The organism is Pseudomonas sp. zfem004 (assembly GCF_032621715.1).
Lineage (GTDB): Bacteria > Pseudomonadota > Gammaproteobacteria > Pseudomonadales > Pseudomonadaceae > Aquipseudomonas > Aquipseudomonas sichuanensis.
Genome location: NZ_JAVYJF010000019.1, coordinates 1 through 107,318, shown reverse-complemented (window position 1 = coordinate 107,318; position 107,318 = coordinate 1). Strand labels below are relative to the sequence as shown.

Annotated in this window: 100 protein-coding genes, 1 pseudogene and 1 riboswitch; of the genes and pseudogenes, 48 read left to right on the top strand and 53 right to left on the bottom strand. The window is 65.1% G+C overall.

Annotation, left to right across the window (positions count from 1 at the left end):
• The first annotated feature begins 196 nt into the window (after positions 1-196).
• The 3 genes from RTH46_RS20075 (at position 197) to RTH46_RS20065 (ending at position 2,909) form a co-directional block, all read left to right on the top strand.
• Positions 197-994: a transporter substrate-binding domain-containing protein gene (locus RTH46_RS20075; protein WP_167409836.1), complete on the top strand. Its 798-nt coding sequence runs from the start codon at positions 197-199 to the stop codon at positions 992-994.
• A 225-nt stretch (positions 995-1,219) separates the two neighbouring features.
• Entirely contained in the window at positions 1,220-2,182 is a 963-nt protein-coding gene (locus RTH46_RS20070; RefSeq protein WP_153787266.1) for an amino acid ABC transporter permease, read from the top strand.
• On the top strand, positions 2,175-2,909 hold the full coding sequence (locus RTH46_RS20065) for an amino acid ABC transporter ATP-binding protein (RefSeq protein WP_153787270.1): 735 nt from the start codon (positions 2,175-2,177) through the stop codon (positions 2,907-2,909). Before RTH46_RS20070 ends, RTH46_RS20065 begins: the two co-directional genes overlap by 8 nt.
• Positions 2,910-3,024: 115 nt before the next feature.
• Here the strand turns inward: RTH46_RS20065 and RTH46_RS20060 are convergent, their stop codons facing one another.
• The 12 genes and pseudogenes from RTH46_RS20060 to ubiE all read right to left on the bottom strand — a co-directional run bounded on the left by RTH46_RS20060 (position 3,025) and on the right by ubiE (position 13,289).
• Positions 3,025-4,977: a methyl-accepting chemotaxis protein gene (locus tag RTH46_RS20060; RefSeq protein WP_316906413.1), complete on the bottom strand. Its 1,953-nt coding sequence runs from the start codon at positions 4,975-4,977 to the stop codon at positions 3,025-3,027.
• A 171-nt stretch (positions 4,978-5,148) separates the two neighbouring features.
• Complete coding sequence (locus RTH46_RS26370) at positions 5,149-5,862, bottom strand: methyl-accepting chemotaxis protein (RefSeq protein ID WP_410478586.1); 714 nt, start codon at positions 5,860-5,862, stop codon at positions 5,149-5,151.
• Positions 5,863-6,003: 141 nt separating this feature from the next.
• Positions 6,004-6,954 (bottom strand): annotated as a pseudogene (locus RTH46_RS26365) (methyl-accepting chemotaxis protein); the annotation flags it as partial.
• A gap of 210 nt (positions 6,955-7,164) precedes the next feature.
• Positions 7,165-7,872 (bottom strand): 16S rRNA (uracil(1498)-N(3))-methyltransferase, encoded by a 708-nt coding sequence (locus tag RTH46_RS20050; RefSeq protein WP_153787263.1) that lies wholly within the window; start codon positions 7,870-7,872, stop codon positions 7,165-7,167.
• Positions 7,869-8,660: a twin-arginine translocase subunit TatC gene (tatC, locus tag RTH46_RS20045; protein WP_153787262.1), complete on the bottom strand. Its 792-nt coding sequence runs from the start codon at positions 8,658-8,660 to the stop codon at positions 7,869-7,871. Before tatC ends, RTH46_RS20050 begins: the two co-directional genes overlap by 4 nt.
• On the bottom strand, positions 8,657-9,034 hold the full coding sequence (gene tatB, locus RTH46_RS20040; protein WP_153787261.1) for a Sec-independent protein translocase protein TatB: 378 nt from the start codon (positions 9,032-9,034) through the stop codon (positions 8,657-8,659). Before tatB ends, tatC begins: the two co-directional genes overlap by 4 nt.
• A gap of 3 nt (positions 9,035-9,037) precedes the next feature.
• The gene (locus RTH46_RS20035) at positions 9,038-9,310 is read right to left on the bottom strand and encodes a twin-arginine translocase TatA/TatE family subunit (protein WP_028688374.1); all 273 of its coding nucleotides are present in this window, start codon (positions 9,308-9,310) and stop codon (positions 9,038-9,040) included.
• A 171-nt stretch (positions 9,311-9,481) separates the two neighbouring features.
• Positions 9,482-9,817: a phosphoribosyl-ATP diphosphatase gene (locus RTH46_RS20030; RefSeq protein ID WP_050707262.1), complete on the bottom strand. Its 336-nt coding sequence runs from the start codon at positions 9,815-9,817 to the stop codon at positions 9,482-9,484.
• A 2-nt stretch (positions 9,818-9,819) separates the two neighbouring features.
• The gene (hisI, locus tag RTH46_RS20025; protein WP_153787260.1) at positions 9,820-10,212 is read right to left on the bottom strand and encodes a phosphoribosyl-AMP cyclohydrolase; all 393 of its coding nucleotides are present in this window, start codon (positions 10,210-10,212) and stop codon (positions 9,820-9,822) included.
• Between the two features lie 73 nt (positions 10,213-10,285).
• On the bottom strand, positions 10,286-11,899 hold the full coding sequence (gene ubiB / locus RTH46_RS20020) for a ubiquinone biosynthesis regulatory protein kinase UbiB (protein ID WP_153787259.1): 1,614 nt from the start codon (positions 11,897-11,899) through the stop codon (positions 10,286-10,288).
• Positions 11,896-12,519, bottom strand: coding sequence for an SCP2 domain-containing protein (locus tag RTH46_RS20015; RefSeq protein WP_110994131.1), 624 nt, complete (start codon positions 12,517-12,519; stop codon positions 11,896-11,898). Before RTH46_RS20015 ends, ubiB begins: the two co-directional genes overlap by 4 nt.
• Positions 12,519-13,289, bottom strand: a complete 771-nt coding sequence (ubiE, locus tag RTH46_RS20010) for a bifunctional demethylmenaquinone methyltransferase/2-methoxy-6-polyprenyl-1,4-benzoquinol methylase UbiE (RefSeq protein WP_050707258.1) — start codon at positions 13,287-13,289, stop codon at positions 12,519-12,521. Before ubiE ends, RTH46_RS20015 begins: the two co-directional genes overlap by 1 nt.
• A gap of 125 nt (positions 13,290-13,414) precedes the next feature.
• Here ubiE and RTH46_RS20005 point away from each other — a divergent pair, with 125 nt between their 5' ends.
• The 3 genes from RTH46_RS20005 to RTH46_RS19995 all read left to right on the top strand — a co-directional run bounded on the left by RTH46_RS20005 (position 13,415) and on the right by RTH46_RS19995 (position 15,094).
• Positions 13,415-13,690, top strand: a complete 276-nt coding sequence (locus RTH46_RS20005) for a polyhydroxyalkanoic acid system family protein (protein ID WP_110994133.1) — start codon at positions 13,415-13,417, stop codon at positions 13,688-13,690.
• A 245-nt stretch (positions 13,691-13,935) separates the two neighbouring features.
• Entirely contained in the window at positions 13,936-14,352 is a 417-nt protein-coding gene (locus RTH46_RS20000; RefSeq protein ID WP_153787258.1) for a phasin family protein, read from the top strand.
• Between the two features lie 10 nt (positions 14,353-14,362).
• Entirely contained in the window at positions 14,363-15,094 is a 732-nt protein-coding gene (locus RTH46_RS19995; protein ID WP_153787257.1) for a phasin family protein, read from the top strand.
• Positions 15,095-15,180: 86 nt separating this feature from the next.
• Here the strand turns inward: RTH46_RS19995 and RTH46_RS19990 are convergent, their stop codons facing one another.
• The 14 genes from RTH46_RS19990 to gshB all read right to left on the bottom strand — a co-directional run bounded on the left by RTH46_RS19990 (position 15,181) and on the right by gshB (position 29,240).
• On the bottom strand, positions 15,181-15,795 hold the full coding sequence (locus RTH46_RS19990) for a TetR/AcrR family transcriptional regulator (protein ID WP_153787256.1): 615 nt from the start codon (positions 15,793-15,795) through the stop codon (positions 15,181-15,183).
• Between the two features lie 4 nt (positions 15,796-15,799).
• Positions 15,800-17,482 carry a class II poly(R)-hydroxyalkanoic acid synthase gene (phaC, locus tag RTH46_RS19985; RefSeq protein ID WP_316906411.1) on the bottom strand — a complete coding sequence of 561 codons (1,683 nt, stop codon included), beginning with the start codon at positions 17,480-17,482 and terminating at the stop codon, positions 15,800-15,802.
• 177 nt (positions 17,483-17,659) lie between these two features.
• Complete coding sequence (gene phaZ, locus RTH46_RS19980) at positions 17,660-18,511, bottom strand: poly(3-hydroxyalkanoate) depolymerase (protein ID WP_153787254.1); 852 nt, start codon at positions 18,509-18,511, stop codon at positions 17,660-17,662.
• Positions 18,512-18,575: 64 nt separating this feature from the next.
• The gene (gene phaC, locus RTH46_RS19975; protein ID WP_153787253.1) at positions 18,576-20,255 is read right to left on the bottom strand and encodes a class II poly(R)-hydroxyalkanoic acid synthase; all 1,680 of its coding nucleotides are present in this window, start codon (positions 20,253-20,255) and stop codon (positions 18,576-18,578) included.
• 336 nt (positions 20,256-20,591) lie between these two features.
• On the bottom strand, positions 20,592-20,969 hold the full coding sequence (locus RTH46_RS19970) for a gamma-butyrobetaine hydroxylase-like domain-containing protein (protein ID WP_125465841.1): 378 nt from the start codon (positions 20,967-20,969) through the stop codon (positions 20,592-20,594).
• A gap of 182 nt (positions 20,970-21,151) precedes the next feature.
• Positions 21,152-22,495 (bottom strand): ATP-dependent protease ATPase subunit HslU, encoded by a 1,344-nt coding sequence (gene hslU / locus RTH46_RS19965; RefSeq protein ID WP_125465840.1) that lies wholly within the window; start codon positions 22,493-22,495, stop codon positions 21,152-21,154.
• 73 nt (positions 22,496-22,568) lie between these two features.
• Positions 22,569-23,099 carry an ATP-dependent protease subunit HslV gene (gene hslV, locus RTH46_RS19960; RefSeq protein ID WP_011536056.1) on the bottom strand — a complete coding sequence of 177 codons (531 nt, stop codon included), beginning with the start codon at positions 23,097-23,099 and terminating at the stop codon, positions 22,569-22,571.
• A gap of 179 nt (positions 23,100-23,278) precedes the next feature.
• The gene (locus RTH46_RS19955) at positions 23,279-24,550 is read right to left on the bottom strand and encodes a dihydroorotase (RefSeq protein WP_153788391.1); all 1,272 of its coding nucleotides are present in this window, start codon (positions 24,548-24,550) and stop codon (positions 23,279-23,281) included.
• Complete coding sequence (locus tag RTH46_RS19950) at positions 24,547-25,551, bottom strand: aspartate carbamoyltransferase catalytic subunit (protein ID WP_153788390.1); 1,005 nt, start codon at positions 25,549-25,551, stop codon at positions 24,547-24,549. Before RTH46_RS19950 ends, RTH46_RS19955 begins: the two co-directional genes overlap by 4 nt.
• A gap of 12 nt (positions 25,552-25,563) precedes the next feature.
• Positions 25,564-26,082 carry a bifunctional pyr operon transcriptional regulator/uracil phosphoribosyltransferase PyrR gene (gene pyrR, locus RTH46_RS19945; RefSeq protein ID WP_153788389.1) on the bottom strand — a complete coding sequence of 173 codons (519 nt, stop codon included), beginning with the start codon at positions 26,080-26,082 and terminating at the stop codon, positions 25,564-25,566.
• A 51-nt stretch (positions 26,083-26,133) separates the two neighbouring features.
• Entirely contained in the window at positions 26,134-26,559 is a 426-nt protein-coding gene (gene ruvX, locus RTH46_RS19940; protein WP_153788388.1) for a Holliday junction resolvase RuvX, read from the bottom strand.
• Positions 26,559-27,128: a YqgE/AlgH family protein gene (locus RTH46_RS19935; protein WP_153788387.1), complete on the bottom strand. Its 570-nt coding sequence runs from the start codon at positions 27,126-27,128 to the stop codon at positions 26,559-26,561. The genes ruvX and RTH46_RS19935 overlap by 1 nt, the downstream gene beginning before the upstream one ends.
• 167 nt (positions 27,129-27,295) lie before the next feature.
• Positions 27,296-28,195, bottom strand: a complete 900-nt coding sequence (locus RTH46_RS19930; protein WP_153788386.1) for an energy transducer TonB — start codon at positions 28,193-28,195, stop codon at positions 27,296-27,298.
• A gap of 91 nt (positions 28,196-28,286) precedes the next feature.
• Complete coding sequence (gene gshB, locus RTH46_RS19925) at positions 28,287-29,240, bottom strand: glutathione synthase (RefSeq protein ID WP_153788384.1); 954 nt, start codon at positions 29,238-29,240, stop codon at positions 28,287-28,289.
• A 242-nt stretch (positions 29,241-29,482) separates the two neighbouring features.
• Between gshB and pilG the strand changes: the two genes are divergently transcribed.
• The 7 genes from pilG to trhA all read left to right on the top strand — a co-directional run bounded on the left by pilG (position 29,483) and on the right by trhA (position 39,429).
• Positions 29,483-29,884: a twitching motility response regulator PilG gene (gene pilG, locus RTH46_RS19920; protein WP_153788382.1), complete on the top strand. Its 402-nt coding sequence runs from the start codon at positions 29,483-29,485 to the stop codon at positions 29,882-29,884.
• Positions 29,885-29,933: 49 nt separating this feature from the next.
• Complete coding sequence (gene pilH, locus RTH46_RS19915; protein ID WP_153788380.1) at positions 29,934-30,299, top strand: twitching motility response regulator PilH; 366 nt, start codon at positions 29,934-29,936, stop codon at positions 30,297-30,299.
• Positions 30,296-30,850, top strand: a complete 555-nt coding sequence (locus RTH46_RS19910) for a chemotaxis protein CheW (RefSeq protein ID WP_125465834.1) — start codon at positions 30,296-30,298, stop codon at positions 30,848-30,850. The genes pilH and RTH46_RS19910 overlap by 4 nt, the downstream gene beginning before the upstream one ends.
• Before the next feature lie 48 nt (positions 30,851-30,898).
• A complete protein-coding gene (locus tag RTH46_RS19905; RefSeq protein ID WP_258705249.1) occupies positions 30,899-32,923 on the top strand; it encodes a methyl-accepting chemotaxis protein in 2,025 nt (674 codons plus the stop codon).
• An 11-nt stretch (positions 32,924-32,934) separates the two neighbouring features.
• Entirely contained in the window at positions 32,935-38,217 is a 5,283-nt protein-coding gene (locus RTH46_RS19900; protein WP_316906410.1) for an Hpt domain-containing protein, read from the top strand.
• Positions 38,210-38,665, top strand: coding sequence for a chemotaxis protein CheW (locus RTH46_RS19895; RefSeq protein ID WP_316906409.1), 456 nt, complete (start codon positions 38,210-38,212; stop codon positions 38,663-38,665). Before RTH46_RS19900 ends, RTH46_RS19895 begins: the two co-directional genes overlap by 8 nt.
• A gap of 146 nt (positions 38,666-38,811) precedes the next feature.
• On the top strand, positions 38,812-39,429 hold the full coding sequence (gene trhA / locus RTH46_RS19890; RefSeq protein WP_125465830.1) for a PAQR family membrane homeostasis protein TrhA: 618 nt from the start codon (positions 38,812-38,814) through the stop codon (positions 39,427-39,429).
• On the opposite strand, the gene RTH46_RS19885 is transcribed toward trhA, so the two are convergent.
• Both RTH46_RS19885 and RTH46_RS19880 read right to left on the bottom strand, forming a co-directional pair.
• Positions 39,426-40,145 carry a 16S rRNA (uracil(1498)-N(3))-methyltransferase gene (locus tag RTH46_RS19885; protein ID WP_316906408.1) on the bottom strand — a complete coding sequence of 240 codons (720 nt, stop codon included), beginning with the start codon at positions 40,143-40,145 and terminating at the stop codon, positions 39,426-39,428. The genes trhA and RTH46_RS19885 overlap by 4 nt on opposite strands.
• Before the next feature lie 126 nt (positions 40,146-40,271).
• Complete coding sequence (locus RTH46_RS19880; protein ID WP_316906407.1) at positions 40,272-41,678, bottom strand: adenosylmethionine--8-amino-7-oxononanoate transaminase; 1,407 nt, start codon at positions 41,676-41,678, stop codon at positions 40,272-40,274.
• A 238-nt stretch (positions 41,679-41,916) separates the two neighbouring features.
• Here RTH46_RS19880 and RTH46_RS19875 point away from each other — a divergent pair, with 238 nt between their 5' ends.
• The 3 genes from RTH46_RS19875 (at position 41,917) to RTH46_RS19865 (ending at position 45,257) form a co-directional block, all read left to right on the top strand.
• Positions 41,917-43,770 carry a flavin monoamine oxidase family protein gene (locus tag RTH46_RS19875; RefSeq protein ID WP_316906406.1) on the top strand — a complete coding sequence of 618 codons (1,854 nt, stop codon included), beginning with the start codon at positions 41,917-41,919 and terminating at the stop codon, positions 43,768-43,770.
• 322 nt (positions 43,771-44,092) lie between these two features.
• Complete coding sequence (locus RTH46_RS19870) at positions 44,093-44,644, top strand: cytochrome b (RefSeq protein WP_153788366.1); 552 nt, start codon at positions 44,093-44,095, stop codon at positions 44,642-44,644.
• 34 nt (positions 44,645-44,678) lie between these two features.
• Positions 44,679-45,257 (top strand): YceI family protein, encoded by a 579-nt coding sequence (locus RTH46_RS19865; RefSeq protein WP_110994160.1) that lies wholly within the window; start codon positions 44,679-44,681, stop codon positions 45,255-45,257.
• Positions 45,258-45,384: 127 nt separating this feature from the next.
• On the opposite strand, the gene RTH46_RS19860 is transcribed toward RTH46_RS19865, so the two are convergent.
• From RTH46_RS19860 to ahcY, 5 genes are all read right to left on the bottom strand, one after another.
• Entirely contained in the window at positions 45,385-47,286 is a 1,902-nt protein-coding gene (locus RTH46_RS19860; RefSeq protein ID WP_316906405.1) for a DEAD/DEAH box helicase, read from the bottom strand.
• A 222-nt stretch (positions 47,287-47,508) separates the two neighbouring features.
• Positions 47,509-48,309, bottom strand: coding sequence for a substrate-binding periplasmic protein (locus RTH46_RS19855; RefSeq protein WP_410478584.1), 801 nt, complete (start codon positions 48,307-48,309; stop codon positions 47,509-47,511).
• A 37-nt stretch (positions 48,310-48,346) separates the two neighbouring features.
• The gene (locus RTH46_RS19850) at positions 48,347-49,423 is read right to left on the bottom strand and encodes a hypothetical protein (protein ID WP_316906404.1); all 1,077 of its coding nucleotides are present in this window, start codon (positions 49,421-49,423) and stop codon (positions 48,347-48,349) included.
• A gap of 78 nt (positions 49,424-49,501) precedes the next feature.
• Positions 49,502-50,347: a methylenetetrahydrofolate reductase [NAD(P)H] gene (gene metF / locus RTH46_RS19845; RefSeq protein ID WP_153788362.1), complete on the bottom strand. Its 846-nt coding sequence runs from the start codon at positions 50,345-50,347 to the stop codon at positions 49,502-49,504.
• 140 nt (positions 50,348-50,487) lie between these two features.
• Positions 50,488-51,897 (bottom strand): adenosylhomocysteinase, encoded by a 1,410-nt coding sequence (gene ahcY / locus RTH46_RS19840; protein ID WP_110994162.1) that lies wholly within the window; start codon positions 51,895-51,897, stop codon positions 50,488-50,490.
• A gap of 21 nt (positions 51,898-51,918) precedes the next feature.
• Positions 51,919-52,014: riboswitch (S-adenosyl-L-homocysteine riboswitch) on the bottom strand.
• 179 nt (positions 52,015-52,193) lie between these two features.
• Here ahcY and RTH46_RS19835 point away from each other — a divergent pair.
• The gene (locus tag RTH46_RS19835; RefSeq protein ID WP_125465821.1) at positions 52,194-52,595 is read left to right on the top strand and encodes an acyl-CoA thioesterase; all 402 of its coding nucleotides are present in this window, start codon (positions 52,194-52,196) and stop codon (positions 52,593-52,595) included.
• A 131-nt stretch (positions 52,596-52,726) separates the two neighbouring features.
• Here RTH46_RS19835 and RTH46_RS19830 read toward each other — a convergent pair whose 3' ends face one another.
• Positions 52,727-53,962 (bottom strand): cation:proton antiporter, encoded by a 1,236-nt coding sequence (locus RTH46_RS19830; protein ID WP_279847972.1) that lies wholly within the window; start codon positions 53,960-53,962, stop codon positions 52,727-52,729.
• Between the two features lie 294 nt (positions 53,963-54,256).
• Here RTH46_RS19830 and RTH46_RS19825 point away from each other — a divergent pair, with 294 nt between their 5' ends.
• Positions 54,257-55,090, top strand: coding sequence for a DMT family transporter (locus RTH46_RS19825; protein WP_316906403.1), 834 nt, complete (start codon positions 54,257-54,259; stop codon positions 55,088-55,090).
• A gap of 30 nt (positions 55,091-55,120) precedes the next feature.
• A complete protein-coding gene (locus RTH46_RS19820; protein ID WP_125860750.1) occupies positions 55,121-55,507 on the top strand; it encodes an MAPEG family protein in 387 nt (128 codons plus the stop codon).
• A 73-nt stretch (positions 55,508-55,580) separates the two neighbouring features.
• Here the strand turns inward: RTH46_RS19820 and RTH46_RS19815 are convergent, their stop codons facing one another.
• On the bottom strand, positions 55,581-56,732 hold the full coding sequence (locus RTH46_RS19815) for a murein transglycosylase A (protein WP_153788394.1): 1,152 nt from the start codon (positions 56,730-56,732) through the stop codon (positions 55,581-55,583).
• A 119-nt stretch (positions 56,733-56,851) separates the two neighbouring features.
• Here RTH46_RS19815 and RTH46_RS19810 point away from each other — a divergent pair, with 119 nt between their 5' ends.
• Complete coding sequence (locus tag RTH46_RS19810; protein WP_316906416.1) at positions 56,852-57,298, top strand: cytochrome c; 447 nt, start codon at positions 56,852-56,854, stop codon at positions 57,296-57,298.
• 101 nt (positions 57,299-57,399) lie between these two features.
• Here RTH46_RS19810 and RTH46_RS19805 read toward each other — a convergent pair whose 3' ends face one another.
• The 4 genes from RTH46_RS19805 to RTH46_RS19790 form a co-directional block, all read right to left on the bottom strand.
• On the bottom strand, positions 57,400-57,795 hold the full coding sequence (locus tag RTH46_RS19805; protein ID WP_153788395.1) for a DUF1090 domain-containing protein: 396 nt from the start codon (positions 57,793-57,795) through the stop codon (positions 57,400-57,402).
• 59 nt (positions 57,796-57,854) lie between these two features.
• The gene (gene ligB, locus RTH46_RS19800; protein ID WP_316906402.1) at positions 57,855-59,525 is read right to left on the bottom strand and encodes an NAD-dependent DNA ligase LigB; all 1,671 of its coding nucleotides are present in this window, start codon (positions 59,523-59,525) and stop codon (positions 57,855-57,857) included.
• 145 nt (positions 59,526-59,670) lie between these two features.
• Positions 59,671-60,861 (bottom strand): methionine adenosyltransferase, encoded by a 1,191-nt coding sequence (metK, locus tag RTH46_RS19795; RefSeq protein ID WP_110994171.1) that lies wholly within the window; start codon positions 60,859-60,861, stop codon positions 59,671-59,673.
• A 12-nt stretch (positions 60,862-60,873) separates the two neighbouring features.
• Complete coding sequence (locus tag RTH46_RS19790) at positions 60,874-61,857, bottom strand: ArsR/SmtB family transcription factor (RefSeq protein ID WP_153788397.1); 984 nt, start codon at positions 61,855-61,857, stop codon at positions 60,874-60,876.
• A 323-nt stretch (positions 61,858-62,180) separates the two neighbouring features.
• On the opposite strand from RTH46_RS19790, the gene tkt reads away from it, so the two are divergent.
• The 9 genes from tkt to RTH46_RS19745 all read left to right on the top strand — a co-directional run bounded on the left by tkt (position 62,181) and on the right by RTH46_RS19745 (position 71,658).
• Positions 62,181-64,178 carry a transketolase gene (gene tkt / locus RTH46_RS19785; RefSeq protein WP_316906401.1) on the top strand — a complete coding sequence of 666 codons (1,998 nt, stop codon included), beginning with the start codon at positions 62,181-62,183 and terminating at the stop codon, positions 64,176-64,178.
• 130 nt (positions 64,179-64,308) lie between these two features.
• A complete protein-coding gene (epd, locus tag RTH46_RS19780; protein ID WP_110994175.1) occupies positions 64,309-65,370 on the top strand; it encodes an erythrose-4-phosphate dehydrogenase in 1,062 nt (353 codons plus the stop codon).
• 12 nt (positions 65,371-65,382) lie between these two features.
• Positions 65,383-66,546 (top strand): phosphoglycerate kinase, encoded by a 1,164-nt coding sequence (locus tag RTH46_RS19775; RefSeq protein ID WP_279847979.1) that lies wholly within the window; start codon positions 65,383-65,385, stop codon positions 66,544-66,546.
• A gap of 32 nt (positions 66,547-66,578) precedes the next feature.
• Complete coding sequence (locus RTH46_RS19770) at positions 66,579-66,797, top strand: hypothetical protein (protein ID WP_153788401.1); 219 nt, start codon at positions 66,579-66,581, stop codon at positions 66,795-66,797.
• Positions 66,798-66,955: 158 nt separating this feature from the next.
• Positions 66,956-67,285, top strand: a complete 330-nt coding sequence (locus tag RTH46_RS19765; RefSeq protein WP_110994178.1) for an MliC family protein — start codon at positions 66,956-66,958, stop codon at positions 67,283-67,285.
• Between the two features lie 100 nt (positions 67,286-67,385).
• The gene (gene fba / locus RTH46_RS19760) at positions 67,386-68,450 is read left to right on the top strand and encodes a class II fructose-bisphosphate aldolase (RefSeq protein WP_008093958.1); all 1,065 of its coding nucleotides are present in this window, start codon (positions 67,386-67,388) and stop codon (positions 68,448-68,450) included.
• A 233-nt stretch (positions 68,451-68,683) separates the two neighbouring features.
• On the top strand, positions 68,684-70,801 hold the full coding sequence (locus RTH46_RS19755) for a putative bifunctional diguanylate cyclase/phosphodiesterase (RefSeq protein WP_153786117.1): 2,118 nt from the start codon (positions 68,684-68,686) through the stop codon (positions 70,799-70,801).
• Positions 70,802-70,840: 39 nt separating this feature from the next.
• Positions 70,841-71,341, top strand: coding sequence for a M48 family metallopeptidase (locus RTH46_RS19750; protein ID WP_153786118.1), 501 nt, complete (start codon positions 70,841-70,843; stop codon positions 71,339-71,341).
• Between the two features lie 14 nt (positions 71,342-71,355).
• Positions 71,356-71,658: a helix-turn-helix domain-containing protein gene (locus RTH46_RS19745; protein WP_110994181.1), complete on the top strand. Its 303-nt coding sequence runs from the start codon at positions 71,356-71,358 to the stop codon at positions 71,656-71,658.
• A gap of 79 nt (positions 71,659-71,737) precedes the next feature.
• On the opposite strand, the gene RTH46_RS19740 is transcribed toward RTH46_RS19745, so the two are convergent.
• Complete coding sequence (locus RTH46_RS19740; RefSeq protein ID WP_153786119.1) at positions 71,738-72,190, bottom strand: GNAT family N-acetyltransferase; 453 nt, start codon at positions 72,188-72,190, stop codon at positions 71,738-71,740.
• Between the two features lie 223 nt (positions 72,191-72,413).
• Here RTH46_RS19740 and RTH46_RS19735 point away from each other — a divergent pair, with 223 nt between their 5' ends.
• Positions 72,414-73,151 (top strand): substrate-binding periplasmic protein, encoded by a 738-nt coding sequence (locus RTH46_RS19735; RefSeq protein WP_153786120.1) that lies wholly within the window; start codon positions 72,414-72,416, stop codon positions 73,149-73,151.
• A 98-nt stretch (positions 73,152-73,249) separates the two neighbouring features.
• Here RTH46_RS19735 and yccS read toward each other — a convergent pair whose 3' ends face one another.
• The 7 genes from yccS to RTH46_RS19700 form a co-directional block, all read right to left on the bottom strand.
• Complete coding sequence (gene yccS, locus RTH46_RS19730; RefSeq protein WP_316906400.1) at positions 73,250-75,433, bottom strand: YccS family putative transporter; 2,184 nt, start codon at positions 75,431-75,433, stop codon at positions 73,250-73,252.
• 173 nt (positions 75,434-75,606) lie between these two features.
• Entirely contained in the window at positions 75,607-76,788 is a 1,182-nt protein-coding gene (locus RTH46_RS19725) for an NAD(P)/FAD-dependent oxidoreductase (RefSeq protein ID WP_153786122.1), read from the bottom strand.
• 136 nt (positions 76,789-76,924) lie between these two features.
• The gene (gene dbpA / locus RTH46_RS19720) at positions 76,925-78,262 is read right to left on the bottom strand and encodes an ATP-dependent RNA helicase DbpA (protein ID WP_316906415.1); all 1,338 of its coding nucleotides are present in this window, start codon (positions 78,260-78,262) and stop codon (positions 76,925-76,927) included.
• Positions 78,263-78,374: 112 nt separating this feature from the next.
• Complete coding sequence (gene mdtD, locus RTH46_RS19715; RefSeq protein WP_153786124.1) at positions 78,375-79,802, bottom strand: multidrug transporter subunit MdtD; 1,428 nt, start codon at positions 79,800-79,802, stop codon at positions 78,375-78,377.
• A gap of 136 nt (positions 79,803-79,938) precedes the next feature.
• Positions 79,939-81,267, bottom strand: a complete 1,329-nt coding sequence (locus RTH46_RS19710) for a TldD/PmbA family protein (protein WP_316906399.1) — start codon at positions 81,265-81,267, stop codon at positions 79,939-79,941.
• Positions 81,267-82,709, bottom strand: coding sequence for a TldD/PmbA family protein (locus tag RTH46_RS19705; protein ID WP_153786126.1), 1,443 nt, complete (start codon positions 82,707-82,709; stop codon positions 81,267-81,269). Before RTH46_RS19705 ends, RTH46_RS19710 begins: the two co-directional genes overlap by 1 nt.
• Before the next feature lie 30 nt (positions 82,710-82,739).
• A complete protein-coding gene (locus RTH46_RS19700; RefSeq protein ID WP_316906398.1) occupies positions 82,740-84,536 on the bottom strand; it encodes an acyl-CoA dehydrogenase in 1,797 nt (598 codons plus the stop codon).
• Positions 84,537-84,809: 273 nt separating this feature from the next.
• Between RTH46_RS19700 and RTH46_RS19695 the strand changes: the two genes are divergently transcribed.
• The 4 genes from RTH46_RS19695 (at position 84,810) to RTH46_RS19680 (ending at position 86,629) form a co-directional block, all read left to right on the top strand.
• On the top strand, positions 84,810-85,142 hold the full coding sequence (locus tag RTH46_RS19695; protein ID WP_316906397.1) for a type II toxin-antitoxin system RelE/ParE family toxin: 333 nt from the start codon (positions 84,810-84,812) through the stop codon (positions 85,140-85,142).
• Between the two features lie 41 nt (positions 85,143-85,183).
• Positions 85,184-85,468 carry a helix-turn-helix domain-containing protein gene (locus RTH46_RS19690; protein WP_153786128.1) on the top strand — a complete coding sequence of 95 codons (285 nt, stop codon included), beginning with the start codon at positions 85,184-85,186 and terminating at the stop codon, positions 85,466-85,468.
• Between the two features lie 501 nt (positions 85,469-85,969).
• Complete coding sequence (locus RTH46_RS19685; RefSeq protein WP_153786129.1) at positions 85,970-86,212, top strand: hypothetical protein; 243 nt, start codon at positions 85,970-85,972, stop codon at positions 86,210-86,212.
• 153 nt (positions 86,213-86,365) lie between these two features.
• Entirely contained in the window at positions 86,366-86,629 is a 264-nt protein-coding gene (locus RTH46_RS19680) for a DUF3077 domain-containing protein (RefSeq protein WP_153786130.1), read from the top strand.
• Between the two features lie 89 nt (positions 86,630-86,718).
• On the opposite strand, the gene RTH46_RS19675 is transcribed toward RTH46_RS19680, so the two are convergent.
• The 3 genes from RTH46_RS19675 to RTH46_RS19665 all read right to left on the bottom strand — a co-directional run bounded on the left by RTH46_RS19675 (position 86,719) and on the right by RTH46_RS19665 (position 90,269).
• Positions 86,719-88,023, bottom strand: a complete 1,305-nt coding sequence (locus RTH46_RS19675; protein ID WP_316906396.1) for an MFS transporter — start codon at positions 88,021-88,023, stop codon at positions 86,719-86,721.
• 242 nt (positions 88,024-88,265) lie between these two features.
• Entirely contained in the window at positions 88,266-89,450 is a 1,185-nt protein-coding gene (locus RTH46_RS19670) for a transporter associated domain-containing protein (protein ID WP_153788485.1), read from the bottom strand.
• Positions 89,451-89,459: 9 nt separating this feature from the next.
• Entirely contained in the window at positions 89,460-90,269 is an 810-nt protein-coding gene (locus tag RTH46_RS19665; protein WP_153788486.1) for an inner membrane protein YpjD, read from the bottom strand.
• A 305-nt stretch (positions 90,270-90,574) separates the two neighbouring features.
• Between RTH46_RS19665 and ffh the strand changes: the two genes are divergently transcribed.
• The 6 genes from ffh to RTH46_RS19635 all read left to right on the top strand — a co-directional run bounded on the left by ffh (position 90,575) and on the right by RTH46_RS19635 (position 94,636).
• On the top strand, positions 90,575-91,951 hold the full coding sequence (ffh, locus tag RTH46_RS19660; RefSeq protein WP_153788487.1) for a signal recognition particle protein: 1,377 nt from the start codon (positions 90,575-90,577) through the stop codon (positions 91,949-91,951).
• A 232-nt stretch (positions 91,952-92,183) separates the two neighbouring features.
• Positions 92,184-92,435 carry a 30S ribosomal protein S16 gene (gene rpsP, locus RTH46_RS19655; RefSeq protein WP_011535318.1) on the top strand — a complete coding sequence of 84 codons (252 nt, stop codon included), beginning with the start codon at positions 92,184-92,186 and terminating at the stop codon, positions 92,433-92,435.
• 5 nt (positions 92,436-92,440) lie between these two features.
• Positions 92,441-92,977 (top strand): ribosome maturation factor RimM, encoded by a 537-nt coding sequence (gene rimM / locus RTH46_RS19650; RefSeq protein WP_153788488.1) that lies wholly within the window; start codon positions 92,441-92,443, stop codon positions 92,975-92,977.
• 3 nt (positions 92,978-92,980) lie between these two features.
• Positions 92,981-93,733, top strand: coding sequence for a tRNA (guanosine(37)-N1)-methyltransferase TrmD (gene trmD / locus RTH46_RS19645; RefSeq protein ID WP_110993301.1), 753 nt, complete (start codon positions 92,981-92,983; stop codon positions 93,731-93,733).
• Positions 93,734-93,776: 43 nt separating this feature from the next.
• Positions 93,777-94,127, top strand: a complete 351-nt coding sequence (gene rplS, locus RTH46_RS19640) for a 50S ribosomal protein L19 (RefSeq protein ID WP_023629812.1) — start codon at positions 93,777-93,779, stop codon at positions 94,125-94,127.
• 101 nt (positions 94,128-94,228) lie between these two features.
• Positions 94,229-94,636: an acyl-CoA thioesterase gene (locus RTH46_RS19635; protein WP_025337914.1), complete on the top strand. Its 408-nt coding sequence runs from the start codon at positions 94,229-94,231 to the stop codon at positions 94,634-94,636.
• A gap of 253 nt (positions 94,637-94,889) precedes the next feature.
• Here RTH46_RS19635 and RTH46_RS19630 read toward each other — a convergent pair whose 3' ends face one another.
• A complete protein-coding gene (locus RTH46_RS19630) occupies positions 94,890-96,698 on the bottom strand; it encodes a cation:proton antiporter (RefSeq protein WP_153788489.1) in 1,809 nt (602 codons plus the stop codon).
• A gap of 68 nt (positions 96,699-96,766) precedes the next feature.
• On the opposite strand from RTH46_RS19630, the gene xerD reads away from it, so the two are divergent.
• The 6 genes from xerD to RTH46_RS19600 all read left to right on the top strand — a co-directional run bounded on the left by xerD (position 96,767) and on the right by RTH46_RS19600 (position 102,383).
• A complete protein-coding gene (gene xerD, locus RTH46_RS19625) occupies positions 96,767-97,663 on the top strand; it encodes a site-specific tyrosine recombinase XerD (protein WP_110993304.1) in 897 nt (298 codons plus the stop codon).
• Between the two features lie 155 nt (positions 97,664-97,818).
• A complete protein-coding gene (locus tag RTH46_RS19620; RefSeq protein WP_153788490.1) occupies positions 97,819-98,568 on the top strand; it encodes a thioredoxin fold domain-containing protein in 750 nt (249 codons plus the stop codon).
• 82 nt (positions 98,569-98,650) lie between these two features.
• Positions 98,651-99,955, top strand: a complete 1,305-nt coding sequence (locus tag RTH46_RS19615) for a homoserine dehydrogenase (RefSeq protein WP_125859944.1) — start codon at positions 98,651-98,653, stop codon at positions 99,953-99,955.
• Between the two features lie 52 nt (positions 99,956-100,007).
• Positions 100,008-101,417 (top strand): threonine synthase, encoded by a 1,410-nt coding sequence (thrC, locus tag RTH46_RS19610; RefSeq protein ID WP_153788491.1) that lies wholly within the window; start codon positions 100,008-100,010, stop codon positions 101,415-101,417.
• A gap of 166 nt (positions 101,418-101,583) precedes the next feature.
• Positions 101,584-101,973, top strand: a complete 390-nt coding sequence (locus tag RTH46_RS19605) for a histidine kinase (RefSeq protein ID WP_153788492.1) — start codon at positions 101,584-101,586, stop codon at positions 101,971-101,973.
• A gap of 128 nt (positions 101,974-102,101) precedes the next feature.
• Positions 102,102-102,383 (top strand): DUF3509 domain-containing protein, encoded by a 282-nt coding sequence (locus RTH46_RS19600; protein ID WP_153788493.1) that lies wholly within the window; start codon positions 102,102-102,104, stop codon positions 102,381-102,383.
• A gap of 136 nt (positions 102,384-102,519) precedes the next feature.
• On the opposite strand, the gene RTH46_RS19595 is transcribed toward RTH46_RS19600, so the two are convergent.
• On the bottom strand, positions 102,520-103,422 hold the full coding sequence (locus RTH46_RS19595; protein ID WP_410478585.1) for a TIGR02285 family protein: 903 nt from the start codon (positions 103,420-103,422) through the stop codon (positions 102,520-102,522).
• A complete protein-coding gene (locus RTH46_RS19590) occupies positions 103,419-104,618 on the bottom strand; it encodes a CaiB/BaiF CoA transferase family protein (protein WP_153788495.1) in 1,200 nt (399 codons plus the stop codon). Before RTH46_RS19590 ends, RTH46_RS19595 begins: the two co-directional genes overlap by 4 nt.
• A gap of 150 nt (positions 104,619-104,768) precedes the next feature.
• Here RTH46_RS19590 and RTH46_RS19585 point away from each other — a divergent pair, with 150 nt between their 5' ends.
• Both RTH46_RS19585 and recJ read left to right on the top strand, forming a co-directional pair.
• Positions 104,769-105,311, top strand: a complete 543-nt coding sequence (locus RTH46_RS19585; RefSeq protein WP_153788496.1) for a YaeQ family protein — start codon at positions 104,769-104,771, stop codon at positions 105,309-105,311.
• 31 nt (positions 105,312-105,342) lie between these two features.
• Complete coding sequence (gene recJ, locus RTH46_RS19580) at positions 105,343-107,052, top strand: single-stranded-DNA-specific exonuclease RecJ (protein WP_316906395.1); 1,710 nt, start codon at positions 105,343-105,345, stop codon at positions 107,050-107,052.
• Positions 107,053-107,318: the final 266 nt, after the last annotated feature.

The window sequence follows — 107,318 nt, the reverse complement described above, 5'->3', positions numbered from 1 at the left end:
CGCTCCCACGCTAACCTCGTGGGAGCGGGCTTGCCCCGCGATGCTTTTCAGGTCGATTTTGGCCAACAAAGTCCCCCGGGGCCCTAGGTCCCAGCCCGCGCATGCGTTAGCATCCTACGCGACATTACGCATCGGCCTGTCAGGCCGTGCCTACAAAAAGAAATTTGCGTACTTCTTGCTAGGGGACTTGGTGATGATGAAGAAATACCTGTCGCGACTGCTGGTCGGTGCCACCGCCCTCATCGCGGTAACCGCCGCCCAGGCCGGCGCCATCGACGACGCGGTCAAGCGCGGCACCCTGCGGGTCGGCATGGACCCGACCTACATGCCGTTCGAGATGACCAACAAGCGCGGCGAGATCATCGGCTTCGAAGTCGACATCCTCAAGGCCATGGCCAAGTCCATGGGCGTCAAGCTGGAGACCGTCTCCACCGCCTATGACGGCATCATCCCGGCCCTGCTCACCGACAAGTTCGACTTCATCGGCAGCGGCATGACCCTCACCCAAGAGCGCAACCTGCGCCTGAACTTCAGCGAACCCTTCATCGTGGTCGGCCAGACCCTGCTGATCCGCAAGGAACTGGCGGGTGAGATCAAGTCGTACAAAGACCTGAACAACGAGAAGTACCGCATCACCTCCAAGCTCGGTACCACCGGCGAGATGGTTTCCAAGAAGCTGATCGGCAAAGCCAAGTACCACGGCTACGACAACGAGCAGGAAGCGGTGATGGACGTGGTCAACGGCAAGGCTGACGCCTTCGTCTATGACGCGCCGTACAACGTGGTGGCGGTGGAGAAGGCCGGCGCCGGCAAGCTGCTGTTCCTCGAAGAACCCTTCACCTACGAGCCGCTGGCCTTCGGCCTGAAGAAAGGCGACTACGACAGCATCAACTTCATCAACAACTTCCTGCACCAGATCAAGCATGACGGGACCTACGATCGTATCCACGACAAGTGGTTCAAGAACAAGGACTGGCTGAAGGAAATGGAATAAGGCCCAGGCCACAAGCCCAGGCTTTGACCCCGACGCGCAGGTGGTGCTGAGGGTGGTTGGTCGAGGATAGCGGCTGTATTCGACGGCCTCTTCGCGGGTAAACCCGCTCCCACAGGTATCGCCAAACCCTGTGGGAGCGGGTTTACCCGCGAAGAAGTCTACGCAACCTCACTGGCCATCTCAGAAACCCACCTAGCGCGTTTCGCATTTACGGAAGTACCCCACGTGATCAAACACAAGAAAGCACAGTGGCCCTGGCATGGGCTGACCGCGCTGGTCCTGGTGGGCCTGGCGTTCAGCCTGTACCTGGCCACCTCGATGATTTCCTATGAGTGGCGCTGGAACCGCGTTCCGCAATACTTTGCCTACAAGGCCGAGGAAACCCAGCGTGCCGCCAACCCAGGCACGGTCGAGGAAATCGTGGTGTCCGGCGACAACGCCCGGGTCACCCTGAAGGATGAAAGCGGCGATACCCAAGTAGTCGAAGTGGCCAAGGACAGCATGCTGCTGGCCCGTGGCGACGACGTCGCCGAAGGCGATGCCATCGGTGTCACCCGCCATTGGGCCGCCGGCCCCCTGGCCTGGGGCCTGTGGACCACGCTGTGGCTGTCGGTGGTTTCCGGCGCCCTGGGCCTGGTGATCGGCCTGTTTGCCGGGCTGTGCCGGCTGTCGAACAACCCGACCCTGCGCGACCTGTCCACGGTCTACGTCGAACTGGTGCGCGGCACGCCGCTGCTGGTGCAGATCTTCATCTTCTACTTCTTCATCGGCACCGTGCTCAACCTGAGCCGCGAGTTCGCCGGGGTTGCCGCGCTGGCATTGTTCACCGGCGCCTATGTGGCCGAGATCGTCCGCGCCGGCGTGCAGTCGATTGCCAAAGGCCAGAACGAGGCGGCACGCTCGTTGGGCCTGAACGGCGCCCAGTCGATGCGCCACGTGATCCTGCCGCAGGCGTTCAAGCGCGTGCTGCCGCCGCTGGCCGGGCAGTTCATCAGCCTGGTCAAGGACACCTCGCTGGTGTCGGTGATCGCCATCACCGAGCTGACCAAGAGCGGCCGCGAAGCCATTACCACGTCGTTCTCGACCTTCGAGATCTGGTTCTGCGTGGCAGGCCTGTACCTGCTGATCAACCTGCCGCTGTCGCATATCGCCAGCCGGCTCGAGCGGAGGCTTGCGCAAAGTGATTGAAGTCCGTGACCTGCTGAAAGTCTTCGACACCCGTGGCCAGGTGGTGCGCGCGGTGGACAACGTCACCACCCAGGTCGCCAAGGGCGAAGTGGTGGTGGTGCTCGGCCCGTCCGGTTCGGGCAAGTCGACCTTCCTGCGCTGCCTCAACGGCCTGGAGCATTTCGACCAGGGCCATGTGGCCATCGACGGCCTGCAACTGGCCGACCCGAAAACCGACATCAACGCCTACCGCCGCGAAGTCGGCATGGTGTTCCAGCACTTCAACCTGTTCCCGCACATGACCGTGCTGGAAAACCTGTGCCTGGCGCAGAAGGTGGTGCGCAAGCGCGGCAAGGCCGAGCGTGAAGCCAAGGCCCTGGCGTTGTTGCAGAAGGTTGGCATTTCGCAGAAGGCCAACGAGTACCCGTCGCGCCTGTCCGGTGGCCAGCAGCAGCGGGTGGCGATTGCCCGTGCCCTGGCGATGGAGCCCAAGGTGATGCTGTTCGACGAGCCGACCTCGGCGCTCGACCCGGAAATGGTCGGCGAGGTGCTGGACGTGATGAAGACCCTCGCGCAAGAAGGCATGACCATGGTCTGCGTGACCCACGAAATGGGCTTCGCCCGTGAAGTGGCCGACCGGGTGCTGTTCTTCGATCACGGCAAGCTGCTGGAGGATTCGCCGCCCGGGCAGTTCTTCGACGCGCCGAAGGATCCGCGGGCACAAGCCTTCCTGCGCCAAGTGCTATAAGCGCAGGAGTTCACGTGGGAGCGGGCTTGCCCCGCGATGGGTCCAGCAGGTAATGCTGGTCTGATCGCGGACCAAGTCGCAGCGGCACACCGCCGCTCCCACGAGCTTGCCTGCGTTACAAGCTGAACCGCCCCACCATCCCCCGCAATTCCCGCCCCAACTGCCCCAACTCGACGCTGGACGCCGCCGTCTGCTCGCTGGCCGTGCTGGTCTGGTCCGACACATCGCGCACGTTCATCACACTGCGGTTGATCTGCTCGGCCACCACGCTCTGCTCTTCGCTGGCCGTGGCGATCTGCTGGTTCATGCCCTGGATGGTCGACACAGTCGCGGTGATCTGCCCGAGTGCTTCACCGGCCTTGCGGCTGAGCTCGACGCTCTGCCCGGTGAGGCGTTTGCTGTCGTCGAGCAACCCCATGACCTGCTCGGTGCCGCTGTGCAGGTTGCCGATCAGTTGCTCGATCTCTTCGGTCGACTGCTGGGTGCGTTGGGCCAGGCCACGCACTTCGTCGGCGACCACCGCAAAGCCGCGTCCTGCCTCGCCGGCCCGCGCGGCTTCGATGGCGGCGTTGAGCGCCAGCAGGTTGGTCTGCTCGGACACCGACTTGATCACGTCGAGGATCGAGCCGATGCGTTGGCTTTCTTCTGCCAGGTGGGCCATGGCCTGCTGGCAGTGCTCCATCTGCCCGGCGAGCTGCTCGATGCGTTCGATGGCCTGGGCCACCACCTGGTCGCCCAGCTGCGCCTGATGATCGGCGGTGGTTGCGGCCTGCGACGCCTGTTCGGCGTTTTGAGCCACTTCCTGCACCGTAGCGCTCATCTGGTTCATCGCCGTGGCCACCTGGTCGGTCTCTTCCTTCTGCTGGCCGACCCGGTGCTGGGTTTGCTCGCTGACCGTCGCCAATTCGTCCACCGCTTGCGACAAGCGGGTAACGCCATGGTCGATACCGCCCAGCAGCTCACGCAGGCTCAGGGTCATGGTGCGCATGCTGCCCTGCAGTTGCCCAAGGTCGTCGCTGCGGGTGACATCGTCTATCTGGCTCAAGTCGCCCTTGGCGATACGTTCGGCCTGGCGCAAGGTCTGTTTCAGCGGCGCGGTGATCTGCTGGCTGATCAGCCAGGCCGCAAGGCTGCCGATCAGCAGGGCGAGCAGGGCGACGCTGGTCATCAGGCTCAGTGACGCCAGCGCCTGTTCGTCGCGCAGGGCGATCTGGTTGTCGCTGAGTTCGCGGCTGCTGCTGGTGATCTGGTTGCCCAGCTGCTCCATGTTGTTCTGCAGCAACTCAACGGCGATCGCCGCGCCTGCATACTGGCCCAACTGCTCGCGATAGCGGGCCAGGCCTGCGGCGACAGGGGCGGCGACGCGAGTGTCCAGGCCAAGGCCCTGGAGCAACTGATCGAGCTCACCGAGAGTGGCTTGGGCTGCGTTCAGGGCGGGTTGGCCGACCTCGGCAAAGCCTTGCAGTGGTTCGCTGAAGTAGGCGGGTACGGCGGCGCGTTGGCCGGCCATTTCCACATGCCGGCCGAGTGCCTCGATCAGGTTGAGCGCCCGCCCCTGGGCGGCCGGCTGGTCCAACTGGCTCAAGCGGCTGATCAGTTGGCCCTGCAGGGCACTGATCTGCTGGTCCAGCTCGGAGGCCCGGCCGAGCAGGCTTTCGCGTTGCTGGCGGCGGGTCAGCGCATTCTGTTGGAGCTTTTCGAAGTCGTCCCGGTAGCGTGCCAGCAGATCATGCTTTTCGGCGATCAGGCGCACGTTTTCCGCTGACAGGTAGCGCGGGCGCATGGTTTCGATCAAGGCTCCGAGCTGGTCGATCGTCTTGCCAAGCTGCGTGCGGCTCTGGTCATCCTCGAGCACGCGGAACGTGATGCGCTCGGCGCGCAGGTCCTTGGCCAAATCGTTGAGTTGGGCGATCTGGGTGAGCTTTTCCGAGCGGTCGATGGCATCACTCAGGGCCTGCCAGCCGGTCAGGGTGGTGAGCAGGGTGAGCAGCAGCACCAGGGCAAAGCCCATGGCCAGCTTGAGGCGCACGCTGAGGTGGCCGAGCATGCGGTTGAGCGGTCCGAGCATGGTGAGTCTCCGGCGATGAGGGCGCCCTGCGTCAGGCGGGGCGTGGACATCCTGCTCATCGGCCGGAAAAGCGTAAGACTGTACCTGTGAATGGCGTAGGAGGTTTCCCTTCGACGCATAGGAGAAGTCGTGGCCGGCTTACCCCGAGGGGCCCGGCCACGACGGGGGGCGTTACAGCCTGAACTTGGCGACCAGACCCTGCAGGTGGGTGCCCAGCCGCGCCAACTCGACACTGGAGCTGGCGGTCTCTTCACTGGCGGCGGAGGTCTGGTCGGAGATATCGCGTACGTTCATCACGCTGCGGTTGATCTCCTCGGCCACCGCACTCTGCTGCTCGGCAGCCGTGGCGATCTGCTGGTTCATCGCCTGGATCGACGAGACGGTGCGGGTGATGGTTTCCAGCGAGCCGCCGGCACGCCGGGTCAGCTCGACGCTGCTGTCGGTGAGGCTGCGGCTGCTGTCCATCACGCTGGCCACGCGCTGGGTGCCATTCTGCAGGCCGGCGATCAGCTCTTCGATCTCTTCGGTCGACTGCTGGGTGCGCTGGGCCAGGCTGCGCACCTCGTCGGCGACCACCGCAAAACCGCGCCCGGCTTCGCCGGCACGGGCGGCTTCGATGGCCGCGTTGAGCGCCAGCAGGTTGGTCTGTTGCGCCACCGACTTGATCACGTCGAGCACGCTGCCGATCTTGTCGCTTTCAGCCTTGAGCTGGTTCATCGCTTCGCTGGAGTTCACCACTTCGTGGGCCAGGCGTTCGATCTGGTTGATCGCCTCGGTCACCACCTTGTCGCCTTCGCGGGCCTGCTGGTCGGCCATCAGTGCCGCTTCCGAGGCCTGTTCGGCATTGCGCGCGACTTCCTGCACGGTGGCAGCCATCTCGTTCATGGCGGTGGCCACCTGGTCGGTCTCGACCTTCTGGTTGTTCACCCCGGCGCTGGTCTGTTCGGTCACCGCCGAGAGCTCCTCGGCGGCGCTGGCGATCTGCGTGACGCCGTCGCCGATGCCGCTGATCAGCTGGCGCAGGCCCTGGGTCATGCGCTGCATGCTGGCCTGCAGCTGGCCCAGCTCGTCGCGGCGGTCGGCCTGCAGGTCCTGGCTGAGGTCGCCGTTGGCCACGCGCTCGGCTGCGGACAGGGTCTGGCGCAGGGGCACGATGATCTGCCGGGTAATGGCCAGGGCGGCCAGCACACCCAGCAGCAGCGCCAGGGCGGTGGCGCCGGCGAGCAGGGTCTTGGCTTGCTGGGTGCCCTGGTCGCGGACTTTGGTCTGCGACAGGGTCATTTCCTGGCTGGCGCTGAGCAGCAGCTGGCCTTGGGCGGCCATGCGCTGCAGGTTCTGTTCGCTGGCGGACTGGGCGCTGCCGAACTGGTTCACTGCGTCACGGTAGGCGGCCAGGGCCTCGGCGGCATCGTCGAGGCTGGCAGCGTATTCGGCGGGGAGCTTGGCCGGCAGGGCCTTGAGCACGGCCATGGCCTGGTCGATGGCGGTGAGCGCGGTCTGCTGGAATTCGGCCTTGCCGCTGTAGGTGTAGCCGCGCACCTGGAAGCGCGCCTGCTGCAGCAAGGCGCTGGTTTCCACTGCTTGCTGGTATTGCTGGATATCGCCGCCCTGCAGCAGGCGCTGCTGGACCTTGCCGATCAATGCGGCGGCCTTGTCGGCGCTGTCGCCCAACAGGCCACGGCTGGCTTCGCGGCGTTGGCCGGCCTGCTTGAGCTCGGCGAAGGCCTGCTGGTATTCGCGTACGGCGCCTTGTTGCTGGTCCAGGCGCTGACGGTCGGCGGGGAGCTCGATCTGGCCGAGCATCAGCTGTACCTGGCGTTCGAGGTTGGCCAGGGCTTTATCCAGCTCGGCCACCGAGGCCTCGTCGCGGTTGCGCTCATAGTGCTGGCGAGCGATACGCAGGTCCTGGGTGTACTGGTGGATGACCGAGATATTGCCGAGCTTGTCGCCCCGGCTGGTCACGCCGTCGATCCCCATCCACCCGGTGAAGGTGATGCCCAGGGTGAGCAGCAGCACCAGGCCGAAGCCGATCCCCAACTTGCGATTGACGCTTACATTCCCCAGTGACTGGGCAAACCAACGGTACATAGACGACTCCCCGGCGCATGGCAGTGCGGATTATTGTTTTGTTGCCAAGGCCATCGGCGTGCGTTGGGGAAACTTGATGGGTAAAAGCTGACCCGTTTGTCAGAAAATTCGCGAAAGCAGGGCAGTCACAGCCGTTTCGACCCGCAGGATGCGATCACCCAGCTGCACCGGCGCCAGGCCGGCCTTGTGCAGCAGGTCGACTTCATACGGGATCCAGCCGCCTTCGGGGCCGATCGCCAGGGTTACCGGGCCTTCCACGCCGCGCGGGCAGGCCGGGTAGGGGCCAGGGTGGCCGACCAGGCCGAGGGTGCCGGCAGCGATGGCGGGCAGGCGGTCCTCGACGAAGGGTTTGAAGCGTTTTTCGATGATGACCTCAGGCAAGACCGTATCGCGGGCCTGCTCCAGGCCCAGGATGAGGTTTTCCCGGATCGTCTCGGGGTTAAGGAAAGGCGTCTGCCAGAAACTCTTCTCGACCTTGTAGCTGTTGACCAGGATCAGCCGCCCAACGCCCATGGTGGCGATGGTCTGGAACAACCTGCGGAGCATTTTCGGCCGCGGCACGGCCAGCACCAGGGTGAGCGGCAGCTTGGCCGGTGGCGGCTGGTCGAAGGCCACCTGAAGCTCGGCTTCATGGCCTTCGAGGCGGACCACCTCGGCCTTGCCCATCAAACCGTTGATACGCCCGACGCGCAGGCTGTCGCCCACCGCCACGCCGTGGATCTCCTGCATGTGGGTGAAACGGCGGTCGGCGAGGACGACGCGGTCGGCCGACACGAAGTCGGCCTCTTCGAGAAGCAACAGGTTCACGGTTGGGTCGCAGGCGGTTGGTCGTTGTGGTCTTGGTTCTGTTCGTCGCGTTCGTGGCTGCGCTTGCGGATCAGGCTGCCGCATAGCACGCCGATCTCGAACAGCAGCCACATGGGCACGGCCAGCAGGGTCTGGGAGAAGATGTCCGGCGGCGTCAGGACCATGCCGACCACGAAGCAGCCGATGATCACGTACGGGCGGATCTTCTTCAGGTACTGCACGTCGACCACGCCGATCCATACCAGCAGCACCACGGCCACGGGGATCTCGAAGGCCACGCCGAAGGCGAAGAACAAGGTCATGACGAAGTCGAGGTAGCTGGCGATGTCGGTCATCATCGACACGCCCTCGGGGGTGGCGCTGGCGAAGAAACCGAAGATCAGCGGGAACACCAGGAAGTAGGCGAAGGCCATGCCGGCGTAGAACAGGAAGATGCTCGACACCAGCAGCGGGATGGCGATGCGCTTCTCGTGACGGTACAGCCCAGGCGCGATGAAGCCCCAGATCTGCTGGAGGATGAACGGGATCGCCAGGAACAGCGAGACGATCATGGTCAGCTTGAACGGCGTGAGGAACGGCGAGGCCACGTCGGTGGCGATCATCGTCGCGTTGGCCGGCAGGTGCGCGCGCAGCGGCGCCGACACCAGGGTGTAGATCTGCTGGGCGAAGGAGAACAGCCCGGCGAAGATCAGGAAGATGGCGGCGACGCATCGCAGCAGGCGGGTGCGCAGCTCGGTCAGGTGCGAAACCAGCGGCATCGGCTGGTCGTTTTCCGGGTTTTCGCTCATGGGGCTCGCGGCGGTGGTGGCGGCTCGGAGGGTTGCGGCGCAGCGGCAGGGGGTGTCGGTGCTGCGTCGGCGGCGGGTGCTACGGGGGCTGCGGATGCATCAGTGCCGGGTTGGGCGGCAGGCGGTGCCAGTGGATTGAGGATGCGCTTGGCTTCCTGTTCCATCTGCAGGATGTGCTCGTTGTGCAGCTGACGGCGGATGTCGTCGGCGCCGATTTCGCGCTCGACCTCCATCTTGATCGCGTTGAAGCTGCGCTTGAGCCGGCCGATCCACAGGCCTGCGGTGCGCGCGGCGCCCGGCAGGCGCTCGGGGCCGAGCACCAGCAGGGCGACCAGGCCGACGAGCAGCAGCTCGCTGAAACTGATGCCGAACATGGGTCAGTCTTTCCGCTGCGGCTCTTGGACCGGCTGCGCCTGGCCCTCGATGGTGTGGCCCTGGGCCTGCTGCGCGGTGTTCTGTACCGGTGGCACGGGCTGGGCGGGCGGCGGGGTCTGCTCGGCCGGCTTGGTTTCTTCTTCGTTCATGGCTTTACGGAAGCCCTTGATCGATTCGCCCAGGTCGCTGCCGAAGTTCTTCAGCTTCTTGGTGCCGAATACCAGCACGACGACGACCAGCAGGACGATCCAGTGTTTCCAGTCGAAAATGCCCATCTCAAACTCCTGAAATTGTGTGTCTGTCTTTCGGGCCCTGGGGGCTGCTTTGCAGCCCATCGCGACACAAGGCCGCTCCTACAGGGGGATAGCGAATCGTTCAGGCGACGCGGGCTCCTGTAGGAGCGGCCTTGCGCCGCGAAAGGGGCGCAAAGCGCCCCCGGCAATCATTCAGGCAGACGGCTGTCGCGCCGCCTTCTCGTCGTGGCCGGACAGCCCGAACCGGCGCTCCAGCTCATCGAGCACTGCCTGCGGGTGCTGGCCCAGCGCACTGAGCATCACCAGGCTATGAAACCACAGGTCGGCTGTCTCATAGATTACATCGCTGTAATCCTTGCTGGCGGCGGCATCCTTGGCGGCGATGATGGTCTCGATCGACTCTTCGCCGAGCTTCTCGAGGATCTTGTTCAGGCCCTTGTGATAGAGGCTGGCCACATAGCTGCTGTCGGGGGCGGCGTGCTTGCGTTCTTCCAGCACTTCGGCGAGGCGGTTCAGCGTGTCGCTCATGTTCAGTGTCCTGCGCTGTAGATGGCGTCCGGGTCCTTCAGGACCGGATCGACGATTTTCCACTGGCCGTCTTCGTAGACGCGGTAGAAGCAGCTTTCGCGGCCGGTATGACAGGCGATATGGCCCAACTGCTCGACCATCAGGATGATCACGTCGGCGTCGCAGTCCAGGCGCATTTCATGCAGCTTCTGCACATGGCCCGACTCTTCGCCCTTGCGCCACAGCTTGCCCCGCGAACGCGACCAGTAGATGGCGCGGTTTTCGGCGGCGGTCAGCACGAGGGATTCACGGTTCATCCAGGCCATCATCAGCACGCGCCCGGTCTTGTGGTCCTGGGCGATGGCCGGTACCAGGCCATCGCTGTTCCACTTGATCTCGTCCAGCCAGTCTTTCATCGTCGACTCCAAACCGGGCCCGCTCCCGTACCGGGCCCCTGTGCGCTAGTGTGCCAGCCAGCCGCGCGGCTGGCTATCGGCGCACGATCAGGTACAAGCCTGCGGCCAGCATCAACCAGGCCGGCCACGCCGCCGGGGCGCTCAGGCTCACGGCGCCGGCGGCGAGCGTGGCGCCGCCGGTCAGCAGGCCGGCACCGAGCAGGCGCAGCGCCCAGTTGTCGCCCTGGCGACGGCGCTCGGGCAGTTGCGGGTCGTGCAGGTGCGGCTGCGACAGGCGTTCGAGCAGGTCGCGGGTCATGTCGGCCAGGTGCGGCAGTTGCTCGGCCTGGCTGTACAGGTTGCCGAACACCGCCTTGGGGCTCATGCGTTCGCGCATCCAACGTTCGAGGAACGGCTTGGCGGTGCTCCACAGGTCCAGGTCGGGGTACAGCTGGCGGCCCAGGCCTTCGATGTTGAGCAGGGTCTTCTGCAGCAGCACCAGTTGCGGCTGGACTTCCATGTTGAAGCGTCGGGCGGTCTGGAACAGGCGCATCAGTACCTGGCCGAAGGAGATGTCCTTGAGCGGTTTTTCGAAGATCGGCTCGCAGACGGTGCGGATCGCCGCCTCGAACTCGTTGACCTTGGTCTGCGCCGGTACCCAGCCCGAGTCGATGTGCAGTTGCGCCACGCGGCGGTAGTCGCGCTTGAAGAAGGCGATCAGGTTGCGCGCCAGGTAGTCCTGGTCCTCGGCGGTGAGGCTGCCGACGATGCCGCAGTCGATGGCGATGTACTGCGGGCTCCACGGTTTGACCGTGCTGACGAAGATGTTGCCCGGGTGCATGTCGGCGTGGAAGAAGCTGTCGCGGAACACCTGGGTGAAGAATACCTCGACACCGCGCTCGGCCAGCAGCTTCATGTCGGTGCGCTGGTCGGCCAGGGTGGCCATGTCGGTGACCGGCACGCCGTAGATGCGCTCCATCACCAGCACCTTGGGCCGGCAGAAGTCCCAGTACACCTGGGGTACGTACATCAGCTCCGAGCCTTCGAAGTTGCGTCGCAGCTGGCTGGCGTTGGCCGCCTCGCGCAGCAGGTCGAGCTCGTCGTAGATGGTCTTTTCGTAGTCGCCGACGATCTCTACCGGGTGCAGGCGGCGGGCATCGGCCGAGGCGCGCTCGGCGGCCTTGGCGATCAGGAACAGCCAGGCCAGGTCCTGGGCGATTACCGGCTTCAGGCCCGGGCGCACCACCTTGACCACCACTTCTTCGCCGCTTTTCAGGCGTGCGGCATGCACCTGGGCCACCGAAGCGGAGGCCAGCGGCTCGACGTCGAAGCGGCTGAACACCTCGCCAACCTTGGCTCCCAGCTGCTCTTCGATCAGCGCCACGGCGTGCTGCGGGTCGAACGGCGGCACCCGGTCCTGCAGCAGCATCAGCTCGTCGGCGATGTCGGTGGGCAGCAGGTCGCGGCGGGTGGACAGCAGTTGGCCGAACTTGATGAAGATCGGCCCCAGGTCCTGCAGCGCCAGGCGCATGCGCGCGCCACGGCTTAGCTCGAGGGGTTTGCGCGGCAGCCAGCGCCAGGGCATCAGCAGGCGCAGGCTGGCCAGCCACCAGGGCAGCAGGGGCTGTTCGAACAGCAGGTCATCGAGGCGGTAGCGGATCACGACGCGCTGGATGCGCAACAGACGGCGGACGGCGAGCAGCTTCATGCGTTATCGCTGGTATCAAGAGTGTGGGCGAGGCGGCGCAGGCGCGCCTCGAGACGTTCGATGTCGACTTTCAGCGCATCGAGTTCGCTGAACGCCGCTTCGGCTTCGCGTTTGCCGACCAGGGTGCGGGACTCTTCGGCCAGGTACTCGGAGAGGTTCTGGCTGAACCGGGCCAGGCCTTGCCTGGTCCAGCGCGCGCGCAGGCGCACGTGGCCTGCGAGCAGCGCGGTGGGGACCGGGCCGAGCCAGCGTTGCAGCTCGTGCTCCCAGTCCAGTTCCAGGTCCTGCAGCACCGCGACCAGATCGAGCAGCGCGGCGCTGTCACCGTGCAGTTCGACCTGCGGGCTGTGCAGCACGGCGCTCTTGTCCTTGCTCAGGGCCAACTGGGCCAGGCGCCCGGCCGGGGCGCGCAGGGTGCAATCGACCTCGCCCTCCCAGTGGGCGGCCAGCATCAGACCTTCTTCATCGGGCAGCACGAACAGCTTGAGGGCCGGCTGCACGCAGTCGATCTCGATGACCTGGCCTTCCAGCGCGGCCAGCCGCGGCAGTGCCGTGCTGTCCATGCGCAAGACCCGGTTGAGGCCGTGTTCGACGCTGGCGAGAAGGCCGGCCAGGAGCATCAGGGTTTGATCCCCCGGTGCACGGCGACGATGCCGCTGGTCATGTTGTGGTAGGTGACGCGGTCGAAGCCGGCCTCGACCATCATGCTCTTGAGGGTTTCCTGGTCGGGGTGCATGCGGATCGACTCGGCGAGGTAACGGTAGCTCTCGGAGTCGTTGGTGATCAGCTTGCCGGCCAGTGGCATGAAGGCGAACGAGTAAGCGTCGTAGGCCTTGGACATCAGCTTGTTGGTGGGCTTGGAGAACTCCAGGATCAACAGCCGGCCACCGGGCTTGAGCACGCGCAGCATCGAGCGAATGGCTTCGTCCTTGTGCGTCACGTTGCGCAGGCCGAAGGCGATGGTCACGCAGTCGAAGTGGTTGTCCGGGAACGGCAGCTTCTCGGCGTCGGCCTGGACGAACTCGATGTTGCCGGCCACGCCACGGTCGAGCAGACGGTCACGGCCGACCTTGAGCATCGAATCGTTGATGTCGGCCAGCACCACCTGGCCGGTCGGGCCGACCAGGCGCGAGAACTTGGCCGCCAGGTCGCCGGTACCACCGGCGATGTCCAGCACCCGGTTGCCGCTGCGCACGCCGGACAGCTCGATGGTGAAGCGCTTCCACAGGCGGTGCATGCCGCCGGACAGCACGTCGTTCATCAGGTCGTACTTGGCGGCGACGGAGTGGAAGACCTCGGCGACTTTCTTCGCCTTCTGGCTCTCGGGCACGTCCTGGTAGCCGAAGTGGGTGGTGGGTTCGGCGTGGTCGCCTTTGCGCTGGTCGGTCATTTCGCTTCACCAGAAAAAAATTACCGCCATTCTAGGGGCATCGGGCGGATTTGTCTTCGCGGGGTGTGCCGTGGCGGGGTGGCGGGCATAATGGCGATTATGTCTACATCAGCAGGAACACCCGCATGACCCAGATCAGCGTCGAACGCAAACACTCCCTCGGCCGCGAAGCCGCCCGCGCCAAGGCCGAAGCGCTGGTGGACAAGCTCAGCCGCGAATACGACCTCAAGGCCAGCTGGAACGGTGACCGGGTAGACGTGACCCGCAGCGGTGCCAATGGCAGCGTGCACATCTTCGACGACAGCATCCGCGTCGAGCTCAAGCTGGGCATGATGCTGTCGATGATGGGCGGCACCATCAAGGGCGAGATCGAGCGGGCGCTGGACAAAGCGCTGGCCTGATGCCGCAGGGGCCTTGCTGTTTGCAGGAGTGGGCTTTGTGGGAGCGGGCTTGCCCCGCGATGGCGATTGCCTGGGATGGCGCTATCGCGGGGCAASCCCGCTCCCACGAAGTCCGGCACACAATACCTGCACCCACCATCGCCCCACCTTAGGGTGAGGATTCTAATTTTTTTGCCTACCTTCACGCTCAAGCCCTACCACCCTGGGCCCATCCTCCCTCCCCAAATGAGCATGAGGTACAGAGCATGGCCAAAGTGAATATCAAGCAGGACGACGCCCAGGGCACCCTGGGCGAAGTGCGCGGCTACGCGCGCAAGATCTGGCTGGCGGGCATCGGCGCTTACGCCCGTGTCGGCCAGGAAGGCTCCGACTACTTCAAGGAACTGGTCAAGGCCGGTGAAGGCGTCGAGAAGCGCGGCAAGAAACGCATCCATAAAGAACTCGACGCGGCCAACCACCAGCTCGACGAAGCCGGCCAGGAAGTGACCCGCGTGCGGGGCAAGGTCGAGGTCCAGCTGGACAAAATCGAGAAAGCCTTCGACGAGCGCGTCGGCCGCGCCTTGAATCGCCTCGGCATTCCGTCTAAACATGACGTTGAGGCGTTGTCCATCAAGCTTGAACAGCTGCACGAGCTGCTCGAGCGCGTCGCGCACAAACCATAAGGAGAGCAGGATGGCTGGCAAGAAGAACACCGAGAAAGAAGGCAGCTCCTGGATCGGCGGAGTCGAGAAATACTCGCGCAAGATCTGGCTGGCAGGCCTGGGTATCTACTCCAAGATCGACCAGGATGGTCCGAAGCTGTTCGATTCGCTGGTGAAGGATGGCGAGAAAGCCGAGAAGCAGGCGAAGAAAAGCGTCGACTCGGCGGCCGACACGGCCAAGTCCGCCACCACCTCGCGGGTATCGGACGTCAAGGAACGCGCTCTGGGCAAGTGGAGCGAGCTCGAAGAGGCCTTCGACAAGCGCCTGAACAGCGCCATCTCGCGCCTGGGCGTGCCCAGCCGCAACGAGATCAAGGCACTGCACCAGCAGGTCGACACGCTGACCAAGCAGATCGAAAAACTGACCGGGGCTTCGGTCACACCGGTGTCCAAGGCCGCCGCCAGCAAGACGGCTGCCAAGCCACTGGCCAAGGCAGCTGCCAAACCGGCCGCCAAGACCGCCGCGGCAAAACCGGCTGCCAAGCCTGCGGTTAAAACCGCTGCAGCCAAGCCGGCTGCTGCCAAGCCTGCGGCCAAACCGGCAGCGGCGAAGAAGCCAGCAGTCAAGAAAGCGCCAGCGGCCAAGCCTGCTGCAGCCAAGCCGGTAGCCGCGGCACCTGCCGCCACCGCCGCACCGGCGCCGAGCGCGGCCCCGGCCAGCGCCACCCCGTCGGCACCGGTGAACGCGGCCGCCCAGGCCTGATACCGCGTCGCCTTCATCGCGGGGCAAGCCCGCTCCCACAATGGCTACTCAGGCCAGCGTGGGAGCGGGCTTGCCCCGCGATCATTTCATCCCTCCAGATACCTCATCGCCAGCCGCTCCGCCGCCGTGCGCGCCGGCGCCTGCAAGTGCGGCGCCACCAGCATCATCACCTGGTACACCACCACCCCCACATCACCTTCACGCCCCAGTACGCGCTGGTAATCCAGCGAACAGATCAGGGTCAGGGCGATCTGTTCCACCAATTGCCCCAAGGCTTGCGTTTCGCTGGTCACCAGGCCCTGGCTCTTGAGGCTGGCCAGCAGCGCGGCGAGGGTGCGCTTGAGCGCGTTGATCAGGCTGCGCATGCCGCGCGCCAGTTTGGGCAGGCGCCCGGTGAGGTTGGACAGGTCCTGGAACAGGAAGCGGTACTGGGCCATGCGCTCGACGATCAGGTGCAGGAACAGCCAGTAGTCCTCGGCGTCCAGGCGCACGTCCAGCGGTGGGTCGAGCAGCGGCATCAGCTGTTCTTCGAAACGCTCGAACAGGCCGATCACCAGCGGCTCCTTGCCGTGGAAGTGGTAGTACAGGTTACCCGGGCTGATCCCCAGTTCGTTGGCGATCTCCAGGGTAGAGACGTTGGGTTCGCCCTGGCGGTTGAACAGCAGCAGGGCGCATTCGAGGATGCGGTCGCGGGTCTTCATCCGGTCAGCGTGCCAGTACGTAGGTGCCTGGCGCGGGGCCCAGCGGTGGATAGGTGGCGTTGCCCAGTTCGTTGCGCGGTGCCTTGAGCGTGCCGGAGCGCTGGCTTATCCACTCCAGCCACTGCGGCCACCAGCTGCCGTCGCGGCGCTCGGCATCGTAGAACCAGGCGCGCGGGTCACCCGACAGCTTGGGGTTTTCCAGGTAGTAGGCCTTGGGGTTGCCGGGCGGGTTGATGATGCTCTGGATATGCCCGCTGTGCGACAGCACGAAGCGCCGATCACCACCCAGCAGCAGCGCCGAGCGGTACACCGCGTCCCACGGGGTGATGTGGTCGTTGCTGCCGGCCACGGTGAAGCTGTCCAGGTCGACCTGCTTGAGGTCGATGGGCGTGCCGCACACCTCCAGCCCGTCGGGGTGGGGCAGGGGGTTGTGCTTGAAGAAGTCCAGCAGGTCGCCGTGCAGGGCGGCCGGCAGGCGCGTGTTGTCGGCGTTCCAGTAGAGGATGTCGAAGGCCGGCGGGGTCTTGCCCATCAGGTAGTTGTTGACCCAGTAGTTCCAGATCAGGTCATTTGGCCGCATCCAGGCGAAGATCCGTGCCACCTCGCCGCCGTCGAGCACGCCGCGCTGATACGAGCGGCGCTTGGCCGCCTCGAGGGTCTGTTCGTCGGCGAACAGGCTGGCGGGGCTGTCGAACTGGCTGTCGAGCAGGCTCACCAGGTAGGTGGCGCTGCGCACCTTGCGCAGTTGGTTCTTGGCTTGCAGGTGGCCCTGCAGCGCGGCCATGGTCAGGCCGCCGGCACAGGCGCCCATCAGGTTCGGGTCGCGGCTGCCGCTGATGCTGCGGCATGCGTTGAGCGCCTCTTCGAGGGCCTGCACGTAGCTCGACAGGCCCCACTCGCGGTGGCGCGGGTCGGGGTTGCGCCAGCTGATCATGAACACCTGCAGGCCGTTCTTGAGCATGTACTGGACGAAGCTGTTGGTCGGGCTGAGGTCGAAGATGTAGAACTTGTTGATCTGCGGCGGTACCACCAGCACTGGCCGGGCGTACTGCTTTTCGCTCATCGGCTTGTACTGGATCAGCTCCAGCAGCTCATTGCGAAACACCACCGCGCCAGGCGTGGCGGCGAGGTTGCCGCCGACCTCGAAGGCGCGCTCGTCCACCTGGCGTGGCAGCCCGTCGTTGTGGCGCAGGTCGTCGAGCAGATGGCTCACGCCCCTTAACAGGCTCTGGCCGCCGGTATTGAGCAGCTCCTTGACCGCCAGCGGGTTGAGCAGCGAATTGCTCGGGGCGATGGCGTCGTTGATCAGGTTGAACAGGAACTGCGCGCGCACGCGGTCGTCATGGGACAGCGAGCTTTCCTCGACCCACAGGCGGGTCTGTTTCTGCCAGGCCAGGTAGGCCTGCAGGCTGCGCCGGTAGAACGGGTTCTGGCTCCAGGTGGGGTCGCTGAAGCGGCTGTCGCGCGCGTGGGGCTGGAACGGGGTGTCGCCGAGCATCACCCGGCCCAGGGTGCCGCCCAGCTCCAGCAAGTGCTTTGCCGTGTGCAGCGGGTGGCGCAGGCCATGGCGGCCGACATGGCGCAGCGTTGAAATCAGATCGCGGCCGCGCAGGCCAGTGATGGCGTTGCGCACGTTCATGCTGGTGGCCGGGGCTGGTGTCGTCCCTGTTGCCGGTTTGTCTTTCATGCCAACACTCCATCGTTATAGCAATCGGGCCGGTATGGCGGTACTGCGGATCACTGCCTGACCCAAAAGAGACCTGTGGGAGCGGCTTTAGCCGCGAACACCGGCGTAGCCGGTGCCATTCACCGTGTCGCTTGCTTCGCGGCTAAAGCCGCTCCCACAGACGCCAGCGAGTCTGCATCAGCCGCCAGTGGCGGGCCGGGGGTGCATGACCGCGCGCTGGCGCTCTTGCTGGAGGAATTTCATGATGATCGGGGCGACGGCCTCGGCCCGGGTGATCAGGAACAGGTGGCCATCGTCGATTATGTGTAGCTGGGCATTGGGAATCCGCCAGGCCAGCAGGCGCATGTTGACCAGGGGGATCAACGGATCGTCGTCGCCGGCCAGCACCAGGGTCGGTTGCTGGATCTTGTGCAGCCAGTGGATGCTGGTCCAGCCGAGCCCGGCGAACAGCTGCCAGTAGTAGCCCACCTTGCCGCCGGAGCGCACCTTCGAGGCGTGGTGCAGGGCCAGGTCCGGGTCGCGGCGAAAGGCGCCGCCATAGATCATCGGGGCGATGCGGATCACGTGGGAGGGTTGAATGTAGCGCCGGGGGCTGGCCATCAGCCACAGCACCTTGGGCTTGCCCGGCACCATCACCGCACCGGCGGCGGTGGCGGCCAGCACCAGCTTCTTGCAGCGCTCGGGGTAGTCGTGGGCGAACTGCTGGGCAAGCGCCCCGCCCCAGGACACACCGATGGCATTGACCTGGCCGTAGTCGAGGTAGTCGAGCATGCGCGCGGTCAACTTGGCCAGGCCAGGGAAGCGGTACGGGTGGCGCGGCGTCGACGAGCCGCCGACCCCGGGCACGTCGAAGGCGATCACTTCCAGGTCCGGGTCCAGCGCCTCGATGAACGGAAACACCAGTTCGAGGTTGGCGCCGATGCCGTTGAAGATCAGCAGCGGCGTCAGGTGCGGCTTGCCCGGGCGCACCGCGGTGCGGATGGACTGATCGTCCAGCTCGACGGTGCGGAAGATGTAGGGTTGCGGCATACGCGTGACTCTGGGGTGAAGGTAGCGCCGCGATGCGCCTGCCGGCACATCGCGGCGGTTGGGCTCAACGCTCGTGCACGTAGGTTCCCGGTGCGGCCTCGCCTGCGCCATAGGTGCGGTTGCCCAGGCGTGTCGGCGCCTTCTTGAGTTCCCCGGCGCGATCGCCCAGCCACGTCTGCCAGTGCAGCCACCAGGAGTCGGCGTGCTTGACCGCGTTCTCCTGCCAGGCCAGCGGGTCGTCCGGGCGGTCTTCACCGGTCATGAAGCGCGCCTTGGGGTTGCCCGGCGGATTGAGGATGCTCTGGATATGGCCGCTGTTGGACAGCACGAATTCGATCTTGCCGCCGAACAGGTGCGCCGAGCGGTAGCACGACTGCCATGGGGTGATGTGGTCGGCGGTGCCGGCGACGCTGAAAATGTCGCAGTCGACCTGCTTCAGGTCGATGGCAGTGCCGCACACCTCCAGGGCATTGGCGCGGATCAGCGGGTTGTTCTTGAACATTTCGATCAGGTCGCCGTGGAAGGCGGCCGGCAGGCGCGTGGTGTCGTTGTTCCAGAACAGGATGTCGAACACGGGCGGTGAATTGCCCAGCAGGTAGTTGTTGACCCAGTAGTTCCAGATCAGGTCGTTGGGGCGCATCCAGGCGAACACCTTGGCCATGTCGCTGCCCTCGAGCACCCCGGACTGGTAGGAGTGGCGCTTGGCGGCCTCCAGCGTCTGCTCGTCGACGAACAGCGCCACATCGGTGTCGATCGTGGTGTCGAGCACGCTGACCAGCAGGGTCAGGGCGTTGACCTTCTTCTCGCCCAGGGCCGCGTAGTGGCCCACCAGCGCGGTGCAGGTGATGCCCCCGGAGCAGGCGCCGAGCATGTTCAGGTCCTTGCTGCCGGTGATCGCCAGCACCGCGTCGACCGCCTCCTTGAGGGCGTCGATGTAGGTGGACAGGCCCCACTCGCGCTGGGCCTTGGTCGGGTTGCGCCAGCTGATGATGAAGGTCTGCTGCTGCGAGCGCAGGCAGAAGCGCGCCAGGCTCTTCTCCGGGCTCAGGTCGAACACGTAGAACTTGTTGATCTGCGGCGGCACCACCAGCAGCGGGCGGCTGTGCACCTGCTCGGTGATGGGTTTGTACTGGATCAGTTCGAGCACGTCGTTGCGGTACACCACCGCGCCTTCGCTGGTGCCCAGGTTCTTGCCCACCTCGAAGGCTTCCATGTTCACCTGGCTGGGCATGCCGCCATTGTTGACCATGTCCTTGGCGAGGTTGGACAGCCCGTCGAGCAGGCTCTTGCCGCCGGTTTCGAAGAAACGCTTGACCGCCGCCGGGTTGGAGAGGGTGTTGGTCGGCGCCATGGCTTCGGTCATCAGGTTGATGACGAACTGGCCACGGATGATGTCCTGGGGCGACAGGTCGCTTTCGCCGATCCAGTCGTTGAGCTCCTTGCGCCAGGCCAGGTAGGTCTGCAGGTAGCGACGGTACAGCGGGTTGTTGCTCCAGGCCGGGTCCTGGAAGCGACGGTCGTCGCCACCGGGCTGCAGGCTGGATTTGCCCAGCAGCACGTTCTTCAGTTCCAGGCCGAAATGCGCCACGTGCTTGGCACTGTGCAGGGGCTGGCGAACCGCCTGGCGCAATACCGTACGCGCCGACGTGAGCAAATCCTTACGGCGAATGCCGATGACCGGGTTCAGCCCCAGGGTGTTCTCCGAGGCCTGCCGCTGCAACTCATCGTTGTTCTTGTTACTCATCTACGACGCTCCGTTGTCCTGAGACGAGTACCGGTGTGCTGTGACAGCCCGGTACTGCTACTCGGGTGACCAGTGATAAGGAACAGCGGTGCTGCGACCGGATGCGTGTCGATGATGAGCTGCGGGGGTTTCTGCGTGTGAAGACAACCTGCTTTCGCTCGCGACCTCTACATACCGGCCTGGCCCTGCCTGCCGAAAAGGCGATGCAGGGAACTTGCCAGCTCCATTGGTTACCCGACTTTCATGTAATGCGCAAGACAGCCAGTCTTTGGCCGCCGTTCACGCATTCAAGCAGATGAGATTAGAAAATGCGCTCTAAAACCTGGAGGCCCCGCGCTAGAGCATCAGTTTGACAACCGATTCGGCGGGGTCGCGGGATTTGCCGGCCTTGTGCAATTCATCCAGATACTCGGCCCACAGCTGTTCCTGGCGCAGGCACAGTTGCTCGAGGTATTCCCAGGTGAACAACCCTGAGTCATGGCCGTCGTCGAAGGTCAGTTTCAGTGCGTATTGGCCGGCAGGCTCCAGGCCGCTGAGGCCTACGTTGATCTTGCCAAATTGCAGGATGGGATTGCCGTGGCCCTGGACCTCGGCGGAAGGGGAATGCACCCGCAGGAATTCGGCAGGCAGGTGGTAGACCTCGCCGGGGGCGTAGGTGAGGGTGAGGGTTTTCGAGGCTTTGTGCAGGTTGATGGCGGTGGGCAGGCGGGCCATGGGCTGGAATCTCTCGGGAGCTGATGAAGCAAGCTTCCAGCTTCTTGTGGAGGGATTCAAGGGCCTATCGCGGGGCAAGCCCGCTCCCACGCTGGAATGGACTGCCCCAAGAAGTTGGACACCAATCCAACCCTTGGGGGTAGTGCATTCCAGCGTGGGAGCGGGCTTGCCCCGCGATGGTCTTACAGGATGTAGCGCGACAGGTCTTCGTTCTGCGCCAGCTCACCCAGGTGGCTGTTCACATACGCGGCGTCGATGTGGATCGGCGTCTCGTCGTGGGCGCTGGCCAGGTCACCGGCACTGAACGACACCTCTTCGAGCAGGCGCTCGAGCAGGGTGTGCAGGCGGCGGGCACCGATGTTCTCGGTCTTCTCGTTGACCTGGAAAGCGATCTCGGCCAGGCGCTTGAGGCCCTCGTCGGCGAACTCGATGTTCAGGCCTTCGGTCTTCAACAGCGCTGCATACTGCTCGGTCAGCGAAGCGTGCGGCTCCTTGAGGATGCGCTCGAAGTCTTCCGGGGTCAGGGCCTTGAGCTCGACGCGGATCGGCAGGCGACCCTGCAGCTCGGGCACCAGGTCGCTCGGCTTGCTCAGGTGGAACGCACCGGAGGCGATGAACAGGATGTGGTCGGTCTTGACCATGCCCAGCTTGGTGTTGACGGTGCAGCCTTCGATCAGTGGCAGCAGGTCGCGCTGCACGCCTTCGCGGGACACATCGGCGCCGCCGACGTTGCCGCGCTTGGCCACCTTGTCGATTTCGTCGATGAACACGATGCCGTGCTGCTCGACCGCTTCCAGGGCCTTGGCCTTGAGCTCTTCGTCATTGACCAGGCGGCCGGCTTCTTCGTCGCGGACCATCTTCAGCGCGTCCTTGACCTTCAGCTTGCGCGCCTTGCGCTTGCCCTTGCCCATGTTGGCGAACAGGCTCTGCAGCTGGTTGGTCATCTCTTCCATGCCGGGCGGCGCGGCGATCTCGACACCGACCGCGTCGGCCACTTCGATCTCGATTTCCTTGTCGTCCAGCTGGCCTTCACGCAGGCGCTTGCGGAACAGCTGGCGGGTGTTGGAGTCGCTGCTCGACGGCGCGGCCTCTTCGGCGAAGCTGCTGGTACGCGCCTGCGGCAGCAGGGCGTCGAGGATACGGTCTTCGGCGGCGTCCTCGGCGCGGTGGCGCACGCGGACGATCTCTTGCTCGCGGAGCATCTTCAGCGCGGCATCGGCCAGGTCGCGGATGATCGACTCGACGTCACGGCCGACGTAGCCGACCTCGGTGAACTTGGTCGCTTCGACCTTGATGAACGGTGCGTTGGCCAGCTTGGCCAGGCGACGGGCGATTTCGGTCTTGCCCACGCCGGTGGGGCCGATCATCAGGATGTTCTTCGGGGTGACTTCGGCACGCAGCTCGGCAGGCAGCTGCATGCGCCGCCAGCGGTTGCGCAGGGCAATGGCGACGGCGCGCTTGGCGTCGTCCTGGCCGATGATGTGGCGGTTCAGTTCGTGAACGATTTCGCGGGGGGTCATGGACATGATCAATAGGGTCCTAAGGCGCAGTCATCAGTGTGGAAAAGTCCCGCCGAGGGCGGGACGCCAAAACAACTGATCACTCGGCCAGGTCCTGCTCCTCGATGGTCAGGTTGTGGTTGGTGAACACGCAGATGTCGCCGGCGATGTTCAGGGCGGCCTCGGTGATTTCCCGGGCCGACAGGTCGGTCTTGTTCAGCAGGGCGCGAGCCGCGGCCTGGGCGTAGCCGCCGCCGGAACCCATGGCGATCAGGCCGTCTTCGGGTTCGACCACGTCGCCGTTGCCGGTGATGATCAGGGAGGCGTCCTTGTTGGCTACTGCCAGCATCGCTTCCAGGCGGCTCAGGGAACGGTCGGTACGCCATTCCTTGGCCAGCTCGACGGCGGCGCGCACCAGGTGACCGGAGTGTTTCTGCAGCTGGGCTTCGAAGCGCTCGAACAGGGTGAAGGCGTCGGCGGTGGCACCGGCGAAACCGGCGATGACCTGGCCGTTGTACAGGCGACGGACTTTCTTGGCGTTGCCTTTCATCACGGTGTTGCCGAGGGAAACCTGGCCGTCGCCGCCCATGACGACTTTGCCGTTACGGCGGACAGAAACGATGGTAGTCAAGGGAGAGTCTCCACGCAGCGGGGCGAAAATGCCTGATGCAGACTCATATGGGGGGAGGGGGGAAGGATTTCAACCGAGAGGGATGAATGGTTGTTTCAGGTCTTTGCCGGCCCCATCGCGGGGCAAGCCCGCTCCCACGTGTTCGCGTGGGAGCGGGCTTGCCCCGCGATGGTCGTTACTCAGCCCTCAAAGCAGACGTGCCCATCGACCAAGGTATAACGCACCGCGCCCGGCAGGCAGTGGCCGATGAACGGGCAGTTCTCGCCGCGGGACAACCAGCGTTCACCCGCAACGGTCGAGGCTTTCGGATCGAACAGCACCAGGTCCGCTGCGCCGCCCACCTTCAACTCGCCGGCCGGCAGGCGCATGGCCGCCGCCGGGCCGCTGCTCAGGCGTGCCATCAGCGTCGGCAGGTCGAGCAGGCCGTCCTCGACCAGGGTCATGGCCAGCGGCAGCAACAGCTCGACGCTGCTGATACCCGGCTCGGTGGCACCGAACGGTGCCAGCTTGGCATCGCGCTCGTGGGGCTGGTGGTGGCTGGAAATCGCCTGGATCACGCCCGACTTCACCGCCTCACGCAGTCCATCACGGTCGGCGGCGCTGCGCAGCGGCGGCTGCACGTGGTAGAGGCTGGAGAAGTCGCGCAGCGCTTCGTCGGTGAGAATCAGCTGGTACAGCGCCACGTCGGCGGTGACCGGCAGCCCCAGTTGTTGGGCCTGGGCGATCAGCCGGGCGCCACGGGCGCTGGTGATCTGGCTGAAGTGCGCGCGCACGCCGCTCTGCTCGACCAGCAGCAGGTTGCGGGCCAGGGCCACGGTTTCGGCGCTCTCGGGGATGCCGGGCAGGCCGAGGAAACTGGCCATCGGCCCTTCGTGGGCCAGGCCGCCCTGGGACAGGTCGCGGTCCTGGGAGTGGAACACCACGGTCAGGTCGAAGGTCGCCGCGTATTCCAGCGCTCGGGCCAGGGTGCGGTTGTTGGGGATCTCTTTCAGGCCGTTGCCGAAGGCCACGCAGCCGGTGTCGCGCAGGGCCACCAGCTCGGCCAGTTGCTCGCCTTCCAGGCCTTTGGTCAGGGCGCCGATCGGGTACACCTTGCTGTTGGCCGCTTCGCGGGCGCGGTCGAGGATCAGTTCGGCCACCGCCGAGGTGTCCAGCACCGGCTTGGTCTGCGGCGGGCAGCACAGGCTGGTGACGCCGCCGGCGACTGCCGCGCGGGTTTCACTGGCGATGCTGCCCTTGCGGCTGTAGCCCGGCTCGCGCAGCGAGACACCGAGGTCGACCAGCCCAGGCGCTGCGACCAGGCCGTCGGCCTGGATCGTGCGGCTGGCGCTGAAGCCCGCCGGGGCTGCGCCGATGGCGGCAATGCGACCGCCTTCGAGGTGCAGGTCGGTGATGGTGTCCAGGCCGCTGGCAGGGTCGATTACCCGAGCGCCGATAATGCTGAGGGTCACTGGGCGTTCTCCTGCTCGATTTGACGTTGCGCGTTCTGCCCGCTCATGGCCATGGACAGCACGGCCATGCGCACGGCGATGCCGTAGGTGACCTGGTTGAGGATCACCGAGTGCTTGCCGTCGGCCACCGCCGACTCGATCTCCACGCCCCGGTTGATCGGGCCGGGGTGCATGACGATGGCGTCGGGCTTGGCGCCGGCCAGGCGTGCGGTGGTCAGGCCAAACAGGCGGTAGAACTCGCCCTCGCTGGGCAGCAGGCCGCCAGCCATGCGCTCACGCTGCAGGCGCAGCATGATCACCACGTCGACGTCTTTAAGGCCTTCGGCCATGTCGGTGTAGACCTTCACCCCGTACTGCTCGATGCCGATCGGGATCAGGGTTTTCGGGCCGATCACGCGGATGTCCGGGCAGCCCAGCGCCTTGAGCGCGAGCATGTCCGAGCGGGCCACGCGCGAGTGCAGGATGTCGCCGACGATGGCCACCGACAGGTTCTCGAAGCTGCCCTTGTGCCGACGGATGGTCAGCATGTCGAGCATGCCCTGGGTGGGGTGCGCGTGGCGGCCGTCACCGCCGTTGATCACCGCCACATCCGGGCACACGTGCTCGGCGATGAAGTGGGCGGCGCCGGAGTCGGAGTGGCGCACGACGAACATGTCGGCGGCCATGGCTTCGAGGTTGCGCAGGGTGTCGAACAGGGTCTCGCCTTTGCTGGTCGAGGAGGTCGACACGTTCAGGCTGATCACATCGGCCGACAGGCGCTGGGCGGCCAGTTCGAAGGTGGTGCGGGTACGGGTGGAGTTCTCGAAGAACACGTTGCACACGGTCTTGCCGCGCAGCAACGGGACTTTCTTCACGGCCCGGGCGCCGACTTCGAGGAACGAGTCGGCGGTGTCGAGGATCTCGGTGAGCAGTTCGCGGGGCAAACCGTCGAGCGAGAGGAAGTGGCGCAGCTGGCCCTGGTCATTGAGCTGCAGCGGGCGCTTGGCGTCGAATGGCGTCATCGCGGGGGACTCTTAAAGGGCGGAAGCGGAAGCGAGGTCCTGGCGCTCGAGGGCGAGCGGTGCGGGTCCGGTCAATTTTACCCGTTCATGGGCAGCCAGCGACAGGGTGGCGCCGAGCACATTGGGGCGGATCGGCAGTTCGCCGGCATCCAGGTCCAGCAGGCACACCAGCGTCACGCTGGCCGGGCGGCCATAGTCGAACAGTTCGTTGAGGGCGGCGCGGATGGTACGGCCGCTCATCAGCACGTCGTCCACCAGCACCAGGTGCTGGCCTTCGATCTCGAACGGCAGCTCCGAAGGGCGCACTTGCGGGTGCAGGCCGTTCTGGCTGAAGTCGTCGCGGTAGAACGACACATCCAGGGTGCCCAGCGGGCTTTCGTCGGCCAGCTCTTGCTGCAGGGCCTGGGCCACCCATACGCCGCCGGTGCGGATGCCGATGAAGCGTGGTTCGGTAATTTCACGGCGGGCCAGGTGGGCGCGAAGGTCGACGGCCATCTGCCGGATCAGGTCGGCGGGATTGGGTAGGCTCATTGCGTGCTCCTCGGAAGGCGGGCGCCGGGTAGCTCCGGCGGCAAAGCGGAATTAAACGTTGGCCTCCAGCCAGCCTTGCAGCAGCAGGGCGGCGGCGATGGCGTCGACCGGGTTGTCGCGGTAACTGCCTTGGCGGCCGCCTCGGGCCATCTGCTCGCCCTTGGCTTCGAAGGTGGTCAGGCGTTCGTCGTGGGTGTGCACCGGCAGGTTGAAACGGCCGTTGAGGCGCCGGGCGAATTTTTCGGCGCGCTCGCTCATCTCGCTGGGCGTGCCGTCCATGTTCAGTGGCAGGCCGACGACGATGGCGTCGGGTTTCCATTCCTTGATCAGTTTTTCGACCTGGTTCCAGTCCGGCACGCCGTTCTGTGCCTTGAGTACGCAGAGTTCGCGGGCCTGGCCGGTGATTACCTGGCCGACGGCCACGCCGATCTGTTTGCTGCCGTAGTCGAAGCCCAGCAGCAGGCGCAGTTCGGCCATCAGGCGTGCCCTGCCTGGCTGGTGAGCAGGCTCAGGTTGATGCCCAGGCTCTTGGCGGCGGCGCCGAGGCGCTGTTCGCTGTCCATGCCGAAGAGGATCGCGGGGTCGAACGGGCAGTTGAGCCAGGCGTTGTCGGCCAGCTCGGCCTCCAGCTGGCCGGCTTCCCAGCCGGCGTAGCCTAGGGTGATCAGGCTCTTTTTCGGGCCCACGCCGGCGGCGATGGCCAGCAGCACATCCTGGGAGGTGGTCAGCGACAGGCCTTCCAGGGCCACGGTGGCCTGGAAGCTGCACTCGTTGCTGTGCAGCACGAAACCACGGTCGGTCTGCACCGGGCCGCCCAGGTAGATGGGCACCTGCAGCGTGCTGGTCGGGGGCGTTTCGTCGGGGCGCAGTTGCTCGAGGATATCGGCCAGGTTCAGCTCTTGCGGGCGGTTGATCACCAGCCCCATGGCGCCGTTCTCGTTGTGTTCGACGATGTACGTCAGCGTTTGCGCGAAGTTCGGATCGGCCATGTGCGGCATGGCGATCAGGAACTGGTGCTTGAGGTAGCTGGGGGCGAAGGTTTTCATGAGCGCTAGTGTGGCGCCAGGTGGCGGGGCTGGCAAGGTGCGCTTGAGCCTCACTCGGCCCCTGTGGGAGCGGGTTTACCCGCGAAGCAGGCAGCGCGGTGTATGGCACCGGCTTCGCCGGTGTTCGCGGGTAAACCCGCTCCCACAGGGACTTTGCAGGCTTGAAGTCAGTTGCTCGACAGCTTGTCCCCGCGGGCAAAGCGCCAGGTGCGGATGATCTCCAACCGATCGAACTCCGCCATGTCCCCGGTAAACGGCGCGAACGGCGCGGCCAGGCGCACGATGCGCTGGGCCGCCTGGTCCAGCACTGGCTGGCCGGACGATTCCAGCACCAGCACTTCATACAGCGAGCCATCGCGGTTGATCGACACCATCAAGCGCAGGCTGCCGTACAGCTGCTGGCGTCGGGCTTCGTCGGGGTAGTTGAGGTTACCGATGCGCTCGACCTTCTTGCGCCACTCTTCCTTGTACCAGGCGCCCTTGTCGCGCATGGTCGAGGCCGCATTCAGGCGATGGATACGCGGGCGTTTGGCATACAGCTGCTGTTCGTTGGACAGCTCGGCCTCAAGGCTGGCGATCTGGCTGGACAGCTGCGAGCTGTCGAAGTCCGGCGCCTTCGCCTGGGCCTTGGGCTGTGGCTTGCTTTCCTTCGGCTTGGGCTCGACTTTCTGCGGTTTCGGTGCCTGGGTGGTCACCGCGGACTTCGACGGCGCGGGTGGCGACTCTACTCTCGCGGCCGGCGGCGGGGTGATCTTGTTGATCTTGCTGTCCTGGAACGGCGCCACTTCGGTGGTCTTGGGGACCGCTTTCTTGTCCAGGGTGCCGCTGCCCTGCTGGTTTTCCTGGGCCTGGAAGTCGGCCTTCTCGGGCGCCTTCTCGCTCTTGAAGGTGGCCAGGGTGATGTCCATGGTGTGGCGGATTTCAGCGGGTTTGATCACCGTGAAACCGACCCCCAGGATCAACGCCAGGTGCACCAGCGCGGCCAGGAACAGGGTAAAGCCGAGCCGGTCCACCGGGCGAACGCGGGGTGGCAGCAAGTCGGCAGGGATGTCGGCGGGGAGCGTCATCGGGTATCCAGCAACCGCAAAGCGGGGCATCAGCTCAGTCGAAAAGGACCGGCATCATACCCCACTGTGCGGTGTTGCCACCTGTCCTCGGTCAGCGCGCTTGCAGCTTGCGATCAATGGCATCCATCAGCTTGCCGCCGATATTGGTGTTGAAGGCGGCGTCGATTTCGCGGATGCAGGTCGGGCTGGTGACGTTGATCTCGGTGAGGTGCTCGCCGATCACGTCCAGGCCGACGAACAGCAGGCCCTTCTCGCGCAGGGTGGGGCCAACCTGTGCGGCGATCCAGCGATCGCGGTCGCTCAGCGGGCGGGCTTCGCCACGGCCGCCGGCGGCCAGGTTGCCGCGGGTCTCGCCGCTGGCCGGGATGCGCGCCAGGCAGTAGTCCACCGGCTCGCCGTCGATCATCAGGATGCGCTTGTCGCCGTCCTTGATTGCCGGCAGGTAGGCCTGGGCCATGATCTGCTGGGCGCCCAGGGCGGTCAGGGTTTCGAGAATCACCGACAGGTTGGGGTCGCCGACCCGGTGGCGGAAGATCGAGGTACCGCCCATGCCGTCCAGCGGCTTGAGGATCACGTCGCCGTGCTTGGCGGCGAACTCACGGATGATGTCCGGGCGGCGGCTGACCAGGGTCGGCGGCGTGCACTGCGGGAACAGCGTGGCGAACAGCTTCTCGTTGCAGTCGCGCAGGCTCTGCGGGCGGTTGACCACCAGCACGCCGTCGGCCTCGGCCTGCTCCAGCAGGTAGGTGCTGTAGACGAACTCCATGTCGAACGGCGGGTCCTTGCGCATCAGGATCACGTCCAGCTCGCTGAGCAGGCTGTCCTGCTCTTCGCCCAGCTCGAACCAGCGCGCCGGGTCGGCGAACACCTTCAGTGGGCGCATCCGCGCGCGGGCCTTGCCTTCGCCCTGGTACAGGTCGCGCTGTTCCATGTAGAACAGGCTCCAGCCACGTTCCTGGGCGGCCAGCAGCATGGCCAGCGAGCTGTCCTTTTTATAGGAGATGGACGCGATAGGGTCCATGACAATCCCGAGGCGAACGCTCATGGGTAATTCCTCTTGGCGGCGGGTGGCCGCGATGGCACGAAAAAGTGGCTCAGGGTGGCGCCGGGCGCGCGCCCGGTCAAGGGGGCGGGCAGATGGAATGGCCCTGCGGAGTGTGCTAAAAAGGCTCGATCCAGCTTCAAGCCGCAAGCTATAAGCTACAAGGCAGAGGCGCTGCGCACCGATCTGCATTTCCTTGTCGCTCGAAGCTTGCAGCTTACCGCTCATTCAATGTGGCGCAATTTATGGAACAACCCCTGAAGGTGATGGTGATCGACGATTCGCGCACGATCCGCCGCACTGCCCAGATGTTGCTCGGCGAGGCGGGCTGCGAGGTGATCACCGCCAGCGATGGCTTCGATGCCCTGGCGAAAATCATCGACCACAAGCCACGCATCATTTTCGTCGACGTGCTGATGCCGCGCCTGGACGGCTACCAGACCTGCGCAGTGATCAAGCACAACAGCGAATTCAAGGACACTCCGGTCATCCTGCTCTCTTCCCGCGACGGCCTGTTCGACAAGGCCCGCGGCCGGGTGGTGGGTTCCGACCAGTTCCTGACCAAACCTTTCAGCAAGGAAGAACTGCTCGACGCAATCCGCGCCCATGTGCCCGGTTTCGCCGCGCAGGACCCAATCGCACCTTGACACCGCCCCAGCCAAAGGCGGCGTCTCACGTTCCTCATGGGGAAACAGCATGGCCCGAGTTCTGATTGTCGACGATTCGCCGACCGAGATGTACCGCTTGACCGAGTGGCTGGAAAAACACGGCCACCAGGTGCTCAAGGCCAACAACGGTGCCGACGGCGTGGCCCTGGCCCGCCAGGAGAAGCCCGATGCGGTGCTGATGGACATCGTCATGCCCGGCATGAACGGCTTCCAGGCCACCCGCCAGTTGAGCAAGGACCCGGAGACCAGCGCCATCCCGGTGATCGTGGTCACCACCAAGGACCAGGAAACCGATCGTATCTGGGCCACGCGCCAGGGTGCCCGCGACTTCCTGACCAAGCCCGTGGAAGAAGACGCGTTGATCGCCAAGCTGGTCGAGGTGCTCGGCGCTTGACCACTCGCCCTCAGGGCGCGGCACTGACCGCCTTCGAGCTGCTGCTGGACATCGACCGGCGGTGCCGCCTGCTGGTGGCCGACCAGCCGCTCCAGGACACCCGCCTGCAGCAGTGGAGCGGCATCGGCTTTCGCATTGCCGGGCAATGGTTCGTCGCGCCCATGGGCGAAATTGCCGAAGTGCTGCGGGAGCCGCGCAGCAGCCGGGTGCCGGGGGTACAGCCCTGGGTCTGCGGGGTGGCCAACCTGCGCGGGCGGCTGTTGCCGGTGATGGACCTGAGCGCGTTCTTCGGCCTTGGCCCGGCGGCGGCGGGCAAGCAGCGTCGGGTGCTGGTGCTGGACCACGAAGAGCTGTTCGCCGGGCTGCTGGTGGACGAGGTGGTGGGCCTGCAGCACTTTGCCCTGAGCAGCCTCGAACTGTCGCCGCCGCAGCCTTTGATCCGCGCCGCCGCACCCTTCGTGCAGGGGCATTTCCCCCGTGAGCGCAACTGGGCGATCTTCAGCCCGTTCGCCCTGGCCCAGGCACCGGGCTTTCTCGATGTGGCGTTGTAGAGGACTTTCGACGTGAACAAGCCTGGCCCCTCCGTTTCCCCCGCCGCCGTGGCCCAACGCCCGCGCAGCAGCGCGCAGATCACCGTGCTGTTCGTGGTGCTGATCCTGTCGATCGTGCTGCTGTTCGCCAACTTTGCCTACCTCAACACCCAGGCCAACCACGACAAGCAGTACATCGGCCACGCCGGCGAGCTGCGCGTGCTGTCCCAGCGTATCGCCAAGAACGCCACCGAGGCGGCAGCCGGCAAGGCCCTTGCCTTCCGCCTGCTCAGCGATGCGCGCAACGATTTCGAGCGGCGCTGGAGCTACCTGCGCGAGGGCGACAAGGCCACCGGCCTGCCCGCCGCACCGGCCACGGTGCGCGACGAAATGGACGCGGTGCGCCAGGACTGGGAAAACCTGCGCAAGAACACCGACACCATCCTGGCCAGCGAACAGACGGTGCTGTCGCTGCACCAGGTGGCGGCCACCCTGGCCGAGACCGTGCCGCAGTTGCAGGTCGAGTACGAAAAGGTGGTGGAGATCCTGCTGCAAAGCGGCGCCCCGGCCAGCCAGGTGGCGGTGGCCCAGCGCCAGCTGCTACTGGCCGAGCGCATTCTGGGCTCGGTCAACACCGTGCTGGCCGGCGACGACAGCTCGGTGCAGGCCGCCGACACCTTCGGCCGTGACGCCAGCCGTTTCGGCCAGGTGCTCGAAGGCATGCTCGCCGGCAACCCGGCGATCCAGGTGACCCGAGTCGAAGACGCCGATGCCCGCGCGCGCCTGGCTGAAATTGCCGAGCTGTTCCAGTTCGTTGCCGGCTCGGTGGACGAAATTCTCGAAACCTCGCCCGAGCTGTTCCGTGTGCGCGAAGCCGCCGGCAACATCTTCAGCCTCTCGCAAACCCTGCTCGACGAGGCCTCGCACCTGGCCAACGGCTTCGAGAACCTGGCCAGCGGGCGCACCCTCGACACCGTCGGCGGCTACGTGCTGGGCCTGCTGGCGCTGGCCTCGATCATCCTCATCGGCCTGGTGATGGTGCGCGCCACCCACCGCCAGCTGCGCGAAACCGCCGAGAAGAACGAACGTAACCAGCAGGCGATCATGCGCCTGCTCGACGAAATCGAAGAGCTGGCCGACGGCGACCTCACCGTCACGGTGGCGGTCACCGAAGACTTCACCGGCGCCATCGCCGACTCGATCAACTATTCGGTCGACCAGCTGCGCGACCTGGTCGCCACCATCAACCACAGCGCCGAGCAGGTCGCCGCCGCCGTGCAGGACACCCAGAACACCGCGCGCCAGCTGGCCAAGGCCTCCGAGCACCAGGCCGCGCAGATCAGCGAAGCCTCCGAGGCGGTGGGCGACATGGTCGAGTCGATCGACCGGGTATCGGCCCACGCCTACGAGTCGGCCAAGGTGGCCGAGCGTTCGGTCGCCATCGCCAACAAGGGCAACGAGGTGGTGCACAACACCATCAACGGCATGGACAACATCCGTGAGCAGATCCAGGACACCGCCAAGCGGATCAAGCGCCTGGGTGAGTCGTCCCAGGAAATCGGCGACATCGTCAGCCTGATCGACGACATTGCCGACCAGACCAACATCCTCGCCCTCAACGCGGCGATCCAGGCCTCGCTGGCCGGCGAGGCCGGGCGCGGCTTTGCCGTGGTCGCCGACGAAGTGCAACGCCTGGCCGAACGTTCGTCGTCGGCCACCCGGCAGATCGAGGCATTGGTGCGCACCATCCAGGCCGACACCAACGAGGCGGTGATTTCCATGGAGCAGACCACCGCCGAAGTGGTACGCGGCGCGCGCCTGGCGCAGGACGCCGGGGTGGCGCTGGCCGAGATCGAGGGGGTGTCGCAGACCCTGGCCGAACTTATCCACAGCATCTCCGACGCCGCCCAACTGCAAACCTCGTCCGCCGGGCAGATCTCCCACACCATGGCGGTGATCCAGCAGATCACCGCGCAGACCTCCGCCGGTTCCGGCGCCACAGCCGACAGCATCCGCCACCTGGCGCGCATGGCCAGTGAAATGCGCCGCTCGGTGTCGGGCTTCACCCTGCCGGCTGCGGCCGAGCGCCGCTGATGGAGGCGCCCATGACCTCGGTGGCGGTAAACAGCGAACGGCACGACACGGTCGCCCTGGCCTGGACCAAGGCGCCCATCCTCGATTGCCTGGGCCAGGCGCGCCAGGCCCTGGAGCATTTCACCGGGGCGCCGGACGACCTGTCGAACCTGACCTTCTTCGTCGACAACCTGCATCAGGTGCACGGTTGCCTGCGCCTGCTCGAACTGCCCGGCGCCACGCGCCTGGCCGAAGAGCTCGAACTGCTCGGCCGGGCCATGGCCGAGGGCCAGGTCAGCCCCCGCGGCGAGTGCTTGGGCGCGCTGTTCCGGGGCCTGGAGCAACTGCCGCCGTACCTCGACCGGCTGCGCGGCGCGCGCCACGACCTGCCGTTGGTGGTGATGCCGCTGCTCAACCAGCTGCGCGCCTGCCGGGGCGCCGAGCCACTGGCCCAGGGCAGCCTGCTGGGTGAGCTCGGCCAGCGCCTGGCCGGTGCCGAAGACCTGGCCAACCTCGACCTGTCGCTGGGCAACTGGCGCGAGCACATGCAGGCCGGCGCCGGGCGCGATGCCCTGCGTTCGGTGGTGTCGGCCCTGTGCGACGACCTGATGCGCATCAAGGACCAGCTCGACCCTCTGGTCAGTGACGAGCGGCCACCGCGCGCGCCGCTGCAAGCCTTGCTCGCACCGCTACGCCACGTGGCCGATACCCTGGCGGTGCTGGGCTTCCAGCAGCCACGGCGGGTGATCATCGACCAGGTGCTGGCGTTGCAGGCCCTGGTGGAGCAGGACGACAGCGTGAATGAAGCGGTGCTGATGGATGTGGCCGGGGCGTTGCTGTATGTGGAAGCGACGCTCAACGGCATGGTCGGCCCGCTGGAAGAAAGCCAGCCCGGCAGCCTGCCCGGTTCGGACCTGGCCGAGATCCGCCAGCTGGTACTCCACGAGTCGCTCAACGTCTTGCAGCAGGCCAAGGACCTGATTGGCGACTGCCTCGAGTCGGGCTGGTCGCGCCAACGCCTGCAAGCCCTGCCTGGGCTGTTGCAGCAGGTGCGCGGCGCGCTGGCGATGCTGATGCTACCGGCCGCCGCCGAGGTGTTCGCGGGCGCTGCCGGTTACGTGCAAGGCTGGCTGGTGCACCTGGAGGACGAGCCACTGCCCGACGAGCTGGCGCACCTGGCCGACACGTTGTGCGCCGCCGAGGCGTACCTGCAGTGGCGGGTGGCCGACCCCTTGGCCGATGCGCAACCCTTCATCGAGATGGCCTGCGTCAGCCTGGCAGCGCTGGGTGTGCAGTGCCAGGCGCTGGAGCCGTCGGCCAGCAGCGGCCGGGCCGTGGATGGCATCGATGACGAGCTGCGCGATGTATTCCTCGAAGAGGCCGGCGAGTTGCTGCCGGAAATCGAACGTCACTGGCTGCGCTGGCGCGCTGACAACAGCCTGCGCGAAGCGTTGATCGAAGTGCGGCGCGCCTTGCATACCCTCAAGGGCAGTGGGCGCATGGTCCATGCCGAGGCCGTGGCGGAGCTGGCATGGGGCGCCGAGCACCTGCTCAACCGCGTGCTGGAGGGGCGTATCGCGCTCAGCGCCGAAGGGTTGGTCGCGCTGCAGCAGGTGTTCGTGCGCCTGCCCGACCTGCTGGCCGATTTCGCTGCCAGCCAGTTGCCGGCCAGCGCCGAGATCGAGCAGCTGGCCGCCCATCTGCATGCGCTGGCGCTCAACGACGCGGCGCCCGGCGCCAGCATCGACGGGCTCGACCCGCAGCTGCTGGAGATCTTCCGCAACGAGGCCCAGGGCCATCTGGCCGGGCTCGATGCCTTCCTGCACACGGCCAGCGCCGAAGGCACGCCGGTCAGCGACGGCCTGCAGCGTGCGCTGCACACGCTCAAGGGCAGTGCGGCCATGGCCGGGGTGATGCCGGTGGCCGAGCTTGCCACCGCGCTCGACCGCCTGGTGCGTGAGTACAAGGGCCACGAACAGCCCATGCTGCTGGTGGAAATCGAACTGCTGGAGGCGGCCCGGGCCTTGTTCCACCTGGGGTTGGCGCAACTGGGCAGCACGCCGTTGGCGCCGATCCCCGGCGCCGCGGGGCTGATCGAACAGGTCGGGCAGACCGTCGATGCACGTCTGGCGCAGCTGCACAGCGACCCCCATCAGGTGCGCCGCAGCCGCCGTGATCCGAATCTGATTGCCGCTTTCCTGACCGCAGGCATGGACACCTTGCTCGACGCCGAGGCGCAGTTGGCGCACTGGCAGCAACAGCCGGCGCTGCGCCAGGCGCTGGACCCCTTGCTGGATGCCATGACCAGCCTCAGCCATGCGGCCCACCAGGCCGAACTGTGGCAGGTGGATGAAATCTGCGAAGGGTTGCTTGATCTGTATGGCGCGGTGGAAGAGGGCAGCCTGGCGGCCACGCCGAGGTTCTTCGAAGTGGCCGGCCAGGCTCATGAAGTGCTGCTCGACATGCTCGACGAGATCGCGGCCGGCCAGGACCTGAACGCTCGCCCCGAGTGCCTGGCGGCCCTGCGCGGGTTGCTCGACGATGCGCTCGACCCATCCGTGATGGGCGTGGTCGGCGCCGAAGGGGTGACGCCGCTGCCGGCGCCAGCCTTGGTCGAGCTGTTCCTGGAGGAAGCCAGGGACATCCTCGACAGCGCCAACCAGGCCCTGCAGCAGTGGCAAGGCGAGCCGGGCAACGTCACGGTACTGACGTCGCTGCAGCATGATGCCCTGACCCTCAAGGGCGGGGCGCAGATGGCCGCGATCGGCGCGGTGGAAGTGCTCGCCCAGGAGCTGGCGCTGCTTTACGAAGGGCTGGTGGACCGCCGTCAGGGGGCCAGCCCGGTACTGTTCGACCTGCTGCGGCGCAGCCATGCGGCGCTGGCCGACATGCTGCACAGCTTGCATCAGGGCCAGGCGCCGGTCTCGGCAGTGACGCTGCTGGGCGAGCTGCGCGAGTTTCGCCAGACCGCGCAGCCGCCCGCCCCGGCCGAGGTGCCCGGCACGCTCGAAGAGCAGGCCCAGGCCGCAGGCGACAAGGAGCTGCTGGAAGTCTTCCTCGAAGAGAGCTCCGACATCGTCGAGAGCGCCGCCGATGCCCTGGGCCGCTGGCAGGCCGACCCGCGCAGCACGGTCGAGGTGGAGAACCTGCTGCGTGACCTGCACACCCTCAAGGGCGGTGCGCGGATGGTCGAAATCGCCGCCATTGGCGACCTGGCCCACGAACTGGAATTCCTCTACGAGTTGCTGGCCGCCGGCCGGCTGCCGCCGACGCCGGCCTTGTTCAGCCTGCTGCAGAACTGCCACGACCGCCTGGCGCACATGCTCGATGCCGTGCGCCTGGGCCAGCCGCTGCATGCCGCCACGGCGCTGATCGACTACATCCGCAACTTCTCCAGCGCCGCCCTGACCGACAGCGCCGCCGCCGCGCCGCAGGTCGAGGCCGCCCCCGCCGAACTGCCGGCCGCCGCGCCGGAGCGGGCCGGGGACATGATCAAGGTCGATGCCGAGCTGCTCGACGACCTGGGCAACCTGGCCGGCGAGCACACGGTGATCCGCGGGCGCATCGAGCAGCAGGTCAACGATGCGCAGTTCGCCCTCAACGAAATGGAAACCACGCTGGAGCGCATGCGCGATCAGCTGCTGCGCCTGGACATCGAAACCCAGGGGCGCATCTCTAGCCGCCAGCAGTTCGAGGGCGATGCCTACGACGATTTCGACCCGCTGGAAATGGACCGCCACTCCCAATTGCAGCAGCTGTCGCGGGCGCTGTTCGAATCGGCGTCGGACCTGCTCGACCTGAAAGAGACCCTGCTGCAGCGCTCCCAGGAAACCCACAGCCTTCTGCAGCAGCAGGCGCGGGTCAACAGCCAGTTGCAGGAAGGCCTGACCGCCACCTTGATGGTGCCGTTCGAACGCCTGGTGCCGCGCTTGCAGCGGGTGGTGCGGCAGGTGGCCAGCGAGCTGGGCAAGCAGGTCGAGCTGGTGGTCGGCAACGCCGAGGGCGAGCTCGACCGCAGCGTGCTGGAACGCATGGTGGCGCCGCTGGAGCACATGCTGCGCAACGCCGTCGACCACGGCCTGGAAGGCCGCGAGGCGCGTCTGGCCGCCGGCAAGCCGGAACTGGGCACCATCCACCTCAACCTGCTGCATGAAGGCGCCGATATCGTCATCGAAATGAGCGATGACGGCGCCGGGGTGCCGTTGGAGGCGGTGCGCAACAAGGCGATCAAGCGCGGCCTGCTCGACCCCCAGGCGCGCTTGAGCGACCACGAGATCCTGCAGTTCATCCTGCGCCCTGGCTTCTCCACGGCTGAAAAGATCACCCAGATTTCCGGGCGCGGCCTGGGCATGGACGTGGTCCATGAAGAGGTCAAGCAACTGGGCGGCTCGATGAGCATCGAGTCCAGCCCGGGCAAGGGCGCGCGTTTTCTCATCCGCCTGCCGTTCACCGTGTCGGTGAACCGGGCGCTGATGGTGCACCTGGGCGACGAGCAGTACGCCATCCCGCTCAATACCATCGAAGGGATAGTGCGGGTGCCGGCCGCTGAGCTCGAGGCCTGCTACCGCCTCGACCCGCCGCGCTACACCTACGCCGGCCACGACTATGCCCTGCGCTATCTCGGCGAGCTGGTGCAGGGCGGCGGCCAGCCCGCGCTGCTGGGCCAGAGCGTGCCGCTGCCGGTGCTGCTTACCCATTCCCAGGAGCAGTCGTTCGCCATTCAGGTCGACAGCCTGTCGCCCAGCCGCGAGATCGTGGTCAAGAGCCTCGGGCCACAGTTCGCGGCGGTGCCGGGGCTGTCGGGGGCGACGCTGCTGGGCGATGGCCGGGTGGTGTTGATTCTCGACCTGCTCGGTCAGTTGCGTGGCCAGCAACGGCGCCTGGCGCGCCTGCCGGGTGCCGGCGACGGCCAGCGCGCGCTGACCGGGCCTGCACCGCGCCGCGCATTGCTGGTGATGGTGGTGGATGATTCGGTGACCGTGCGCAAGGTCACCAGCCGCCTGCTGGAGCGCCACGGCATGAGCGTGCTGACCGCCAAGGACGGTGTCGATGCCATGGCGCTGCTCGAAGAGCACCGCCCGGATGTGCTGCTGCTGGATATCGAGATGCCGCGCATGGACGGCTTCGAAGTGGCCACGCGCATCCGCCGTGACGAGCGCCTCAAGCAGCTGCCGATCATCATGATTACCTCGCGCACCGGGCAGAAGCACCGTGAGCGGGCCATGGCCATCGGCGTCAACGAGTACCTTGGCAAGCCGTACCAGGAGTCGGTCCTGTTGCAGAGCATCGCCCACTGGAGCCAGCACCATGCTTGACCATATCGCCGGGCAGCGCAGCAGCCTGACCGGGCTGTTGCTGCCCCTGGGCGACCGTGCCCTGGTGCTGCCGAACGTGGCGGTGGCCGAACTGATCGGCCACCGCGCCATCGCCTGTGAGCCGGGCGAGCCCGGCTGGCACCTGGGTTGGGTCGACTGGCGCCAGCAGCGCTTGCCGCTGGTCGGCTTCGAGGCCGCCTGCGGTGGGCATACCCCGTGCGGTGAGCGGGCGCGGATCGTCGTGCTGAATGCCTTGGGCGATACCGGGCTGCGTTACCTGGCGCTGCTGCTGCAGGGGATTCCGCGTTCGTGCAAGCTCGACAGCCAACTCAATTACGTGGATGTGCCGCTGGCGGCGTTGGAGCTGGCGGCGGTGCAGGTGGGCGAGCAAGTGGCGCGGGTGCCGGACCTGGCGGTGCTGGAACGGATGGTGCGTGACGCGCAATAGCAACCTGGCCTTGGTTAGGATGTAGGCAGTCCCGGCCCTATCGCGGGGCAAGCCCGCTCCCACGCTCGAGAGCAAACCGTGGGAGCGGGCTTGCCCCGCGATGAGGCCGTCAGGAACCCTGCTGGCCCTCGGAGGTCTGTGCTTGCATGTATTACGGTGAACGTTTCAACGCCTGGACCCACCTGGTCGGCGCGGTACTGGCCTGCATCGGCGCGGTGTGGCTGATCGTCGTCGCGGGCCTGCAGGGCGATCCGTGGAAGATCGTCAGCTTCTCCATCTACGGCTTCACGCTGCTGTTGCTCTACAGCATCTCCACCCTCTATCACAGCACCCGCGGCCGGGCGAAGCAGGTCATGCGCAAGCTCGACCATCTGTCGATCTACCTGCTGATCGCCGGCAGCTACACGCCGTTCTGCCTGGTCAGCCTGCGCGGGCCCTGGGGCTGGAGCCTGTTCGGGGTGGTCTGGGGGTTGGCGCTGATCGGCATGCTGCAGGAGATCAAGCCGCGTTCGGAGGCGCGCATCCTGTCGATCGTCATCTACGCGGTGATGGGCTGGATCGTGCTGGTGGCGGTCAAGCCGTTGCTGTACAGCCTGGGCACCGCCGGTTTCACCTGGCTGGCGGCCGGCGGTGTGTTCTACACCGTCGGCATCCTGTTCTTCGCCTTCGACAGCCGGTTCCGCCACTGGCACGGCATCTGGCACCTGTTCGTCATCGCCGGCAGCCTGATGCACTTCGTCGCGGTGTTCTTCTACGTCAGTTAAAAGTCGCCCCACAGCTGTTGGGCCACCGACAGCGCCACCACCGGCGCGGTCTCGGTGCGCAGCACGCGCGGCCCGAGGCGGGCGGCGTGGTAGCCGACGGCCTTGGCCTGTTCGACTTCGGCATCGCTCAGGCCGCCTTCGGGGCCGATCAGGAAGGCCAGGCGTGCGGGCTTGGGGTGGCTGGTCAACGGCTCGGCCACCGGGTGCAGCACCAGCTTGAGGTCGGCTTCGCAGGCCTTGAGCCATTCGGCCAGGGTGAGCGGCGGGTGGATCACCGGCAGGGTCGAGCGGCCGCACTGCTCGCAGGCGCTGATGGCCACCTGGCGCCAGTGGGCCAGGCGTTTGTCGGCGCGCTCGTCCTTCAGGCGCACTTCGCAGCGTTCGCTGACGATCGGGGTGATCTCGTTGGCGCCCAGCTCGGTGGCTTTCTGGATGGCCCAGTCCATGCGCTCGCCACGGGACAGGCCCTGGCCGAGGTGGATGTGCAGCGGCGATTCGGCCTGGCCGGGGAGGGCCTGGTCGAGGCTGACGCGCACGCTTTTCTTGCCGACCTCGAGCAGTTGGCCAAGGTATTCCTGGCCGCTGCCGTCGAACAACTGCACGGCGTCGCCGGCAGCCATGCGCAGTACGCGGCCGATGTAGTGGGCCTGGGCTTCGGGCAGGTCGTGCTCGCCGAGGGCCAGGGGGGCGTCGATGAAGAAGCGGGAGAGTCTCATGGTTCAGCTCGGGAAAAGGTTGTCATAGACCCTGTGGGAGCGGGTTTACCCGCGAATTCAGCGGCGCGGCCACCATCGTATTCGCGGGTAAACCCGCTCCCACAGGGTATGCGGCGATGCTGCAGGCTAGCCCGGATCGCGGAAGTCGGGGTGGAAGTCGGCCGGTACCGCCACGCTCACATGAGTGCGGGTAGCAATATCGATACCTTCGCTGGCCACTTCGGCGAGGAAGTCGATCTGCTCCGGGGTGATCACGTAAGGCGGCAGGAAGTACACCACGCTGCCCAGCGGGCGCAACAGCGCGCCACGGGTCAGGGCGTGCTCGAACACCTTCAGGCCGCGACGCTCCTGCCAGGGATAGGCGGCCTTGCTGGCCTTGTCCTGGACCATCTCGATGGCCAGGGCCATGCCGGTCTGGCGGATCTCGGCGACGTGGGCATGCTCGGCCAGGTGCGCGGTGGCACTGGCCATGCGTGCCGACAAAGCCTTGTTGGCCTCGATCACGTTGTCCTGCGCGAAGATGTCCAGGGTCGCCAGGGCCGCGGCACAGGCCAGCGGGTTGCCGGTGTAGCTGTGCGAGTGGAGGAACGCGCGCAGGGTCGGGTAGTCGTCATAGAAGGCCTGGTAGACCTTGTCGGTGGTCAGGCAGGCGGCCAGCGGCAGGTAGCCGCCGGTCAGCGCCTTGGACAGGCACAGGAAATCCGGGCGGATGCCGGCCTGTTCGCAGGCGAACATCGTGCCGGTGCGGCCGAAGCCCACGGCGATCTCGTCGTGGATCAGGTGCACGTCGTAGCGGTCGCAGGCTTCGCGCAGCAGCTTGAGGTAGACCGGGTGGTACATGCGCATGCCGCCGGCGCCCTGGATCAGCGGCTCGACGATCACCGCGGCGATGGTCGCGTGGTGTTCGGCCAGGGTCTGCTCCATGGCGGCGAACATGTTGCGCGAGTGTTCCTCCCAGCCCATGCCCTCGGGGCGCAGGTAGCAGTCCGGGCTGGGCACCTTGATGGTGTCCAGCAGCAGCGCCTTGTAGGTTTCGGTGAACAGCGGCACGTCACCCACCGACATCGCGGCGATGGTCTCGCCGTGGTAGCTGTTGGTCAGGGTAACGAAGCGCTTTTTCGCAGGTTTGCCGGTGTTCTGCCAGTAGTGGAAGCTCATCTTCAGCGCCACTTCGATGCACGACGAGCCGTTGTCGGCGTAGAACACCCGGTCCAGGCCGGCCGGGGTCATGGCCACCAGGCGCTCGGACAGCTCGATCACCGGCTGGTGGCTGAAACCGGCCAGGATCACGTGCTCGAGCTGGTCGACCTGGTCCTTGATGCGCTGGTTGATGCGTGGGTTGGCGTGACCGAACACGTTGACCCACCAGGAGCTGACCGCGTCCAGGTAGCGCTTGCCCTCGAAGTCCTCGAGCCATACGCCTTCGCCGCGCTTGATCGGGATCAGCGGCAGTTGCTCGTGGTCTTTCATCTGGGTGCAGGGGTGCCACAGGACCTTGAGGTCGCGTTGCATCCACTGATCGTTGAGGCCCATGGGCACTTCTCCTGGCTTGGCGGCGTGGCTTGACCGCGTAAGCCTAAGCAATGCCGGGGGGCAGAACAACCGTCAGGCGCATTGGTGGCCACTGGCCCATAACAAAAATGTGAACAGGCAAAGGCACTTGTTGTCGCTGGCTGGCGAGGTGTGGCGACCTGACGTATTCTTAACACCACTTGCCCCGGGGTGTCCTTCCCCCTTCCCATCCCACGTTTCTCTACCGGAGTTCGCCATCATGGCTGCTGCTTGGGTGCGCCTGTGCGCGTTTGTATTGATTGGTGTATCCAGCGCCGGTGCGCTGGCCAAAGACAAGACGGCGATCGTCGTCGGTGGCGGCCTGGCCGGTTTGACGGCGGCCTATGAGCTGCAGAGCAAGGGCTGGCAGGTCACCCTGCTGGAGGCCAAGTCGGGCATGGGCGGGCGTTCGGGCCTGGCCACCAGCGAGTGGATCGGCAACAACAAGACCCAGCCGGTGCTCAACCAGTACCTGGAGCGCTTCAAGGTCGGTACCTTGCCTGCGCCGGAGTTTGTCCGTACCCCTGGCTACCTGATCGACGGTGAATATTTCAGCGCCACCGACCTGGCCACCAAGCAGCCGGCCACGGCCGAGGCGCTCAAGCGTTATGAGAAGACCCTGGACGACCTGGCGCGCTCGATCGAAGACCCGCTGAACCCGGCGGCCAGCAGCACCCTGTTCGCCCTCGACCAGATGAACGTGTCGACCTGGCTCGATAAATTGCAGCTGCCGGCGACCGCCCGTCAGCTGGTGAACCAGCAGATCCGCACCCGCTACGACGAACCGTCGCGCCTGTCCTTGCTGTATTTCGCCCAGCAGAACCGTGTGTACCGCAATGTCAGCGACCGTGACCTGCGCGCCGCGCGCCTGCCCGGTGGCAGCCCGGTGCTGGCCCAGGCCTTCGTCAAGCAGCTCAAGACCATCAAGACCAGCTCGCCGGTCACTGCCATCGTCCAGGACAAGGACGGCGTGACGGTCAAGGTCGGCTCCGTCGGCTACCAGGCCGATTACCTGGTCATGGCCGTGCCGCTGCGAGCGCTGGCCAAGATCCAGATGACCCCAGGCCTGGACAACCAGCACCTGGCCGCGCTCAAGGGCACCAACTACGGCTGGCGCGACCAGCTGATGCTCAAGTTCAAGAGCCCGGTCTGGGAAAGCCGCGCGCGCATGTCGGGTGAAATCTTCAGCAACACCGGCCTGGGCATGCTGTGGATCGAGCCGGCGCTCAAGGGTGGCGCCAACGTGGTGATCAACCTGTCCGGTGACAATGCCCGCCTGCTGCAGGCGTTCGGCGACAAGCAGATGGTCGATCAGGTGCTGATCCGCCTGCACGCGTTCTATCCCCAGGCCCGTGGTGCCTTCACCGGCTACGAAGTGCGCCGCTACAGCACCGACGCCGGCATGGGCGGCGCCTACCTGGCCTTCGGCCCTGGCCAGATCAGCAAGTACTGGCGTCTGTGGGAGCGTCCGGTGCAGCGCATCACCTTTGCCGGCGAACACACCGACGCGCTGTACCCGGGCACCCTTGAAGGCGCCCTGCGCAGTGGCCAGCGCGCCGCAGGCCAGGTGCAGGACCTGGCGGCGGGCAAGTCGTTCGACCCGGTCAAAGCGGTCGCCGCCACTGCAGCTGCAGGTACCGTGGCGGCAGTGGCAGCCAAGGACAAGGATAAGGGAGGGTTCTTCTCCAACCTGTTCGGCGGCTCGTCCGACAAGGCCGAAAAGGCAACCGCCAAGCCAGAACCTGTGAAGGTTGAAGAGGCCAAGCAGGACAAACCGGGGTTCTTCTCGCGTCTGTTCGGCGGTGGCGACAAGCCTGAGGTCAAGGCCGCGCCGGTCGCCAAGGTTGAAGAGGTGGCGCCGGCTCCGGCCCCAGCGCCGGCCCCGGCAGCCCCTGCCGTGGTGGCCAAGGAAGAGCCGGTCAAGGCCGCCCCTGCCAAAGCCGCGCCGGCCAAGCCTGCCGCGCAGAAGCCGGCAGCCAAGCAGGCACACAAGCCTGCGCCAGTGAAGAAAACCACGGCCAAGAGCGAGCCTGCGAAGAAGGCGGTGGTGAACAGCCAGGCCAAGGCTGACTGAGCCTTAGCGGGCTTGTACGTCCCCTGTAGGAGCGGCCTTGTGCCGCGAAAGGGGTGCGAAGCGCCCCCAGGACCTTGGATGTGTCTCAAGATTGCTGGGGCTGCTCCGCAGCCCTTTCGCGACACAAGGCCGCTCCAACAAGTAGCCAGCGCAAGACATACAGTGCAGTACCCGTGGGAACGGCTATCGTTAACGTTTCCTTAATGGCAAGCTTGGAGAATTGCTATCGGATTTCTCGATAATCCGAAGCAAGTTTTTCCGCTTTTATTCGATACGTTACCCGCTAGTCTTGTGCACAGCTTTCACGGGGAAATACGCCAACATGCAACTGCGCAACTCATCTTCTCGCTATGGCCTGGTCAGCATCGTCCTGCACTGGGGTGTGGCGCTGGCGGTCTTCGGGTTGTTCGGCCTGGGGCTGTGGATGGTCGGTCTGGATTACTACGACCCGTGGCGCAAGTCCGGGCCGGACCTGCACAAGAGCATTGGCCTGGTACTGCTGGCAGTGATGCTGTTGCGCGTGCTCTGGCGTTTCGTAAGCCCGCCGCCGCCGGCACCGGCCAATCATGGCAAGGTTACACGCCTGGCCGCCAAACTCGGGCACCTGGCGCTGTACCTGGGGCTGTTCGCAGTGATGATTGCCGGTTACCTGATCTCCACTGCCGACGGCGTCGGCATCCCGGTGTTCGAACTGTTCGAGGTGCCGGCATTGATCAGCGACCTGCCTGACCAGGCCGACACTGCCGGGGTCATCCATTTGTGGTTGGCCTGGGGCCTGGTGATCTTCGCCGTGCTCCACGCACTGGCGGCACTCAAGCACCATTTCATCGACCGTGACGCGACCCTGACTCGTATGCTGGGCCGCAAAGCTTGACTCTCAACCTCAATTGCAAAGGAAGGAAGTAAGGATGTTGAAAAAGACTTTTGCCGCTCTGGCGCTCGGTACCGCTCTGCTCTCCGCCGGTCAGGCCATGGCCGCCGAATACAAGATCGACAAGGAAGGCCAGCACGCGTTCGTCGATTGGAAAATCAGCCACCTGGGCTACAGCTTCATCCACGGCACCTTCAAGGACTTCGACGGCAACTTCACCTGGGACAGCGCCAAGCCTGAGGCCAGCAAGATCAACGTCGATCTGAAAACCGCCAGCCTGTGGTCCAACCACGCCGAGCGTGACAAGCACATCGCCAGCAAAGACTTCCTGGATGTGAAGAAGTACCCGGAAGCCAAGTTCGTTTCCACCAGCGTCAAGTCCACCGGTGAGAAGACCGCCGACGTGACCGGCGACCTGACCATGCACGGCGTGACCAAGCCTGTGACCTTCAAGGCCACCTTCAACGGTGAGGGCAAGGACCCGTGGGGCGGCGAGCGTGCCGGCTTCAACGCCACCACCACCCTCAACCTGAACGACTTCGGCATCAAGGGCCCGGGCGCGACTTCCCAGACCCTCGACCTGGACATCAGCGTCGAAGGCGTGAAGCAGAAGTAATTTGCCTCGGTAACGAAAACGCCGCCCATTGGGCGGCGTTTTCATTTTTGGCCTCATCGCGGTGCAAGCCCGCTCTCACAACAGCCAGCCTGGCTTTGTGGGAGCGGGCTTGCCCCGCGATCGCTTGTTAACCCTTGCGGGTCAACAGCGCCGGGCGCTCACCGCGTGGGCGGCTTGGCAGGTCGTCCAGTTGCTCGGGCGTTGGGTAACGGTCGAGCTTGGATTCCTTGCGGATGATGACCGGTGCCGGCTGCGAATCGCGCGGATTGCGCACGGCCGGCTCTTGGCGGGCCGAATCGTCACGGCGGTTACGGCCGCCGTTGTTGTCGCGACGGGCGCCGCCATTGCTGCCGCCACCGTTACGGGCGCGTTTTTCGCCCGAGCCCTGGTTCTGGCCCTGGCGCTGCTGGCCATTGCCACGACCCTGGCCCTGAGCCTGACCACCGGCACCGCTACGCTGACCTTGGCCTTGGCCGCCATTACCACCCGGGCGACGGTTGCGGCCCTGGTTCTTGGCGTTCTGGTAGGGGCTGACGTAGTCGGCACGGTTACCGAAGTTGTCGATGTCGTCGTCCAGGAACTCTTCAGGATCACGGTTGGCCGGCGCCGGTTGCGCAGCTTTCTGGCCCTGGCCGCCCTGCTGCTGGCGGGGTTTGCCATCGCGAGGTTTACGCTGGCGGCCCTGCTGCGGCTTGTCTTCGGCCTTGTCCTTGTCTGCCGACTTCTCGGCTGCCGGCTTGCTCTTGCCTTGATCCTTGCCTTTGTCCTTGCGCCCGCCGCTGCCTTCTTTCTTGGCATCGCCACGAGCCTGCTGGTTGCGGCCACCGCGCCCGGCGTTAGGCTGGCGCTCGCGCACCTCCGGTTTCTCTGCTTCGACCTGCGAAGCATCGAAGCCCATCCAGTCGCCATCCGGGATCTTCTGCTTGGTGACGCGCTCGATGCTCTTGAGCAGCTTCTCTTCATCCGGGGCGACCATCGAAATGGCTTCGCCGGAGCGACCGGCACGGCCAGTACGGCCAATGCGGTGAACGTAGTCTTCCTCGACGTTGGGCAGCTCGAAGTTGACCACATGGGGCAACTGGTCGATGTCCAGGCCGCGTGCGGCGATATCGGTGGCCACCAGCACGCGCACGGTGTTGGCCTTGAAGTCGGCCAGCGCCTTGGTGCGCGCGTTCTGGCTCTTGTTGCCGTGGATCGCGGCGGCGGTCAGGCCGTGCTTTTCAAGGTACTCGGCCAGGCGGTTGGCGCCGTGCTTGGTGCGGGTGAACACCAGCACCTGCTCCCAGGCACCGAGGGTGATCAGGTGTGCCAGCAGCGCGCGCTTGTGGCTGGCGGGCAGGCGGTAGACGCGCTGCTCGATACGCTCGACGGTGGTGTTCGGCGGCGTGACCTCGATGCGCTCGGGGTTGTGCAGCAGCTTGTCGGCAAGGTCGGTGATGTCTTTGGAGAAGGTGGCCGAGAACAGCAGGTTCTGGCGCTTGGCCGGCAGGCGCGCCAGCACTTTCTTCACATCGTGGATGAAGCCCATGTCGAGCATGCGGTCTGCTTCGTCCAGCACCAGGATTTCGACGTGGGACAGGTCGACGCTGCCTTGGCCGGCCAGGTCGAGCAGGCGGCCAGGGCAGGCCACCAGTACATCGACGCCCTTGGCCATGGCCTGGACCTGCGGATTCATGCCGACGCCGCCGAAGATGCAGGCGCTGATGAAGTTCAGGTCACGGGCATAGACCTTGAAGCTGTCATGCACTTGGGCTGCCAGCTCACGGGTCGGGGTCAGCACCAGCACGCGCGGCTGGCGCGGGCCGTGGCGTTGCGATTTGTCGGGGTGGCCACCCGGGAACAGGCGCTCGAGAATAGGGAGCGCGAAGCCGCCGGTTTTACCTGTACCTGTCTGGGCGGCAACCATCAGGTCGCGGCCTTGCAACACGGCGGGAATGGCCCGCTGTTGCACTGGAGTGGGCTGGGTATAGCCCGCAGCTTCGATAGCGCGGACAAGTGCCTCGGAGAGACCGAGGGAAGCAAAGGACATGGGCAATCCTGTTCTCGTGGGGGCTAGGCCCTATGGGGTGTTCTGCCTGGCGCGACGGGCATCGGAGGGATGCGATCGCGTCCGGTCCAGCTGGGCGTTTACCGTGCATCCTGGAGGTGGCGGGTGGGCACTGTGTGTGCTGCGCCGCTGCTCGAGATGCCTGCAGTGAGGCCGAGCGTCCGGGCGTGAGCCGGGCGGGAAGGCCCGAGTATAACAGAGCAATCAGCGTGTGCTGCGTTCCTGCTGCTCAACGGCGAAAGGAATAGCGTCTTCGCCGATATAGCGCGCATTGATGGCGGCGTAGGCGGGCTCCTGCTTGAAGCGTCGCAGCTCATCGGAGAACGCCTGGGCCAGTTGCTCGCGGCCCGGCTTGCGGGCCAGGCCCAGGTATTGGCTCTGGCGGGCGATCACCAGCGGCAGCGCTTCGACCTGCTGGTCAAGCCCGAGGCTGCGGCTCAGGTAGCGCCCGACCTTGCGGTCGGTGATCAGCAGGTCGATGCGCCCCAGTGCCAGCTTGCCGAAGTTGGCTTCGTGGCTGGGCGCCGATTCGCGGCGAAACAGTGTGGACTCGTTGAAGGCATTGCCATAGGCATAACCCGGCGAGGTGCCCACGGTCAGGCCGGCGAGGTCTTCGAGTGCCTGCACGGCATGGCGGCGGGTGCGGGCTTGGTACAGGACGAACTCGACGTCGGACATCGGCTCGTCCGGGTAGACCATGTAGGCCTGGCGCGAGTCGACACGGAAGATGTCCATCACGCCATCGGCCAGGCCCTGCTGGATCATCGCCAGGCAGCGCTTCCAGGGCATGAACTCCCATTGCACGTCGACCCCCAGGCGCTTGAACACCTCATTGGTCACTTCGTAGTCGATGCCCTTGGGCTGGCCGTTCTCTTGATAGAGATAAGGCGCCCAGTCATCGCTGACGATGCGCAGGCGTTCGCTGTGGGCCAGTGGGCTCAGGCAGACAAGCAGCAACAGGCTCAAGGGGCGTAACAGGCTGAGCAGGGCGCGGGGCAGGGTCAAGACTGGCTAGTCCGCGATAGCGTGCCCGGCATGCCGATCAGCCTTGGTGCTGTTTCAGCAGGTGGGACTCGACTTCGCCGCGGCGGCTGCCCAGTGACAGGCGCAGGCCTGGATGGCGCAGGCAGCGTCGCAGCTGCTCCGGGTCTGGCTGGCCATGACGCTGGCTGAGGTTCTCCAGGGCCTTGTCCCACCAGGCCGAGGCGCAGGCGCGGTCGAATTCGTTGGCATACGGATAGCAGCCGTACAGCAATTCGCGGGCGAACTGCCGATGCTGGCCGGGGAGCATGTAGGTCAACGCCTTGTAGCTCAGGCGGTGCAGGGCGGGTGGCCGTGGCAGTTGGTCGTTGACCAGTGGCACATCGGCCAACGCCGCCTCGCTCAGCATGGCTTCGCCGTGCTTGCGCAGCCAGGCCTGGATCTTGGCGCGGAACTGGGCCTTGCGGCTCCAGTAGTGGTGGATGACGTCGGTGCAGGCGCTGACCTTGAGCGTGCGATAGGCCGCCACCGCCAGGCAGAATTCCTCGAGGGTATAGGCTTTTGGGGCGAGCGGGTGGAACTCGTCCATCATGGCGATGGACTGGTCGAGCAGCGCTGCGTCGCTGGCGTTCAGGCCGATCACCCCGGAGTTGAGCAGTGGCATCTGCTCATCGGCCAGGCCGCGTTCCTCGAGGATGCCCGCCAGGACCTGGTGCAGCACGCAGTGCGGGTTGTCGCCAAAACGCCCGCCGATGGCGTTGCATAGCAGCGTGCCGGGCACGACGCGGCGGAACAGCTGCATGGGCGAGGCGCGGAAGAAGGTGTCGGTGTCGATGAGCACCGCCAGCGGGTGCTGTTCGAGGATCTGGCGGATCAGTACGTGCTTGCTGCGAAAGTGATAGCCGTGGGGCTCGTTCCAGGCCTTGCGGGTGGCTTCGTCCAGCAAGTGGGCGGTTACCGGCAGCTGGCGATAAGGTTCGAGGTTGTCGGTGTAGACCTGGATGTCGACGGCTTCGCCGGGCGTGCTGCGCAGGTGCGCGAGGGCGCTGACGATGCTGAAACAGGCTTCCTGGTGATAGGTGGCCGGGCCGAATGCAAGGTAGACAAGCTGAGGATTGGCGGAGACTGGGTGCTGCATACGGGCCGTTAACCTATCGCGAGGCAAAAGTGAAGAAGGCTTTAGCCTAAGCCAAAGCCTTCTTCATGGCGACGATTTTCAGCGCGGCAGCTTCAGGTTGTTCCAGATCGCCAGGCTCGGCTCGGCCTGGTTCAGGGTGTAGAAGTGCAGGCCCGGTGCGCCGCCTTGCAGCAGTTGTTCGCACATGCGGGTGATCACTTCTTCACCGAAGGCCTGGATGCTGGCGGTATCGTCGGCATAGGCTTCCAGCTGCTTGCGGATCCAGCGCGGGATCTCGGCGCCGCAGGCGTCGGAGAAACGCGCCAGCTTGCTGTAGTTGGTGATCGGCATGATGCCGGGCACTACCGGGATGTCCACGCCCAGCTTCTGTGCGCGCTCGACAAAGTAGAAGTAGCTGTCGGCGTTGAAGAAGTACTGGGTGATGGCGCTGTCGGCACCGGCCTTGACCTTGTGCACGAAATTGGCCAGGTCGCTCTCGAAATTGCGTGCCTGTGGGTGCATCTCCGGGTACGCGGCCACTTCCAGGTGGAAATGATCGCCGGTTTCCTGGCGGATGAACTCGACAAGGTCGCTGGCGTAACGCAGCTCGCCGCTGGCCATGCCCATGCCCGAAGGCAAGTCGCCACGCAGGGCAACGATGCGCTTGATGCCGGCGGCCTGGTATTCGGCCAGCAGGGTGCGCAGGTCGTCCTTGCTGTCGCCCACGCAGGACAGGTGCGGGGCAGCGGGCACCTTCACTTCGTTCTCCAGCTGCAGCACGGTGTTGAGCGTGCGGTCGCGGGTGGAGCCACCGGCACCGTAGGTGCAGGAGAAGAAGTCTGGGTTGTAGCTGGCCAGTTGGCGGGCGACGCCCATCAGCTTTTCGTGGCCGGCGTCGGTCTTGGTGGGGAAGAACTCGAAACTGTAGCGGCGTTCTTGTGACATCACTCGTTCCTTCGGCAGTGGGCCATCGGCTGCTGCCTGCAAATAAAAGCCAGGGCGGTGGGGGCCGGCCTGGCTCGGACATCGGTTCGAAACGTTGCCTGCCGGCATCAGGCGTGTGCCTGGTGCCGGCAGCCAGCCGCTTAGTAGCGGTAGGCGTGCGGCTTGAACGGACCTTCGACGGTCACACCGATGTAGTCGGCTTGCTGTTTGGTCAGTTTAGTGACCACGCCGCCGAAGCCGCGGACCATTTCCAGGGCCACTTCTTCGTCGAGTTTCTTCGGCAGTACTTCGACGGTCAGGCGTTCGGCTTTCTTCTCGGCCGAGAGGTCGGCGTACTTCTGTTCGAACAGGAAGATCTGGGCCAGGACCTGGTTGGCGAACGAACCGTCCATGATGCGGCTTGGGTGACCGGTGGCGTTGCCCAGGTTCACCAGGCGGCCTTCGGCCAGCAGGATCAGGTAGTCGTCGTTCTGCGGGTCGAAGTCGCCAGCGCCGGTGCGGTGGATCTTGTGCACTTGCGGCTTGACCTCTTCCCATGCCCAGTTCTTGCGCATGAAGGCAGTGTCGATCTCGTTGTCGAAGTGACCGATGTTGCACACCACGGCGCGCTTTTTCAGGGCCTTGAGCATGTTGGCGTCGCAGACGTTGACGTTACCGGTGGTGGTGACGATCAGGTCGATCTTGCCCAGCAGGGCCTTGTCGATGCTCGCTTCGGTGCCGTCGTTGTTACCGTCGATGAACGGCGAGACCAGCTCGAAGCCGTCCATGCAGGCCTGCATGGCGCAGATCGGGTCGACTTCGGTGACCTTGACGATCATGCCTTCCTGACGCAGGGACTGGGCCGAGCCCTTGCCCACGTCACCGTAGCCGATCACCAGGGCTTGCTTGCCCGACAGCAGGTGGTCGGTACCACGCTTGATGGCGTCGTTCAGGCTGTGACGGCAGCCGTACTTGTTGTCGTTCTTGCTCTTGGTGACCGAGTCGTTGACGTTGATCGCCGGGACTTTCAGCTCGCCCTTGGCCAGCATGTCCAGCAGGCGGTGAACGCCGGTGGTGGTTTCTTCGGTCACGCCGTGTACGCGGTCCAGAACGGCCGGGTATTTCTTGTGCAGCAGCTCGGTCAGGTCGCCGCCGTCGTCGAGGATCATGTTGGCGTCCCATGGCTGGCCATCCTTGAGGATGGTCTGCTCCAGGCACCACTCGTACTCTTCTTCGGTTTCACCTTTCCAGGCGAACACCGGGATACCGGCGGCAGCGATCGACGCGGCGGCCTGGTCCTGGGTGGAGAAGATGTTGCAGGACGACCAGCGCACTTCGGCACCCAGGGCAACCAGGGTTTCGATCAGCACGGCGGTCTGGATGGTCATGTGGATGCAGCCCAGGATCTTCGCACCCTTGAGCGGTTGCTCGGCCAGGTACTTGCGACGCAGGCCCATCAGTGCAGGCATTTCCGACTCGGCGATGATGGTTTCGCGACGACCCCAGGCGGCCAGGGAGATGTCAGCGACTTTGAAGTCGGTAAAACCGGCAGGCGTGTTTGCAGCGCTCATGAAGAGCCTCCATTCGTAGTGTGCGAATGGGCGCCGTTGTGCGTTGAGCGTCCGCGTGGCGGACAACGCCCCAACCGAGCCTGACAGGACGAACCTGCTGCAGCGCCCCTCGGTCGGGTGGCGGGATGGCCACCACTGCGGGGGGCCATTTTGATCGGCAGCGATTATAGCCGTGCGCGTGTGACACACCCAAGACTTTCTGTCGATTAATCGCGACGATAGTCGATGGTAAATGGAGCGTGACTCGCCGGTCTGCCATCATTACCGCACGTCAAACTGGCAGGTCAGGAGTCACGATGAACTTTCACACCCGCAAATGGGTAAAACCCGAAGACCTCAACCCCAACGGCACGCTGTTCGGCGGCAGCCTGCTGCGCTGGATCGACGAGGAAGCGGCGATCTATGCCATCGTCCAGCTGGGCAACCAGCGTGTGGTGACCAAGTACATTTCCGAAATCAACTTTGTCAGCGCCTCGCGCCAGGGCGACATCATCGAGCTGGGCATCACCGCCACCGAGTTTGGCCGCACCTCCATCACCCTCAAGTGCGAAGTGCGCAACAAGATCAGCCGCAAGGCCATTCTCACGGTGGACAAGATGGTCTTCGTCAACCTGGGTGAAGATGGCCAGCCGGCACCGCACGGGCGCACCGAGATCAAGTACATCCAGGACCAGTTCCCGGACAGCGCGGTGGAATGACCCCCTAACCCAAGTGGGCAACGTGGGAGCGGGCTTGCCCCGCGATGGCACCCGCCCGGCCATGGCGTTGCCTGGCCTGGCACTATCGCGGGGCAAGCCCGCTCCCACGAAGGCCTGCTCCCAGCGTGGTATCAGGCCTGCTCGCTCACGCCTTTCACCACCTTGCCGATGGTCAGCCCCTGCACCAGGATCGACGACAACACCACGATGTAGGTGATCGACAGCAACAGGTCGCGCTCTTCGCCTATCGGCAACGACAGCGCCAGCGCCACCGAAACGCCCCCGCGCAAACCACCCCAGGTGAGCACACGAATGGTGCCCTGCGGCACCGTGCGCCAGCGGCGCAACAGCACGATCGCCGGCGCCACGGTCAGCAGGCGCGAGGCCAGCACCGCCACCGCCAGCACGCCACCCGCCGCCAGGTGCAGCCAGTTGAACGGCAGCAGCAACAGCTCCAGGCCGATCAGGGCGAACAGCAGGGCGTTGAGCATGTCGTCGATCAGTTCCCAGAACCCGTCCATGTAGCGGCGGGTCATGTCGTTCATCGCCAGGTTGCGCCCCAGGTTGCCGATGATCAGGCCGGCCACCACCATGGCGATCGGCGCCGAGACGTGCAGTTCGTAGCACATCGCCGAGCCGCCGATCACCAGCGCCAGGGTCAGCATCACCTCTACCTGGTACTGCTCGACGCTCTTGATCATGCGGTAGGTGGCATAGCCGATCAGGCCACCAAAGACCACGCCGCCAATCGCTTCACGGGCGAACAGCAGGGCCGTGTCGGCAACGCTCGGCGTTTCGCCCAGCTGGATGATGCCCAACAGCACGGTGAACACCACCACCGCGGTGCCGTCGTTGAACAACGACTCGCCGACGATGGTGGTCTTCAGGGGTTTCGACGCGTTGGCGGTACGCAATGCGCCGAGTACGGCGATCGGGTCGGTCGGCGAGATCAGCGCGCCGAACAGCAGGCAGTAGATCAGTGGCACGTTCCAGCCGAACAGGCCGAACACCCAGTGCGCCAGGTAGCCGATCACCACGGTGGCGATCAGCACCCCGAGGGTGGCCAGCAGGCCGATCGGCCAGCGGTAGCTGCGCAGGTCGGCAAGGTTGACGTGCAGGGCGCCGGCAAACAGCAGGAACGCCAGCATCCAGTGCATCAGCAGGTCGTTGAAGTCGATCTGGTTCATCAGCCCTTCGACGCGTTCTTCAAGGCCGGGGAAGCCGATCAGACTCAGGCCCTGGAGCATCAGGGAGAACAGCAGCGCCGTGACCATCACGCCGATGGCGGGTGGCAGGCCGATGAAGCGGTAGTTCACATAGGTGAGGAGGGTGGTGAGGCAGATAAACGCGGCAACTAATTCAAGCATCCCGAATCCTGTAACAGTGGCTTCCAAGTCGTTACCCGAATGGCTCGGGCAGTTCTTGGATGATCTGGCACGGCGCTCGGGACACACCTTATGACCGGATTCGTAGAAATGGTTCCTGTTATGGCTCTGTGGTGTTAACTGTGGTGCTGCTGTCTTGGGTTACTTGCACTGGCCTCATCGCCGGCAAGCCGGCTCCCACCTGACCCTGTGGGAGCCGGCTTGCCGGCGATGAGGCCAGTGCAGGCTTGTCGCTATATAGTGATCGCCACAAAACCAAGACAAGGACGCAAAGGCGTGCTGGCAACCTCCCTCGTTCTGATCGCAGCCCTGCTGCACGCCACCTGGAACACCCTCATCAAATTCAGCGGCGAGCGCCTGCTTGTGATCGCCAGCATGGACCTGGTGGCTCTGGTGTTCGCGGTGCTGGCCGTGGCCTTCGTCGACTTCCCGCCGGGCGAAATCTGGCCTTGGTTGCTGGCGTCGGCGCTGGCCGAGCAACTGTATCGCGTGCTGCTGATCAAGGCCTATCGGGTCGGTGACCTGGGCCTGGTCTACCCTCTGATGCGCGGGCTGTCGCCGCTGGTGGTGCTGGGGCTGACCCTGGCGTTCGCCGGTGAATCGCTGAGCCAGCAGCAGATCATCGGCATCCTGCTGATCCCCTGCGGTATGGCCTGCCTGCTGTGGCAGGGTGGCGGCGGTGACCGGTTGCCCTGGTCGATGCTGCCGGTGGTGGCGCTGATCGGCCTGTGCATCGGTAGCTACACCTGGTTCGATGGCCGGGCCGTGCAGCTATGGGGCAAGCCCTTGGACTACCTGGTGTGGCTGACCCTGCTCAGTGCCTGGCCTTTTCCGTTGTTGGCCGGTGTTGCCCGGCGTGCGCCGTTCGCGCTGTTCTGGCGCACGCAATGGCGCCTGGGCCTGGCAGTGGGAGTGTGCGTGCTGTTGAGCTATGCCCTGGTGCTGTGGGCCATGCACCTGGGGTCGGTGGCCGAGGCGGCGGCGTTGCGCGAGCTCAGCGTGATCCTGGTGGTGCTGCTGGGCATGCGCTACCTCAAAGAACCTTTTGGCGGGCCGAGACTCCTAGCTTGCGGGCTGGTGCTGGCGGGCATGCTGGTGATGAAGCTCTGACCGATCATTTTTGAACAAGGAGTCCTGTCCATGACCGTAGCCCTGTGGTGCATCCTGATCGCCCTGGTCCTGCCGCCGCTTTGCGCGTTGATCGCGAAAGTGAGCAGCGGGCGCTTCGGCTTGCGTGACAACCATGATCCGCGCGCCTTCCTCGACACGCTGTCCGGCTTGCCGCGCCGGGCCCATGCCGCCCAGCAGAACGGCTATGAGGCATTCCCGGCCTTCGCCGCCGCAGTCCTGGTGGCGGATATCGTCGGCAACGCCGAGCAGGTGACCCAGGATGTGCTGGGGGTGATGTACATCACCAGCCGCTTGCTCTACATCATCTGCTACCTGGCCGATTGGGCGGCGCTGCGCTCGATCGTGTGGTTCGCCGGGCTGGCGTTGATCGTGGCGTTCTTTGTCGTCTCGGTCTGAAATCGCGGGGCAAGCCCGCTCCCACAATGATCGACAATCCTTGTGGGAGCGGGCTTGCCCCGCGATGTGGCCCTCAAGGCACCTTCGGCACCTCGGGCAGCGCTACACCCTTGGGCCACAACATCCAGATCTGCCCCTGCTGCTTCATGTTGCCCGCCAACTCGCCGGCTTGCGGCCCGGTGCCCCAGAACAGGTCCGCACGCACTTCGCCGGTGATGGCGCCGCCGGTGTCCTGTGCGCCTACCGGGCGTACCACCGGGCTGCCGTCAGGGCGGGTAGTGGATAACCACAACAGGCTGCCCAGCGGGATCACCTTGCGGTCGATGGCCACGCTGTAGCCGGCGGTCAGGGGCACGTTGAGCGAGCCGCGCGGGCCTTCGTTGCTGTCCGGGCGGGTACTGAAGAACACGTAGCTGGGGTTGCTCGCCAGCAGCTCCGGAACCCGTTGCGGGTTGGCCTGGGCCCAGCTGTGGATGCTGCCCATGGTCACTTCTTCTTTTTTCAGCTGACCCTGCTCCACCAGCCAGCGGCCGATCGGCCGGTACGGGTGGCCGTTCTGGTCGGCATAGCCCAGGCGCAGCTGGCGCCCGTCGTCCAGTTGCACCCGGCCGGAGCCCTGGATCTGCAGGAACTGCAAGTCCATCGGGTCGGTCAACCAGGCCAGTACCGGCGCCTTGGCACCGTCGCGGTTGATGGTCTCGGCGGTGTCGTAGGGCTTGAGCACGCGGCCATCGAGGCGCCCGCGCAGGCGTTTGCCCTTGAGCTCGGGGTACACGCTGGCCAGGTCCACCACGATCATGTCCTCAGGCACGCCATACACCGGCACCTGGGCCGCTTCGGTGCGCTTGAGGCTGCCCGGGTAGACGGGCTCGTAGTAGCCGGTGATCAGGCCGTTGGCGTTGTTTTCGGCAGAGCGCAGGCCATACACCTGCAGGTTCTGTTCGAGGAAGGTGCGCACCTGCTCGGCACTTGCCGTCGCCGTGCCGGCTGCTTCACAGGTAGCGGCCCACACCGGATCGCGCTTGAGTTTCTCGCAGCCACCGCGCCAGGCGTTGAAGCCGGCCAGCAGGTCGTCGTCGCTGACCGCAGGCAGGTCTTTCCAGGTGGCCGGCGCGTAGGTGGCGATGGCGTGGGGTTCGGGCTTGGCGTTTTCGCCGCCGTTGCAGCCGGCCAGCAGGGCCAGGGCCGGAAGCGCCCAGGCAAGGTGGCGCAATGCAGATGTCATGAGCGTGATCCTGTGCGGGGCGAACATGAATATTCGCCCTTGTTTTCTGTGTGGCTATTGGTCTTTGGCCGATGGGCGGCGATACTGGCGCCCCGTTGTTCCCGGCCGAAGAGACCATGATGTTCAAGCGATTGTCCGTAGTACTGCTGGCTGCCCTGGCCCTGACCGCCTGTAACCAGGTCGACCCCAACTCGCCGCTGGGCCAGCGCAAGGCGATCTTCAAGTCGATGCTCAAGACCAGCGAAGACCTGGGCGGCATGCTGCGTGGCCGGTTGTCGTTCGACGGGGCGAAGTTCGCCGATGGTGCGGTGAAGCTCGATGGCCTTGCCCACCAGCCCTGGCAGCACTTCCCGCAGGTGCGCGACGAGGGCGACAGCAGTGCCCGGGCGGATGTCTGGGAGCGTCAGGCGCGTTTTCACGACCTGGCCCGACAACTGGAAGGGGTCACCGGCGAGCTGGTGGACGTGACGCGCAGCCAGCCGTTGGATGCTGCGCAGCTCAAAGGGCCGATGGACAAGGTCGAGGCGGCGTGCAAGGCCTGTCATACCGAGTTTCGTAATCATTGAGATGAGGATGGGGCCTAGTGGGAGCGGGCTTGCCCCGCGATGGCATCATCGCGAGGCAAGCCCGCTCCCACATCGCTTCGCGCCTGCATGAGACGGGGCGGCTAGCGCTCCAGTTCGTCCACCGCTTCCTGCAGTTCCTTCTTCGCCTCGGCCAGCTTGTCCTTGCGCTTGTTGATCTTCTCCGCGTCGCCTTTCTTCATGGCTTTGTCCAGATCCTTGGTGCGCTGGTTCACTTCGTGACGGGCGTCGAGCACCTTCTGCTCGCGCTCCTTGCGCAGGCCGGCATCGGTGCAGTGTTCGGTCACTTCACCCAGGGCCGTTTCCAGCCCGGCCAGCTGGTCGCTGTTGCCATGGGCGCGGGCTTGTTCGATTTGTTCGCTGATGGCCTGACGCTTGGCCGCGCATCCAGTCAGCGCCGGCTGCTCTTCGGCAGCCATCAGCGGGCTGGCGACGACACCCAGCAGGGTGGACAGGGCGAGGGACGAAAGCAGTTTCATCAAGGGCTCCATTCGGGGCAGGGCAGCAGAAAGCGGAATGCTGCCCTGATCCGCGAAATTTAGAAACCCTCGATTGCATGTTGTCGCAGCTGCAAGGCCAGGGCCTGTACCTGCTCATGGTTGAAAAAGCCAAGCAATTGCGCGCCCCGAGCGGGGCCGATGCCGGGCTCGGCAAGCCATTGCTCAATGTTTCTGGAGGCCAGGGTTGACCAGTCGGGCCCAAGCTGCAGGGTGGCTGGGGCCGGTACGCCGAGGGCGCGTAGCCAGCGTTCGAACGGTTGTTGGCGGGCTTGGGCGAAGGCCTGTTGCAAGTGATCGGCGCGGGTCTGGGCAAAACCGGGCAGGGTCGCCAGGGTGTCGCGGTCGAGGTCCAGCCAGTCGGCCAGGGTCGTGAGTCGCCCGCTGTCGATCAGGCGCTGCCAGGTGCCGGGCCCCGTCCCCGGGATGTTCAGCCCCTGCTTGCCGCCGAGCCAGGCCAGCCGGGCAAGAAACTGCTGCTGGCAACGCTCGCTGACCTGCCAGCAGCTCAGAGGGTGGTGATCGGCCGGGTCTGGCGCGATGACCGGTGTGCGCTGTGGGCTGCGGTGCACCACGCGCTCCAGGCGTGGAATGGTCAGCCCCGCCAGGCTCACCGCCACCTGGTCGCCCGGGCGAATGTCCAGTTGCTGCCAGCGCGCCAGCGAGCCCAGGCTGAGCTGGCTGATTTGCCGGTCATCCAGGCGCAGCGGCTCGAGTTGCAGCAGCGGGGTGATGCGCCCGGTGCGGCCGATGCGAAAATGCACGTCGCGGACCTGCGCCAGCGCTTGCTTGAACGGGTACTTCCAGGCGGCGATCCAGTAGGGCGTGCGGGCCTGCCAGCGCTCGGCCGGTGGCCGGCTGTCCTGGCGTAGGATCACGCCATCGGTGGCGAAGGGCAGGGCGGCGCGATACCAGTGCTGGCGCCAGTCTGCGGCCTGCTCGAAGGTGCTGATCGCCACGCTGTGGCGCAGGCTGTCGGCAAACCCCAACGTGTCGAGCTGCGCCAGGCGTTCGGCCTGGGTGTCCGGGCCGGTTGGCCAGTCCCAGACGAACAGGCCGATACCGGCGCCCTGCTCATCGCTCAGCTGCTTGCGCGCCAGCAGCCCGGCAACGATGCCGCGCGCGTTGGCGCTGCCGGCCTCGGCCTGCACATGGCCTTCCAGGCGCCAGTACAGCTCGCCCTGGAAAACCGTGTCCAGCGGCTGTGGCAGTTCCTGGAGGATGCCGCTCAAACGAGGGATATGCCGGCTCCAGTCATGCCCTTGGGTGCCATCGCCGCGGCTGAGCAGCTGGCTCAACCGGCCCTGGCGAAAGATCAGCGACACCGCCACGCCATCGACCTTGGGCTGCATCCACACATCTTTCTTGCCTTGTAGCCAGCTGCGCACCGCCTGCTCGTCGGCCAGCTTGTCGACGCCGGTGTGAGGGATTGGGTGGGGCACGGGGCCGCGTGCGCTGGCCAGCGGGCTGTCACTGCCAGGCAGGTTGAAACAGCTTTGCAGACTCAGTAGTCGCTGGCGGCTCTGGTCATAGAGTTCGTCCGCCACAAGGGCAATGCCCTGGCGGTGATAGTGGTCGTCCCAGCGGGCCAGGGTCTGGCGCAGGTGGGTGACTTCAGCACGGGCGCGCGCTGTGTCCCAGTCGGGACAGGCCTCGGCATTGGCCGGGGCGAGGTAGGCGCACAGCAGAACGAGCAACAACCTGGACGACATGGCCGGCATCCTTGCGTGGCGAAAGGGAATGCTCAGCCTAGGCACGGCTGGGCACCCTTGGCGCGCCGGGTTGTCAGCCAATATTTCATGAAAAAGGCCCCTGCCGATCACTCGGCAGGGGCCTTCCTGTACCGCCGTAGGAGGATTACAGGCCGGCAGCGGCGCGCAGGGCGTCGGCGCGGTCGGTACGCTCCCAGGTGAAGGTGGTGAAGGTGTCGTCGCCGACGGTCTTCTGCTGCGGGGTACGGCCGAAGTGACCGTAGGCAGCGGTTTCCTGGTACATCGGGTGCAGCAGGTCGAGCATGGTGGTGATGGCGTATGGGCGCAGGTCGAAGCACTCGCGCACCAGCTGGACGATCTTGTCGTCGGAGATCTTGCCGGTACCGAAGGTGTTCAGCGAGATCGAGGTAGGCTGGGCCACGCCGATGGCGTAGGACACCTGGATCTCGCAACGCTCGGCCAGGCCAGCAGCGACGATGTTCTTGGCCACATAGCGGCCGGCGTAGGCGGCCGAGCGGTCGACCTTGGACGGGTCCTTGCCGGAGAACGCGCCACCACCGTGGCGGGCCATGCCGCCATAGGAGTCGACAATGATCTTGCGGCCGGTCAGGCCGCAGTCGCCCACCGGGCCACCGATGATGAACTGGCCGGTCGGGTTGATGTGGAACTGGGTGCCCTTGTGCAGCAGCTCGGCCGGCAGGGTGTGCTTGACGATCAGCTCCATCACCGCTTCCTGCAGGTCTTTTTGCGACACTTCAGGGTTGTGCTGGGTGGACAGGACCACGGCGTCGATGCCGACGACCTTGCCGTCTTCGTAGCGGCAGGTGACCTGCGACTTGGCATCCGGGCGCAGCCACGGCAGCAGGCCGGACTTGCGCGCTTCGGCCTGGCGCTCGACCAGGCGGTGCGAGAAGCAGATCGGTGCTGGCATCAGCACGTCGGTTTCGTTGCTGGCATAGCCGAACATCAGGCCCTGGTCGCCGGCGCCCTGGTCTTCCGGCTTGCTGCGGTCAACGCCTTGGGCGATGTCCACCGACTGCTTGCCGATGATGTTCATCACGGCGCAGGTGGCGCCATCGAAGCCGACGTCGGAGCTGTTGTAGCCGATGTCGACGATGACCTTGCGCACGATGTCTTCCAGGTCGACCCAGGCCGAAGTGGTGACTTCGCCGGCGATGATGGCGACACCGGTCTTGACCAGGGTTTCACACGCAACGCGGGCGAACTTGTCCTGGGTGATGATGGCGTCCAGCACTGCGTCGGAGATCTGGTCGGCGATCTTGTCCGGATGCCCTTCGGACACGGACTCGGAAGTGAAAAGGGAGTATTCGCTCATCTCGAGGGGTTCCTAAAATTTACCGAAGTGTGTGTCGCCAGCGGCCCGCTGGAAATGCCGGACCTGGATCTGGAAACCGTTACGCAAGCCAACGTAGAGGCTGTCCCCGTGGGTCAGCCCCGCCGCATTGGCCCAACGGGCCAGGTCATCCTGCTCGAAACCAAGCCAGAGGTCGCCGCAGGCATCGCGCGCCCACCCCTGGTCATGGCTGCACAGCTCGGTGACCAGCAGGCTGCCGCCTGCCTTCACCCGTTTGGCCAGCAGGCGCAAGGCCAGGGCCGGGTCGCTGAAATGGTGCAGGACCATGTTCAGCACAACGCAGTCGGCCTGCACCTGCGTTGCACCCAGTGCATCGGCCAGCTGCAGGTCTACGTTATTGAGGTTTTCGCGCTCGCACACCTGGCGGGCGAGGTCGAGCATGGTCGGGCTGTTGTCCATGGCCGTGACCTGGGCGAAGCGCCGAGCCAGGTCGGGCAGGAAACCGCCATCGCCGGGGCCGACTTCCAGCGCGCTGGCAGCGCTGCCGAAGCTCAGTTTGTCGAGCAGCGCCAACAGGCTTTCGCGGTACTGGGGCAGGCCGGCGATCAGGTCCTGCTGGGCGCGGAACTTCTCCTCCACGCGCAGGAAGAAGTCCTGGCTGGTGGCCGCCCGGCGTTGCTGGACCTGAGCGATGCGGGTCTGCACGTCCTGCGCCAGGGCCAGTTCATCGACCTCGTCGAGCAGGGCGGCATGCAGGCGCCCGCCGGGCAGGGCGCGGCGGTAGAAGATCGCATTGCCTTCACGGCGGGTCGCCACCAGCTCTGCCTGGGCCAGCACCTTGAGGTGGTGGCTCATGCCGGATTGGCCGATGTCGAAGATCTGCGCCAGTTCCAGCACGCCGAACGAGTCGCTGGCCAGTGCGCGCAGCACGTTCAGGCGCAACGGGTCGCCGCTGGCCTTGCACAGGGCGGCCAGCGTGTCGCTGCGTTGAACGGGTATGGGCGCATGAAGGTTCATGGGGCGCGAGTCTAGACAGGCGATGCTGTCGTCGCAATAGCAATATCAAAAAGTTTTGATATTGGATGATGGGTGGTTTCCAGGGATCCCTCGTGGGAGCGGGCTTGCCCCGCGATGGCGCCCGATCAGACGCAGGAGGTGCCAGGGCTGACGCAATCGCGGGGCAAGCCCGCTCCCACGCCGCGCTTTTTGCTCTTTTCCCGGCCAAACACAGGAAAAATGCCCGACTGCGACCATCCGTCATTGCCCCCGGCCCCCCCAGTGGGCGAAAATGGCCGCCTTTTTTCGTTTCACTATCTATTCAAGCCCCAGGAGACTCAGCGATGCCCAGCCGTCGTGAACGTGCCAACGCCATTCGTGCCCTCAGCATGGATGCCGTGCAAAAGGCCAACAGCGGCCACCCAGGTGCCCCCATGGGCATGGCGGATATCGCCGAAGTGCTTTGGCGCGACTACCTGAAGCACAACCCGAGCAACCCGAACTTCGCTGACCGTGACCGCTTCGTGCTGTCCAACGGCCACGGCTCGATGCTCATCTATTCGCTGCTGCACCTGACCGGCTACGACGTCACCATCGACGACCTCAAGGCTTTCCGTCAGCTGCACAGCCGCACCCCGGGCCACCCGGAGTTCGGTTACACCCCTGGCGTCGAAACCACCACCGGCCCGCTGGGCCAAGGCCTGGCCAACGCCGTGGGCTTCGCCCTGGCAGAAAAAGTGCTGGGCGCCCAGTTCAACCGTGAAGGCCACAACATCGTCGATCACAACACCTACGTGTTCCTCGGCGACGGCTGCATGATGGAAGGTATCTCCCACGAAGTCGCCTCGCTGGCCGGCACCCTGGGCCTGAACAAGCTGGTTGCCTTCTATGACGACAACGGCATCTCCATCGACGGCGAAGTGGAAGGCTGGTTCACCGACGACACGCCGAAGCGCTTCGAGTCCTACGGCTGGCTGGTGATCCGCAACGTCGACGGCCATGACGCCGACGAGATCCGCACCGCGATCGACACCGCCCGCAAGAGCGACCGTCCGACCCTGATCTGCTGCAAGACCATCATCGGCTTCGGCTCGCCGAACAAGCAGGGCAAGGAAGACTGCCACGGCGCGCCGCTGGGCAACGACGAAATCGCCCTGGCCCGCAAGGAACTGAACTGGAACCACGGCCCGTTCGAAATCCCGGCCGACATCTATGCCGAGTGGGATGCCAAGGCCCAGGGCGCCAAGGTCGAAGCCGAGTGGGACCAGCGTTTCGCTGCCTACGCCGGCGCCTTCCCTGAGCTGGCCAGCGAGCTCAAGCGTCGCCTGAGCGGTGAGCTGCCGGCGGACTTCGCCGAGAAAGCGGCTGCCTACATTGCTGAAGTCGCGGCCAAGGGCGAAACCATCGCCAGCCGTAAAGCCAGCCAGAACACCCTCAATGCGTTCGGCCCGCTGCTGCCGGAGTTCCTCGGCGGTTCGGCCGACCTGGCCGGCTCCAACCTGACTCTGTGGAAAGGTTGCAAGGGCGTCACCGCTGAAGATGCCAGCGGCAACTACATGTACTACGGCGTGCGCGAATTCGGCATGACCGCGATCATGAACGGCGTTGCCCTGCACGGCGGCCTGGTCCCCTACGGCGCCACCTTCCTGATGTTCATGGAGTACGCCCGCAACGCCGTGCGCATGTCGGCACTGATGAAGCAGCGCGTGATCCACGTCTACACCCACGACTCCATCGGCCTGGGCGAAGACGGCCCGACCCACCAGCCGATCGAGCAGCTGACCAGCCTGCGCAGCACGCCGAACCTGGACACCTGGCGCCCGGCCGACGCGGTCGAATCCGCGGTGTCCTGGAAGTGCGCCCTGGAGCGCAAGGACGGCCCGTCGGCGCTGATCTTCTCGCGCCAGAACCTGCAGCACCAGACCCGCGACGCCCAGCAGATCGCCGACATCGCCCGTGGCGGTTACGTGCTCAAGGACTGCGCCGGCGAGCCTGAGCTGATCCTGATCGCCACCGGTTCCGAAGTGGGCCTGGCTGTTCAGGCGTTCGACAAGCTCAGCGAGCAGGGCCGCAAGGTCCGCGTGGTGTCGATGCCGAGCACCAGCGTGTTCGACGCCCAGGACGCGGCGTACAAGCAGTCGGTACTGCCGCTGCAAGTGGGCGCGCGTATCGCCATCGAAGCCGCCCACGCGGACTTCTGGTACAAGTACGTTGGCCTCGAAGGCCGCGTCATCGGCATGACCACCTACGGTGAGTCGGCGCCGGCTGCCGCGCTGTTCGAAGAATTCGGCTTCACCCTGGACAACATCCTGGGTACCGCCGAAGAGCTGCTGGAAGACTGATGTATCCGGGAGGCCGCGTGCCTCCCACCTGATCGCGGGGCAAGCCCGCTCCCACAAGGCATCCCGGTGCCTTGTGGGAGCGGGCTTGCCCCGCGATGGTCGTTCAACGCACCTGCCACGTGAGTATCGAATGCCCCACCCGCGTCCCTACAAAGTTGCACTCAACGGTTACGGCCGCATCGGCCGCTGTGTCCTGCGCGCACTGTTCGAGCGTGGGGCCAAGGCCGGTTTCGAGATCGTCGCGCTGAACGACCTGGCCGACCAGGCCAGCCTGGAATACCTGACCCGCTTCGACTCCACCCACGGGCGTTTCCCCGGTGAAGTGAAGGTCGATGGCGACTGTCTGCATATCAATGGCGACTGCGTGAAAGTGCTGCGCAGTGCCACCCCCGAAGGTATCGACTGGGGCGCCCTGGGCATCGACCTGGTGCTCGAGTGCACCGGCGCCTACAACACCCGCGCCGACGGCCAGCGCTTCCTCGATGCCGGTGCGCCGCGGGTGCTGTTCTCGCAGCCCATGGCCAGCGAGGCCGATGTCGATGCCACGGTGGTGTTCGGGGTGAACCAGGATTGCCTGACCGGCAGCGAGCTGCTGGTGTCGAACGCCTCCTGCACCACCAACTGCGGTGTGCCGCTGCTGCGGGTGCTGGACCAGGCCTTCGGCATCGAGTACGTGCAGATCACCACGATTCACTCGGCAATGAACGACCAGCCGGTGATCGACGCCTATCACCACGAAGACCTGCGCCGCACCCGTTCGGCGTTCCAGTCGGTGATCCCGGTGTCCACCGGGCTGGCGCGCGGCATCGAACGCCTGCTGCCGGAACTTGCCGGGCGAATCCAGGCCAAAGCGGTACGCGTGCCGACCGTCAACGTGTCGTGCCTGGACATCACCCTGCAGACCGCCCGCGACACCAGCGCGGCCGAGGTCAACCGGGTGCTGCGCGAGGCCGCCCTGGATGGCCCGCTCAAAGGCTTGCTGGCCTACACCGAGCTGCCCCACGCCAGCTGTGATTTCAACCATGACCCGCATTCGGCCATCGTCGATGCCAGCCAGACCCGCGTTTCCGGCCCCCGCCTGGTGAACCTGCTGGCCTGGTTCGACAACGAATGGGGGTTCGCCAACCGTATGCTCGACGTTGCCGAACATTATCTGCACGTCGTCCACCCCACCCGCAGCAAACAGCCCTGAAGGACTGCATTCATGACCGTGTTGAAGATGACCGACCTCGACCTGCAAGGTAAGCGCGTACTGATCCGCGAAGACCTCAACGTGCCTGTGAAGGACGGTGTGGTTGCCAGCGATGCGCGTATCCTGGCCGCGCTGCCGACCATCAAGCTGGCCCTGGAGAAGGGCGCGGCGGTAATGGTCTGCTCGCACCTGGGCCGCCCGACCGAAGGCGAGTTCTCGGCCGAGAACAGCCTCAAGCCGGTCGCCGACTACCTGAGCAAGGCCCTGGGCCGCGAAGTACCGCTGGTTGCCGACTACCTCGGCGGTGTCGAAGTGAAGGCCGGTGACCTGGTGCTGTTCGAAAACGTGCGCTTCAACAAGGGCGAGAAGAAGAACGCCGACGAGCTGGCGCAGCAGTACGCTGCCCTGTGCGATGTGTTCGTGATGGACGCTTTCGGCACCGCGCACCGCGCCGAAGGCTCCACCCACGGTGTCGCCAAGTTCGCCAAGGTCGCGGCTGCCGGCCCGCTGCTGGCCGCCGAATTGGACGCCCTGGGCAAGGCCCTGAAGGCCCCGGCCAAACCGATGGCCGCCATCGTCGCCGGCTCCAAGGTATCGACCAAGCTGGACGTGCTGAACAGCCTGAGCACCGTGTGCGACCTGCTGATCGTCGGCGGCGGCATCGCCAACACCTTCCTCGCTGCTGCCGGTCACCCGGTGGGCAAGTCGCTGTACGAAGCCGACCTGGTCGACACCGCCAAGGCCATCGCTGCCAAGGTCAATGTGCCGCTGCCGGTCGACGTGGTGGTCGCCAAGGAATTCGCCGAAAGCGCCGAAGCCACCGTCAAGGCGATCGCCGACGTGGCGGCTGACGACATGATCCTCGACATCGGCCCACAGACCGCTGCCAACTTCGCCGAGCTGCTGAAGTCGTCGCAGACCATTCTGTGGAACGGCCCGGTCGGTGTGTTCGAGTTCGACCAGTTCGGCAACGGCACCAAGGTGCTGGCCCAGGCCATCGCCGACAGCGCCGCGTTCTCCATCGCCGGTGGTGGCGATACCCTGGCAGCCATCGACAAGTATGGCGTGAGCAAGGATATCTCCTACATTTCTACCGGTGGCGGTGCGTTCCTCGAGTTCGTCGAGGGCAAGGTACTGCCGGCCGTGGCGATTCTCGAAGAGCGGGCCAAGGCCTGAGCACGAAGGCGCCTGGCAAAGGGAGCGACCTGATGGTCAAGCAATTGCCTGTGATGATCGTGGCCTTGCTGCTGGGCGCCTGCGCCAGCGACAAGGGCGCGGACGGCGAGCCGGCGCAGGCCCACAAGGGCGGCTGCTATCAGTCCCAGTGGCAGGCCGAGACGGTGCCGGTGATCAACAAGCGCCTGGGCCCGGACGGCCTGGAAAAGTATGACGACGAGCACCAGCGCAAGGCGCCGGGCTGCCCTTGATCGGGCGGCAGGCAACCTAACTGGGGTTTCGTGGTCTTGGACATTGGGTCTGCCGTTGCGGCCTCATCGCGGGGCAAGCCCGCTCCCACGCATTCAACGTGGGAGCGGGCTTGCCCCGCGATGAGGCCGATACAGCAGGCTTGCTACGAGGATGTGTAATGAAAGCGCTTCTGGCCGCACTGGCCCTGGCGACCCTGGCAGGCTGCTCGCTGTTGCAGCCAGCACCGGCCCCGGTGGCGGACAACTGGACCCGCTGGGTCTGCGACAGCCAGGCCGAAGTGCTGTGGCGCTTCGCTGATGTGAAACAGGATGCGGTCGACGTGCGCCTTGGCGGCGGCGACCAGGTCTACCGGCTCAAGTCCGAGCCGGGCGCCTCGGGCGCGCTGTACAGCGATGGCGTGCTGGCCTTCCACACCAAGGGCCAGGAAGGCCTGGTGTACTGGGTGGCGACCAACGATCTGATTGGGCGGGGCTGCAAGGCACCGTGACTGGCCGGGCCGCCACGGTGGCCCACACTACTTGAACAGCAACCGCCCCTGCGGCAGGCTTGCACGAAACAAACGACGCTTGTCGGGAGAGAGATACACCATGGCACTCATTAGCATGCGCCAGATGCTGGACCACGCCGCCGAGTTCGGTTACGGCGTCCCAGCTTTCAACGTCAACAACCTCGAGCAGATGCGCGCCATCATGGAAGCCGCCGACAAGACCGACTCTCCGGTCATCGTCCAGGCCTCCGCCGGTGCCCGCAAATACGCCGGTGCTCCCTTCCTGCGCCACCTGATCCTGGCGGCCATCGAAGAGTTCCCGCACATCCCGGTGTGCATGCACCAGGACCACGGCACCAGCCCTGACGTGTGCCAGCGCTCCATCCAGCTGGGCTTCAGCTCGGTCATGATGGACGGCTCGCTCGGTGAAGACGGCAAGACCCCGACCGACTACGAGTACAACGTCCGTGTTACCCAGCAGACCGTAGCCATGGCCCACGCCTGTGGCGTTTCGGTAGAAGGCGAGCTGGGCTGCCTGGGTTCGCTGGAAACCGGCATGGCCGGTGAAGAAGACGGCATCGGCGCCGAAGGCGTGCTGGATCACAGCCAGATGCTGACCGACCCGGAAGAAGCGGCTGACTTCGTCAAGAAGACCCAGGTCGATGCCCTGGCCATCGCCATCGGCACCAGCCACGGCGCCTACAAGTTCACCAAGCCGCCTACCGGCGACGTGCTGGCGATCGACCGCATCAAGGAAATCCACAAGCGCATCCCTAACACCCACCTGGTGATGCACGGTTCCTCCTCGGTACCGCAAGAGTGGCTGGCGATCATCAACCAGTACGGCGGCGACATCAAAGAGACCTACGGCGTACCGGTCGAAGAAATCGTTGAAGGCATCAAGCACGGCGTGCGCAAGGTCAACATCGACACCGACCTGCGCCTGGCCTCCACCGGCGCCATGCGTCGCCTGATGGCGCAGAACCCGAGCGAGTTCGACCCACGCAAGTTCTTCGGCGAAACCGTCAAGGCCATGCGTGACGTGTGCATCGCCCGCTACGAAGCCTTCGGCACCGCCGGCAATGCCTCGAAGATCAAGCCGATCTCCCTGGAAGGCATGTTCCAGCGTTACCTGAAAGGCGAGCTGGCTGCCAAGGTCAACTGATCCGTTGGTAGTTGCTTGAAGAAACCCGCAGAGATGCGGGTTTTTTTATGCCTGCAGCAATTGAGCGACGGAGGAGGATTATTTCCACATAACCCACTGCCATACCGTTAGTCGGCTAACATCAATTTCGATGGCGCTTAGCCATCTACCCGCGTTGCGTCTTCGGTCGCCCTGTCTAGAGTAAAGATCGGATCCAATAGCGGGCCAGGGTCGGTCTAAACATGGGAAGCAGCATGGATGTCGCTCACACACAACCTCCGGACAGTCGGTCGGTGCTACTGGTAGTAGACGATTATCCAGAGAACCTCATCAGCATGCGGGCGTTGCTGGCCCGTCAGGATTGGCAGGTGTTGACCGCCAGTTCAGGGATGGAAGCCCTGAGCGCGCTGCTTGAACACGAAGTCGACCTGGTCTTGCTCGACGTGCAGATGCCCGAAATGGACGGCTTCGAGGTCGCCCGGCTGATGCGCGGCAGTCAGCGCACGCGGCTGACCCCGATCATTTTCCTCACCGCCAACGAGCAGTCCGACGCCGCTGTACTCAAAGGCTATGCCAGTGGCGCGGTGGACTACCTGTTCAAACCCTTCGACCCGCAAATCCTCAAACCCAAGGTGCAGGCCCAGCTGGACCAGCAGCGCAACCGGCGCATGCTGCAGCGCCTGACCCGCGAGCTGGAGTCGGCGCGGGCCTTCAACGCCTCGATCCTGGAAAACGCCGCTGAGGGCATCCTGGTGGTCGACGAGGCGGGCACCATCGGCTTTGCCAACCCCGCCATCTCGCGGCTGCTCAATGCACCGGTGGACACCTTGCAGGGCGCCCACGTGCTGGACTTGATCCAGCTGCCTTGCGCCAGCCTGTGGCGCGAGTCGGACTTCTACCAGGCGTATCTGGGCCGGCAGATCTTCCGCGTGCATGACGCCCAACTGCGCACCGTGTCCGGCCAGCTTGTGCCGGTGGCGCTGTCCTGCGCGCCGTTGCCCGTCGAGCAGCGGGCCATGGTGGTGACGGTGCTGGACATGTCGGTGGTGCGCAGCCTGCATCAACAGCTTGAGTACCAAGCGGTGACCGACCCGTTGACCGGGCTGCTCAACCGCCGTGGCTTCTACCAGGCCGCCGAAGGCGCGTTGCTGCGCAACGAGCGCTCGGACAAGGCCCGGGCCCTGATGTACATGGACCTGGACGGCTTCAAGCGGATCAACGACCTGCTGGGCCACGAGGCCGGCGACAAGGTGCTGCGTTGGGTGGGCGAGCAGCTCAAGGACTGCCTGGGCAACGACGCGCTGCTGGCGCGCATGGGCGGCGATGAGTTCACCGCGCTGTTCGACGGGCTGCCGTACCCGGAGCAGGCCGGGCGCTTTGCCGAGAAACTGCTGGAGCGCCTGTCGGGCCTGCAGGAAGTGGATGGGCTGGAGGTCAGCCTGGGGGTGAGCATCGGCATTGCCACCTACCCCGATTGCGGTTCCAGCGTCGAGGGCTTGCTGCGCGCAGCGGATGCTGCGATGTACGCCGCCAAGCAGGCCGGGCGCCAGCAGTACCGTTTCTATGACCAGGAGCTCAATGGCCGGGCGCGCTCGCGGCTGATGCTCGAAGATGGCGTGCGCGCCGCCATCGAGCAGAACGACTTCAACCTGGTCTATCAACCGCAGGTGGCGTTCGGCGATGGCCAGTTGCGGGGCTTCGAAGCCTTGCTGCGCTGGAAGCACCCGAGTGTCGGCGATGTGCCGCCGGGGTTGTTCATCCCCTTGCTCGAAGAAGCACGCCTGATCAATCGCCTGGCCAGCTGGATTTACCGCAAGGGCGCTGCCCAGCGCAAGGAATGGGGGGCGCGCTTCGGGCCCAGGTTGGTACTGAGCATCAGCCTGAGCCGCGCCCAGTTCGCCATGCCGGGCCTTGCCGACGAACTGGCGCGGGTGATCGACGAATATGCCCTGTTGCCTGCCCAGTTGGAGGTCGAGGTGGCCGAGACCTCGCTGATGTACAACATCGACGCGGCGGTGAAGCAGGTGAATCGGCTGCGCGAGATGGGCATTCGCGTGGCGCTGGACGACTTCGGCGCGGGTGACTGCTCGCTGCGCATGCTGCGCGACCTGCCCATCGATACCCTCAAGCTCGACCGTCACCTGGTGGCGCGGCTGCCGGATTCGGCGGCCGACATTGCCTTGGTACGCAGTGTCATCGAACTGTGCGCGGCCTATGGCATCACCGTGATTGCCGAGGGCGTGGAGACGCAGGCGCAGGCGCAATGGCTCAAGGGCGCGGGTTGTGCCTACGTGCAAGGCTTCCTGGTGGCAAGGCCGATGACCGCCGCCGATGCCGGCGACTTCCCGGCGGTATTCCCCTGGGGCGAGTGATTGGTAAACTCGGCACTCCTTACCCCGATCTGCACCCTGATGACCGCCTTACGCTACCTGCAAGCCTACCCGCCGCATCTACAAGACCAGGTGCGTCAACTGATCGCCAGCGGTCGCCTGGGCGCCTACCTGGACCAACGCTATGCCGAGCGGCATACGGTGCAGAATGACAAGGCGTTGTACGGCTACGCCCAGGATCTCAAGCAGGAATACCTGCGCAGCGCGCCGCCGCTGGACAAGGTGCTGTTCGACAACCGCCTGGACCTGACCCATCGCGCCCTCGGCCTGAACACCGCGGTGTCGCGGGTGCAGGGCGGCAAGCTAAAGGCCAAGAAAGAGATCCGCATCGCCTCGCTGTTCAAGGAAGCGGCGCCGCAGTTTCTGCGCATGATCGTGGTGCACGAACTGGCGCACCTGAAGGAGCGCGACCACAGCAAGGCCTTCTACCAGCTCTGTCAGTACATGGAGCCGGACTACCACCAACTGGAATTCGACCTGCGCGTCTACCTGACCTATCGGGAGCTGCCGGGCAACACCTGAGGGACAAGCACCAGATGACCACGGAAGTGAGCAAGACCCGCAGCAGTTTCTACCGTCGCCTGTACGTGGCCTGGCTGATCGACAGCCAGACCGCCACCAGCGTGCCGGCGCTGATGGAGGCCACCGGCATGCCCCGGCGCACCGCCCAGGACACCATCGCTGCGCTGGCCGATCTGGACATCGTCTGCGAGTTCGAGCAGCAGAGCGGCGCCCGCAATCATGCCGGGCATTACCGCATCCGTGACTGGGGGGCGATCGACAAGCAGTGGATCATCCAGCATCTGCGCCAGATCAGGGATGTGCTGGGTTATCCGTGATCTCGGTGTGGTCCTGCAGCTGCAGTACATGTGGGAGCCGGCTTGCCGGCGAAAGGGGCGCGACGCGCCCCCGGCAGTTTCAGCCCTTGCGCATGCCGATATGGGGAATGTCGTCTTCCAGATATTCCTCGCCCACCGCCACGAACCCGTGCGTGGCATAGAACGCCTGCAGATGCGCCTGCGCCGACAGGTAAACCGGAACACCTGGCCAGCAATGCCCGGCCGCTTCCAACCCTTTCATCAGCAGCGGATGGCCCAGTTTCAGGCCGCGCACTTCGGGCGAGGTCACCACGCGCCCGATCACCACGTCGCCACCTTGTGATTGCGGGTCGAGCAGGCGCAGATAGGCCACCAGCTTGTCGTCTTGCCAACCCATCAGGTGCAGGGTGTCGCCGCTCAGGTCCTGCCCGTCGACTTCCTGGTAGGCACAGTGCTGCTCGACCACGAACACTGCCGTTCGCAGTTGCAGGACGGCATAGAGCTGCTCCTTGCCGAGGTCGCTGTGGTGTTTGCAAATCCACTCGATGGACATGGGTATGAGCTCCTTGTATGGGCGCTCGATCATCGCAAATCCTGCCGCTGCGCACGAGCCTGGCCTTGCTGCAAATTACGTCTGATGGCGTTCGGCCAAAATAGAGGCTAAATGACATTATTGTCCGCTGTCGCCGGGCTGCGGCTTGTGTAATCTGCAGGATCTGTTGTGAGTAGAGATCGCCATCTTCAGCGTGGGCCCCCAACTGCGAAAGGATTTGAGCATGCGGCCACTGCTTTGCGTTCTTGGAATACTGGGTGTGTTGTGCGCGATGCCGGCAGCTGCCCAGGAGAAACTGCGACTGGTGGCCGACAGCTGGCCGCCCTTTACCGACGCCGCCATGCCCGGCGGTGGCCTGGCCACCAGCATCGTCACCACGGCGCTGAACCGCGCAGGTTTCGCCACGTCGTTCGAGGAAGTGCCCTGGGCCAGGGCGCTCATGGGCATTGGCGAGGGGCGTTACGATGTATTGGTCAACGCCTGGTACAACGATGAGCGCACGCGCATCGGCGAGTTCTCCGGCCCTTACCTCATCAACCGTATCCGCCTGCTCCAGCGCCAGGGCGAAGGCTTCGTCTTCAAGCGTCAGGCCGACCTCTACCCCTACACCATCGCCGTGGTGCGCGACTATGCCTACTCACCCGGCTTCGACAGCGATGAGCGTCTGAACAAAGTGCCGGTGCGCAATTTCTCGTCGGCGGTGCGCATGCTCGCGGCCGGGCGGGTCAACCTGACGGTGGAGGACGAGTACGTGGCGCGTTACAACCTGCAGCGCGAACCGCAGCAGGTGCGGGACGGGGTGAGTTTCGTCGACCCGCCGCTGAGCGAGAACAGCCTGCACATCCTGGTCAGCCTCAAGCACCCGGAGCACCGGCAGGTGGTGGCACGGTTCGAGAAGGCCATTGCGGCGATGAAGGCCGATGGCAGTTACGCTCGGTTGTTGCGTCAGCACGGCTTCTGACCTGCGTTGGCCCTATCGCCGGCAAGCCGGCTTCCACATGGATCGCACCTGTGGGAGCCGGCTTGCCGGCGATAGGGCCAGTACAGGCCACCCCGCAATCAGCTCGGCTCACTTTCCTTGATCAGGTGCCCCGCCAGCGTGCGCAGCGGCCCCAGCTGCCGGCAGATCAGCGCCAGTTGGGTCTGCACCAGGCGCTGGTGCTCGTCCAGCTCCTCGGGCATCTGCTCCAGCGCATTGGCCAGGGCCTCTTCCGCGTCGCTGTGGATCGCCACCGGCAGGCGCGCGGCCAGGCCGTTGGCGATTTCGTCGAGGCTGGCGGCCAAGGTCTGGCCTGCACCCTCGATCAGCTGTTCATGGACCTCGGCCGGCAACGCGGTGTCGCGGTGTGCGCCAAGCCCTGAGAGATAACTGAGCAGGGTGTGCGACAGCACCAGGAAGCGAAAGCCCACATCCGCTTCCTTACGGAAATGCCCGGGCTCCATGAGCATGTTGGCCAGGGTGGTGGACAGCGCGGCGTCGGCGTTGTGCGCGTTGCGCCGGGCCAGGCGGTAGGCCAGGTCATCGCGCTTGCCGTGGGCATACTGCTGCATGATCTGGCGCAGGTACTGGCTGGCGCAGGCCAGGGTATTGCCCAGCACCTTGTTCAGTCGGCGGCCCTGCCAGTCGGGCAGGAGCAGGAACACTGCAAGGATGGCGATCAGGCTGCCGACCAGGGTATCGAACAGGCGCGGCAGGAACAGCCCGTAGCCATCGCCGGTCTGGTTGAAGCAGAACAGCACCATCAGGGTGATCGCCGCCGTGGCCAGGGTGTAGCGGGTGGTGCGGTTGACGAAGAACACCACCCCGGCGACCACGGCGAAGGCCGACTGGATCAGCGGGTTGGGGAACAGGTCGAACAGCGCCCAGCCCACGGTCAGGCCGATGGCGGTGCCGAGCATCCGCTGGCCCAGCTTGCGCCGGGTCGCCCCGTAGTTGGGCTGGCAGACGAACAGCGTGGTGAGGATGATCCAGTAGCCCTGGGTCGGGTGGATCAGGTGCACCATGCCGTAACCCACCGACAGTGCCAGCGACAGGCGCAGGGCATGGCGGAACAGCAGCGAGGTGGGGGTCAGCTGGGTGCGCAAGCGCTGCCACACGTCCTTCAGGTTGCGCGGCGAGCGGTCGAGCAGGCTGCTGTCGCTGGCGTCTGCCAGGCTGTCCGGGTTGCTCGCGGCGCCCAGCAGGCGGTCCAGCGTGGCCAGGTTGGCGGCCAGGGCCCGCAGCGAGCGCAGCAGCCCGCGCCAGGCCGGGTTGTTCTGTTCGCGCAGGTGCTCCAGCGAAGCATTCAGGTCTTCCAGCGCTTCGGGGTAGCCGCTGGCGAGCACGAACGGCTGGCGCAGGCGGATCGAGCGTGCCAGCTCCTGGCAGGAGGCACCCTGTTTGCGCAGCAGGCGCTGGCAACGGAACATCACGTCGCTGTGGAAGAACGCCTCGTTGAGGGCGTTGTAGGGGTAGTGCGAGGCGCTGACCCGCTCGTGCAGGTCCTGAGCCAGGAAGTACAGCTTGAGGTAGCGGCTGACCTTGGAGTTGGGCTGGCTGTTGCCGACACGGTGCAGGATGATCTCTTTGGCGGCATTGAGCGCGGCCACCACCTTGCCGTTCTGCTTGGCCAGTTCCAGGCGCGTGGCCTCGACGTCCAGGCCACGGATCGGTTCGAACAGGCTGGCCTTGAGCTTGAGGTAGCTGCCCAGTTCATAGAACAGCTTGGCCAGGCTTTGCTGCACCGGCTGGTTGGAAAACAGCGCCTGCCACAGCACCGACAGCAGCCCGTACCAGGCGGCGCCGGTCACCAGCAGCAGCGGCTCGTGCCAGAAGTCGCTGACTTCGCCGCCGCGCTGGTCCACGCCGATCATGGTGTAGACCGACAGGATCAGCGTTGCCGAGGCGATCGCCCCGTAGCGTTCGCCCAATGCGCCGAGCATGGTCAGGCCAAAGGCGGCCAGGGCCAGGGCGATGGCGAAGATCCAGGGGTAGGGGAACAGCAGCTCCACCGACAGGGCGGCGATGGCAAAACAGCCGAGGGTGACCAGCAGGGCACTGAGGCGGCCCTGCCAACCGTCATCGGTCTCGGCCAGGGCGCTGGCGATGATGCCGAGGAACAGCGGGATGAGCAGGCTCATCTCGTTCTGGTACCAGCACCAGGCCATGCTGCCGGTGAGGGCGATGGTCACACGAATGGCGTAGCTGAACTTGTCTTGGCCCCACAGGCGACGCAATGAATGGCGGAACGAGCTCGATGACATGATGGCCTGCTGGGCAGTTTGCGGACTAGAACCTTGAGGGCCTCATCGCGGGGCAAGCCCGCTCCCACGAGCCGAGTCGGCCTTTGTGGGAGCGGGCTTGCCCCGCGATGGTTTTACCCCCTTCACAACACAGACCAGCAAGAAGCGTTCCGTGCTGCTGAAAGGATTCTACTCTACACGAACTGCGCCGCAGCGTTGGCCGAAGCCCAGGCCCACTGGAAGTTGAAACCACCCAGGTGCCCGCTCACGTCCAGCACCTCGCCGATGAAGTACAGCCCGGGGCTCTTCAGCGATTCCATGGTCTTGGAGGACACCTCACGGGTATCCACGCCGCCCAGGGTCACCTCGGCCGTGCGATAGCCCTCGGTGCCCGCCGGCACCACCTGCCAGGCCGCCAGTTTGTCGGCGATCTGCGCCAATTCCGCCGGGGTGTACTGCTTCAGCGGCTTGGATTCGAACCACTGCTCGGCCAGCAGGTTGGCCAGCTTGCGGGTGAACACCTCGCCCAGCACGGTCTTCAGCTCGCTGTTGGGGCGCTCGACTTGCTGGCCCTGCAGCCACTCCAGGGCATCGCGGTCGGGCAGCAGGTTGATCTCGACGGTGTCGCCGGCCTCCCAGAACGACGAAATCTGCAGGATCGCCGGGCCGCTCAGGCCGCGGTGGGTGAACAGCAGGTTTTCCCGGAAGCTTGTGCCGTTGCAACTGGCGGTGCAGTCCAGCGAGGTGCCGGACAGCTCGGTGCACAGTGCCTTGAGCTGGGGCTCGGTGATGGTGAACGGCACCAGGCCGGCGCGGGTCGGCAGCAGTTCGTGGCCGAACTGGCGCGCCACCTGGTAGCCGAAGCCGGTGGCGCCCAAGGTCGGGATCGACAGGCCGCCGGTGGCGATCACCAGCGACTGGCAGGCGAACGGGCCGGCGCTGGTCTGCAGACGGTAGCCGCCTTCGGTTTTTTCGATCTGTTCGATGCTGGTGTTCATGCGCAGCTCGGCGCCGGCCTGGTCGCACTCGGCCAGCAGCATGTCGAGGATGTCGCTGGACTTGTTGTCGCAGAACAGCTGGCCGAGCTTCTTCTCGTGGTACGGCACGCCGTGCTTGCACACCAGTTCGATGAAGTCCCACTGGGTGTAGCGGGCCAGCGCCGACTTGCAGAAGTGCGGGTTGTGCGAGAGGAAGTTGGCAGGCTCGGTGTACATGTTGGTGAAGTTGCAGCGCCCGCCGCCGGACATGAGGATCTTCTTGCCCGGTTTGTTGGCGTGGTCGAGCAGCAGCACCCGACGGCCACGGCGGGCGGTGAGCTGGGCGCACATCAGGCCGGCGGCGCCGGCGCCGAGGATGATCACGTCGGTGGAGTGCACGGTTGGAACCTTTGGCAAGTTAGGGGGAAGCGTGGGAGCGGGCTTGCCCCGCGATGCGCTGGTGCAGGCAATGCTGTTGGCCCTGCTGACGCCATCGCGGGGCAAGCCCGCTCCCACGAGCGATCTGCTGATCGGTTCAGATAATGCGGACTTTCAGGGCACGGCCCTTGATCTTGCCGCTGTTCAAGCGCTGCATGGCCTGCTTGGCCACCGCCCGCTCCACGGCCACGAACGCCACGAAGTCGAAGATGGCGATCTTGCCCACCTGCTTGCCCGGCAGTCCGGCATCGCCGGTCAGCGCGCCGAGGATATCGCCCGGACGCAGCTTGTCCTTGCGTCCGGCGCCGATGCACAAGGTGGTCATCGCCGGCAGCAGCGGCTCGCCACCTTTGTTCTTCAGGCTGTCCAGCTGCTCCCAGCGCAGCGGCTTCTGTTGCAGGTCTTCGATGGCCTGGGCGCGGTGGCCCTCGGCCGGGGCCACCAGGCTGATCGCCACGCCCTTCTCGCCGGCACGGCCGGTACGGCCGACACGGTGCACGTGGATTTCGGCGTCACGCGCCAGCTCGACGTTGATGACCATGTCCAGGCCATCGATGTCCAGGCCGCGGGCGGCCACGTCGGTGGCCACCAGCACCGAGCTGCTGCGGTTGGCGAACATGGTCAGCACCTGGTCGCGGTCGCGCTGCTCCAGGTCGCCGTGCAGCGCCTGGGCAACGATGCCCTTGGCAGTGAGGTGGGCCACTACGTCTTCGCACTGCTGCTTGGTGAAGCAGAACGCCACGCAGGACTGCGGGCGGTAGTGGCCGAGCACGCGGGTCACGGCTTCCAGGCGCTGCTGCGCGTCGATCTCGATGAAACGCTGTTCGATCTGGGTGTCGCTGTGCAGCGCTTCGACCTTGACCTGCTGCGGCTGGCGCATGAAGTCCTTGGCCAGTTGCTCGATGCCGGCCGGGTAGGTGGCCGAGAACAGCAGGGTCTGGCGGCGCGACGGGGTCTTGCCGATGATGCTGGCGATGGCGTCGAAGAAGCCCATGTCGAGCATGCGGTCGGCTTCGTCGAGCACCAGGGTGTTGAGGCCGTCGAGTACCAGGGTGCCTTTGTCCAGGTGCTGCTGGATGCGCCCCGGGGTGCCGACGATGATGTGCGCACCGTGCTCCAGCGAGGCGATCTGCGGGCCCAGCGAAACGCCACCGCACAGGGTGAGGATCTTGATGTTGTCCTCGGCGCGGGCCAGGCGGCGCAGCTCCTTGGCCACCTGGTCGGCCAGCTCGCGGGTCGGGCACAGCACCAACGCCTGGCAGCCGAAGTAGCGTGGGTTGATCGGGTTGAGCAGGCCGATGCCGAAGGCGGCGGTCTTGCCGCTGCCGGTCTTGGCCTGGGCGATCAGGTCTTGGCCCTTGAGGATGACCGGCAGGCTCTGGGCCTGGATCGGGGTCATCGAGGCATAGCCCAGGGCGTCCAGGTTGGCCAGCATGGCGGTGGACAGCGGGAGGGTGGCAAAGGCGGTGGTTTCAACGGTCACGAGGCGGGCCTGCGGTGCGAAGCGAAAAATGTCGCACAGTCTACCAGCCTCATGGCCATTCGCCCTACGACTCGACGTGCTCTTCCGGACGACGGGCGCGCCTTCCGTCTGTCGGCGCCAGTTGCAGGAAGATCGCCGCCGCCAGCATGGCCATCACGCCGATGGTGACGAAGGTCAGCTGGAACGCCCCCAACGTGCTCTCTACGCCTTCGGCACTGCCGGCTGCAGTAAAGCCACCGAGCAGCGCACCGGCGCAGGCCACGCCCAGGCTCAGCGACAGTTGCGCGACCACCGACAGCAGGCTGTTGCCGCTGCTGGCGCTGGCGTCGTCGAGGTCGATCAGGGTCACGGTGTTCATCGCCGTGAACTGCATCGAGTTCACCGCCCCCAGCAACGCCAGTTGCACCAGCAGCAGGGCATAGGGCGTCTGCTCGTCGACCAGCCCCAGGCTGGCCAGCAGCAGGCCCAGCAGCAAGGTATTGCCGGTGAGTACGATGCGATAGCCCAGGCGTTCGATCAGCGGCCGGGCGACCGACTTGGCGAGCATCGCCGCCGCTGCCAGCGGGATCATGCTCATGCCTGCCTGGGCCGGCGAGTAGCCCAGCGCCACCTGCAGCAGCAACGGCACCAGGAAGGGCAGGGCTCCGCTGCCAAGGCGGGCGAACAGGTTGCCGAGGATGCCGATGGCGAAGGTGCGCACGCGGAACAGCGACGGCGAGAACAGTGGCTCCGGGTCACGCCCGGCACGCAGCCAGTACGCGGCCAGGCAGGCCATGCCGGCGAACAGCAACAGCATCACCCGCAGGTGCGGCAGGTGCAGCTCGCCCAGGCCTTCCATGGCGATGGTGATAAGCACCATCGCCGCACCGAACAGCACGAAACCCGGCCCGTCGAAGCGGGTACGCTCGGCGCCGCGCAGGTCGGGGATGAACTTCCACACTGCATAGCAACCGAGGGCGCCCACCGGCAGGTTGAGCAGGAAGATCCAGTGCCAGGTCAGGATTTCCACCAGCCAGCCGCCGAGGGTCGGGCCGAGCAGCGGGCCGAGCAGGCCGGGGATGGTGATGAAGCTCATGATCCGCACCAGCTCGCTACGCGGGTAGGCGCGCAGCACCACCAGCCGGCCGACTGGCAGCATCAGCGCCCCGCCCAGGCCCTGCACCACTCGGGCGAAGATCAGGAAACCCAGGCTGTTGGCCATGGCGCACAGCAGCGAGCCGAAGCTGAACAGCAGGATCGCGCTGAAGAAGATGCGCTTGGTGCCGAAGCGGTCGGCGATCCAGCCCGAGGCCGGGATCAGCAGCGCCACGGTGAGCATGTAGGCGATGATCACGCCCTGCATGCGCAGTGGGTCCTCGGCCAGCGAGCGGGCCATGGCCGGCAGCGCGGTGTTGAGGATGGTGCCGTCCAGCGACTGCATGAAGAAGGCGATGGCCACTACCCAGGGGATCCAGCGGGCGGTGACAGGGTCCAGCGGGGCACGGTCGGGCATGTGTTACCTCAGGTTCTTCGTTGTCCTGTGTCGGCCCTTTCGCGGGTAAACCCGCTCCCACAGGTTCAATGCTGCCTTCAAGGCATAGGTAATCCTGTGGGAGCGGGTTTACCCGCGAAGAGGCCGGTCCTGCGGATCACAGTGTCAGGGTCAACCCCTTCACCAACGCCCCCGGCAAATGGCTCGACCCGGTACTGCGCTGCCCATAGGTGCTGGTCGACAGGATCATCTCGCGCTCCTGTGTCAGGTCTTCCAGCTGGCTGCCCAGCAGGCTGTACAGGCTGTCATCAAAGCGCATGGTGCTCACCGGCCCCTGGATCTGGCCGTTTTCCACCCAGAACGTGGCGAACCGGGTCAGCCCGGTCATCCGCGCGGCCGGCAGGTCCGAGTAGTTCAGGTACCACAGGTTGCTGATGTACAGCCCGGTGCCCAGGCGTTCGAGGATCTGCGCGCTGGGCAGGTTGCCCGGCGCCAGGCTCAACGCGCACGGCGATTCGTAGCTGTCGGCGCCATTGGCCTGAAGTGCGAACTCGGCGGCGCTGCGAGCGCTCACCAGCCGTTCCAGCCCCCGGCCTTCACCGATCAGCAGCAGGTCGCGACGCGGCGAGCCTTCGTCGGAGAACGCCGGGCTCAACGAGCCGCTGACCTGTTCGCTGAAGCTCACCAGCGGGCTCAGTCGTGCATCGCCGTTGTACAGGCGTTGCAGCGAGCTGTTCCCCGTGGCCAGTGCCTGGGCAGAGAAACCACCCCAGCAGAGCATCCCGGCAATCTCGTCCATCGCCGCTGGCGCCAGGTAGGCGCGGTAGCTGCCGGGCTTGAGGGTGATGGCCGGGCGGCCCAGGTGTTGCAGCTGTTCGCGGGCCAGGCGCAGGCGCGCGGCAAAGGCTTCGCCGCTCCAGGCCTGGCCTGCGTAGTTGGCTTTGACCGCCTGACCGTTGGTGTGGAACAGGCTCCAATCGAAGTTGAAGCTGTTGGCCTGGTGCCAGCCGAAGGCGCCGAACGAGCTGGCGAAGCCGCGGCAGATGGGGCCGGCGGCGTATATGCCGACCAGGTCCAGGTCGTTGGCCTCGCGCTCGACCAGGGCCAGCACTTCATCCAGCTCGGGCAGTGGCTGCTCCAGCAGGCTGTGGCTGTGCCAGGCACTCTCGTCGAGGCTCAGGTACGGATCGACCGGCAGCAGCGGCAGGGTCTGGCGCAGTTGCCCGAGGCCGTCATGCAGGCGCTGGCGATCCAGCACGGCGTCATCACCCAGGGTGATCTGCTGCTCTGCCTGGCGGCCGTCGCGAATCAGCCGCAGTTGCACGTTGGCCTGGCTGACCAAACCAGCCTGGCGCACCTGGGCATGGTTGAAGCGCACGAACTGCGAGTGCTCGGCGCTGTAGCCCAGGGTGAACTGCTCGCCGGGTTGCAGCGCATCGCGCAGGGCACCGAGCAGGTCTTCGAAACGTTGTTGATAGGTGCTCATCAGGCGTCCCCTCCGAATACGTCGATCTGGCGGAACACGCAGGCCGGCGAGGCGTGGCCGACCCGCACCACCTGGTTGGGTTCACCCTTGCCGCAGTTGGGCGTGCCGAGTACCTGGAAGGTGCTGCGATCGCCGACCGCCGACAGGTTGCGCCAGAAATCGGCGGAGATGCCCCGATAGTTCGGGTTTTTCACCACGCCCTTGAGCTCGCCGTTCTCGATCAACTGGCCCCATTCACAGCCGAACTGGAACTTGTTGCGGGCGTCATCGATGGACCACGAGCGGTTGGTGCGCATCAGGATGCCGTTTTCGATGCCGCCGATCAGTTGCGCCAGCGGCTGGTCGCCCGGCTCGATATTGAGGTTGGCCATGCGGTCGATCGGCGCGCGGTTCCAGCCACAGGCGCGGCTGTTGGCCACGCCGTCCAGGCCTGAACGCAGCTGCGACAGCGCGCCGCCCAGTGGGCGCACCAGCAAGCCGTTGCGGATCAGGAACTGCTTGCTCGCCGGGGTGCCGTCGTCGTCGAAGCTGTAGCTGGCCAGCTCTTCGCCGATGGTGGGATCGAAGGTCACGTTGAGCAGCGCGGAGCCGTATTGCAGGTGGCCGAAGTCGGCGGCTTTGACGAAGCTGGTGCCGGCGTAGTTGCGCTCGTCGCCGAGGATGCGGTCCATTTCCAGCGGGTGGCCGATGGACTCGTGGATCTGCAGCATCATCTGGTCGGGCATCAGCAGCAGGTCGCGGGTGCCGCTCGGCGTGTTGGGCGCCAGCAGCAGTTGCAGGGCTTCGTCGGCCACGCGGCGGGCCGCGCCGACCAGGCCGCAGCGCTCGATTACCTCGAAACTGCCTTGCTGGCCGAAGTTGTCGCGGCCCAGGGTGCGGCTCTGGCTGTCCTGGCCGTCGCTGGCGGTGACGCCCAGGCCCGGGTAGACGAAGCGCTGGGCATGGCGCAGCTCGGCGCCGGCGGAGTTCAGGTAGGTCTGCTCGACCAGGCTGATGCCGAGGCTGGCCTGCCAGTCCACCAGGCGGCTGTCCTTGGGCACGCTGGCGGATTCTGCGGCCAGCAGGTCCAGGCAGTCGGCGAGGTTGGGCAGGGGCTGGTCGAAGTTGGGCGAAACGTGGTCGTGACGCTCGCTCGGGGCGGGCTGGCCGCTGAGGTCGAGAAGGCTATGGGCCTTGATGCGCCGGGCCAGCGCTTCGGCCTGTTCCAGGGCGCGCTGCAGGCCGCTTTGCGACAGGTCGGCGGTGGCCGCGTAGGCCTCGACGCCGTTGACCCGCACGGTGAGCATGGCGCCTTCATCCTGGCTGAAGTGCGGCGGCTCGGTAACGTTGCGGCGTACTGAAAGGGACTGGTGCGATTGCTTGACGTGGCGAAGCGAAAACACTTCGGCCGTGCTGCGCAGCGCGGCGAAGCGCTGGCGCAGCAGGGCGCTGGAATCGAACATGGGAAACCTCCGTTGGCGCGGTGGCTCCCCCTAGAACCACCCCTCTTGCATGCCCAGGCACGTATCGTCGCGTGCTTCGAGCAAGGCGAGGTCATTATGGCAGCCCGGTACTTCCCAGGTGAGGAAATAACGCGCGGCCTGCAGCTTGCCCTGGTAGAAGTCGCGGTCGCTGCCCTTGAGCAGGCCGAGCTCGGCATGGATGGCCTGCTCCAGCCAGCGCCAGCCGATCACGCAGTGACCGAAGGCCTTCAGGTACAGCGCCGAGTTGGCCAGGGCCCCGGCGACCTTGCCTTGGGCCAGGTCGCCGAGCAGGGCCAGGGTGACCGTTTGCAGGCGATTGACCAGCTGTTCCAGCGGCTGGCGCAGGTTGTCCAGGTTCGGGTGATGGCTGGCGCGCTCGCAGGTGCCGGCGATCAGGCGGATCAGTTGCTTGAGCCCGGCACCGCCGTTCTGCGCCAGCTTGCGGCCAAGCAGGTCGAGGGACTGGATGCCCTCGGTGCCTTCGTGGATCGGGTTCAGGCGGTTGTCGCGGTAGTACTGCTCGACCGGGTATTCGCGGGTGTAGCCATGGCCGCCGAGGATCTGGATCGCCAGTTCGTTGGCCTTGAGGCAGAAGGTCGAAGGCCAGGATTTGACGATCGGGGTGAGCAGGTCGAGCAGTTGCTGGGCTTGCTGGCGGGTGTTTTCATCCGGCGCGGTGTGGGTGTCGTCGAACAGCCGGGCGGCGTACAGACCCAGGTCGAAGGCGCCTTCCACGTAGGCCTTCTGGGCCAGCAGCATGCGCTTCACGTCGCTGTGCTCGATGATCGGCACGGCCGGGCTTTGTGGGTCCTTGTTGTCCGGCAGGCGGCCTTGCGGGCGCTGGCGGGCGTACTCCAGCGAATAGAGGTAGCCGGCGTAACCGAGCATCACCGCGCCCATGCCGACGCCGATGCGCGCTTCGTTCATCATCTGGAACATGCAGGCCAGACCCTGGTGCGGCTGGCCGACCAGGTAGCCCACGCACTGGCCGTTGTCGCCGAAATTGAGGGCGGTGGAGGTGGTGCCGCGCCAGCCCATCTTGTGGAACAGCCCGGCCAGCAGCACATCGTTGCGCGGGCCCAGGTTGCCGTCATGGTTGACCAGGTACTTGGGCACGATGAACAGCGAGATGCCTTTCACCCCGGCCGGCGCGCCCGGTAGCTTGGCCAGGACCATGTGCACGATGTTCTCGGACAGCTCGTGGTCGCCGCCGGAGATGAAGATCTTGTTGCCCTTGAGCCGGTAGCTGCCATCGCCGGCAGGTTCGGCGCGGGTGCGGATATCGGCCAGCGAGGAGCCGGCGTGGGGCTCGGTGAGGGCCATGGTGCCGAAGTAGCGGCCTTCGATCATCGGTTGCAGGAACAGGCGCTTCTGTTCTTCTGTGCCGAAGCTCTCGATCAGGTTGGCCGCGCCCATGGTCAGGAACGGGTAGGCCGTGGTGCCGGCGTTGGCGGCCTGGAAGTGGGCAAAGCAGGCTTGCGACACTAGGCTGGGCAGCTGCATGCCGCCGACGTCGAAATCGCGGTTGGCGTTGAGGAAACCGGCTTCGAGGAAGGCATCGACTGCTGGTTTCACTTCCGGGATCAGTTCGGCGCGGCCGTCCACGTAGCGTGGCTCGTTTTCGTCGCCCTTGCGGTTGTGTGGGGCGAAGTACTTTTCGGCGATGGTGCGGGCGGTGGTCAGCGCGGCGTCGAAGGTTTCGCGGCTGTGCTCGGCGAAGCGCGGGCGCTGGGTCAGGGCCTCGGCGTCGAGGACTTCGTAGAGTTCGAAGGCGAGGTTGCGGCTGCTGAGGAGTTGCTCGGACATGGCGGCATTCCTGGGTCGGGGTGCGGCGAGTCTAGGCGGGGTGGCGGGGCAGGGGACAGGTTAATTGGTTTGGGTGATATGGGTTTAGAAGCCGCCATCGCCCTGACTGCTGTCGTGCGCCTGGCGGTATGCAGGTGGGCGTCAGCCGTCGTAAAGCCTTGTCATGGAATTGCGCTTATATCGATACCGATATAGTTTTAACCTTGCCGCTCATGGAGAGCTTGCACCCTTGGCTGATCGGGCCGGGTGTAGGCGTTGGCAGGAGCGTGCAGGATGCAGAATGAGCAGAAGCCAATCGAGTGGTTGGGTAGCAGCAAGCAGGACCTGCGGGGTTTTCCAATAGTGGCAAGGCAGCGGGCGGGGTATCAGTTGGCGCTGATACAGGACGGTGAAGAGCCAGTCGACTGGAAGCCGATGGACAGCGTAGGTGCAGGGGCGCGGGAAATTCGAATCAAGTGCAGGGATGGTGCGTTTCGCGTGTTTTACGTGGTGAATCGGCCAGAAGCGGTCTATGTCCTGCATGCGTTTCGCAAGACGACCGAGAAGACTGAAAAGCGCGACATTGACCTGGCGAGAGCGAGATACAAGTTGTTAGGCACCTGTTGAAGCGCATTGTTATGAAATACGGACGCACAGAGGGATTTGCGATGACAAACGAACGCTCCACTTCGGTTTGGGATGCGCTGTTCGATTCACCTGAAGAGGCCGAAAACCTGCGGCTTCGAGCGAAACTGATGAGAGTACTGACCAAGCTCGTCCAGGCTTGGAATTTGCCGCAGAAAGACGCAGCACGGCGGCTGCACCTCACTCAGCCTCGCTTGAGTGATCTGCTCAATGGCAAGATCGACAAGTTCTCGTTGGATGCTTTGGTGAATATTCTGGCGAATGCTGATCTGGAAGTTGACTTCACGGTGAGGAAGAAATCTGCGTGAGGGTTGCTTCGCTTTAGTTGCGCGGGCTATTCCTGATTAGGTGAGGGCTGCCAGGTGTTCGCCGAAAGTTCTTCAGCGCCTATCAGATCGAGCGCGCTGCAAGGCTTTCGCCCAGCGCTTGGACGCCCTCATGCGATCGTAGCTATGGACCTGAAAACGCTGGATCCAAGGGTCACCTCTGCCGCGTTTCCTACGCAGATCCCGAGACTTCCCTTATTCCATGTAGTCCATTTCCCAAACATACTTCTGCCCCCTTTCAAGCCATTGCGGTGCTCTGAGTTGGTCACTAGTCTCGGGCGGTCGCTGCGAAAACAGTGACCGGCTTTGACAGGCCGACTCAAATACGACCGTATGGCTATGCCCTTATGGCGGCTGTGCGTGGGGCATCTTCGGGTGCGCCGGGTTTCCTCTATTTGACCGGTCTGTCAACCCATGTACAGCTGCCACCCTTTGTTTGACAGCGAATGGTGATGGTCCCATCTCTCAAATTGAGGATTCATCATGCTAAAGATCGTCCCCGATCCACCCCACAACCATCATTCCCTTGAAGACACCCTGATCCAGGCCACCGAGTACGCCCTGTGCGCAGTGACCGTGGTCCATCAGGCAATGCTGCTGCAGCCCAAGCCGCCCGTTTCGGTCTTGTTGATGACGGCGATGCACGAGACCGAAGCGCTGCGGGTGTTGCTGGAATCGGCACTGATTCAGGTGCAGATGCCGGCGCAGGCGTCGGCGTTGCATTGAGCCGCTAGGCATGTGTTGCCTGATCGGGCCCATTCGCGGGTAAACCCGCTCCCACAGGTTCACCTGTGCCTTGGAGCCAGCGCAGTACCTGTGGGAGCGGGCTTGCCCGCGAAGAGGCCCGCACAGGCACCGACCATTTCAGGGAGAACAACCATGTCCATAGACGACACAAAAACCACCGTCGGCAAGACCAAGTTCTACCAAGGTGAGGGCATGACCGCCCCGCTGTTCTGTATCGAACCCGGCATCCCTTGCCAGCACGCCCGCGATCAAGCGTCGGAGCTGATGGGCTGCGTGCGCGACTTGACCATCACCGGGATCATGGAGGAGAAGCCGCAGCTGCTCTGGGCATCCTATTACCTGAGCGCCCTGGCCAAGGCACTGATGGATGATGCCGAGCTCGGCATGAAGCACTGACACCCCAAAAGCATCGCGGGGCAAGCCCGCTCCCACGCCAATAGCTACATGGCGTGGGAGCGGGCTTGCCCCGCGATTGTTTCAGCGGTTCAAAGCTCGGTATTGCGGGTTTCTTTCAGGCACAACACGGCAATCAGGCTGATCACCGCCGCCGCCGACACATACCCTCCCACCCAGCTCAAGCCCCCCATGCTCACCAGCTTCTGGGCAAAGAACGGTGCCGCCGAAGCGCCGACGATGCCGCCCAGGTTGTAGGCCGCCGAGGCGCCGGTGTAGCGCACGTGGGTTGGGAACAGCTCGGGCAGCAAGGCGCCCATTGGCGCGAAGGTCACCCCCATCAGGAACAGCTCGATGCTCAGGAACAAGGCCACGCCAGTGGTCGAGCCCGAGGTCAGCAGCGGCTCCATGGCGAAGCCCGAGGCGATGGCCAGCAGCGCACCAACGATCAATACCGGCTTGCGCCCGAAGCGGTCGCTGAGCCAGGCCGACAGTGGCGTGGCCAGGGCCATGAACACCACGGCGAAGCACAGCAGGCCGAGGAAGGTCTCGCGGCTGTAGCCCAGCGTCGACACGCCGTAGCTCAGCGAAAACACCGTGGAGATATAGAACAGCGCGTAGCACACCACCATCGCCGCCGCGCCCAGCAGGGTCGGCAGCCAGTACTGGGCGAACAGCTCGACCACCGGCATCTTGACCCGTTCCTGGCGCGCCACGGCCTTGGCGAATACCGGGCTTTCCTCGAGTTTCAGGCGCACATACAGGCCGACCAGCACCAGCGCGGCGCTGAGCAGGAACGGAATGCGCCAGCCCCAGTCGCGGAACTGCTCGTCGCTGAGCACCAGGGCCAGGGTGAGGAACAGGCCGTTGGCGGCCAAAAAGCCGATCGAGGGGCCCAGTTGCGGGAACATGCCGAACCAGGCGCGCTTGCCTTCGGGGGCGTTCTCGGTGGCCAGCAGCGCCGCGCCACCCCACTCGCCGCCCAGGCCCAGGCCTTGGCCAAAGCGCAGGATGCAGAGCAGGATCGGCGCCCACACGCCGATGCTGTCATAGCCCGGCAGCACGCCAATCAGCGTGGTCGAGACCCCCATCAGCAACAGCGAAGCGACCAGGGTCGACTTGCGCCCGATACGGTCGCCGAAGTGACCGAACAGCGCCGAGCCCAGTGGCCGGGCGAGGAACGCGATGCCGAAGGTGAGGAAGGCCGCGAGCATCTGCGCGGTGCCTGACCCGGAGGGGAAGAACACCGGCCCGATCACCAGGGCGGCGGCGGTGGCGTAGACGTAGAAATCGTAGAACTCGATGGCGGTGCCGATGAAACTGGCGGTGGCCACCCGCGCAGGCGAGTTGACCGGGGCCGCCGAGGCAGGTTCGGCGTAGGTGCTGCTGGTAGTCATGCGTAGGTCCCTGACAGTCGATGCTCCATGGGGCACGGCCCATGTGGCGGGCACACGGGAGCCGGAGCGTATTGTTGTGAGTCGCGTGACTGACGATAGCCCAGGGGGTAGGGAGGGGCGGGCGCTGTTCGGGGTGGTGACGCAGAGCCGTGGGGCGTGTCAGTGCTGCGCACTGGCCGTGGGGCGCCGGGTGCGGGTAGCAGGCGGGACGGCAGGGCTGGGTAAGCGTTGGCCGAGTATAACTATCGGGTCACGGTCCAGACCAGCACCTTGCTGGCGCAATTGTCCTCGGTTTCGAGGATTTCCAGGCGATAACGGCCGATCTTCAGGCAAACCGCCGTTGCCGGGATGCTTTCCAGTGCCTCGGTGACCAGGCCGTTGAGGGTTTTCGGCCCGCCATCGCAGGGCAGGTGCCAGCCGAGGGTGCGGTTGATTTCACGCAGCGAGGCGGTGCCCTCGATGATGAAGCGGCCATCGCCCTGCGGGTGCACGTGCGGGTTGTCGAGACTGTGTTCGTCTTCGAATTCACCGACGATCTCTTCGAGGATATCTTCGAGGGTGACGATGCCCAGCACTTCGCCGTACTCGTCCACCACCACGCCCATGCGCCGCTGTTGCTTGTGGAAGTTCAGCAGTTGCATCTGCAGGGGCGTGCTTTCGGGGACGAAGTAGGGCTCGTAGCAAGCGGCCTGGAGCTTTTCGAAGGTGAGTTCGGCGCGCGGCAGCAGGTGGCTGATCAGCTTGGTGTTGAGTACCGCTTCCACCTGGTTGATGTCGTTGTGATAGACCGGCAGGCGGGTGTGGCGGCTAACGATCAGTTGCTCGACGATGCGCTCGATGGGGTCGTCGAGGTTGATGCCGTCGACTTCGTTGCGCGGTACCAGGATGTCGTTGACGGTGATCTTGTCCAGGGCTTGCAAGCCTTCCAGCAAGCCATTGCGGGACGGGGCATGCTGCTCGTCATCATCGAAGTCGTCTTCCTGCGGGTGCAGCGCCACCGCGATGGGCTGCACGCGGAACGGGCGCAGGATCAACCTGGCGCAGCCGTCGAGCAGGCAGGCCAAGGGTTGCAGTGCGGTCAGCGGTACCTTGAGCAGGCTGGCGCCAAGGCTGATGAATGCCTGCGGATTGCGCCGCGCCAGGCGTCGCGGCAGGTACTCGGCGAGCACCAGCAAGGCTGCCGTGGCGGCCAGCCCGGCGAGCCAGAAACCGTGTTCGCCGCTGTAGCGCTGGCCGATCAGGCAGGCCAGGCCCAGCACCAGCAACTTGCCGAGGCTGGCGCAGAGCACCAGGGCCTGGGCGGGCAAGGTAGGGTCGGCGTGGCCGTTCTGTTGCTGGCGAGCGCAGTCCACGGCAGTGAACAGCGCTGACCACAGCAGTGCCAGTACCAGTGTGCCGAGCAGCGGGGCGTACGGCAGGGTATCCATGGGCGGCCGTCAGATATGCAAGATGAATTCGCGGACCAGCTTGCTGCCGAAATAGGCCAGCATCAGCAGGCAGAAACCGGCGAGGGTCCAGCGGATCGCCTTGTGGCCACGCCAGCCCAGGCGAGTGCGGCCCCACAGCAACACACTGAACACGATCCACGCCACGCAGGCCAGCAGGGTCTTGTGCACCAGGTGCTGGGCGAACAGGTTGTCGAGGAACAGCCAGCCGGAGATCAGCGACAGCGACAGCAGCCCCCAGCCGGCCCAGAGAAAGCCGAACAGCAGGCTTTCCATGGTCTGCAGCGGCGGGAAGTTGCGGATCAGCCCGGACGGGTGCTTGTGCTTGAGCTGGTGGTCCTGCAGCAACAGCAGCAGGGCCTGGAACACGGCGATGGTGAACAGGCCGTAGGCGAGGATCGACAGCAGGATGTGCGCGAGGATGCCCGGCTCTTCATTGATCAGCGGCACCGTGCCAGGCGGGGCGAACTGCGCCAGCAGCGCGGTTACGGCACCGAGCGGGAACAGCAGCACCAGCAGGTTTTCCACGGGAATGCTCAGGCAGGCGATCAGCGTCAGGCCGATCACCGCCACGGCGATCAGGCTGGCGGCGCTGAAGAAGTCCAGGCTCAGGCCCAGCGGGGTGATCAGCTGGAAGAACAGCGCGCCGCCCTGGGCGAGCACCGCCAGTGCGCCGAGCAGGCCGAGCAGCCGCTTGTCGGCGCGGGCGCCACGGGCCAGGCCGGTGGCCTGGTAGACGGTCGCGGCCAGATAAAGGAAGGCGGCGATCAGGTTGGGAATGAGGCTGGGTGAAGAGAGCATAAGTCCTGGCAGGCAAGCCTTAAAGGGACGGAGTTTGGCATAGAACGCGGTGGGCAAGGAAGACTGCTTCGCTGCGCCGGCCTTTTCGCGGGTAAACCCGCTCCCACAAGGGTTGCGCTGAACCTGTGGGAGCGGGTTTACCCGCGAAGACGACATCCAGGCCACCGATTATCCAGAGCCTCTGCACCAAGGTGTGCGCCAGCGCCGCTCTCCGCTATAATCGCCGCCTTGTTGTGCCCAGCGCGTGTGCATTTCCACCTGGGCGCCTGAAAAACCTCGGCTTCACTGGGCCTGAAAGGATCACCATGTTCGAAAACCTGACCGACCGCCTGTCACAGACGCTGCGCCATGTCACCGGCAAGGCCAAGCTGACCGAAGACAACATCAAGGACACGCTGCGCGAAGTGCGCATGGCCCTGCTCGAGGCCGACGTTGCCCTGCCGGTGGTCAAGGATTTCGTCAACAGCATCAAGGAACGCGCGGTCGGCACCGAAGTGTCGCGCAGCCTCACCCCAGGCCAGGCCTTCGTCAAGATCGTCCAGGCCGAGCTGGAGCGCCTGATGGGCGCGGCCAACGAAGAGCTGACGCTCAATGCCGCACCGCCCGCAGTGGTGCTGATGGCCGGCCTGCAGGGTGCCGGTAAGACCACCACCGCCGGCAAGCTGGCGCGCCACCTGAAAGAGCGCAAGAAGAAAAGCGTGATGGTGGTGTCCGCCGACGTTTACCGTCCGGCGGCGATCAAGCAGCTGGAAACCCTGGCCAACGACATCGGCGTGACCTTCTTCCCGTCCGATATCAGCCAGAAGCCGGTGGATATCGCGCAAGCGGCAATCCGCGAAGCCAAGCTCAAGTTCATCGACGTGGTGATCGTCGACACCGCCGGCCGCCTGCACGTCGACGCCGACATGATGGACGAGATCAAGGCACTGCACGCCGCGGTCAAGCCGATCGAAACGCTGTTCGTGGTCGATGCCATGACCGGCCAGGATGCCGCCAATACCGCCAAGGCCTTCGGCGACGCGCTGCCGCTGACCGGTGTGATCCTGACCAAGGTCGACGGTGATGCCCGTGGCGGTGCCGCCCTGTCGGTGCGTGCCATCACCGGCAAGCCGATCAAGTTCATCGGTATGGGCGAGAAGACCGAAGCCCTCGAGCCGTTCCACCCTGATCGTATCGCCTCGCGCATCCTCGGCATGGGTGACGTGCTCAGTCTGATCGAGCAGGCCGAGCAGACCATCGACAAGGCGAAGGCCGACAAGCTGGCCAAGAAGCTGAAGAAGGGCAAGGGCTTCGACCTCGAAGACTTCCGTGACCAACTGCAGCAGATGAAGAACATGGGCGGCCTCGGCGGACTGATGGACAAGCTGCCGAACATGGGCGGCGTCAACCTGTCGCAGATGGGCAACGCCCAGGGCGCGGCCGAAAAGCAGTTCAAGCAGATGGAAGCGATCATCAACTCCATGACCCCGGCCGAGCGTCGCGACCCTGACTTGATCAGCGGTTCGCGCAAGCGCCGCATCGCCATGGGTTCCGGTACCCAGGTGCAGGACATCGGCCGGCTGATCAAGCAGCACAAGCAGATGCAGAAGATGATGAAGAAATTCTCCGCCAAGGGCGGCATGGCCAAGATGATGCGCGGTCTTGGCGGCATGCTGCCGGGCGGCGGCATGCCCAAGATGTAATCGAATTTGGGCGGCTGCCTTTATAGGAAGGCGGCCACCCAACCCCCGCTTCGGCGGGAAAAGCGCCGCAAAACAGCGGCTTAACCGGCAGATCTGAACGGTGGGTCAAGCGCTCGCCGAAAAAGGCATTTGCAAATGTCCGTGTATTCCCCGAGAATATGCGGCCTTTTGGGCACCCGTGTGCCCATTGGGCATTCAGTTTTGCAGCACCGACTATAGGAACGATGTTCACATGGTAACCATCCGTCTTGCCCGTGGCGGCTCGAAAAAGCGCCCTTTCTACCACCTGACCGTGACCAACTCGCGTAACGCCCGTGACGGCCGTTTCGTTGAGCGCGTTGGCTTCTTCAACCCGATCGCATCGGGCGCCGAAGTCAAGCTGTCGGTCAACCAAGAGCGCGTCACCTACTGGCTGAGCCAGGGCGCACAGCCGTCTGAGCGTGTTGCTCAGCTGCTGAAGGAAGCTGCCAAGGCTGCAGCCTGAGCAGTATGAACGCGACGCCAGAAAAGGCTGACGATCTCATCGTCGTTGGCAAGATTTTTTCGGTTCACGGCGTTCGCGGCGAGGTGAAGGTGTACTCCTTTACCGATCCGATTGAAAACCTGTTGGATTATCCGCGCTGGACGCTCAAGCACGAAGGCAAGGTAAAGCAGGTCGAGCTGGTTAGCGGTCGTGGCTCCCAAAAGGGCCTGGTCGTGAAATTGAAAGGCCTCGATGATCGTGATGAAGCCCGGCTTCTGAGCGGTTACGAAATCTGCATTGCGCGGAGCCTTTTGCCCAACCTGGCAGCCGACGAGTACTACTGGTACCAGTTGGAAGGCCTGAAGGTCATCAATCAGGACGAACAGCTGTTCGGCACGATCGATCACCTGTTGGAGACCGGCGCGAACGATGTAATGGTGGTCAAGCCTTGCGCAGGCAGCCTGGATGATCGCGAGCGTCTGTTGCCCTATACGGAGCAATGCGTGCTGGCAATCGACCTTGAAGCAGGTGTGATGCGAGTCGAATGGGACGCGGATTTCTAAACGATGGGTAACCTTCGCGTAGACGTCATCACGTTGTTCCCCGAGATGTTCTCGGCCATCACGGAGTACGGCATTACCAGCCGTGCGGTGAAACAGGGGTTGCTGCAAGTGACCTGCTGGAACCCGCGGGACTACACCACTGATCGCCACCACACCGTGGATGATCGGCCGTTTGGCGGTGGTCCGGGCATGGTGATGAAAATCAAGCCTCTGGAAGACGCGCTGGTTAACGCCAGGCAAGTCGCCGGAGCAACGGCAAAGGTGATCTACCTTTCGCCGCAAGGCCGCAAGCTGACTCAGCAAGCGGTCAAAGGCCTGGCCGAACAGGAATCTTTGATCCTGATCGCCGGTCGTTATGAAGGCATCGACGAGCGCTTTATCGAGGCTCATGTCGATGAGGAGTGGTCGATTGGCGACTATGTGCTTTCCGGTGGCGAGCTGCCGGCCATGGTACTGATCGATGCGGTTACGCGGCTGCTGCCCGGAGCTTTAGGGCATGTGGACTCGGCGGAGGAAGATTCTTTCACCGACGGTCTGCTGGATTGCCCGCACTACACCCGACCTGAGGTGTATGCGGATCAGCGTGTACCCGACGTGTTGCTTAGTGGCAACCATGCACACATCCGGCGTTGGCGGATGAAGCAGTCCCTTGGTAGGACCTTCGAACGACGCGCCGATCTTCTGGAAAGTCGCTCGCTTTCTGGAGAAGAGAAGAAGCTGCTCGAGGAATACCTCCGCGAGCGGGACGATAGTTAAACGTATCGATGGTGGATCGCGTTATCCATCTTAGGAGCACAGCATGACCAACAAGATCATCCAGCAGCTCGAAGCCGAGCAGATGAGCAAGGAAATCCCGACCTTCGCACCAGGCGACACCATTGTCGTCCAGGTCAAAGTGAAGGAAGGCGACCGCTCGCGTCTGCAGGCGTTCGAAGGCGTCGTTATCGCCAAGCGTAACCGCGGTCTGAACAGCGCCTTCACCGTGCGCAAGATCTCCAGCGGCGTTGGCGTAGAGCGTACCTTCCAGACCTACAGCCCACAGATCGACAGCCTGGCCGTGAAACGTCGTGGTGACGTGCGTAAAGCCAAGCTGTACTACCTGCGCGACCTGTCCGGCAAAGCCGCTCGCATCAAGGAAAAACTGTCCTGAGTGCAGTTTGACCGGTGGCCTTGGCCATCTTGCGAGAGAAAAAGCAGCCTTCGGGCTGCTTTTTTGCTTTTTGTACCTTGCCTTAGCGATGTGACCCGAACATGACAACTCGAGACCAGGAAATCCTGCGCCGCACCGAACTGTCGGTGACCCGTGTGACCAAGGCGGTGTTCCCCAACACCACCAACCACCACAACACCCTGTTCGGCGGTACGGCCCTGGCGTGGATGGACGAAGTGTCGTTCATCGCTGCCACGCGTTTTTGCCGCCTGCCGCTGGTGACCGTGTCCACCGACCGCATCGACTTCAAGCACCCGATCCCGGCGGGCTCGATCGTCGAGCTGGTGGGTAGCGTGATCAAGGTCGGCAATACCAGCCTGCAAGTGCAGGTGGATGTGTTCGTCGAGAACATGTACCTCGATGGCCGCGAACGCGCGATCCATGGGGTATTCAGCTTCGTCGCCATCGACGAGGACAAGCGCCCGGTGCCGGTGCTGCCGCAGGCCTGATTGCGTCTGTTGCCGGGCGTGGCCTCATCGCCGGCAAGCCGGCTCCCACCTGACTGTGCCGAACTCAAGACCTGCAGTCTGCCTGTGGGAGCGGGTTTACCCGCGAAGATGACACCTCGGTGCCTGGCACGGGCTACGCCCGTGTCGCGGGTAAACCCGCTCCCACAGGGATCGCGCGATCTTCGAGGTCAACGCAGCAACTGCGGGAGCAGCGGTTCGCCGCTGCGACTTGCCGGCGATCGGCCTCGGCCAGTCATTGAACCGTGGCCTCAGGCTCTATCAGCGCCACCAGCGTCCAGCCCGGCTGCGGCTGCAGCGGGTGTTCCGGGGTGGCCACATGCACCCAGCCGTGGTTGTCACGGGCGAACATCAATGTCGCCCGCTCACCGTGCAATTGCTGGTAGGCATCCCAGGTGAACGCATCGGTCAGGGTCGTGCTGTACAGCTCTGCCCCCTGATTCAGTAGCTTGGCCAATTGGTTGTAGGTCATCGCGCGGGCGCCCAGTGGCTGGCCACGATGCTCCTCGCTGGCCCGGTGCTTGTCGCTGCGCTGTTTCTCCAGGCCGCTGGCCAGTACGAACAGCCGGCCATGGCCGAAATCGTGGCGAAACCGTGCGCAGGCCAGGGCGTTGATTTCGCCGGCCGGTGACAGGCCGAGCAGATGACCCAGGCCCACCAGGTCCAGGTGGGCGTCGGCATGTTGCGAGGCCGGGTTGCCGAAGTAGGTGGGCAGGTTGTCCATGCGCGCGGCACGGATGTTCTCCCAGCTCGAATCAGTCAGCAGCACTCGGCAGCCAAGTTGTTGCAAAGCCTTGGCAATGGCCCGGGCAGGCGGGTTGGCGCCCACCATGAGAAAGCCGCTGGGGGCCGGCTCGGCGACCTTGAGCAGGCGCGCCAGGGGCCTGGCTGTGGCGCTTTGCAGCACCACCGTGCCGATGATCACGGCGAAGGTCAGTGGCACCAGCAGCAGCGCCCCTTCGTGGCCGGCCTCATGCAGGCGGATGGCGAAGATCGCCGATACCGCCGCCGCGACAATGCCACGCGGGGCGATCCAGGCCAGCAGCGCGCGTTCGCGCCAGTTCAGCGTCGAGCCCAGGGTCGAGATGAACACGTTCAGTGGCCGCGCCAGCAACTGGATTACCAGCAGCAGGGCGAGTACCGCCGGGCCCAGGCCGAGCATGGCATGCAGGTCCAGGCGTGCGGCCAGCAGGATGAACAGGCCGGAGATCAGCAGCACGCTGAGGTTTTCCTTGAAGTGCAGGATCTGCCGCACATCCACCCCTGGCATGTTGGCTAGCCACATGCCCATCACCGTCACGGCCAGCAGCCCGGACTCGTGGACGATCTGGTTGGCGGCGATGAAGATGCCCAGCACAGCGGCCAGCGAGGCCAGGTTGTGCAGGTATTCCGGTAGCCACTGGGCGCGCATGATCTGCCCCAGCAACCAGCCCCCGGCGGCACCCAGGGCGCCACCGCAGAAGATCACTCCGGCGAAGGTGCCCAGGCTCTGGATCAGCCCGTCGCTGTCGCCGCGGGCGATGATGAAGCTGTACACCACCACCGCCAGCAGCGCACCGATCGGGTCGATGACGATACCCTCCCAGCGCAGGATGTTGGCGATGGTCGCGTTGGGCCGCACCACCCGCAGCATGGGCACGATCACGGTGGGCCCGGTGACCAGCGTCAGGGTGCCGAACAGGATCGCCAGCGGCCAGTCGAAACCCAGCAGCCAGTGGGTGGCCACGGCGATCACCAGCCAGGTGCTCAGGGCACCGACCGTGACCAGGCGGTGGACCACGCTGCCGATCTCACGCCATTGCGAGATATGCAGGGTCAGGCTGCCCTCGAACAGGATCAGGGCCACCGCCAGCGACACCAGCGGCATCAGCAGTGGGCCGAACAGCTCCTGTGGCTGCAGCCAGCCCAGCACAGGCCCGGCGAGGATGCCGGACAGCAGCAGGAACAGGATCGCCGGCAGCTTCAGGCGCCAGGCCAGCCACTGACAGGCGAGGGCGGCGGCGCCGATGCCACCGAAACTCAGGAGAATCTGCTGTTCGCTCATGCGGGCTCCCTATGCTGGCGTGGTTATGAAAGACTAAGCGCCATTTCGCCGTTTGCCACCGAGTCTTCATGCCCGCCCTCGACCACCCCCTGATTGACCAGTTCCTCGATGCCCTGTGGCTGGAAAAGGGGCTTTCCGACAATACTCGCGCCTCTTACCGCAGTGACCTGGCCTTGTTCAATGGCTGGTTGCAGGAGCACGGCGTGGCGCTGCCCGATGCCGGGCGCGAGTTGATCCTCGATCACCTTGCCTGGCGTTTCGACCAAGGCTACAAACCCCGCTCCACGGCGCGGTTTCTCTCTGGCGTGCGGGGGTTCTTCCGCTACCTGCTGCGCGAGCGATTGATCGCCGTCGACCCGACCCTGCAGGTGGACATGCCGCAATTGGGGCGTCCGCTGCCAAAGTCGCTGTCGGAGGCCGACGTCGAGGCGCTGCTGCAGGCGCCGGACCTGGGCGAAGCCATCGGCCAGCGTGATCGGGCCATGCTCGAAGTGTTGTACGCCTGCGGCCTGCGGGTGACCGAGCTGGTCAGCCTCACCCTCGACCAGGTCAACCTGCGCCAGGGTGTGCTGCGGGTGATGGGCAAGGGCAGCAAGGAGCGCCTGGTGCCGATGGGCGAAGAGGCGGTGGTTTGGATCGAGCGCTACCTGCGCGATGGCCGTGCCGAGCTGCTCAGTGGTCGCCCCAGCGATGTGCTGTTCCCCAGCCTGCGCGGCGAGCAGATGACCCGCCAGACCTTCTGGCACCGTATCAAGCACCAGGCACGGGTGGCCGGTATCGACAAACCGCTGTCGCCGCATACCCTGCGCCACGCGTTCGCCACGCACCTGCTCAACCACGGTGCCGACCTGCGCGTGGTGCAGATGCTGCTGGGCCACAGCGACCTGTCCACCACGCAGATCTACACCCATGTGGCCAAGGCGCGGCTGCAGCAGTTGCACGCCCAGCACCATCCGCGTGGATGAATGATTTTCATGTTCCGCTCACCGGTGCCTGAGGAGCCTTTCTGCGCGGGCCTGTTGTGGTAGGCTTGGACGGTTTGTTGCACGGGCCGACCGTTCGCCACCTCTGAAGCGTAGGCGACGCCCCTCCGGCCCCGTCCGTCTTCAGGAGTACCCCCATGCGTGTCACCCGTATTTTTGCCGCCGCCGCCCTGGCGTTGGTCAGCACCTTTGCCGCCGCTGCCGCAACCGAGCCCGCGGCCGGTGCCGAGCAGGCGATCCGCAAGTCGCTGCAGAACCTGGCCCTGGAAGTTCCGGTCGAAAGCGTTTCCAGCAGCCCGCTCAACGGCCTGTACGAAGTGAAGCTGCAGGGCGGTCGCGTGCTGTACGCCAGCGCCGATGGCCAGTTCGTGATGCAGGGCTACCTGTACCAGATCCAGGACGGCAAGCCGGTCAACCTCACCGAGAAGACCGAGCGCCAGGGCATCGCCAAGCTGATCAACGGCATCCCGGCGGCAGAAATGGTCGTTTACCCGGCCAAGGGCGAGACCAAGTCGCACATCACCGTGTTCACCGACACCACCTGCCCGTATTGCCACAAGCTGCACGCCGAAGTGCCTGAGCTCAACCGCCGCGGTATCGAAGTGCGCTACGTCGCTTTCCCGCGCCAGGGCCTGGGCTCGCCGGGTGACGAACAGCTGCAGGCAGTGTGGTGCTCCAGCGACCGCCGCGCGGCGATGGACAAGATGGTCGAGGGTAAGGAGATCAAGGCGGCCAAGTGCGCCAACCCGGTCGGCAAGCAGTTCCAGCTCGGCCAGTCGATCGGCGTGAATGGCACGCCCGCCATCGTCCTGGAAAGTGGCCAGGTGATTCCGGGCTACCAGCCGGCACCGCAAGTGGCCAAGCTGGCCCTGGCAGAGCGCAAGTAATCAATTCAATACGCCATCGTCATGGGGTGATGGCATGTTTCACGGTCGGCGCAAGTGCCGGCCGTTCAATGGGGAGTTCACAGTGAAACCGGTCAAAGTAGGCATCTGTGGGTTAGGGACCGTCGGTGGCGGAACCTTCAACGTACTTCAGCGCAACGCCGAGGAGATTGCCCGCCGTGCCGGGCGCGGTATTGAAGTGGCACAGATTGCCATGCGCTCGCCGAACCCGAACTGCCAGATTACCGGTACCCCCATTACCGCTGATGTGTTCGACGTGGCGAGCAACCCAGAAATCGATATCGTCATCGAGCTGATCGGTGGCTACACCATCGCCCGCGACCTGGTGCTCAAGGCCATCGAAAACGGCAAGCACGTGGTCACCGCCAACAAGGCGCTGATTGCCGTGCACGGCAACGAGATCTTCGCCAAGGCCCGCGAGAAGGGCGTCATCGTCGCCTTCGAGGCCGCCGTCGCCGGTGGCATCCCGGTGATCAAGGCGATCCGTGAAGGCCTGTCGGCCAACCACATCAACTGGCTGGCCGGGATCATCAACGGCACCGGCAACTTCATCCTCACCGAAATGCGCGAAAAAGGCCGTGCCTTCCCCGACGTGCTGGCCGAAGCCCAGGCGCTGGGCTATGCCGAGGCCGACCCGACCTTCGACGTCGAGGGCATCGACGCCGCGCACAAGTTGACCATCCTGGCGTCCATTGCTTTCGGCATCCCGCTGCAGTTCGACAAGGCCTACACCGAAGGCATCACTCAGCTGACCACTGCCGACGTGAACTACGCCGAAGCCCTGGGCTACCGCATCAAGCACCTGGGCGTGGCCCGTCGCACCGCCGAAGGCATCGAGCTGCGCGTGCACCCGACCTTGATCCCCAGCGACCGCCTGATCGCCAACGTCAACGGTGTGATGAACGCGGTGATGGTCAACGGTGACGCCGCCGGTTCCACCCTGTATTACGGTGCCGGCGCCGGCATGGAGCCAACCGCCTCGTCGGTGATCGCCGACCTGGTCGACGTGGTCCGCGCCATGACCAGCGACCCGGAGAACCGTGTGCCGCACCTGGCCTTCCAGCCGGACTCGCTGTCGGCCCACCCGATCCTGCCGATCGAAGCCTGCGAAAGCGCCTACTACCTGCGTATCCAGGCCAAGGACCACCCGGGTGTGCTCGCGCAGGTCGCCAGCATCCTCTCGGAGCGTGGCATCAACATCGAGTCGATCATGCAGAAGGAAGCCGAGGAGCAGGATGGCCTGGTGCCGATGATCCTGGTCACCCACGGCGTGGTCGAGCAGCGCATCAATGATGCCATCGTCGCCCTGGAATCCCTGCAGGACGTGGTTGGCCCGGTCGTGCGCATCCGCGTCGAACAGCTCAATTAATTCAAGCGGCGGGCCGCGACGGCGGCCCGCCTTCAGAACCGAAGGTTTGCATATGCGCTATATCAGTACCCGCGGCCAGGCTCCGGCCCTGAACTTCGAAGACGTGCTGCTCGCCGGCCTGGCCAGTGACGGTGGCCTGTACGTCCCCGAGAACCTGCCACGCTTCACCCAGGAAGAGATCGCTTCCTGGGCCGGCCTGCCGTACCACGAGCTGGCGTTCCGCGTGATGCGCCCGTTTGTCGCCGGCAGCATCGCCGACGCCGACTTCAAGAAGATCCTCGAAGAAACCTACGGCTCGTTCGCCCATGCCGCCGTCGCGCCGCTGCGCCAGCTCAACGGCAACGAGTGGGTGATGGAGCTGTTCCACGGCCCGACCCTGGCGTTCAAGGACTTTGCCCTGCAACTGCTCGGCCGCCTGCTCGACCACCTGCTGGTCAAGCGTGGCGAGCGCGTGGTGATCGTCGGTGCCACCAGCGGTGACACCGGTTCCGCCGCCATCGAAGGCTGCCGCCGTTGCGACAACGTCGATATCTTCATCCTGCACCCGCACCAGCGTGTGTCGGAAGTGCAGCGCCGCCAGATGACCACCATCCTCGGCGACAACATCCACAACATCGCCATCGAAGGCAACTTCGACGACTGCCAGGAGATGGTCAAGGCCAGCTTCGCCGACCAGTCGTTCCTCAAGGGCACCCGCCTGGTGGCGGTCAACTCGATCAACTGGGCGCGGATCATGGCCCAGATCGTCTACTACTTCCACGCCGCCCTGCAGCTCGGCGGCCCGGCGCGTTCGGTGGCGTTCTCGGTGCCGACCGGCAACTTCGGCGACATCTTCGCCGGTTACCTGGCCCGCAACATGGGCCTGCCGATCAGCCAGCTGGTGGTCGCGACCAACCGCAACGACATCCTGCACCGCTTCATGAGCGGCAACCAGTACGTCAAGGAAACCCTGCACGCGACCCTGTCACCGTCGATGGACATCATGGTCTCGTCGAACTTCGAGCGCCTGCTGTTCGACCTGCACGGCCGCAACGGTGCCGCCATCGCCGAGTTGATGGACACCTTCAAGCAAGGTGGCGGCTTCAGCGTCGACCAGGACCGCTGGACCGAAGCGCGCAAGCTGTTCGATTCGCTGGCGGTGACCGACGAGCAGACCTGCGAGACCATCGCCGAAGTCTTCGCCAGCACCGGTGAAGTGCTCGACCCGCACACCGCGATCGGCGTCAAGGCCGCCCGCGAATGCCGTCGCAGCCTGGATACGCCGATGGTGGTGCTGGGTACCGCGCACCCGGTCAAGTTCCCGGATGCGGTCGAGAAGGCCGGCGTCGGCAAGGCCCTGGAGCTGCCGGCCCACCTCAGCGACCTGTTCAGCCGCGAAGAGCGCTGCACGGTGCTGGCCAACGACCTGAAGGCCGTACAGGCCTTCGTCAGCCAGCACGGTAACCGCGGCAAGCCGTTGTAAGCCTGGTTGCGACTGAAAAAGCCCGTCCTCGGACGGGCTTTTTTGTGCGCGCAATTTTTTTGCGATTTTTCTCAGGGCTTTCCAGAATTTTCCTGTTTGGCGTTGTCGAAGTGCCTACTAAAGTGCGGCATCGAACCGCCAAAGCGCCTCGTCGAGGGAAACGTCCATGCATCAATTTCAGGTTCTTATCCACCAGCCCCGTCCGTTCCACCAGATTGTCCTGCACCAGGCATTCAATGCCCAGGGCGTCTACAGCGTGCGCCTGACCGAGGACATGCCGGGTACCCTGGCCTGCCTGAACCAGGAACGGCCAGTGGATGTGCTGGTGCTCGATCACGACATGCCGATCAGCAGCGCGCAGTCGTTGTTCCGCCACCTGGCGACTGAAGGGGCGGCACAGGCGCTGCTGTTCGTCGGCCAAGGCCAGGGCAATGGCCCGGATCTGGCCCGGGAGGCCCGCAAGCTGGGCTTGTGGGTGCTGGATGAGCTGCCATGGCCGATGTCCACCGTGGCGTTGGGCAAGGCGTTAGGGCGTCTGCCGCCACCGATTGGATAACTGGGCGCCCAGGGCATTCAAACTGTCATCTTGGCCGCGCATGCTCGTTGCAAGGGCCTGTCGTGGCGAACTTTGCGCCAGGCCTGATGGTCAGTTCCTCCATGCCCATAAGCCAGCGAGTGATCCGGATGGAAAGAGTCTGCAGCCTGCTCAACGATGCCCTGACCCCCTACCTGGCCGCACTTGGCGCTGTCGACGCCAGCGGTAATCGCCAACTGACCCTCTACGACCCCCACGGTGGCGTGACTTTGCAGCGCCAGGTGGCTGAGCGCCAGCTGCAGGAGCAGCAGTTGCTGGTCGATCTGGTCGATGGTCTGCACCGTGACCTGCAGATTGCCGAGGGCCGCCTGCAGCCCTGTGTGATCGCCGCGTTGCAGCATCAACGCCCCACCCAGGGAACCTTTGCCTGACAGTCGCATCAGATTCAGCAACGCCAGTTTGACGGTGCTTGGCTCCGGTAGTGTCAGGCTGTCGCGGGAAGCCCGCATTGGCTTTCGCTTGACCCCGGTCGTCTTCCCCAGCGGCCGGGGTTTCTTTTTGCCTGCTTCAGGGCTGTGGTGCCGAGGCGCCGTTGCTGTCGTCGAAGAAGTGACGCGCCTGTTGCAGGTAGTCCTCACGCAGCGCCGGGTCCAGCCAGCGGGCGTATAGGGCGGGCAGGGTGTCGCGGCGCAGGGCCGGCAGCAGCTGGTCGATGTGGCTGATGGCTTCGCGCCCAAGCGCTGTGTCCGAGCAACCCACATGCAGGAACTGGTAGTGGTTTACGCCGCTGATGGGATAGAAGCGATAGTCGTCCAATGCGCCGCCTTGCTGCTCGATCAGGTAGCGCACCTCTGGCCAGTAGCCGAGCACCAGCTGCAGGCGACCCAGTTGCTGCATCTGCAGCAGGCTGGCGGTCGCTTCGTTGCCGAAGTGGCGGCTGAAGGCGCTGTCGGGCAGTTGGCGCAGCATTTCGTCGACCTGTGCGCTGTAGCTGCGCTCGGCGACGATGCCCAGTTTGAGCCGGGTCTTTTCGAGCAAAGGTTTGAGTTCGACCTGCTGGCCGTCGAGGAAGGGTTCCAGCAATGCCTGGTCCTGCTTGCGCACGACCAGCCCGCTGCTCAGCACCCCCAGCGAAGGCTTGGAGAAATGCACGTACCTGGCGCGCTCGGGTGTCCAGAGCAGGGTCGGATCGCAGGTGAAACTCGGTTCCATGAGCATCTGGATGCCTCGGGCGCGGTTGACCCGCACGATGCTGTGGTCGTACTCCGGCATCTGCGCGATCAGCTTCGGCAGCATCAGGTCCACTACGCCCTGGCCCTTCTCGGCACCTTCGAAAATGGTGAACGGCGGCAGGTCACGCACCAGCCACAACAGGCGCTCCCTGGCGTGCGCCACCGGCATCGCCAGCAGCAGGCAGAGGATGACGGGCAGGCGCGCAAGGCGCCTGCACCCGGCTGTCGTGCGAGTCAGACCGTGCCCGCCTGGCGCAGGCCGGCGATGGCGGCGGCGTCGTAGCCCAGGCTGGCCAGCACGCTGTCGGTGTGCTCACCCAGGGCCGGGCCTACCCACTCGGTGGAGCCTGGGGTGTCGGAGAGCTTGGGTACGATGCCGGGCATCTTGAACGGCTTGCCGTCCGGCAACTTGGCCTGGAGGAACATCTCGCGGGCCAGGTACTGCGGGTCGCTGAACATGTCTTCGGCCGAAAAGATCCGGCTGGCCGGCACTTCGGCGTCATTGAGTACCTGCATGACGCTGTCCAGCGGCAGGCCGTTGGCCCAACGGTCGATCACCCCGTACAGCTCGTCGCGGCGTGCGTCGCGGCCATCATTGCTGGCCAATGCCGCATCGTTTGCCAGGTCGTCGCGGCCGATGGCCTGCATGAAGCGCTTGAAGATCGCGTCGCCATTGGCGCCGATCTGTACATGGCGGCCATCGGCGGTGGTGTGGATGGAGGAGGGGGTGATGCCGGGCATGATGTTGCCGGTGCGCTCGCGGATGAAACCGAACACGTCGAACTCCGGGACCATGCTTTCCATCATGGCGAAGATCGCCTCGTACAGCGCCACGTCCACCACCTGGCCTTGGCCGCCGTTCACCTCGCAGTGACGCAGGGCCATCAGCGCGCCGATCACGCCCCACAGGGCGGCGATCGAGTCACCGATGGAGATCCCCGTACGCACGGGCGGGCGGTCCTCGAAACCGGTGATGTAGCGCAGCCCGCCCATCGACTCGCCCACCGCGCCAAAGCCCGGTTGATCTTTCATCGGGCCGGTCTGGCCGAAGCCCGACAGGCGCACCATCACCAGGCGCGGGTTCAGCGCGTGCAGCACATCCCAGCCCAGGCCGAGTTTTTCCAGCACGCCGGGGCGGAAGTTCTCGATCAGGATGTCGGCCTCGGCCAGCAGGCGCTTGAGCACCTCGCGGCCTTCCGGGTGCTTGAGGTTGAGGGTCAGCGACTGCTTGTTGCGTGCCTGTACGAACCACCACAGCGACGTGCCTTCATACAGCTTGCGCCACTTGCGCAGCGGGTCGCCGCCGTCGGGCGACTCGACCTTGATCACTTCGGCGCCGAACTCGGCGCAGATGCGCGAGGCGAACGGGCCGGCGATCAGGGTGCCGAGTTCGATCACTTTCAGGCCGGCGAGGGGTTTGCTGGGCGTGGTCATGGGGCATCCGTGGCAGCTGGGCGTGATCGCAGGTTGTATCACAGCTCGACAGCGGCAGGTACTGTCGCGGCGCACTCGCGATGGGCAAGGGCCTTCGTCGGCCAGATCGGTTAGACTGTGCGACTTTCTTTTCTACGAAGCCCCGCGCCCATGGCCCAGCCGTCCACCACCTACAAGTTCGAACTGAATCTGACCGACCTCGACCGCGGCGTGTACGAGAACGTCCGCCAGACCATCGCCCGTCACCCTTCGGAAACCGAGGAGCGCATGGCCGTGCGCTTGCTGGCCTATGCCATCTGGTACAACGAGCAGCTCTCGTTTGGCCGTGGTCTGTCGGATGTCGACGAAGCCCCACTGTGGGAAAAGAGCCTGGACGACCGCATCCTGCACTGGATCGAAGTCGGCCAACCGGATGCCGAGCGTCTGACCTGGTGCTCGCGCCGCACTGAACGTACCAGCCTGCTGGCCTACGGCAGCCTGCGGGTGTGGCGGACCAAGGTGGGTGATGCGGTCAAGGGCTTGAAAAACCTGAACATCGCCGCTGTGCCGCAAGAGGTGCTGGAGACCCTGGCCACCGACATGCCACGTACCATCAAGTGGGACGTGATGATCAGCGAAGGCACTATTTTCGTCACCGACGACCGCGGCCAGCACGAAGTGCAGCTGGAGTGGCTGCTAGGCGAGCGCGGCTGAGCCGCCCCTGACACTGATTACCGAAGACCCCATGCGTATCGAACCCCGCCCCCTGCCGTCGACCCTGCCATTTTTGGGTAACCTGCCGCCCTTGCTGACCCGCCTGTACGCCGCCCGTGGCGTGCAGTCCGAAGCCGAGCTGGACAAAGGCCTGGCCCGGCTGCTGCCGTATCAGCAGCTCAAGGGCATCGAGGCGGCGGTGGACCTGCTGGTCGAAGCCCTCGATCAGCGCCAGCGCATCCTCATCGTTGGCGACTTCGACGCTGACGGCGCCACCGCCAGTACGGTCGGTGTGCTGGGGTTGCGTCTGCTGGGCGCGGCGCATGTCGATTACCTGGTGCCCAACCGTTTCGAATACGGCTACGGCCTGACCCCCGAGATCGTCGAGGTGGCGTTGCAGCGCCAGCCGCAGTTGCTGATCACCGTGGACAACGGCATCTCCAGTGTCGAAGGCGTGGCGGCGGCCAAGGCAGCCGGGCTCAGGGTGCTGGTCACCGATCACCACCTGCCGGGCCAGCAGTTGCCCGATGCCGATGCCATCGTCAACCCGAACCAGCCAGGCTGCGCGTTTCCGAGCAAGTCGCTGGCGGGGGTGGGAGTGATCTTCTACGTGCTGATGGCCCTGCGCGCCCGCTTGCGCAGCCTCGGCCGTTACGACAGTCGGCCGCAGCCGAACATCGGTGAACTGCTCGACCTGGTCGCGCTGGGCAGCGTCGCCGACGTGGTGCCGCTGGATGCCAACAACCGCATCCTGGTGCACCAGGGCCTGGAGCGCATCCGTGCTGGCCGCGCCCGCCCGGGGCTGAAGGCGATCCTCGAGGTGGCCCGCCGCGATCACCAGCGCATCACCTCCACCGACCTGGGATTCATCCTTGGCCCGCGGCTCAACGCCGCCGGGCGCCTGGACGACATGAGCCTGGGCATTGAATGCCTGCTGTGCGACGACGCAGCGCTGGCATTGGATATGGCCCAGCAACTGGATGGCCTGAACCAGGACCGCAAGTCCATCGAGCAGGGCATGCAGCGCGAAGCCCTGGCGCAGCTCAAGGATCTGCCGGTCGAATCGATGCCCTATGGCCTTTGTCTGTTCGATGCCGATTGGCACCAAGGGGTGATCGGGATCCTCGCATCACGACTGAAGGAGCGTTACCACCGGCCGACCATCGCTTTTGCCGATGCCGGGGAGGGCATGCTCAAGGGGTCTGCGCGTTCGGTGGCGGGGTTCCATATTCGCGATGCGCTGGATGCGGTGGCGGCGCGGCATCCTGCGTTGATCAGCAAGTTCGGTGGGCATGCCATGGCGGCGGGGCTGTCGTTGCCCGAGGCGAATTTCCCGGCGTTTGCCGAGGCGTTCGACGAGGAGGTTCGTCGGCAATTGCGGGAGGAGGACCTGACGGGGCGGTTGCTGTCGGATGGGACCTTGGCGGTCGAGGAGTTTCATCTGGACCTGGCGCGGGCTTTGCGCAATGCCGGGCCTTGGGGGCAGCACTTTCCTGAGCCGTTGTTCCATGGGGTGTTTCAGTTGGTCGAGCAGCGGGTCGTGGGTGAGCGGCATCTGAAGGTGGTGCTCAAGAGCGAGTGTGGGGCGGTGCGGTTGGACGGGATTGCCTTTGGGATTGATCGGGAGGTTTGGCCGAATCCTACGGTGCGGTGGGTGGAGTTGGCTTATAAGTTGGATGTGAATGAGTTTCGTGGGAATGAGAGTGTGCAGTTGATGATTGCTCACATGGAAGCGCGGTGACTGGGGTTCAGCTGGTTGGTTAGTTAGTTATTTAGTTGGTTAGTTAGTTAGTTAGTTAGTTAGTTGGTTAGTTAGTTAGTTGGTTGGTTGGTTGGTTGGTTGGTTGGTTGGTTGGTTGGTTGGTTGGTTGGTTTTTGTGGTTGTATGCGCATTCATTTGCGATGTCGACGCATAGTCACCTTTCCGCCCTTACGGCGGGTTACTTTGGTCTTGGCCAAAGTAACCAAAGCCGCTCGCTCCCATCATACGGCCCCTACGCTGCGCTT

Coding starts and splice junctions, on each gene's coding strand:
- ruvX (WP_153788388.1), bottom strand. CDS start 26,559: ATGGCCGAACTGCGCCTGCTGCTGGGCTTCGACTACGGCAGCAAACAG.
- RTH46_RS19870 (WP_153788366.1), top strand. CDS start 44,093: ATGCAACTGCGCAACTCATCTTCTCGCTATGGCCTGGTCAGCATCGTC.
- ubiE (WP_050707258.1), bottom strand. CDS start 13,289: ATGACCGACCAGCGCAAAGGCGACCACGCCGAACCCACCACCCACTTC.
- RTH46_RS20060 (WP_316906413.1), bottom strand. CDS start 4,977: ATGCTCGGACCGCTCAACCGCATGCTCGGCCACCTCAGCGTGCGCCTC.
- dbpA (WP_316906415.1), bottom strand. CDS start 78,262: ATGCTGGCCAACCTGGACGCCCTGGGCTATGCCTCGATGACCCCGATC.
- RTH46_RS19700 (WP_316906398.1), bottom strand. CDS start 84,536: ATGTCCGAGCAACTCCTCAGCAGCCGCAACCTCGCCTTCGAACTCTAC.
- RTH46_RS19765 (WP_110994178.1), top strand. CDS start 66,956: ATGAAAGCGCTTCTGGCCGCACTGGCCCTGGCGACCCTGGCAGGCTGC.
- RTH46_RS19755 (WP_153786117.1), top strand. CDS start 68,684: ATGGATGTCGCTCACACACAACCTCCGGACAGTCGGTCGGTGCTACTG.
- rimM (WP_153788488.1), top strand. CDS start 92,441: ATGAACGCGACGCCAGAAAAGGCTGACGATCTCATCGTCGTTGGCAAG.
- tatB (WP_153787261.1), bottom strand. CDS start 9,034: ATGTTCGGCATCAGTTTCAGCGAGCTGCTGCTCGTCGGCCTGGTCGCC.
- RTH46_RS19970 (WP_125465841.1), bottom strand. CDS start 20,969: ATGGCCCGCCTGCCCACCGCCATCAACCTGCACAAAGCCTCGAAAACC.
- RTH46_RS19600 (WP_153788493.1), top strand. CDS start 102,102: ATGGAAAGAGTCTGCAGCCTGCTCAACGATGCCCTGACCCCCTACCTG.
- RTH46_RS19835 (WP_125465821.1), top strand. CDS start 52,194: ATGAACTTTCACACCCGCAAATGGGTAAAACCCGAAGACCTCAACCCC.
- ffh (WP_153788487.1), top strand. CDS start 90,575: ATGTTCGAAAACCTGACCGACCGCCTGTCACAGACGCTGCGCCATGTC.
- rplS (WP_023629812.1), top strand. CDS start 93,777: ATGACCAACAAGATCATCCAGCAGCTCGAAGCCGAGCAGATGAGCAAG.
- pilH (WP_153788380.1), top strand. CDS start 29,934: ATGGCCCGAGTTCTGATTGTCGACGATTCGCCGACCGAGATGTACCGC.
- rpsP (WP_011535318.1), top strand. CDS start 92,184: ATGGTAACCATCCGTCTTGCCCGTGGCGGCTCGAAAAAGCGCCCTTTC.
- RTH46_RS19805 (WP_153788395.1), bottom strand. CDS start 57,795: ATGAAACTGCTTTCGTCCCTCGCCCTGTCCACCCTGCTGGGTGTCGTC.
- epd (WP_110994175.1), top strand. CDS start 64,309: ATGCCCCACCCGCGTCCCTACAAAGTTGCACTCAACGGTTACGGCCGC.
- xerD (WP_110993304.1), top strand. CDS start 96,767: ATGCCCGCCCTCGACCACCCCCTGATTGACCAGTTCCTCGATGCCCTG.
- trmD (WP_110993301.1), top strand. CDS start 92,981: ATGGGTAACCTTCGCGTAGACGTCATCACGTTGTTCCCCGAGATGTTC.
- RTH46_RS19950 (WP_153788390.1), bottom strand. CDS start 25,551: ATGACGCCATTCGACGCCAAGCGCCCGCTGCAGCTCAATGACCAGGGC.
- RTH46_RS19585 (WP_153788496.1), top strand. CDS start 104,769: ATGGCCCAGCCGTCCACCACCTACAAGTTCGAACTGAATCTGACCGAC.
- RTH46_RS19880 (WP_316906407.1), bottom strand. CDS start 41,678: ATGGGCCTCAACGATCAGTGGATGCAACGCGACCTCAAGGTCCTGTGG.
- RTH46_RS19605 (WP_153788492.1), top strand. CDS start 101,584: ATGCATCAATTTCAGGTTCTTATCCACCAGCCCCGTCCGTTCCACCAG.
- RTH46_RS19630 (WP_153788489.1), bottom strand. CDS start 96,698: ATGAGCGAACAGCAGATTCTCCTGAGTTTCGGTGGCATCGGCGCCGCC.
- hslU (WP_125465840.1), bottom strand. CDS start 22,495: ATGTCCATGACCCCCCGCGAAATCGTTCACGAACTGAACCGCCACATC.
- gshB (WP_153788384.1), bottom strand. CDS start 29,240: ATGAGCGTTCGCCTCGGGATTGTCATGGACCCTATCGCGTCCATCTCC.
- RTH46_RS19865 (WP_110994160.1), top strand. CDS start 44,679: ATGTTGAAAAAGACTTTTGCCGCTCTGGCGCTCGGTACCGCTCTGCTC.
- RTH46_RS19775 (WP_279847979.1), top strand. CDS start 65,383: ATGACCGTGTTGAAGATGACCGACCTCGACCTGCAAGGTAAGCGCGTA.
- RTH46_RS19705 (WP_153786126.1), bottom strand. CDS start 82,709: ATGTTCGATTCCAGCGCCCTGCTGCGCCAGCGCTTCGCCGCGCTGCGC.
- RTH46_RS19635 (WP_025337914.1), top strand. CDS start 94,229: ATGACAACTCGAGACCAGGAAATCCTGCGCCGCACCGAACTGTCGGTG.
- RTH46_RS19935 (WP_153788387.1), bottom strand. CDS start 27,128: ATGAAAACCTTCGCCCCCAGCTACCTCAAGCACCAGTTCCTGATCGCC.
- RTH46_RS19620 (WP_153788490.1), top strand. CDS start 97,819: ATGCGTGTCACCCGTATTTTTGCCGCCGCCGCCCTGGCGTTGGTCAGC.
- RTH46_RS19695 (WP_316906397.1), top strand. CDS start 84,810: ATGCAGAATGAGCAGAAGCCAATCGAGTGGTTGGGTAGCAGCAAGCAG.
- RTH46_RS19735 (WP_153786120.1), top strand. CDS start 72,414: ATGCGGCCACTGCTTTGCGTTCTTGGAATACTGGGTGTGTTGTGCGCG.
- RTH46_RS26370 (WP_410478586.1), bottom strand. CDS start 5,862: ATGAACGAGATGGCTGCCACCGTGCAGGAAGTCGCGCGCAATGCCGAA.
- RTH46_RS20000 (WP_153787258.1), top strand. CDS start 13,936: ATGGCCAAAGTGAATATCAAGCAGGACGACGCCCAGGGCACCCTGGGC.
- phaC (WP_316906411.1), bottom strand. CDS start 17,482: ATGAAAGACAAACCGGCAACAGGGACGACACCAGCCCCGGCCACCAGC.
- RTH46_RS19875 (WP_316906406.1), top strand. CDS start 41,917: ATGGCTGCTGCTTGGGTGCGCCTGTGCGCGTTTGTATTGATTGGTGTA.
- pyrR (WP_153788389.1), bottom strand. CDS start 26,082: ATGAGCCTACCCAATCCCGCCGACCTGATCCGGCAGATGGCCGTCGAC.
- RTH46_RS19830 (WP_279847972.1), bottom strand. CDS start 53,962: ATGCTTGAATTAGTTGCCGCGTTTATCTGCCTCACCACCCTCCTCACC.
- RTH46_RS19745 (WP_110994181.1), top strand. CDS start 71,356: ATGACCACGGAAGTGAGCAAGACCCGCAGCAGTTTCTACCGTCGCCTG.
- RTH46_RS19750 (WP_153786118.1), top strand. CDS start 70,841: ATGACCGCCTTACGCTACCTGCAAGCCTACCCGCCGCATCTACAAGAC.
- RTH46_RS19930 (WP_153788386.1), bottom strand. CDS start 28,195: ATGACGCTCCCCGCCGACATCCCTGCCGACTTGCTGCCACCCCGCGTT.
- tkt (WP_316906401.1), top strand. CDS start 62,181: ATGCCCAGCCGTCGTGAACGTGCCAACGCCATTCGTGCCCTCAGCATG.
- RTH46_RS19815 (WP_153788394.1), bottom strand. CDS start 56,732: ATGACATCTGCATTGCGCCACCTTGCCTGGGCGCTTCCGGCCCTGGCC.
- ahcY (WP_110994162.1), bottom strand. CDS start 51,897: ATGAGCGCTGCAAACACGCCTGCCGGTTTTACCGACTTCAAAGTCGCT.
- RTH46_RS19670 (WP_153788485.1), bottom strand. CDS start 89,450: ATGGATACCCTGCCGTACGCCCCGCTGCTCGGCACACTGGTACTGGCA.
- ubiB (WP_153787259.1), bottom strand. CDS start 11,899: ATGAAGCTGCTCGCCGTCCGCCGTCTGTTGCGCATCCAGCGCGTCGTG.
- RTH46_RS19820 (WP_125860750.1), top strand. CDS start 55,121: ATGACCGTAGCCCTGTGGTGCATCCTGATCGCCCTGGTCCTGCCGCCG.
- RTH46_RS20015 (WP_110994131.1), bottom strand. CDS start 12,519: ATGCTCCTGGCCGGCCTTCTCGCCAGCGTCGAACACGGCCTCAACCGG.
- RTH46_RS19675 (WP_316906396.1), bottom strand. CDS start 88,023: ATGACTACCAGCAGCACCTACGCCGAACCTGCCTCGGCGGCCCCGGTC.
- RTH46_RS19690 (WP_153786128.1), top strand. CDS start 85,184: ATGACAAACGAACGCTCCACTTCGGTTTGGGATGCGCTGTTCGATTCA.
- mdtD (WP_153786124.1), bottom strand. CDS start 79,802: ATGCCCGACCGTGCCCCGCTGGACCCTGTCACCGCCCGCTGGATCCCC.
- phaZ (WP_153787254.1), bottom strand. CDS start 18,511: ATGCCGCAACCCTACATCTTCCGCACCGTCGAGCTGGACGATCAGTCC.
- ligB (WP_316906402.1), bottom strand. CDS start 59,525: ATGTCGTCCAGGTTGTTGCTCGTTCTGCTGTGCGCCTACCTCGCCCCG.
- phaC (WP_153787253.1), bottom strand. CDS start 20,255: ATGAGTAACAAGAACAACGATGAGTTGCAGCGGCAGGCCTCGGAGAAC.
- RTH46_RS19850 (WP_316906404.1), bottom strand. CDS start 49,423: ATGCAGCACCCAGTCTCCGCCAATCCTCAGCTTGTCTACCTTGCATTC.
- RTH46_RS19895 (WP_316906409.1), top strand. CDS start 38,210: ATGCTTGACCATATCGCCGGGCAGCGCAGCAGCCTGACCGGGCTGTTG.
- RTH46_RS19885 (WP_316906408.1), bottom strand. CDS start 40,145: ATGAGACTCTCCCGCTTCTTCATCGACGCCCCCCTGGCCCTCGGCGAG.
- RTH46_RS19680 (WP_153786130.1), top strand. CDS start 86,366: ATGTCCATAGACGACACAAAAACCACCGTCGGCAAGACCAAGTTCTAC.
- RTH46_RS19790 (WP_153788397.1), bottom strand. CDS start 61,857: ATGAACCTTCATGCGCCCATACCCGTTCAACGCAGCGACACGCTGGCC.
- metK (WP_110994171.1), bottom strand. CDS start 60,861: ATGAGCGAATACTCCCTTTTCACTTCCGAGTCCGTGTCCGAAGGGCAT.
- metF (WP_153788362.1), bottom strand. CDS start 50,347: ATGTCACAAGAACGCCGCTACAGTTTCGAGTTCTTCCCCACCAAGACC.
- RTH46_RS19995 (WP_153787257.1), top strand. CDS start 14,363: ATGGCTGGCAAGAAGAACACCGAGAAAGAAGGCAGCTCCTGGATCGGC.
- RTH46_RS19860 (WP_316906405.1), bottom strand. CDS start 47,286: ATGTCCTTTGCTTCCCTCGGTCTCTCCGAGGCACTTGTCCGCGCTATC.
- RTH46_RS19990 (WP_153787256.1), bottom strand. CDS start 15,795: ATGAAGACCCGCGACCGCATCCTCGAATGCGCCCTGCTGCTGTTCAAC.
- pilG (WP_153788382.1), top strand. CDS start 29,483: ATGGAACAACCCCTGAAGGTGATGGTGATCGACGATTCGCGCACGATC.
- RTH46_RS19665 (WP_153788486.1), bottom strand. CDS start 90,269: ATGCTCTCTTCACCCAGCCTCATTCCCAACCTGATCGCCGCCTTCCTT.
- thrC (WP_153788491.1), top strand. CDS start 100,008: ATGCGCTATATCAGTACCCGCGGCCAGGCTCCGGCCCTGAACTTCGAA.
- RTH46_RS19810 (WP_316906416.1), top strand. CDS start 56,852: ATGTTCAAGCGATTGTCCGTAGTACTGCTGGCTGCCCTGGCCCTGACC.
- RTH46_RS19685 (WP_153786129.1), top strand. CDS start 85,970: ATGCTAAAGATCGTCCCCGATCCACCCCACAACCATCATTCCCTTGAA.
- RTH46_RS19710 (WP_316906399.1), bottom strand. CDS start 81,267: ATGAGCACCTATCAACAACGTTTCGAAGACCTGCTCGGTGCCCTGCGC.
- RTH46_RS19590 (WP_153788495.1), bottom strand. CDS start 104,618: ATGACCACGCCCAGCAAACCCCTCGCCGGCCTGAAAGTGATCGAACTC.
- RTH46_RS20030 (WP_050707262.1), bottom strand. CDS start 9,817: ATGAGCGACACGCTGAACCGCCTCGCCGAAGTGCTGGAAGAACGCAAG.
- hisI (WP_153787260.1), bottom strand. CDS start 10,212: ATGAAAGACTGGCTGGACGAGATCAAGTGGAACAGCGATGGCCTGGTA.
- RTH46_RS19900 (WP_316906410.1), top strand. CDS start 32,935: ATGACCTCGGTGGCGGTAAACAGCGAACGGCACGACACGGTCGCCCTG.
- yccS (WP_316906400.1), bottom strand. CDS start 75,433: ATGTCATCGAGCTCGTTCCGCCATTCATTGCGTCGCCTGTGGGGCCAA.
- tatC (WP_153787262.1), bottom strand. CDS start 8,660: ATGAGCGAAAACCCGGAAAACGACCAGCCGATGCCGCTGGTTTCGCAC.
- RTH46_RS20075 (WP_167409836.1), top strand. CDS start 197: ATGAAGAAATACCTGTCGCGACTGCTGGTCGGTGCCACCGCCCTCATC.
- RTH46_RS19740 (WP_153786119.1), bottom strand. CDS start 72,190: ATGTCCATCGAGTGGATTTGCAAACACCACAGCGACCTCGGCAAGGAG.
- RTH46_RS19770 (WP_153788401.1), top strand. CDS start 66,579: ATGGTCAAGCAATTGCCTGTGATGATCGTGGCCTTGCTGCTGGGCGCC.
- trhA (WP_125465830.1), top strand. CDS start 38,812: ATGTATTACGGTGAACGTTTCAACGCCTGGACCCACCTGGTCGGCGCG.
- RTH46_RS20005 (WP_110994133.1), top strand. CDS start 13,415: ATGACCCAGATCAGCGTCGAACGCAAACACTCCCTCGGCCGCGAAGCC.
- fba (WP_008093958.1), top strand. CDS start 67,386: ATGGCACTCATTAGCATGCGCCAGATGCTGGACCACGCCGCCGAGTTC.
- recJ (WP_316906395.1), top strand. CDS start 105,343: ATGCGTATCGAACCCCGCCCCCTGCCGTCGACCCTGCCATTTTTGGGT.
- RTH46_RS20035 (WP_028688374.1), bottom strand. CDS start 9,310: ATGGGCATTTTCGACTGGAAACACTGGATCGTCCTGCTGGTCGTCGTC.